The following is a 115,343-nucleotide window of genomic DNA, read 5'->3' on the forward strand; positions in this document are numbered from 1 at the left end:
TTTGGCTTGAGTCGAGTTTTGGTCCTCGATCGTAATTGGTAGATAACAATTACGCTTTTGTCGCACGATCTGTCGGTTTGCTTTTGCTTCTGTTAACGACACCAAACCTGTGGTCAAGCTCGGCGGAAAGTTTCCGGTCATTTGATAATAGTGGGTTTCTGGATCCCCCGAGGTCAAACTAGAGACAAAGGCATTCCCATTAAAAATCGTTTGGACAGGAATGATTGTATCCAGATTCTCATCGATCGGAGCTTCTGTGTAATTGACGGAAAAATGAACAATGTAGTCGTTTCCTTTGACCATGTCAGGTAGTGTCGTAATTAACTGCCCATTTTCAATGACAAAGGGTAAGGCGGTTCCGCCTTCCGGCAGACCATTGACCATAATTTCGCTGGCCTTACCGAAATAAACAGCTTCCGGTACGAGAGACAAGCCCTCCGGAAAAAGACTGGAAAGCGTGATGCCTGATTCTAAATCAGCTAAATCGCTGGTGTCCTTGTAGGAAAGATAGGTCGCATAAATAATGGTTTTGCTATTGTCGACAGTGGCTGGCTGGGCAAGTGTCGTACCAGTATCCAACAATAGTTTGACCGGGTCTTTTTCAAAAACACCGGTTCGCATATCAATTTCTACTAGTCCTTCAACATCGACAAAGGCCACAGCTTTTTCTTGAACATAGCCACCGTTTGCACCTGTAAAACCAAAATAGACCGGTGCACTATTGGTCAGGTTCAAATTCGATTTGAAGGTGTCATCAACAGGTACTGTTACATCAACACCGAAATCTGGTACGGTGTAACGCAACGTTTGCGTTGGCTGATCAAAAACTACTGTAAAACTATGCCACACCCCATCGGAAATATCACTCACTGATACCGTATCACGATGATTTAAGACTTTGTCGATAATCAGCCAACCATCGGTGGTATATGCGTCATTTGAGCCGGGAAAATTCCATGCGATATGATGGCCGGAAGGAACATCGCGATCCATCATACCGTCCCCAGTCAAACCGGCATTATTATAGAACGTATCGAATTCAATCGCAAAACTTTGTGGGATCGCTCCCGTACTTAAAGGAGTTGTTCCTCCTGTATTTGACCAGACTCCAATCGTCGGTCCTGCTTGTTCTGCCAGTGCATTTAAGCCACTGCTTTGCATCACAAAAGCTATCCCATCGCTGTCCGTTGCTGTATTATCGATACAAAATGCCATTTCTAACCGAAAGGAGCGAGTAAAAGAAACCGGCTTATTGAACCAGACACCACCACTGGAGTTGGTGGTAGCTCCATCATTGACCTGAACATAATTGAAGCCCGGTTCTCCTTGTGGCGAACCCGCTTGGCCCACAGGAGTGATCAGAGAATCGTCAATCGCTAACGTAGGAAAATCTGGCGCAGATACCGCAGCAAGGACGATTTCTTGTTTCCCGCACAGCAGCAAAATGCTAAAAAAGAACACATAGCCCCATCGGATAATGCCAAACTTTTTCATCACTGTCCTCCGCTTTCTTCATTCTGATTCTTCTTTCACTGCCAGCCCATCATCTACTTCTGCTTTATTACGTCTCTTATAAAAAATGAACAAGAGAAGTAGGACAAGCAGGAAGAGAAGTATCCCTCCTGCATAGAGCCAGTACTGTTTTTGAAGATATGCTGCACCTAATGTTGTCTGGCGGTTGATAAGCTTGGCTTGCTTGCGATCAACCACCACCGAATCCTCAAATACCCACGTTCCTTTAGGCGCATTCAACTCGATCCGTAACATATAGGTCCCCGGTTCGAGAATGTTCTGATCAAAGGCACTAAACAGCTCCAAAACCGAATTCGGAGCTATTTGAAAATCCTCTGCAGAAAACCCACCGACCTTGTTGCCGCTGTCTTGCTCACGTATGATCGTTTTCACAGATATTTTGCCAAATGCTGTGGGCTGACTATTGCGGATACTGCTTTTGAGAGCAGCAGAACCATTTCTTTCCACCGCCTCAGAATTGATCAAAGACAATTGGGGATCAGGCATGGTTGCCACATTCTGACGCAAGCGGATCCCTTGCTGAATTTTATAGTTGGCTTGCAGATTTGTTTGCTGGCTTTCAGTTGTCTCTGACGGTTCTTCTTCAAAGGCAAACACACCAAGTATTTCTCCTGCAAATTCTTCACCTTTCATTGAAAGGGTAAAATGAACCTGATGACTTTCTCCAGGATCAAGTTTAATCGTCTGCCTTGGGTTCTCAATCAATTGACTAAACGAGGTTCCTTGGTTCTCTTCGGCGGTCTGTTCTGCTTGATACGCAATAATCCCAGTAGAGGCCGTATAACTATTTAGTGCTGTTGCTTTTATGGTCAATGCGTCTGAGCTTGTATTATGAAGGGCAACAGTCAAATCCTGTTTGGTCTCATCCGTTACCAGTAAGTCAAAGTAACTGACATCGCTAAGTTGATTTTGGGGAAGTTCTGGGGTTACTGTGAACCGCGTCGTTTGTGCATAACCGGTAACTTTTATAAAGCAAAACAGACTAATAAAAAAGCTGATGAGTACCAACCACTTGATTTGTTTTTTCATTGTCGCCCTTCCTTTGTTATTCTGCTTGATAAGTATTTGATAATGTCCAAGTAATCGTGCCACTATAAGCACCACTGTTGATGTTTTGTTTTGGAATCGTCAAGGTTGCACTTGTAAAATCAAAATCATTTGTTGCCAGACCCGTCGTTCCATTAGCACTAGCAATCAGCGTAGGATCTGTTGCCCCTACCATCAATTCTGTTCCTGAGACGAGGGAGGCATCGCCGGAATCAATTGACCCATTGAGGGTGACTTTTGCATTTAAAAGTTCATTGTTTGCAGCATTTGTCATTTTTGATAATTGAGCAGTCAACTGCCAGCCTGCTTCATTGGGTCCACGATAATCGGTAATTGACGTTGCCTCATTCGTTGCAGTGGTAAGCACTTGATCGCCTGTCGCAATATCTTTGATGCTCGTAGTACCAAAATCAAAATTCGTCACTTGATCTAACGATAAGATTCCTTGTTCGATGGTTATTGTCGCCTGACTGGTCATTGAAGCAGTCGGATTCGCTTCCGCCGCAAATGCCCTAACAGGTGATAGTGCCAAACTGATACCGATTAAACCTAATACTCCCGCCTTTTTCTTCATTTTTATCTCTTCCTTCCTTTTTTGATGAGTAGTCGATGGATGAAAAAAGCACCGATAAAAAATAATAATTTAGTTTGTATTTTTTCATCTTATTCTCATCTATTATAAGTATAATCCATCATGGTTATCATACGGTTCACAGATTTAGCGTAAAAAAAACGCCAAAAAGGAGAATGCCTTATGTATCGAGAATTTATTTCTCCCGCAGAAGAAAAGAAATTAGCTATTTTCAAGTATGTGTGTAATTCGAATGGAGTAACACTCGTTAAACTCTCAGAAGCCCTAAAGATCCCATTAAAAAGCTTACAAAAGTACATCTATTTTTTAAACGAAGATTTGCAGCAACTTTCACCAACGTTACTTTTGAATAAAAACAATTACAATCAATATTTTGTGGATTGTGGTGAGGAAGAAGAGCAACCTTTTTATTCCAAGCTGATGTATCATTATTTGCTCAACTCCACACAATATCACTTTATCCATTCGTTGATTGGCCGTAACCAAACACCCCTCACACAGCTATGCCTTGATTTACACATTAGTCAGTCTCATGTATACCGCTTGATCAAGAAAGTCAATCAATTACTAGAAAAGTTTCAGATTGTTATCCGAACAGATCACCAAAATCGGATTGAATTAGCGGGCAAGGAACTTGATATCCGTATTTTTATTTATAGCTTTTTAACTCAAAGTGCGCCTGCTGAATTGTGGCTTTTGCCAAGTATCTCTCCAAAAGAGACCGCCAAGTTTACCGCCTATTTTGAAACTTCGGCTTTTGATCAACTAACAAAAAACAAATTAGCTGCATTTTGGCAAACCGTTGTCGGCCGCAGTATCAAAAGAAAATATCTGCCAATAATCCCTGATAAGTATTTGGAGATGATGGAATTCTACTGCTTTTTACCAGCAGATATTCTTGACTCACTCTTCTTAAGTACTGAGTATGTTTCAGACAAAACGCGACGATCAGAGTATCTGTACTTGAATTTCTTCCTCCATGTCTTTTTACCGGGGGTTGTTCCCCAAGAGAAAACACAAGCCATTATTCAAGCAATTAAGTACTCTAAAACGGATCTTGTCTGTTTTTTCACTACTATGATCGAAGATTGGCATACTACCTTTGCTCCTAATCAGGGAAAAGCCGAATTCGAAAAGCTTTTGAGCAGTTGCCTGCTAGTCTTCAACCTATCGATCATTATTGGGATCGATCTCTTGGAGGTTTGGCAGCTAGAACACGAAATGCTGACGGAAAACGCTCCAACAAATGACGAGACCTATGCGGCCATCAGCCAACTTTTACTGACCCACGTTGAAAACTACCCATTTGCCGACCTGGATAAAGACTATTTTAAACAGACACAATTGCCTTATCTGGCTCATCTCTTATATTTGGAAACACTGATGAACACGCCCCCTACCGTATCGATCTATATTCAAACGACGATCCAATACCGCACAAAGCAAATGATTGAGACGAGGATTCGTTCGATTTATGCTAAAGATTCTGTGACTTTCGTCAAGCAAATGGAAGCCGCCGATTTATTGATCACGGATAATTATGAAGAAGTGATGTTCTCCGAAAAATTAGTCTTGCTGTCAAACCTGCAAGATGAACAAGAGTGGGCAGCGATTTTTGCAAAAATCAATCAACAAATGATGACAAAGATGTTTGCGAAACAAGAGAAGTAAGCTGCCGATTCCATTTACATCCGCAAAAAAAAGCCCGAGCATCTTTGCTCGAGCTTTTTTACTACTATTTTTAGTCCTGACAATTTTAAGCGAAGAAGCTACCACCAGTTACACTGTACACTTGGCCAGTTACATAACTTGCTTCATCAGAAGCTAAGAAAACGTAAACGGGTGCTAGTTCCACCGGTTGACCGGCACGTTTCATCAATTCTTTTTGACCAAATTCTGGGATCGCAGATTGTGGTTGACCACCAGAAATTTGAAGTGGCGTCCAGATTGGACCAGGCGCAACGGTATTGACCCGAATACCTTTTTCACTTAATTGCGCAGCTAACCCCTTACTAAAGGAAGTAATGGCACCTTTCGTGGCTGCATAGTCTAACAGATGGGCACTTGGTTCCGCACTTTGGATCGAAGTGGTGGTGATGATGCTTCCACCGGCTGGTAAGTAATCCAACGCTTCTTGAACAGTCCAATACATGGAGATGATATTCGTTGTAAAAGTATCTTGAATTTGTTGCGTAGTCAACTCTTTGATGTCCTTCACCGCTTGTTGCATCCCAGCATTTAGAACTAACGTATCTAAACCGCCTAATTCTTTGGCTGCTTCATGAACCAATTGACGAGCGAAGGTCTCATCTTTTAAGTCTCCTGGGATCAAGACTGCTTTGCGTCCAGCTTTCTCGATGACTGCTTTGACTTCTTGCGCGTCTTCTTCTTCAAAAGGAAGATAGTTGATTGCCACATCGGCGCCTTCTTTGGCAAAAGCGATGGCTGCAGCTCGACCAATACCAGAATCACCACCGGTCACTAATGCTTTGCGTCCAGTTAATTTGCCTGAACCAGCGTAGCTTTCTTCCCCGCAATCAGGTACTGGCTGCATCTTCCCTTGAATCGCCGGTGCTTCTTGCACCTGTTTTTCAAATTTGCCATCATAATACTTCGTTAACGGATTGTTGATTTTTTCTGACATGCTCGTTTCCTCCTTGATTATTTCTACTTCAATTTGCCATATTTTCTTATGACCTTACTTAAAAGTGTAAAGGAAGATGGAGGGAATGAGAAACGAAACGCTCAGTAGAACAAATGAAGCCCAGAGGAAAAGGAGCTTTGTCCAAGTTGGAAATCGCCCTAGATCACAATCGAAAACGTCACCATCGATGATCCATTCTTTTAGGAAATGACTCATCAATGGTGACGTTTAAAAATGTCTATTTTACCAAAAGTGTGCGAAGTGCCTGACGAAACGCCTCCATCTCCTCGGCGGTCTGTAGAAAAACATCGGGATGACTGTGGTGGCTGTCGATCATCCAATTTTTAGTATCTGTAACGTTAAGAAAATCTGCTACTAAGGCATCCGTTTGCTGCGGTTGAGTAGCTTGGGCGGTTTTCAAGAGATAGAAATCTTCAATTCCCCGCTGTAGTTGTTTATACCGTAAGGACAACAACAAATGTCCATGATTGCCGGGATAAATGAAACATAGATCGCCGATGGGTAGTGAGCTCGTATTGTAACGGATATCGGTTCGGGCATTTTGCGGCCAGCAATTGTAAGCCCACCGCAAGAAGCCGTCTGTTTTAAACTGATAGGCCAAGATTCCTTGCATTCGCGTCTCTAATAAAGGACTGTGCAAAAAAGTGTTGGGTTTGTCTGGGTAATTGCAAACATAGTACTGAGTCCGACCCGGATGACTTTGCGTCAGTGTTTCGTAATGGTTGCAGGTACAGTAATAGGAAGTCACGGGATGATCGATCACTGGCAGCAACTCAAACAAAACGTCTTCTTTATCAAACGCTGCTTTGATCTGGATCGTCTCATCAATGTCTTTTAGGACAGCCAAAGAAGCTCGGAAACTGTCGATTTGATGTTTCTTCGGTTCGTCAGAAACGATCCGAACCTTCTCCCACAGATTGTTCCCTTTAAAATAAACAAATACTTGACGTAGATATTCCTGCAACTCGGCCTTTTGATGAATAAAGCCGAAGGTGCCTTTTCCCTCATCGTAAAAGCGAATCACCAATTTTTCTGGATGGTCCAAGTCGACCAGTGGGAAAAACGGCGGTTCCCAGACACCGAGTAAGCCAAATACATCGATTTCTTCAGAGATACCCGCTTCAAAAAAACATTCGAGGTAGCGAGTAAGGATAGAAAAATCACAATGCAGCTGTCCGCCTTGAGTCTTTTTAACTTTGACCATCGAGTATTCATATAAATTGGCCGGATAGTCTTTGACGATATAGTTGAACCACCCCTTCCAAGGAATTTCTCCAGCAATCACCGTGATTGCTTTTTGTCCGATCGCCGATAAGCTTTTCGCCATTTCTTTGATCAAGTCGAAGTGGGCATCACTCCATAAAGGAACGTCAAAGGTGCGAGCCAAATTGCTGGGCTGCTGCCACATATTCAAGTGGAATGTCTCTAAATATTCTTTTGGAAAAGTAAAAGCGTCCACTTCAATCGTTAGGCTCTTTTCTAACAAGCACTCCTCTTGGCTAGTCAAGTGTGTACGATAGACCTTGATTTTCACGGGATAAGCTTGCGGTTTGATCGTTTCATCGATCTGCCACTCCAAATAAAGCGGTGCATAGCGATCACCAGGATAGGTTTTGGCTGTTTGCTCAAGCAATTTATCGGCGTACGCCAGTTCATGCTGTCCGACATAATAATCGATGAATTGCGCTTTGACCGGCAATTCGCTGATGATTTCAATGCGGATCATTGGAATCTCAATTTCATCGGGAATCGAAAATTCTTCCCCTATGATGTAATGATTCCGTTTGCCATCGTGTAGCAACAGCTGACAAGCAGCGTGGCTGTTGCGAACAGCTGATAGCGTGGTAATGGGTTGCGGCTCCCGGGTTAGCAACGCCGTTGATGCCTTATAACTTTCATGTACAAGGATTGCCTTCATGCTTCTTCTTCCTTTCTAGGATCAGTCAGCCGTGCAACAAGGGCTTGATAGGAAACTTGCTCAAATGCTTCCGGCATGATCGCTAATAACTGCTGCAGGCTGATATTCTTTACGATTTTTAAACGACTTTTGTCTGCCCATGATGGAAAAGCCTGCAACAGCAAGCGTTTGTTTTCATCTGAGTCGAACAATACCCGAATCGGCCACTGGCCAAGATCAGGCAGCAAAGCTGGTTTAGTAACCTTTTCTGCCCAATTCAACTCTAGCCATTCGACGCATTCATCAAACCAGCGAGCAAAGCGCGGATCGACCATTTCTTTACGATTGCCAAAGCGTTCGGTCGCCAAAGAAAGACCGTGACGTCCTTTTTGGAAAATATGACTTTCAAAAGGGACCTCATGCTCTTCTAGGGCTTGTAAGTAGGCCAGCGAGTTTTCGATAGGAACAACATTGTCTTCATAGGTTGAAAACAAAAAGGTGGGCGGCGTATCTTTCGTGACACATTCATTTAATGAAGGCGCGTCGATCTGCATGACTGTGGCAAATGAGGACAAAATCGCTGGATAGCCTAACAAACATAAACTTGGTTTCATAGGGGAGATCGTCGATAGCGCCGCTGCTAGATGACCGCCGGCCGAAAAACCGATCACAGCGATTTTTTCGGCGTCGATTCGCCATTCACTGGTTAGTTCTTGGATTTTAGCAATCGCTTTTTCGGCATCTACTAAGGAAAGGCTGAAACTGCGATGCACCCCCACATGATAGCGTAAGACTCCGGCGTGAAAGCCTTGGGCAGCAAAATTTAAAGCGATCGGCTCGGCTTCTCGCTCACTGCAAAAGGAGTAGCCGCCGCCAGGGATCACCAAGACAAACGGTCGATTCCCCACCCGATCATACTCCGCTTTTTCCTCGTGCAGATAAACCGTCAACCCGGCTTGTGCTTCTTGATCAAATAGATATTCCTGAATAAACACCGCTTACTCTCCTAACCCGTTTTTATCGATGACGTTTTGATACCAATAAAAACTGTCTTTCTTGTATCGCGCCAAGTCTAGCAGCTGCTCATCCGTGCGATTGACATAGATAAACCCGTAACGTTTAGCGATACCTTCATGAGTACTGATAAGATCGATGGCACTCCACGGACAATAGCCGATCACATCGACACCATCTTCGATCGCGAGTGCCATTTGTTCAATGTGCTGTTGCAAGTAGTCGATGCGATAATCATCGTGGATTTTACCATCGGTTGTCAAAACATCTTTGGCACCGATGCCGTTTTCCGTGATCAAGAGAGGCAGACGATAGCGGGAATAAATTTCATTCAACGTAAAGCGAAACCCTTCAGGATCAATGGGCCAGCCAAATTCAGTCATGGGCAAATGAGTGTTTTCTACTGCTTGAAAAAACCCGGGAATTCCAAAACCAGACTGTTGATCGAGTTTTGTCTCTTTTTGAAAATAACTGCTGACGGTCATCGTGTTGTAGTAATTCAATGCAATATAGTCACAGGTACCCGCTGCCAAAATCTTTCGATCTGCTTCGGTCACTGTGGGTGCTGCGCCAATCGTCTCTAATAAATGCCATGCGTTATGATTGTACGTACCGAAAACAGCGACATCTAGGAACAACCAATTTCTCAGGGCACTCATATAAAGAGCTGCCAGCTGATCGGCTGGTTTTTCAGATGCAGGATAGACACTGGCGATATTCGGTGCCGGGCCAATCCTGCCGTTAAAATTGCCTGCATGAAATTGCTGAGTAACCAATGCTTGTGCCACCAGCATATGATGATTTTCTTGAAATTTTTCTTTCATGGATTTTTGACTCGTACCAATGACCGAACCAGCAAGCGCCATCACATTTTGTTCATTGATGGTTTGCCATAGTGGGACTTGTTGACCAAAGTTCTCGAACAGCACTTGGCAATAATCAGCAAATGCTTGGATCGTTGCTCGGTTTTCCCAACCACCTTCTTCGGCAATGGCAACGGGCAGATCAAAATGAAAGACTGTTACGATTGGTTGGATCTCATTTTCAAGTAAAAGGTCGATCAACTTCTGATAAAACGCCAATCCTGCTGGGTTGACTTTACCATCAGGCATGACTCGGCTCCATGAGATGGAAAAACGATAGGCTTTTAACCCTAATTCTTTAAACAATTTCACATCTTCTTCATATCGGTGATAGTGATCTGATGCTACTTTAAAATCAGTGGTCCCTTGCGGAATCTCTTTGATGTCTTGCACTGAGGGACCCTTGCCGTCTTCTGCCCATGCGCCCTCTACTTGATAAGCACTAGTGGATGCTCCCCACAAAAATGCTTCTGGAAAATTACTCATTCCAAGGTTCCTCCTTAACTGCACCGATCAAATTGGCATCCGCTTGAAAATAAGCGGCTTGGATCGCAACTGGTTGCAGTGTTTTTTCAATGATTGGTGCCGTTTTAAAAATTCCTTGATAGCTGGTGGTTATGGCATCGATCACACGCGGCTGACGACTGATACCGCCACCGATAACGATTTTCTCCAGTCCCAATAGACACTGAAGATCAAAACATAAGACGGCGACTTCTTGGGTATAGGTCGAAAGCAATGCCTCTGCTTCAGGGTCGCTGGTTTTTTCAAGCGTTTCGAAAACCCGCGGACCATCAGCTGTTACCTTCAAACAAGCAGCCAAACGCTCAATCAAGCCGACGGCGGAAAGACCGACTCCAACGAAGGAATTTCTGTCCATGATTCGCCGATCACGGATCATGAAACTGACCTCCCCTGCTTGACCGCGATTTCCACGATAGAGCTTTCCATCAAGGCAAATTCCGACACCAACACCCGTTCCTAAAATAATCGCCGTCCCATTTTGAATGCCTTGCAGATTTCCAGCTTTCATTTCTCCTAACACTGCGGCCTTTGCGTCATTTTCGACCGTAATGGTTGTCACCTTTTCTTCACTTAACTGGCAAAGCAAATCGGGTAAGTTCACCCCATCGAGGTACGGCAGGGCGCCGCCAAAGAAGACCGTCCCTGTTTCATCGACGGAACCAGGAACTGCGATAGCTACTTTGGTGAAAGAATCTTGACGAGCATAGGTCTGGAGGATCATTTTGATGGTTTCATTAAATGCCTTCAGTGTTGTCGGTGTGGGAAAACACTGTCTTTCATTGACCTCGTTGTTTTTGACCCATCCCGTTTTGATGTGCGTCCCGCCGATATCAATTCCTAAATAAACCAATTGTGCCACTCCTTTGTTTACGCTTGTACTTCTTCGATGATTTTTTCTGTCATTCCTGTTGCTTCACTTGCTTGCTTTTTTTCAGCAGCCAGTTCTAATTCATATTCTTTCTTGTCGGCAATTTTTAAGAATGGATACCACATAACAATCCCAATCAGCATACAGATGACCATCAAGATCGTGTAATTGAGCCCTCCTGAAAACGGCATTTTGATGAAGGTCGGTGTCGTCCACGGCAACAAGCTCATAGTAGGATTCAAGCTAATAGGTAAAATCGTTGTCGCCAATCCCCAGGTCACGAACCCAGCAATCAGTTGTGTGAATACCTGTGGGATAAAGAACAAGGGATTCAAAATAATCGGCATCCCAAACATGATCGGTTCCGTGATGTTAAAGATCGATGGGATAAATGACAACTTTCCTAGTTGTTTCATTTTTGCCGATTTGCTGCGGATCATAAAAAAGGTGACAAAGCCCATGAAGCCGGCAGCATACATCCCCATGTAGATCACAGAAGGAATCAGATAAGGCAACGCTTGGCCTTGTTGGTAGGCGGCAATATTTGAAACGACCATGGTCATGCTAATCGCCCCAAGCGGCCCTTGTAAGACTGCGTTATGGATCCCAAAGAACCATAAGACGGCTAATAATTCCATAATGATGATGATGGATAATGGGCTAGCAACCAATGAATTTAACGGTGCATTAATTACATCAATAAAGAATTGGAAAATCGAGCCTGATGAAGTAAACCCAAACAAGACGCGTATGACAAAAACGACGACAAAAATAATCGTGACCACAAACACTGGTGCTAAGGATTGGGTTACCATTGGGGGAACACTATCCGGTAGCTTGATCATGATATTTTTTCTTGATAAGAAAGCATAGAAACGTGTCACCAATAAAGCCGTCAGCATGCCGATAAACAATCCTTGTCCGCCTAGAAAATCAAGCTTCAAAGCTCCGATCGTTTGTTCCACTGCTTGGCCATCTTGCATGACAGTCGTTGCCACCGTTTGAGGCATCAACATGATGAAACTAGCTAATGAAATAATCGCCGAGTTGCGTTCGTTGCTTCCCAACTGTTTTGCGTAGGAATACGCCAAACTGTATACGACATACAATGCAAAGACGCCAGTTGCTCCGTTGGTGATCGCTTCAACATGTTGGAAGATGCCAATTTTCGTCAAATAGTCCGTCCAACCGGGAATCGGAAAGTTACCCACGATTGTGATAAAGGCGATCCCTAAAGTGATGGGACTTGTTCGAATAAACCCTTCCATCAAAGCCGCCAAGACTTTGTTTTGCTGCAATTTTTGTGACATTGGTAATAGTTTGCTACTTAAAAATGCTTCTAATTTTTCCATTTTCTCTCACTCCTTTAATTTATATGGTTACGGTAAGCAACGTTTCTTTTTGATCGATCCGCATCAGGAATCGATAGGTACCATTAGATAAGTGTTTTGCCCCTTGATTGTCATAAAATCCGAGTACTGATATCGGCAACGACAATCTTTTCTCTTTGTCTTCTTGGGGTGCCAATAAGACGAGGTCACTCGCAATCAATTGCCGACTTGGACGAACCATCGATGCAGGGCGCTGCAAGAGATAAATCTGAACGACGGTTTCTCCAACTACTTCCGCTTGATTTTTGATGCGATAGTCTAGTTGGATCGTTTCACTGAGGACCGCACTCCCTAGCCATTCACCAGTAAACGTACCATAACTGAGACCTGTCCCGAATGCGAATAAGGGTCCATTTGATTCATCTCGGTATTTTGACAAAAAGCGATCAGAATGCTCACTAGCTGTCAAAGGTCTCCCCGTTGGCAGCTGGGCACTGTATATTGGAATCTGCCCTTCACTGCGAGGAAAGGTCATGGACAGTTTTGCCGTCGGAGAAGCCTGACCACTCAGCAGATTGGCAATTCCGATCCCACCCATCGTTCCCGGATACCAAACTAGCAGTAGGCTGTCAAACAGCGGCTCCACTTGGGTCAAGACGAGAGGCCTGCCAGTGTAAAGCACGCCGATCAAAGGCTTACCAGTCTTTTTCAACGCTTGGATCAAGCGAATTTGTTTCAGCGGCAGCTGCAAATGAGCTTTTGATGCACCTTCGCCGCTCTCCATAAATTGTTCTCCAAAGGTCAAGACGATGACCTCTGCTGCCTCAGCCGCTTTGACGGCTTCCACAAGCAGCTGATCTTCTGGTTCGATTGGTCCATTCAGCTGCTCGATGCCGGCTTTTAAAGGACCGAATTGCTCATAGGAATCAAACAAATTGTATCCGCGGGCAAAGATCAGGTTCTCAGCTGCGAAATGTTGCAACAACCCGGCTTTTAAAGGAATCGTGTCTTGTGGCTTGCCGCTGACAGATGCCCAAAATCCTAAGGTCAACCGGCTTTCTCCATAAGGACCGATCACAGCGACGGTCTGGTCTTTTTTCAAAGGTAAGCTGCCATCGTTTTTTAACAACACACAGCTTTTTTCTACTAGCTTAACGGCTAGCTCTTTGGCTTCATCCGATAAAACCTCTCCAGTGTGTTGCGTTCTCAACCCTCGATAAGGATTTTCAAACAGTCCTAGTTGATTTTTTAATACCAGAATACGCCAAACTGCTTCATCTAATAAAGCCGCAAGTTCAGGTTGCTTGATCAGTTCTGGTAAGTGAGTTGCATAGACCGAAGTCATCATATCAAAATCGACGCCTGCTTCCAAACCTTTTTGGGCGGCTTCTCGTTCATCTTTGGCAAACCCGTGAGGGACCAATTCCTTGATGGCTGCATGATCGGAGACCAGTACCCCATCAAAACCGAAACGTTCGCGTAAAATCTCTCGGTTCAGCCAGCGACTGCCAGTTGCGGGCTCACCATTCAGTACATTGAAGGCCGTCATCACCAGCAATGCTTGAGCTTCGATTGCCGCCTGATACGGTTGCAAGTATTCATTGAATAAGCGCTGATTGGACATATCGACTGTATTGTATTCTCTGCCCGCTTCTGGTGCACCATAGCCAGCAAAATGTTTGATGCAGGCAGCTACGTGATTTTCTGCCAGTCCACGGGTGAGATCGCCTTGATAGCCCGTCACGACACTTTGGGCAAAACGCTTTGCCGTATACACATCCTCTCCTGGCGACTCCATTACTCTGCCCCAACGAGGATCCCGAACAAGATCCAGCATGGGTGAAAAAATAACATGAAGACCATTTTGGTAACATTCTTTGGCGGTCATCTCAGCGGCTTGCTCAATCAAATCAAAATCGTAGGAACCTGCTTGGGCAAGCGGAATTGGAAAGATTGTCCGAAACCCATAAATGACGTCGGACATAAACAACATAGGAATCTTAAGTCGGCTGTGTGCTAACGTTTCCCTCTGTAACTGAATCAATTTTTGGTAATCGTTCACATTATAAATCGAACCAATCTCGTGAATGTTCAAATTTTTGGGAAGCCCCAAATCTTGCATCGGGCCAGTAGTCATCACCTCATTTTCGGTGACCAGACTCCCATTTAGTTGAATCGTCTGGGCGATTTTTTCTTCAGGAGTTAGTTGCTGAAACAACTCTTTCAATTTTTCACTATCCATGTTTGATCCTTTCTGTAACCGTTTTATTTAACTGAATTATAGAAGGAAAGAAATCTTATATATACTAAAAAACTAGTATTTATACCAATATATTTATTGAATACGAAAAAAATTACGTTATACTAAAAGAAAAATACGACTAAACTTTGAGGTGTTTCCATGAATAAAAAAACGCTGACCACCGCAATGGATCTGCTTTATCGCAAATACTTGATTCCCATGATCCTCTTGGACCAAGACGGGAGTCCTTTATATCCCTCACTGACCTTAACATCCAACAATTCCCTCAAACACTATTTGGAAGAAACGAATGGCCCAGTTGCCAATCTCTATCATTTTGGAAAATATATGCTGGGGTGTTTTGCGTTTCAGCTAGCTGGAAGAACCTGTTATATGGTCATCGGTCCCTGTGGCGTGATCGGCACACCCGAGACGTCTTACACGTTTCTTGAACATGAATACCACTATAATGTGCATTACTCCAAAGAAGATACATACTCCTTTGAAGAATACATCCAGCTGCTTTATACGCTGTTTGTGGAGCGGCCACTGGAAAAAGACCAAATCCATTGGCATTACCAAAATGATCCCCACGACCGATCAATGCAAACGGATCTGAGTCTGGAAACCAATCTTTATGAACGTCGTGTGCATGAAGCCACCTTTGATTCTTATCATTTTGAATTGCGTTATCTTGATTACATCAAGCGGAACGAGCCTGAAAAAGTGGTTTGGGTATTTAACAAAATGAAAGAGACTTATAGTGTTTCTCTCTCCCCTTATGAACTTGAAGGCTTGAAGCTGAAGTTCTCAGCCTTTGTCGCTGTCGTGACCCGCATGAGCATTGATGAAGGCGTACCAGTCAACCAAGCATTCGGTTTATCCGACTCTTTGATTCAAGGACTAGTTTATATTCATTCTGCCGAAGAATGCCTCCGCTATATCAAAGAAGCAACTTATCGTTTTATGGAACTTTTGCATAGCTATCCATTGGCAAAAAAATCACTATTGGTCAAAACGATCGTTAATTATATTGATAGCCATCTCTATGAAAAAGTAACCATTGATGACCTCGCTGCCATTACTGAAAAACATAAGACGCATCTATGTAATCAGTTCAAAAAAGAAATGAACAAAACGATCCACAATTACATTCAGGAACGAAAAATCAGTGAAGCCAAACATCTATTGCTGTTCACCGATTATTCCTACGAGAAAATCAGCACCCAGTTGGCATTTGCAAATCAAAGCCATTTTATCCGTAATTTCAAGGCCGTTACTGGGCAAACACCAAAAGAATTTAAAGAAAAACATTACGCTCACGCTTTAAGTTAAAACACGTTTTTCTTCACTAAGCCTCATCAGCAAGGGTTATTATTTTTAATAACAAATGTTGTAAGCTATCCTTTTACTCAAATCAATTTGAATGAGGAGAGATAAAATGATCCAACTTGCTCGCTTGATCTTTTGGGTACCAGTCATCTTTTTTTCGTTAGGATTGATCATCGTAACGAAACGATTACCGCGTTTCACATGGGTTTCCTTATCCATCACGGTTTCTTTAGTGATCTTTGTTTGTAAGATTTTAGAGTATTCCTATGAGATGGCTGATGCACTGTTAATCTTTTATTTCCTAGGATTTTTGCTTTCCGCTAGTCTCCTCGGCTATATTTTTTACTTACGAACTAGAAAACGTTGACTGGTAGTTGCTGACTACACACTTACACAGGTCGTGCATTCAGCAACTAAGCACACGTAGCTCCATCAAATATGCGGTTTCTTCCAATAGTTCCAACCACCAGCATCCCCTGAAAAGTTTTTTTTATTGAGGACTCTGATTCTATCCTCAAGCATACTCAGTTACTCTGTTAGATTTTGAACTTAAGTTCAATGACATGCCAATCGTTTGTCTATCCCCTTCTTTCAAGCGATCACTACTCCCATAAGCACCTTGCCTCCTTGATAGATTAAATATATAATCAAATTGTAATTTAAAACACACAACAAAAACCGCCAACACTCTTGAAAGGAGCGTGCTCTATGAATTGGCTCACCTTTATTATCCAACCACTGACCCTGTTGTTTTTTCTTACAGTATTCTCTCTTGTCTATTTGATGCCCGAATCCGTTGTGCCTAAATTAAAAATGAAAAAATGGGCGTTGACTGTTTCATTGATCTTTCTAGCATGGCAGCTGCTAACCCCCTTTCTCTTCTTTTTTTACTGAGCACAACAAAAAAGCGGCTCTCTTTGGTGAGAGCCGCTTTGGTTTATTTTTTAATCCGGTAACAAACTACCGCCATTGGTAGCAATGACTTCTTTGTACCAGTAGAAACTATCTTTACGGGAACGGTCAAAGCTACCGTTTCCTTCATCATCCGCATCTACATAGACAAAGCCGTAACGTTTCGACATTTCTGACGTTGAAGCCGAAACTAAGTCGGTACAACCCCAAGGCGTATAGCCCATCAATTCCACACCATCTTCGATTGCTTCATACATTTGTTCGATATGTGCCTTCAAATAATCGATGCGATAGCTGTCATGGATCGATCCATCCTCTTCCACCGTATCCAAGGCACCTAAGCCGTTTTCAACAATAAACAATGGTACTTGGTAGCGGTCGTACAAATTATTCAAAGTCACACGCAAGCCGATTGGATCGATTTGCCACCCCCAGTCAGAGGCTTCCAAGTAAGGATTTGATTCGCCTAAAGAAAAGTTTCCGGCAGTTGCTTCGCCACCTTCTTCAGGATTGTGGCGGGCAATAGAACTCATGTAGTAAGAAAAGGACATGAAGTCAACAGGGTATTGCGCAAGAATATCTAAATCGCCGTCTTCGAAGGTCACTTCGATGCCATTTTCTTTAAAGAAGCGCTTCGTATATGCTGGATATTTCCCACGAACTTGGACATCAGAAAAGAAGAGATTCTCGTGATCACGCTTGATTTCTTCCATCACATCTGCTGGATTTGGTGTTGCTGGGTAGGCTTGCATTCGTGCCAACATCATTCCTACTTTGATGTCAGGATTGATCTCGTGGGCAAATTTTGTTGCTAAACTAGAAGCCACAAATTGATGATGCACAGCTTGATACATGTCAGAAAGGTTTTGCGTGCCATCTTCGGATAATAAGGCACCGCCAACATAGCCAGAGATCCCCATGATATTGATTTCATTGAAGGTCAACCAGTATTTGACTTTGTCTTTGTAACGGGTCAAGACGGTTTCTGCGTATTTAACAAACAAATCGATTACTTGACGATTTTTCCAGCCGCCATAGTTTAACGCGATCCCAATAGGTGTTTCGTAGTGAGAGAGGGTCACTAAGGGTTCGATCCCATATTTTGCACACTCATCAAACACATTGTCATAAAATTGCAAGCCTTCTTCATTTGGCTGAGCATCGTCACCATTTGGAAAAATTCTTGACCAAGCGATGGATAGACGGAAGGTTTTGAAGCCCATCTCTGCGTACAAGGCGATATCTTCTTTGTAACGATGGTAGAAATCTGATCCCCAACGTTTTGGATACAAGCCTTCTTTGTCATTTAAAGCAAACAAGACTTTTTCCCGGGTCATTGGTGCAGCAAATTCTGCCATGTTTTTGCGGTCTTCTGGTTTGACAGCAATCGCTGTATCGGATGTCGCTGGACCACGTCCGCCTTCGTTCCATGCTCCTTCAAATTGGTTGGCTGCAGTGGCGCCGCCCCATAAAAATCCTTTTGGAAATTGTTTTTCTGTCATGATTAGCCTACTTTCTTTTTTCTCATTGATCGGCACAGTGGATCAGCAAGAAAGCAATCTTACTGATCCAACGACGTGCCGTTAAACCTATTTATTTTATGACTTCAATCAAATCGTCCTTCGCTGTTACTTCTTTTGACTGTGTCGTTTGGATGTCACTATAGTCGCTAGAGTTCGTGACGATGACTGGTGTCAGCAAGGAATAGCCTTCCGCGCGAATCGCCTCTGTATCAAAAGAGATCAATTTTTGACCGGCTTTGACTTTGTCTCCTTGGTTGATGTAGGCAGTAAAGTGATTGCCTTCAAGTTCCACCGTATTCATGCCGATGTGGATCAATAGTTCTGTTCCATCTTCTGTCACTAAGCCGATGGCATGTTTTGTTGGAAACAAGATTTTGACTTCTGCATCTGCTGGCGCAGTGATTTCACCGATCGCTGGTTCAACGGCGATCCCTTTTCCCATAGCACCTGAAGAAAAGACTTTGTCTTCCACATCTGCTAATGCAACCACTTGACCGGTTACTGGGCTTTTGACTGTTTCATCTTTGACGCTGGCAGAAACGGTTTTTGCTGCTGGTGCTGGCGCTGCTGGTGTTGCTTGTCCGTCGACTGGTGAATCAACAGTTGTATACAATGTTGGTACTTTCAACAACATCATGATGATAAAGGATGCCACGATCGCAATCACTGTACCGATGGCTAAGTGAATGACGCTATGGAAGCTGCCTGTTGCTGGATCGATATATGCAGGATACAAGAAGATCCCCATACCACCCATTGCGTAGCCAGTGACATTAAAGATCGACAAGTAGATACCGACGAAACCTGAAACTAAACAAGAAACGATAAATGGTGTTTTCATTGGCAACGTGTACCCGTAGATCGCAGGTTCAGTCACACCGAAGATCGATGAGATCAACGCTGGCATTGCGCCTTGTTTGACTTTTGGTTCTTTCGTTTTCAACCAAATCGCTGCTAACACACCCGTTTGCGTGAAACATGGTAGCACTGCGGCGGTCAAAATAATCGAAGAGCCGTTTTGCGCCATATCCATGATTGCCAATGGCACAAGCCCCCAGTGAAGACCAAACATTACCAATACTTGCCATAATGCCCCTAAAGCAAAGCCGTAAATGATTGGGCTGAAATCATAAACCGCTTGGAAAGCAATACCGATCCAGCTAGATGCTGTATTTGCGACTGGGCCTACCACAAAGAAGGTCAACGGCACAGTGATCAAAATCGTTACAAAAGGAACCACAAACATTTTGACTACATCAGGTGTAACTTTGCGCATAAACTGTTCAATTTTCGAAGCGACAAAAATCGCTAAAATAATCGGCAGTACGCTGTTAAAGTAGCCCCCTGCTGGTAAGGTCAAGGTTAGACCGAAGACTTTGCTCGCTTCAGCAACGCTTTCTGCTAAGCCCGGATAAACCATCGCCCCTGCGATCGCCAAAGCCGTATAGGTATTCATCTTGAATTTCTTCGCTGCGGTCACGGCTAAGATCATTGGTAAGTATTGGAACAAACCATCGCCTAGGGTATTCATTACCACATAGATACCATTGGTCGCTTCCATCCCTGTCGCTGCAAGTAATGCCGTAATTCCTTTTAAGATACCGGCTGCCGCTAATGGACCTAAGAACGGTTGAAACAAACTTGAGATGACATCGATAAAGCGATCAAACAAACTGCCTTTCTTTTCGTCACCTTCATCGATATCAAGGCTGCCACCATCGGCTAATCCGCCAACTTTCAACACCTCATCATAGACATCTGGTACATGATTGCCGATAACCACTTGGTATTGTCCACCTGCTTTGACGACTGTTACAACACCGTCACGTTTTTGTAAGTAATCGGTATCGGCTTTGCTTTCGTCTTTTAAGTGGAACCGCAAGCGTGTCACACAGTGTTTTACAGAAGAGACATTTTCTTTGCCGCCAACGTGGGCCAAAATGTCTTGTGCTAATTCAGTATATTTTGCCATTTTGATTTCTCCTTTTTAATAGATCATTTAATAAAAATAAAAAGACCGGCCATTTCTACAATAAACAAGCAAGAGTATCACCCATAAAAAACGAGACGGGTCTCCTCAACGAGTATTGTAAGAAAGTGCAGGTCTTGCCAGCCGAACTGTAACGAATCCATTTCCATTCTTAAGTCAATTTTGAGTGAGCGGCTAAGTTGCCGATATGCAGAATCAAATACATCAATTCCATATCGTTGACATGCCAGCCCTTTTGTTCAAATAAGTATTCTTTGATCGAATCTGCGGTTTCTTTTTCTTTCGGATAGCTGCTGAAAGCCAAGGCAATCATCGGATTAGCCAATACTGGCTCTTCTTTTTCTTGACTTTGTCGAATTAAATAATAGCGAATGTGGGTCACAAACCGTTGGAAGTAGGAAGAATTCTCATCGTACTCGATGTTCATGCTATACTTAACGATCCGTAAAATATTGTTGGTCAACTCGGTGTGCTCATAGGCACTTTGATTGGCGCTTTTTTCAATTTGCGCATTGACGAAATGCAAGGTAATAAAAGCAGCTTCTTCTTGTGAAAAATCTGGGTACAGCTCTTTGCGGATCAACTCCACCGCTTGAAGACTGACCGCATATTCTTTGGCGTAAATCTTCTTGATTTCCCAGTGCATGGGATTGGTCAAAACAATGTCTTGCTTTTGACGACTGATGGCAAACAAGATATGATCCATCAGTGTGAAATAAACATTCGGATTGAAATCGGTTCCAACACTTTCCCGAAAAAGACGCACGATTTCATAAATCACGGCCATTTGTTTTTCGTCAGCCTTCGTCATGACTTTCGACATATGTTCCACTGTCAAGTCATCTTCTGGGTAGTATTTTTTTTCGATTCGCTCAGCCGGAATCAGGTCACCCGGTTTCGTTTGAAAGCCGATCCCTTTTCCCATTAGGATCACTTCAACTTCATCTTCTTTTGAAAGTACAACATTGTTGTTGATCCTCTTGATAATCTTCACGAACGATCCTCCTTGATCAGCATAGCCCGCTCAATACCATACATGGCTTGTCTTCTATGCAGAAGGTCTTTTATTTTTTTCTCTGAATTGCCCCTAAGTGATAAGAATACTAACTGTACCATACAATGATGCAAAAATTATTCAAACCTAGCTGGCAGTTCATTGGCGCTCCTCTTCTCCCCTCCTTCGATGATCAATGACTGGATCTTACCTTGGAACCGGTTCTTTTTTAGCGAATAGAAATTATTGAGCAAAAAAAGAAGACCAAAGCAAAAAAGTGTACAACCCAAGAAAATTTTGGGTAATCAACGCACTTTTTTCCTCTGGTCTTGCCTGCCGAACAGTAACGAATCCAGTAATGAGAACACTCTCGTGTTCCGTTGAGATAATAGTACTCATTCTGAGAAAAAATGTCAACACTTTTTTTGCAAACGTTTTTCTTTTTTTGTTTTTGACTTTTTTTCACTATCTTTCTCACTGAATTTATTGTCTAGCTTTGGTCTTTTAGTTCACTTGAAATAAACGGTTTACTGTATAGCACAATTAGATCACAAAAAAACCGTAATCTTCGTGCATTACGGTCATAGCTGGAAGTATGATGCTTGAAAGACGATCAATCACAAAGAATCAGAAAATTGGGGAAGGTCTGGTGCATGACAGACATTCAATGGGACTGACCACCTTGCGCGATTCATGCGTTTCATGACTTCCACAAACGAAAAGGTCTCTTTGAGCGGGGGAATCAATCAAATAACCTTTCGATTCTTCAAGATCTTCTCTTTCCTGCTTAGAATGTTCGCAGTTCGCCGCGTAAAAAGCAGGAGCTAAACGAAATTTCATTCATCAATCTGTCACTGATTATTCAATGACAAGTATCTAAATGAAAGCCTGTACTAGTTTTTAAATGGGTTGATTTCCCAAGGACCAAATGGTTCAAATTCCATGAAAAACGACCTCCTTTATTATTTGCTATACCCTATTATATTTGATAACATGTTATTAAAATCACATTGTTCAGAAATGCGTCACAGTTAAGGAGGTCCCCCATGAAACAGCAAGGCTCTTTAATCAAAAAACTGCGCACAGATCGCAAAATCTCGCAAGCCAGGCTTGCCGAAGGTATTTCCTCTCGTACCACCCTTTCTTCTTTCGAAAATCGTAAAACAAACCTCTCTTCACAAACCCTGTTTGATTATTTAGATAAGATGAATATCACAGTTCATGAGTTTAGTCTGCTTCTTGACAGCGAAGCCACGGATCAAAAACGACAACTCGTACAAGACTTCTATACCCGTTATTATGACAGAACACTCACCCTTGATTACTTGACGAGCCTAGAAGAACGTTACTTTGAGACACAAAATTTTTTTTATTATTCTTTGTATATCCAAGGCCTGTTACTGCTCAATCGAGAATCATTTCTTAAGAATCAGCAAGCGTATTCGAAAGAAGTTGAATTAGTGAAGCAATATTTGTTCGATATCGAAACATGGGGACGCTTTGAACTGAATCTGTTCTCCAATTTGTTATTTATTTTTGACCAAGAAACCATCAGCTATTATTTAGACCATGGAATCAAAAAAATTCTTCGCTATGCCAATGATCCCTTTTATGCAAATCTGTTAAGTGTCGTGATCTTAAACGGCTGTGCATTCGCCAGCGAGAATAAGGATTCCTACTTGCTTAACAAGTTTCTGCTCTTGTCTCATCCCTTGCCTAATACACCTCTTTATTTTTATTTAAAAATCCATCAAGTGTTGTATCAAGAGATCTATTCGTACTTACAATCTTCTCAATTAAACAAAGAAGTGTTAAGAAACAGCTTAATCGTTATCGAACAAGCCGGGTATCAGAATCATAACATCGATTTAAAAAATCTGATTTATGCTGTGACGAGCATCTCCATTTAGTTTTCAGCGCTTCGTGCTTTCCTATACTCCCTGTCTGCCATCTAAGGGACGTTTTTTCAGACAAGCATACTCTATACTTCTACACAAAAAACCAGTTAGGCCCATAGGCCTAACTGGTACTGGTAAGGGTCCGTCTGTCAGAAAACAGAGTCTGCGACTATTCTTATGGTTTAGTTTCCCGATTAACGAGATTCTGAAGTAACCCCAATAGTCGCCCATGGGTTATGATCTGGATCATATGCCCAAGTGAAGTTTGCGACCCGATCAGAGATCGGCAATACTTGGTTACGGTACAAGGTTGGAATAGCAAATGCTTCTTCAAATGCATATTCTTGCCACGCGTCAAATGCTTCTTTACGTTTTTCTTCATCGAATGAATCATTTGAATCGATAGCAGCTAACAACTCTGTATTACGTTCAGACTCGTAACGAGTATAGTTAAAGGCTGAGTTTGGTCCCCATAAGCTAGTTGGTGATGGATCAGAACCAGTAGACCAAGCAGCTTGGAAAACATCGATATCTGGATCATCATTTTTCAGTTTGTCGTAGAATGCTTGGAAGTCAATCAAACGTCCTGTTGAGTATTGAACATCCAAACCGATTTCTTGCCATTGCTGAACATAGTAGTCTGCCAATGGTTGCGCCACTTCTCCACCCGACATTGAAGCAAAATTAATGGTCAATTTATTGCCATCTGGATCTTCACGGAAGCCATCGCCATCCACATCAATAAAGCCAGCATCATCTAAGAGTTGATTTGCTTTATCCATATCTAAGTGGTAGCCTTCCAGTTCTGAGTCGTGCAAACTACCATAAACTGGCGGGATCAATGTTGTACCATTTGAACGCAAGCCATGGTAGAAACGCTCACCAATCGCATCATTATCGATGGCATAGCCCATTGCTTGACGCAATGCTTTGTTGGCCATTTTTGCGTTTGGATCAAAATCAACACTATTTGTTTCGTCATTCCATGTTCCTAAATTAAAACCAAGATACGTATAGGATTGTTCTGGACGACCTAACATTTGGTAGCCATCCATATCTTGATACGTATCGAAGGTATCTGTTGGCATTTTCAATACTAAATCATATTGTTTTGCATTTAGGGCTTCATTGATTGATGCAGATGGTACATTGCGCATCACAATTTTTTCTAATGTTGGTGTTCCGCCATAATAATGTTCATTTGGAACATACTCTACGGTTTCACCAGGTACAATATTACTCATTTTGTAAGGACCAAAACCAACTGGATTCGTTCGTACAGGATCACTAGAAGGCATATCTGCTACTTCAATACCTTCAAATGTATGTTTTGCTAGTGCAGAATTCCAGACTGCTCCACCAGATTGTTGCATACCAGGATGCATTTCTTTAAATTCAATTTCAACAACTTTATCACTGACTGCTGTAATTCCCGAGATGGTATCCGCTTCTCCGCTATGGTATTCTTCCATTCCGACAATATTCGTAAAGGTATTATCGTAACGAACGCCATCATAATCTTGATGACCAATGACTTCATAAGAGAAAATAACGTCTTCGGCTGTGACATCTACCCCGTCTGACCATTTTAGTTCATCACGTAATGTGATCGTCGCTTTATTGTTTTCGACATCCAAGTCTAAGTCTGCAGGTCCTCCATCAATAATCTTGAAGTCCTCATCTTGTAAGAATAGATATTCATGACTTGGCAACATAAAGTCACGGTCATAGGCATCCTGATAGAACTCCCATTGGAATAATCCTTGGAACTGGGTGTCCATTACAACAGCAACGTCTAGAACGCCACCTTCAATCACTTCATCATCATTGACTACCGCTAACGGTAAGGTGCCGATATCTGATGCTGCCGCGTCTGATGAAGACTCTCCTGTATCTGTGGCTCCTGTTCCACCTTCATTACTTTGTCCGCACGCACCTAAAACAAGCGCTGCCAATAAAGTGATCATGCCAAACTTCGTTTTCTTCATACTCTTCCTCCTTATTTAAATCCCCTCATTTATGATTCACTGATAAAAAAACCAAGCAAACAGTTTTTTTTATCTTAAAATGGCTTTTTTATTAGAAAATCTGAACGAGATTAACTAAATTATAACAATTTTCGCAAAATTCTTTCTGTCAATAATTTCACTAGGTAATGAAAATATTGAAAAAACCGCTAGAATTCTTACTAAATCGCTATTATTTTTCTCTAAAAATTCTTAATTTTTTCTTTTATTCAAACTATTCTTCTCATCTTCCTTAAAAATGAGGCTGCCGTAAACTGTCAGGAAACCCTTCTTTGATGAGAAAAGATGTGATACTATGAAAAAAAGGAGCGTTCATTGAAATTATGTCAGACAAACGAATTTTCTTACAAACAAAATCGAAACCTTTCGCACCCATTTCGCAGCTCTTAACCCAGCGCTTGCTTTTGGCGTATAGCATCGTCTTGATTCTTATTGGCTTCTTCGCCTCGCCTCCCCAAGCATTGTGGCAAGGATCGTTGGCCATTTTGAATGCCCCTAGCAATTTGATTTCAGATTATTTTGCAATCGGCAATCTTGGAAGCGCCTTTTTAAATAGCGGCTTATTGACCTTGATCAGTATCCTATTGGCTAAAAAGCAAGGAACCATTATTAGTGGTCCGATGATCGCTGCTTTCTTCACCATATCCGGCTTTTCTTTTTTTGGAAAAAACCTCTTTAACTCGATCCCCATTCCCTTGGGTGTCTACTTATATTCTTACATACAGCAGCGTCCTTCTACCCAATATTCACTGGTTGCTTTATTTGGCAGTGCAGCCTCGCCAGTCATTAGTTACTTAGCATTTGGCTTAGGATTACCTTTACCACTAGGAATCGCGTTAGGTTATGGGGTTGGCGTTTTGATTGGCTTAACATTGCCACCTCTGGCAGCACAATTTTTGCAATTCCATCAAGGATTTTCTTTGTACAATATTGGGTTTGCCACTGGAATTATTACCATGTTTTTCACTAGTTTTTTACGCTTGTTCGACATGGAGGTCTATTCAAACAAACAATTGACGACTGAATACCACTATTACTTGACGGCTTTCTTGCTCATCCTTTGTTTCTCCTTGTTTCTTATCGGTTATTTTTTAAACCACCGATCTCTCAAAGGCTTAAGAGACCTCTTCAAAACATCAGGGAAACTAATGACTGATTATGTCACGATTTTTTCTCTTGGCGTCACCATGATGAACATGGCAATGATGGGGCTCTTGATGCTAGTCTTTGTTTTTCTGCTCCAAGGCGAACTTTCTGGTCCCCTATTAGGGGCAGTGCTGACCGTGATCGGCTTCAGTGCCTTTGGGAATCACTGGAAAAATAGTTTACCTGTCATGATCGGTGTAGTTTTAGCAACCAAAGTCGGTTTGACATCTGATATATCGACCTTCAGCTTATTGTTAACAGCGATCTTCGGCACAAGTCTGGCTCCTATCAGTGGTTACTATGGTCCGATAGCTGGTGTCTTAGCTGGAATCGTCCATGCAGCGCTAGTCACCAACATCACCTATTTACACGGTGGATTGAACTTATACAATAATGGTTTTTCCAGTGGATTTGTAGCAGCAGCAATGGTACCATTGTTAGATGAATACCAACAAATCAGAAGGCGGAGAAAAAATGATTGAAAAAGAACGGGCACGACGAATCGTCGATGAAGTGGTCACCTACTTTTTGTCCCATGACTGTCAAAAGATAACAAGTGAGATGGCCTTTGAAGCAGAGGGATTCAAAGCAGTCGTCGAAGGTCCTTTCCCAGAGCAGCCCTCTGATTTAGAACATTTTATTGAAATGCTAAATACCCCAAGAGACAGTACTTTAGAAAACTATTATGTTGAATTATTAGGCGGTCACCAAACGATCCATGAAGAAAAAGACTACTATTTACTGGGTTTGATGATCGATGAAGCCGCCATAATGTATGATGAGGGACACTTAGTCGTTGAACTGTTTCGCAAAAAATACAATTGAAGAGCAATTAGCATAAAACGTTTCTGCTTTGTGAACCCCACAATTCAGAAACGTTTTTTGTTCGTTCGTCGTGACAAAATTGAAAGTTTATTGATAGATTTTTCACACTACTTTTCAGAAAACTAGCGTTATACTTTCATCATAATAAAAAACGAGGTGACCTATTGATGAAAAAATTTTTGATTGGACTGGCAGTTGTCGTACTTGTTGGATTCGGTGCATTGCAAATTGCTGAATCAGTCATCATGGGAGGCGATAGCTATTATGTTCAAATCACGACAGATGGTGAAAAAACGACTTCTAAAGATGACAACGGTAATGTCTTTACCCAATACCACTATGAATTGCCTGGATATGACGAAAATGGGAAAAGCAAAACCCTTGATTTCAATGGCTTCCAAGAGCGTCCTTTGCGTAAAGAAGCCTATCTAAAACTTACTTGGAATGAGAAAAAAGGCGTGACTAGCTATGAAGAGGTCAAAGAAAAAGATATTCCAGCGAAAGCATTAACTCAATTAAAAGGAGCGTAACTCAATCATGGAAAAAATTATTCAAGCAAATGAACTGACCAAAGTTTACGGAAAAGCCAACGAAAAACAAACCGAAGCCTTAAAAGGCATCAGCTTTGATATTGAAAAAGGCGAATTTATCGGAATCATGGGGGCTTCTGGTTCAGGAAAATCTACCCTACTAAATATTCTCTCAACCTTGGATCATCCAACAAACGGTACGATCCGCATCAACAACAACGATATCACGAAACTTAAAGGCGATGCCTTAGCAGATTTTCGCAGCCGCGAGATAGGGTTCATCTTCCAAGATTTTAATCTTTTAGAAAACTTAACAGCGTCAGAAAACATTGCCGTTCCCCTATCATTGCAAGGAGTCAAACCAAAAATGATCCAACAACGGATCAAACTTGTTGCAGAACGTTTGTCTATCACCCATATTCTCGACAAATATCCAGCAGCAATCTCCGGTGGGCAAAAACAACGGGTGGCAGCTGCTCGAGCCTTGATCACAGAACCAACGATTCTTTTTGCCGACGAACCCACGGGTGCCTTAGATTCAAAAAGCGCCAAAGATTTGTTGAATATGATGGATGATTTGAATACCAATGACCAAGTATCGATTTTATTGGTGACCCACGATCCTCTTTCCGCCAGCTATTGCCAACGTATTTTATTTATCAAAGACGGAAAGATCCATCAAGAAGTTAAACGAGAGGATCAAAGCCGCGAAGAATTTTATCGCAAGATCCTTGTCATTCTAGGAAACTTGGAACAATAAGGAGGAAGAACACATGCTTTGGAAATTATCACTTACCGGAATCAAAGGCCGGTTGAAGGATTATATCGTCCTCTTTTCTGGTTTAGTCATGGCCTCAGCCATCTTCTATATGTTCGAATCGATGGCCAGCAATGAAGCCTTTTTAAAAAGCAACTCAATCATTAGTATGGTGGTTTTCGTCTTTCGCTTTGGGTCTGTGTTACTAGGAATCATCACTTTTGCCTATATTTTGTATGCCAACTCATTTTTGATGGCAATGCGGCAAAAAGACTATGCAATGTTTATGATGCTTGGTGCTAAGGGACGTAAAATCGCCCAGATGATTTTTATCGAAACCTTCTTAGTCGGAATCGTAGCTACTGCTGTTGGTTCTTTGTTAGGGATTGGCTTGGCAAGTGGCGTGAATACCTTACTAGTGAATCAATTGAACTTGCAAATCAGTCATTATGCGGCATTTAGTCCTCAAGCATTAGTAGTGACCGTCATTTTCTTCTCCGTGCTCTTTTTGATTGCTGCTATTTTCAATGCACGGGCCATTGCCAAAAAATCCATATTGGCACTGCTTCGTGAAACAAGCACGCCTGCTCAGGCAAAACAACGGCCTATTTTATTGCTCTTGCAGACAGTGTTAGGGATCTGCTCTTTAGCGATTGGCTATTATATGATGAGCGATTTGTTGAAATTCCAATTGATTGGCATCGGCATCGCCCTCGTAACGATTGTTTTGGGTACCTATCTTGTTTTCCGATCAGTGATAATCACGATTTTAGGTCTTTTGAAGAAATCGGATGGGATCGCATTAAAACGACTAAACAATTTCACGCTCTCCCAATTAAGCTTCCGAATTCGTGATTATACTCAGATGCTTTCAATGGTGGCAATGCTCTTTGCTTTAGCCTTAGGTGCTTTGACTGTAGGTCTTGGCTTTAAAAACCAAATTCCGATCATGGCAAAAACAGCAGCCCCTTACGACTTATATTTAAACAATGCACAAGCCGTTTCAGATGAAAAGATCACTGCGTTAAAGCCAACCACAGATGTCAATTATACGTTGAAGGAAAGTAGTGATAGCATCTACTTTGTAAAAGAAGAATTTGATGATGCGAACTTATTGACCTCTGTTTACGACAACCTCAGTGTTGACGTTCATTACACCAAGGTTTCTGGTGAACAATTAGCAACCGATCCTACTCAACAAGATCAGTTACGTCAATATTTGCTCCCAGATCAACGTAGTAAAGAAATTAAAATTGTTGATCAAGCAGACTTTGATCGCTTGAGTGATCCTGAATCGAGTTTACGCATGATACAAGTCAAAGATTTTCAGTCCAACTACGAGGCATTGCATGAATTGGCTCAAGAAAATCAAACAGCAAATTCTTCTGAAACGCCGGACATGAATTTCACTCAACGAGTATTTGTCTATGATACTTACAACGGTATTTTTTCCGGCTTTGAGTTCATGGGCTTCTTCTTAGGAATCGCCTTCTTAACGATGTTAGCTAGCTGCTTGATGTTTAAAATTCTTTCTGGCGCAAACAGTGACATTCAACGTTACGCTATGTTGAAAAAAATCGGTACACGAACTAGCTTGCTGAAAGGATCGATTCGTAAAGAAATCGGCGTCTTGTTCCTAGTTCCCGGTATTTTAGGCATGATCCATGTCTTGTTCGGTCTCCAAATGTTCACGACGTTGATGATCGATCCGTATCATAACCTCTGGCTACCTTTTGGCATCTTTATCGCGCTCTATGCCGTTTATTACATGGTGACCATCTGGCTGTATACCAACATCGTGTTAGAACCAAAGAAAAAATAACTAGTAGAAACTTTCTGAATTGCTCAACGCAAAGAGACCATCGATCCGTTCGATGGTCTCTTTCATTTACTCGTGTTTTTTTAATCAAGGAGCGTTCTCAGTTTTGAGTTTTGATCCCCATGTGCATCGCTGCTGCTCCCCCTGCATAACTTTTGACTTGTAATATGCCAAAACCCGCTGCTTGAAATTCATTTGCTAACGTTTCTTTATCAGGAAAATCCCGTGCTGACTCTTGTAGCCAAGAGTATTCTTGGTAACTTTTTGCGAAAAGTTTGCCAAAAAAGGGCATGACATAGTGAAAATAAAAGGTGAACAACTGCCGCCAACCAATCAACGTCGGCTGCGACGTTTCTAAACAAACGATTTTCCCGCTTGGGCGCAGGACCCGGTGAATCTCCGCTAAGACTTGTTGACGATCAGCGACATTTCGCAAGCCGAAACCAATGGTCACATAATCAAAACTCTCGTTTGGAAAGCTTAATGCCATCGCATTGCCGGTCTGCCACAGGATTTGCGTTTGCTGTTTTTTCTGTGCTTTTTCTTGGGCAACCGTTAACATTTCTTCACTAAAATCAACACCGGTCACTTGTCCTGTCGGACCGACTGCTTCATTTAAGGCAAATGCCCAGTCTCCAGTTCCGCAGCAGAGGTCTAATATTTCAGCACCTAGCGGCACTGCCATTCGTTTCATTGTATCCTTGCGCCACCGTTTGTGTAGCTGAAAAGAGATAATACCGTTCATTCGATCATAACGGGAAGCAATCGATTCAAATACATCATGTACTTTGGTTTCTTTAGCTGTTGCTGCCATTACGGCACATCCCTTCTTTTCCTCGTTTTAGACGCTAAATTCTCAACCCTTAGGTGTCAGTTGCTATAAGTTGCTGATGATTTTAGTCTAGCACGAAAAAATGGGGGGGAACAAAGACCATGCTTGCTATCGTTTTTAGTCGATTTACATTGTTAATAACTTAAAGTATTATCTTTTTGTGCATATACAGGGTTGCCATCCGATAATCATAATGAATCATCGAAAATGCCAATAGTTCGCCATTTCTTAAATAACTATCATCCCTTACAATCAATGCTGGCATGCCTTCTTCTAAATGAAAGAAGGCAGCTTGTTCCTTCGTTAACGGTTTGCTCTGGATAAACTTGTCGATGAAGGCAACCGTCAGCTGTTTTTCTTCTGCCAAAGCTTGGAACATCGACCCATCCATCATTGTTTCTGAGATCTCCCCTACGATTTCAGGAATATAATAGGAACGTTCAATTAAATACGGTTTGTCATCTAGCGTACGAAACCGCTGAACTTCGATAAAGTGTTGATCTTTCGCAAATTGTTTATGACTAGGGAGAAACAACGCATCGGCTGCCTTGACCAGTCGTTTTGAGGCTTTGACTGTTCGAATATTTTTCTCACCTCGCGTCAAATCTTCATTGAAGCCAAGATCTCCTTGTTCAATGGTGGGTTTTTGGTTGCTCTGAAAGCGAATATAAGAACCTCGCCCTTGCATTTGATAGATCCAACCCATCTTGCTCAATTTATTGAGGGCTTGGCGTAACGTATAACGAGAAACGGGATAAATCGCCAAAAGCTCTCGTTCACTGGGCATCTTCCCCTGCTCATTTCCAATGTCACCGGCTTCAATCTTTCTGATCAATTCTGCTGCTAAGTCTTCAATACTGAGTTTGGTCATCTAGCTACTCCTTTCTATTCGATTCTTTACTACTATTATCATCCTCGGCGTAAAAAAAGCCAGCTATTTTTCATAGCTGGCTTATCAAAAAACGGATAGATTATGCCTTCGTTGCGTTTGCTTGTTCGTCCTTGTATAATTTGCCATCATACATTTTGATGAATGGGAACCAAATCAAGAAAGCAACGACTGCACAGATGATTGCTAAAACAAAGGCACGCCAGTCACCACCTGAACCAATAAAGCCAGATAAGCCAATTGGCGTCGGCCACGCTACTTGAGCAATCGGTGGGTTAACAAAGCCTAGGTTGATGCCAAAATAAGCAACGGACATTGAAGCCATCGGTGCTAAGAAGAATGGAATCGCTGTGTACGGGTTGTATACCACTGGCATCCCGAACAAAATCGGTTCATTGATATTGAAGAAGGACGGCACGATCGCTGCTTTTCCTAAAGCACTTAACTGCGCTGATTTTGCAAAGAAGGCGATGAAAATCACCATTCCTAATGTCGCTCCTGAACCACCGATCGTAACAAAACTATTGTTAAACTCGCCCGCAAAGGCAATGTTGGCACCATTTTGGTTTTCCACCATATTCGACAATACGATTGGCGTCAAGAATGAGGTCACGATCGTTGCCCCATGAATACCGACGATCCAGAGTGCATGCATGAAGAAGTAGATAACAAGTAGTCCGACCCAGGTACTGGTCAATTGCGTCACGAAACTAAAAGGAATCGCAATGACTTTGAAAATATCTGTGCCCATTGCGACTAATGCACCATTGATGACGATTACAGCTAATGAAGTCAGTGCCGTTGGGATCAATGCTGTAAAAGATGAAGATACTCCTGTTGGCACTGTATCAGGCATTTTGATAACAATATTGCGTTTCACACAGAATGCGTAGATTTTTACGGCAATGATCGCCATGATGATCGCTGTAAAGATCCCAGTTGTTCCTAAACGAGTCACCCCGCCAGCCATTTCCCAACCATCGATGATTTTTTGGTCATCAGAAATCACATTGACTAGTGTTGCCATACCACCTTCAAAAACTAGTTGTGGCAAGCACATAAAGAACGCCATCATTGAAAGCAACGCACCATTGACTGGGCTAAGAACGATTTTCTCTTCTTGCGCTTGGATTTTCGTGTACTCGTAACCAAACACGACACAGAAGTAAAGTGCTAAAATCCCCATTGTTGCGGTATTACCTAACATGTAAAGATTTTGGATTTTATCGAATGACGCACTCCAAATACCTTCTAATGCAGGGAAGCTTTGTGGCAAAACACTGACGATCAAGAACATTGATCCTACGATAGTGAAAGGAATCGACGCCATCCCGGCTGCCATGACCCCACGAACGATCCGTAACTGTGAGATTTTTCCCATTGGACCCATTAAGTAGCGGTCCAAGAAGGCAAACATTTTGTTATTTTCTGAATCCATTGACTGTTCCTCCTTGTGTTTCAAATGTAGTCAAATACGTGAAATACTTGTCGCGATCATGCTCGATCAACCAGGCTTTACGCTGGATGAACAGGCACGCCATCATGCCGACAGTAAACAAGGCAAGTAAGATGCCTCTACCCGATTGATTCATAAAAGGAATCAATGTTGCTTGCTGTCCGATCAAAATACCAAAAATTGCAATGAGATTAACGCCGAATTGGAGCCAATACCCGATTTTTGTCACCAGTAAACGATTCGATTGCTGCCAATATTTTTGAGTTTGTTCAATAAGTATAAGTCCATCAACGATCAATAAGGCAATGGGAATCAAACCCGCCCATGTCCATTGAGACAGGCTCAATAGGGTCCAATAAAGATTGACAAAGAAAAAGATCGCAGTCATATAACGAAAAAGTAAAAAACGATTAAACCGCATACTTTTGTTTGCATATTCTTTCTTGGCTGCTGGGGTTACCGGTTTCCTTTTGGTCACAAGTCCTCCTCCTTTCGTTTTGCTTCCGCTCGACAACTTGTTCGAACAAGTTATATTCTAGCAGAATTCCTGTTGAATGCAACCGATTTCTTTTTGAAAGTGTTCTCTGAAAATAACCTGCTTTTTCATATGTTATTTCTGAAAAGTTAAGCCGATCTCAAGGAACCGTGCAGGATAATACTGGAATGTTCCTGATGTTTGGCTTTTATTCGAGCAGAAAAAAAGTTATTTTTAGCATTACTTTTGCAAAAAATATTTGTTTCTGAAGGCTTTATCCCCCACGCAAGGCAACAGGTTTGTCAACTTGCTAACTTTACAGTACACTCTAAGTAACAAAATAGTTGATTTCGAACATGCGTTATTTTTATTAATCGACATTCCCTATACTCGTTCCTTAAAACGAAAGGAGATCCTCCCAATGGATGTATTAGAAACTTACTTAGCCAGCATTGAAGATCCAGTAAAGCAAGAAAAACTGCGTGCCTTATTTGCCGCTATTACCAAGAAATTTCCTGACCTTGTCCCAGTCATTAAGTGGAATCAGCCGATGTTCACCGCCCATGAGACCTTTATTATCGGTTTCAGTGTTTCAAAACCGCATTTTTCTGTCTCCCCTGAAACCAAGTGTCTTGAACAGTTTGTCGATGCCATCGAAAAAGCCGGCTACAGCCATACAGATAACATTTTTCGCATCAAGTGGACTGAGCCAATCGATCAAGTATTGATTGAGGACATGATCGCTTTCAACCTGAAAGACAAAGCGGAGATGACCCGCTTTTGGCGCTGAGCCATTCAAGCCCTCGTAAAAGAAGAGCAACCAAAAAAATCCGCAGAAGCCTGTTCGCTTCTGCGGATTTTCTGACTATTATAAGCCTAATTCTGGTGCCGGATCAAAGAATCCTGACCATAAGCTTGTTGACATCCCTAAATGTAGATGGACGCCGGTTGAATTTCCTGTCGTTCCCATACCGCCAACATATTGTCTGGCAGAGACACTTTGCCCGACCGAAACAGCCGGCAATGTACTAAAGTGCATATAGTAGCTGTAAACGCCATTGGCATGTTTGATGATCACATAGTTACCAGTTGACGGACCATAGCCCGCTTCGACGACTTCGCCGGCTTGGATCGCATAAATCGGCGTTCCGGTACCACCAGTAAAGTCGATGCCATTATGTTGATTTCCTGATGCACCTGTTGGATCTGTGCGATACCCAAAGCGACTCGAAATATGAACCGAATCGACTGGCATTTGCCATCCACCTGTGCTTGCCTGTTCTTTTGGCTCAGATGCTTGCTCCACAGGTGCAGGAGTAGCTGCCGGTTTATCTGTCGACACTGGTGATTCTGGCGCCACTGCGACTTCCGTCTTCGGTTGTGCCGCTGCCACGGCTGCTTGTTGAACGGCAGAATTTTCAGCAGCTTCTGCTGATTGGGCTTCTGCTGATTGTTGGCGTTTTGCTGCTTCTTCTGCTTCTTTGCGCGCTTGTGCTTCTTGTGCTTCTTGCTCAGCCAGTTGCTTCAACGCTGCTTCTTTTTGCCGTTGTGCTTCTGCTTTGTCCGCTTCCAATTGGTCTTTTTTCTCTTCTTCGGTGTTCAACGCCAGGGCAAGGTCGGCTAGTGCAACTTCTTGATTCAATTTGACATCAGCTAATTCCGCTTGTTTTCCTTGCAATGCGTTTGACTGTTCTTCGATCGCAACCAATTGTTCCTGCAACTCTTTTTCCAATTTCTGACTCGTTGCGATATCTTCTTGCTGTTGTTCGACGATGCTGTTGCTGGCATTCATGATCGTTACTGAAGCGATCGCCCGTTGAATGGCTTCTCCGATGGATTCAGAATCAACGATTTTTTGGAACAAACGATTGGAAGGTTCCGACGTTTGAATGTCGCGCGCTTGATTCGCCAGTACTTCTGTGCGCTTGATGATTTTCTCTTCAAGGTCTTGGATTTCTTGTGCCAAGGCATTGACTTCTTCTTCCGTCGTCGTTTTCTTTTGTAGGATTGCTTGGATTTCTCCTTCAATCGATTGAATCTCTGCCTCTGTGGAGCGTTTCAGTGATTCTAATGAGGTGGATTCATTTTTTATGTCATTGATTTTTTCATTTTGCTGCTGGATCTTCTGATCAAAGCTGTCTGCGGATACCGTCACGACAGGCAGCGTCAGCAAAACAAGTGAACTTGCAACCAAAAGTGTCTTTTTCATTTTTTCTCCTTAACTAGATGTGTCTTCTCGCTTTCTCTAGCATACCGAAAGATTTCATTCTTGGGGCTGTTTTCACAGAAATAACATCTGGCTGAAAGAAATTGACATCTAGCTGAAACAAAATTGTTAGAATATTTCAACGAAAAAGATTGCTTTTCTTCGTCATTTAACCTTCGTTACTTATCAATAGCTCGTTTCCTGACCGACTGCCTACGAAAGGGCCGCGATTTACAGCAAACAACAGGTGACCTATGCTATACTGAATAAAAAACGGAGGTTCTCATGATACAACAAGTGACCCAATTTACTGATTCTGAATTAGAAACTATCGCCCAAATTTGGCTGCAAAGTAATTTGGATGCCCATGACTTTATTTCGGCTGCCCATTGGCAAGATAACTATGACTTTGTGAAAAAAGCCTTTGCCGATGCCCTTATCTACACCTATTCGGTGGATGATCAGCCCGTCGGCTTCATCGGGATGATGGATGATTATATCGCGGGTATTTTCGTTTTGAAAGACTATCGTGCCCACGGCATTGGCAAGCAGCTTTTACAAAAAGTACAAGCAGAATATGAGAAGCTGACTCTGAATGTCTACAAAAAAAATACAGCTGCTATTGCGTTTTATCTCAAAAACGGCTTTGCCATCGTTTCTGAACAACTGGATTCTGATACCAATGAAATCGAAAACACCATGGAGTGGCATCGTTGATGCTGCTCTTTTTCCTATTCCGTTTTTTCTACCAGTCAGTTAACTAACCCTTTGGCATCTTAAAAAAAATTCTACCGATCAAATAATAAATTTAGAACACATATACAAATTTTGAATGAGTGACATGATTGCTTGCTTTCCTCTTCATGCAGCCCCTTGTCCACTTAGATTTCCACCGACTGCAATCCTTTTTATTCTAATAACATAAAGCAGTAGACTCTGTGCTGATTGAAGTGATTCATGTAAATAGCCTCCTCCTAAAGTTTAGGAAGAGGTTATTTACAGTTGAAACGAATTTATTCAGAAGGTTCTGCTGGATACTCCCGCAAGCGATACCCGACGCCGATTTCAGTGATCAAATATTCTGGCTGCAGCGTATTGGTTTCGATTTTCTTGCGAATATTTGAAATATTGACTCGCAAGGTTTGTGCATCCGCTGCAAAAGGTCCCCAGACTTCGCTGGTTAGGGTATAGTAAGTGACGACTTTGCCTAAATTCTTGAACATTACTGCCATAATACGGTATTCATTTTTGGTCAAATGGATCTCATTTTGATTCTTGTACAGGATTTTTTTCTCAAAATCGATCGTTAACTCCTTGTTTACGAGAATCGGGCTACTGCTAAAGGCAGCTGTCTCCTTGTGCCGTAGTGCCGTGCGAATGCGGGCAAATAATTCATTGGTACTGAAGGGCTTCGTTACATAATCATCGGCACCAAGGTCTAATGCTTGCACTTTGTCTTGTTCATCTTTGCGGGCAGAAATCACGATGATCGGTGTGTTCATGCGCTTACGAATGATTTTCAACAGCTCCATGCCGTCAATGTCCGGTAAGCCCAGATCCAGCAAGATGAAGTCGATGGTTTCTTCCTGCAAGAGCATCAATGCCTCCATGCCAGTGCCGACTGACGTAAAGTTGTAATGCTCTCTTTGCAAGACGACCTCCATAAAATCAACGATATTCGAATCATCTTCAATCAATAAAAAATGTCGCTGCATGTTCTCCCTCCTTACTGCTTTAAATAAATACGAAAGATCGTACTGCCGGTTTTCGTTTCGATTGCTAATTTGCCTTCATGGGCATGGATGATGGTTTTCACGATACTCAGTCCGATACCTAATCCATTTTTTGAATCCACCGGCACTTCGGTGTCATTGGTTAAATTCGCTTGGATTTTTTGGTATTGTCCTAAGGGGATCTCCCCTTGGTTTTCGATTTCAATGACCACATCCTGCTCTTGAGAAACTCGCAAGAATATCGGTGTATCGGCGGTTCCATGGCGAACCCCATTTTCAATCAAATTAAACAAGGCTTGTTCGATCAAGATTGGATCGACTTTGACAAAAATCAGCTGATCGGGCATCTTCACGATGATTTTTTGTTGCGGATAGACTTTTTTCAGGTGCGTCAAAACCGCTTCGATAATTTCTTCGATCGGTTCTTCACTACGCTTGACCGCCATATTAGTCAAATTGATGCGGGTCACCGACAGTAAGTTTTCGACCATACGGATCAACCACTGGGATTCACTTTGGATATCCCCTAGCAGTTTTTGTTTCGTTTCCATTTTGATCACGCCTTCGGTTTCGCTCAATGTTTCGGCTATGCCAGAAATCGTCGTCAGTGGCGTCCGCAAGTCATGAGAAACCGCACGCAGTAGGTTGCTGCGGACTTTTTCCCGTTCGTTTTCCAATTGGATCTGTTCTTTCTCACTCGCCAGTGAGACTTGCTCCAACACGGTCGCGATTTGGGTGATCACAAGGCGCAGATAATTCAACTGACTATTGGCCAACTGATGCTCCTCGTTGCGTTCTACCCCAAGGGCGCCTAGTGGTTTGCCGTTTAAAACGATCGGCAAGTAAAATCCATTGGCACCAATCAGCGTATCTGTACCGCGACCGGCTTCTTTTTGATTTTTCACGACCCAAAAAGCGACGGCTTTCTCATCCTTGCCAGTCAGTTGAGACAGTGTTTCTCTTGATGAATGCAGACTTCTTAAATGACCTTCTCTGTCATATAACGCCACTTCTCGCTGGAGTAAGCGTGCCAAATAGGTGGTCGTACTTTCATAGATTTCTTGCTCATTCCGTGTTTCCATGTATTGTTTGTTCAGTTCATACAATATCTCCATTTGATGCTCTTTTTCCTTGGCATTTTCTGCTTGGGTCTTCAATCGAACCATCAAGTTACTGATCATCAAGGCAACGATCAGCATGATCACTAATGTGATTGGATAGCCTGCTTTATAGACCGTCAAGGAATACAAAGGTTCGACAAAGAACCAGTTGTAAGAAAGGACACTAATGATCGATGCCATGGCACTCCATAGATAGCCACTCGTGTAACGTGCCACTAAGAGAACAAAAAAGATATAAACCAGCATCAAATTCTGATCGCCGAAATGTAAGTACTGCATGCCTTCTGTCACTATGGTGGCGAGCATGATCAGCCCAAAGGTCAAGGTGAAATCTCGACCACCGCCTTCAAATAATTGCGAAAACGTCAGCCGTGGTCGCTGCATTTTTTCTTTAAAAGGAATCAAATGGATCTCAATATCATCAAGGCGCCGAATCAAGCGGTCTTCTAAATCCTCGACAAACAATTTTTGGAACCACTTCTGAGAAACCTGTTTCCCCATGATAATGTCACTGGCACCCGTCATTTTGGCATACTCTACGATGGTCTCAAAACTGTCATCCGCTTCGATGTTGATGACTTCTGCTCCCAAACGCTCTGCCAATGGCACCTCGGTAGGTGTATCATCTAACGATCGAACTTGGATAACCGTCCATTCGGCACCCACTCCTTGGGCTAAGCGGGCGGTCCAACGAATGCATTTCTCTGCCATTTTCGGCAAGCGATCATCAATGATCGTCAAAAGCTTGCTTTGGACTCGTTTTCGACCGCCGTTCATTTGATTGATATGATTGGAAGCTTTTTGGATCGCTAATCCCCGCAGATGATCAAGTTTTTCTGGCGTAAAAAAGTTTTTTAGCGCTCGTTTGGCATTTTCGTCGGCATAGATTTTTCCTTGTTCTAATCGATCGATCAGTTCGTCTGGTTCAACATCCACCACCCGCAAGCTGGCGTGCTGGAAAAAGGTGTCAGGGACCGTTTCTCTGACTTCCACTTCCGTGACCTTTTCCACGATATCATTCAGACTTTCGATATGCTGGACATTGATGGTCGTGTAGACGGTGATTCCTGCATTCAGTAATTCATCGACATCTTGGTAACGTTTTTTGTTTCGCGCACCAATGGGATTGGTATGTGCCAACTCATCGATCAAGACGATATCTGGTTTTAGTTGGATCAGTCGATCGATATCTGGCTCATAAAGGGTCAATTGCTTGTGTTGGTATTGCTTTAATGGTACTTGTGGTAACCCTTCAAGCAATCGATTGGTATCGGGACGTTTGTGGGGTTCGATATAGCCGATCACCACATTTTTGCCCATGAGTAAACACTCATGGGCTTCAGTTAACATCGTATAGGTTTTTCCAACACCGGCAGCAAAACCGAAAAATACCCGTAGCTTGCCACGTTTAGGTCCAAAGCCCGCTTGCAGCAGCATCTCTTCTGGGATCGTCTGCTGGTTGTTTTCACTCATAGATGCTTCCCCCTATTCTTCGGGTAATTGATCGAGCTGCTGATTCAAGGCCATAATATTGACATATTCTCTCGTGGAGAACAAATCAGCTACTTTATTCCTGTTTATTATATCATGAATTGTTTGTTCATCGATGCCTCTTGTGTCAGCGATCCGCGGCAGTTGAAAAAGTGCCGCTTCGACACTGATATCAGGATCAACGCCACTACCCGAAGCGGTCACGAGATCAATCGGCACACTGGTTTGGGTTGGGTTTTCTGCAAGTAACGCCGCTGTCCGCTCAGCTACAGTCTTTTTTTGGGTCGTATCATAGGGCGACAATTGTGAAACATTTTGATCACGCCCTTGGAAGTAACCTGCTTGGTCAAAAGGTTGCGCAATTAGCTCAGATCCTTTGATCGCTCCGTCTTCCACGATTTGACTGCCGTTGGCTTGATGGGCAAAAAAGACTTGTCCGACTCCAGTGACCAACAATGTATAGAGACCGCCAAATAGCACGGTACTAAATAGTAAAAATTTGATACTGGCAAAGAGGGTGTTCTTCATCATGTTTTCCTCCTAAATGACTCCTTGACTCTGATGGATTTTTCTTATAGCAGAACAGCTGACAAAAGCAAATCTACTAGCTTGATGCAAATGAATGGTGCGATGATGCCGCCTAGGCCGTAGACGACCAGATTGTGCCGCAGCATTTGGCTGGCTGGTTTTTCTTGGTACTTGACCCCTTTCAACGCCAGAGGGATCAAGGCGATGATCACGACTGCATTGTAGATGACTGCGGACAAAATCGCCGTTAAGGGACTGCCAAGATTCATGATATTCAGCGCTGCGAGTTCTGGATAAATCGCATAAAACAGAACAGGGATCACTGCGAAATATTTGGCGATATCATTTGCGATACTAAAGGTCGTCAAAGCCCCACGGGTCATCAGCAGCTGTTTACCAATTTGGACTACTTGCAGTAATTTGGTCGGGCTGGAATCAAGATCGATCATATTGCCCGCTTCTTTGGCTGCTTGCGTACCAGTGTTCATCGCCATTGCCACATCGGCTTGGGCGAGTGCGGGTGCATCGTTGGTTCCATCCCCCGTCATCGCCACCAAATGCCCTTTTTCCTGATATTCGCGAATCAGGTTCATTTTGTTTTCTGGTGTTGCTTCGGCTAAGAAATCATCGACGCCCGCTTCGGCGGCAATAGCAGCTGCCGTCAAAGGGTTGTCCCCAGTGATCATGATCGTTTTGATACCCATCTTGCGCATGTCGGCAAATTTTTCTTTAACCCCGTTTTTCACGATGTCTTTTAAATAAACGACCCCGAGTACTTGGCCATTTTTCACTACGACCAATGGAGTTCCACCAGCCTTTGCGACTTTTTCTACGATCTCGTCACATGCCGTGGGATAGGTCTGCCCTTTTGCCGTCACATATTGCTTGATCGTATCCGCAGCTCCTTTACGGATCTCATCACCACGATAGTCGATCCCAGACATCCGTGTTTTGGCACTAAAATCGATCCAATGAACATCGGCTTGCTGAAATTCCCGTTCACGAATATTGAAGGCTTCTTTGGCTAAAATCACGATACTGCGTCCTTCTGCCGTTTCATCGGCAAAAGATGCCAACTGCGCTGCATCTGCCAACTCTTTAGCGGTGACCCCCGGTACTGGCAAGAACTCACTGGCACGGCGGTTTCCCAGAGTAATGGTTCCTGTTTTATCCAGCAGCAAAACATCCACATCTCCTGCTGCTTCAATTGCGCGTCCACTCATGGCGATGACGTTTTCTTTGGTCAAACGACTCATTCCAGCGATCCCAATCGAGGAAATCAAGGCGCCGATCGTGGTTGGTGCAAGACAAATCAATAAAGCGATCACGATCACACTGGAAATCGCCGTTCCCCGACCAGATAACTGACTGCTAAAATCAGTAAAGGGAATCAATGTGATGGAAACAGCCAAGAAGATGATGGTCAGTGTCACTAAGAACAGCTGCAGGCCAATCTCATTGGGTGTTTTTTTCCGCTGTGTCCCTTCCACCATCGCAATCATCTTATCCAAAAAAGAATGACCATTTTCAGCGGTCACTTTGATGACCAAGTAATCGGAAACGACTAACGTTCCTCCCGTGACTGCACTGCGGTCGCCACCAGACTCACGAATGACAGGTGCTGATTCTCCTGTGATGGCACTTTCGTCCACCGAAGCAGCACCTTCAACGACGTCCCCATCGGCAGGAATTTGTTCGCCAGAAGGAACATAAACCAAGTCGCCTTTTTTCAAATCTGAAGAACGGACTTCGATAAAAGCCTCTTTGGCGACATCTTCCAAGGACATGACTTTGTAGGTCATGATTTCTTTTTTTGCTTGCTTCAAACTATCCGCTTGTGCTTTGCCGCGCCCTTCTGCCACTGCTTCGGCAAAATTGGCAAACAATATAGTCAACCATAAGAAGACAGTCACACTGATGCTAAACCACAACGGGACCGTTTGTTCTTGAAAACATAAAATCGTTGTCAAGATCGCCCCTAAATAAACTACAAACATCACGGGGTTTTTGATTTGTTGGCGAGGGTCCAATTTCTTAAAGGATTCGCCGATCGCCCATTGATAGATTTTTTTCATTTTTTTTCTCTCCTATTTCGTTGTAAAAAAGTCTGCGATTGGTCCTAAAGCCATCGCTGGTAAAAAGCTCAGTGCACCGATCACGATGATCACAATGATCAGCATCGTGACAAAGACTGGACTCGTGGTTGACAAGGTTCCTTCATTACGAACGGTTTTCTTTTTGGCACCCATGTTTTCTGCGAGATACAAAATGGCTGCGATGGGAACGAAACGTGAAACGAACATCAAGATACTACCCAAACTATTTAGGAAAACAGTATCTGCGGTCAAGCCGCCAAAGGCACTCCCGTTGTTGTTGCTGAAAGAAGTTGCTGCATACAACAGTTCGCTAAAGCCATGGGCGCCTTGGTTGGTTAGCCAGCTCATGATGTCAGGATGTAAGGTCATCAACATAGCCCCGAAAAGCGTCAGTAGCAATGGCGTCAAAATAACGATACTCGTCATTTTAATGTCAAAAGCTTCGATTTTTTTGCCGATATATTCGGGTGTTCGTCCGACTAATAAACCAGCGATAAAGACCGTCAATAATAGAAAAGCGATCATGCCATAAAGCCCGCTACCAACACCGCCAAAGATGATTTCTCCCAGCTGCATCAAGAACATCGGAATCGCACCCCCGAGTGGTGTGAAACTATCCAGCATGGCATTGACTGATCCACTGGAAGCAGCGGTGGTACTCACTGCCCAGAGACTCGACCAACCGACACCGAAACGTACTTCTTTGCCTTCTAAATTGGCATTCCCAAGCACTTGACTGAATTGCGGTCCATAACCTTCACTGATCACTACGCCAATAAAAGCTAGAATCAAAAAGACGGTTGCGGTGATCAAGAGCGTACGTCCTTGTTTCCACTCTTTGATCCAAAAGCCAAAGGCAAAAATCAAAGCAGCTGGCAGCAACAAGATCGCTAAGTTTTCTAAAAAATTACTGAGCATCGTTGGGTTTTCAAATGGATGGGCAGAGTTGGCGCCAAAGAAGCCGCCGCCGTTGGTCCCTAATTGCTTGATGGCGATTTGACTCGCTACCGGTCCGAGCGCCATCCAAAAGGATTCCCCTTCAAATCCATTGACTTCCACGCCGCTGCTCAACGTTTGGACGACGCCTTGAGACAGGAGCAAGATCGCTAACATCAATGAAAGTGGTAAAAGAATATAGAGCAAAGAACGGGTGATGTCTTGCCAAAAATTTCCTACAGTTCGTTTTTGTTTTTGTTGCAGCCCACGAATCAAGGCACACAGTACGGCTAGTCCGACTGCCGCAGATAAGAAATTTTGCACCGTTAATCCTAATGCTTGGGAAAGATTGGTCAGTGCTTCTTCCCCAGCGTAAGCTTGCCAGTTCGTGTTCGTCACAAAACTGACGGCTGTGTTCAATGCTAAGTCAAAGGACATATTCTCAACGGCTGCCCCTTGCGGTAACCAGTGCTGGACCATCAATAATCCGGTCAAGCCGATGATGGAAAAGACACTGACGACCAAGACTGAAAATAAATAGGTTTTAGCAGTCATTTCTTTTTTGCTGACTGAACCAATCACTCGATAGGTCAACCGTTCAATGGGTTGAATAAAGCGGACAAATCGCGGTGTTTTTCCTTGCATGATTTCTTTGATATACCAGCCCAAAGGAACCGCTGCTGCTAGTAAGATCAGTAAAAATAAAAAGCCTTGCACAAAATAGCTACTCATCGTTCTCCCCCCTCAAACAAATACCAAAAGAGATAGATCATTACGATCACTCCGATTATTCCTAAAACAAGATTCATATTCTTCACTCCTTCATGACGTAAGCATACGCAAAAAGAAATAAAAATAGTGTAAATCTTCTGCTAGAGTCTTTATATCTTCTTTATACGTCTGCTTATCAGACAAGAAAAACGCAACAGTGCAGGTTTTTTTTAGAAAATAAATCAAAAACAGCGGCTATCATTAAGGATAGCCGCTGCTAGAGTCATTGAGACTTATTTCGTTTTTCTGCTTTTGTTCTTGTGTTTCTTACGAAAGAAGACGATCCCCGCTAGTGCCACAAGGCTTGCTCCTGCAATCGAATAGCCTTGAGTGATGGCTGTACCGGTCTTTGGTAACACCCGTTTGTCCTTTGCGGTCGCTTTGCTTTGTTTGCCAGGCTGACCTGCATCCGTTGGTTTTTCTTGCCCTTTGTCAGAATCATCTTTCTCTGGTTGCTGATCTTCCTCCTCTGGTTCTTCTGCTTTTTCAATGACTTTGATCGTCGCTGTGGCGGTGACTGCTTCTTGTGAGTCAGTACCAAATAAGCGTGCGAAAAAGTTAGGAGTTGCTGCTTCATCGGTTACGATTGAATAGTTGACTTGATAGGTGCCCGTTTTCTTCGTATCAACCGAACCGTCCACCAGCAGTTGCTCCAATGCGAGTGACTTACCGTCACGATCTGTAGCGGAGACAAAATTGTCGGCAGCTGTCCAGTTATCACCGACATAAATCACGCTATCTTTCACAGTCACAGAGGTCTGGTCTGCCAACACGGTGATCGTGGCAGTTGCTTCGGCTTTGCCATTGCGATAGGTTACTTGGTATCTGCCTGGTGTGGTGCTGTCAACTGTACCTACTGTTGTGATATCAGTCAGTTGCACTTCGTTGCCGTCTTTATCTGTTGCCGACACAAAGTTGTCGGCGGCTTGCCAGTCTTCGCCCTCATAAATCGTACTATCTTTAGCGACTACCGTTTCTTGGTCAGCCACCACGGTAATCATCGCAGTTGCTTTTACATTGCCATTTTGATAAACCACTGGATACTCGCCTGCTTTGGAGGTATCGACTGAGCCACTAACTGTCACTCCTGAAAACGGTAGATTTGCTCCCGTTTTGTCTGTAGCTAAGACAAAGTTGTCGGCAGCTTCCCAATCGTCACCGACGTACAGAGTACTGTCTTTGGCTTTGACACTCGTTTGATCAGCCAATACGGTGATCGTCGCTTTCGCCTCAGCCTTGCCATTGCGATAAATTACTTCATATTTCCCTGGTGTGGCGCTATCGACTGTACCTACTGTTGTGATATCAGCCAGTTTTACTGCGTTACCGTCTTTATCTGTTGCCGACACAAAGTTGTCGACGGCTTGCCAGTCTTCGCCCTCATAAATCGTACTGTCTTTAGCAACTACCGTTTCTTGGTTGGCAACCACGGTAATCGTAGCAATAGCTTCCATTTTACCATTGCTATAAGTAACTTTGTACTGACCTTCTTTGCTCGTATCAACTGAGCCACTAACCGTCACTCCTGAAAATGGAACATTCGCTCCTGTTTTGTCCGTTGCCGAAACAAAGTTATCAACCGCATGCCAGTCATCCCCAACATATAAGGTACTGTCTTTGGCTTTGACACTCGTTTGATCTGCCAATACAGTGATCGTCGCTGTTGCTTCAGCTTTGCCATTGCGATAAATTACTTCATATTTCCCTGATGTGGTGTTGTCAACTGTACCTACTGTTGTGATATCAGCCAGTTTTACTTCGTTGCCGTCTTTGTCTGTTGCCGACACGAAGTTGTCGGCGACTTGCCAGTCATCGCCTTCATAAATCGTACTATCTTTGGCGACTACCGTTTCTTGGTTGGCAACGACCGTAATCGTCGCCGTTGCTTTTACTTTGCCGTTTTGATAAACCACTGGATATTGACCTTCTTTGGAAGTATCAACGGCTCCACTAATGGTCACATTTGAAAATGGGACATTCGCTCCGGTTTTGTCTGTGGCTGAGACAAAGTTATCAACCGCATGCCAGTCATCACCGACATATAAGGTACTGTCTTTGGCTTTGACACTCGTTTGATCTGCCAATACAGTGATCGTCGCTGTTGCTTCGGCTTTGCCATTGCGATAGGTTACTTGGTATTCTCCTGGTACTTTCGTATCCACTTCACCACTGGTGGTAAGATCTGCCAGGGTTAGCGCTTGACCAGACTTATCTGTTGCGGACACAAAGTTATCTGCTAGTTCCCATGAATCACCAACATAGAGGGTGCTGTCTTTGGCAACAACGGTCGCTTGGTTGGCAACAACCGTAATTGTCGCGACTGCTTTTTGATTGCCGTTTTGATAAACCACTGGATATTGGCCTTCTTTGGAGGTATCCACGGCTCCACTAACGGTCACATTTGAAAATGGGACATTCGCTCCTGTTTTGTCCGTTGCCGAAACAAAGTTATCAGCAGCTTGCCAGTCATCACCGACATATAAGGTACTGTCTTTGGCTTTGACCGAAGTTTGGTCCGCCAAGACCGTGATCGTGGCAGTTGCTTCGACTTTGCCGTTACGATAAATAACTTGGTATTCTCCTGGTGTATCCGTGTCAACTTCACCGATAATGGTCACTTCTGTTAGTGACAAGACGTTTCCATCTTTATCCGTTGCCGATAGAAAATTATCTTCTGCTGTCCATGCATCGCCCACATATAACGTGCTGTCTTTGGCTGCCACCGTTTCTTGGTTGGCAACAACGGTGATTGTCGCTGTATCGCTCACGTTGCCATTCATGTATTTGACTTCATAAGTGCCGACTTTAGATGTGTCGACCTCACCGTTGACGGTAATTTCCGAGAAGGACATCCCATTGCCATGCTTGTCTGTTGCCGAGACAAAATTATCTGCAGCATGCCACTCGTCTCCCACGTAGATCGTACTATCTTTCGTGACGATCGTTGATAAATCTTCTTCTGGTGTGATGCCTACTGAGAACTGGTTGCCTGTCCGATTCACTTGGATTTCTTTACCAAGCTGAAGCTCCTGCGGCACAACGTAGCCTTCTGGGACGGAGGAAACATAAAGCGTATAGGTCCCCGTATAAATATCAGCTAATTGATACTCTCCCTTCTCATCTGTTACGACAGAAATGACATCTCCAGTCAACTGATTCCAAAGCATCAATGTAACGCCTGCAATTTTCTGAGTTGGTTCTTCGGTATTATAAACATCAAGTGACGCACTAGTTTTGTAAATGATCCCGTTTGAGTCACCTGCCGAAAATTGCAGGTTAGTCACCGTCGAAGTAGCCGTCCGTTTGGCTTCCGACAAGGTATCAATCGTATCAGAAACGATCGTTGCTGAAGCTGAGATTTGGCCGGCGTTTTGTGAAAGTACGTTGTAACTGATTTCGATATTTTTCGTTAGAACATAGTTTGAAAAGACAAGCTGTACGTCTCCGTCAACTTCTTTGACTTCGTAGCTGTCATCTGGCACATTCGAAACATTGATTGAGCCTAGATCGATTTCACCATTGGTATTTCCCAATGATTTAAGAAGAATCGTTGGATTGGCTACCTTTTTCGAGCCATCATCGATATTTTTTGTTGTGACCTTGACCTGCGTCATGTTTTTTGTATTATTCACGGTATTTTGCGTAATCCCAATAATATCCGTCGCTGTATTGGAAACGGAAACGGTAGCTGATCCTTGCTGATTATTTGATAACGGCTCTTTTGCAAAACCAGGCACATATATCGTACTCATTTCCTGCCAACCATTGGCGTACTGATAGGAAATGATGTAGCGTCGATTCGTCGTCCCAAAGTCAAAGGTGTAATAGTTGGTTGCCTCATCATGGGTGATCGTCGGATAATTTGGATCGCTTTCTTTCATGGCTTGATTATTATAAGCGCCGCGATCCCAATATTGCGGATAAATGCCGTTTACTTGATCATTGGAAACATCAATGATCGAAAAAACAACCTCCGTGTTTTTCGGGACATGGGTCTCCACAGTCAAATCACTGATGGTATCTTGACGAGCGTTGACCAAAAATTGGTTTTTACTACTTTGAAGCGTACGTTCAGAGTATAGTTTCCTACCGGTATAGACGGAGGTGTGAACCGTGTCAAGTCCCGTCGCGGAAATCGTGATTGGAATTGTATCATTAGGAATTGATTTTGTCGGTGCTAAACTATCTGGCACGTAATTGAAACCAATATCAAATTGAACGGAATAGGTTATGGGCGACGTAAAGGTGACCATCGTTCCGCCTGCTACTTCTTCAATCGTATAATCTTTTCCTAATGTGTAGTAAAAACTGACTTTTGGTACCTTTCTCAAAGAAAGATACTCTGGATGTTCAATAAACATTTGTAAATTTTCGATTGGTTGTGAGGTGCTGCCTTCGATGTTAACGGAGGTATCACTCATGTAAGCACCATTTTGATCATAATTTCCCCAAGCCGTTTCAGCGTTATTGGGATTAAGAACACTGATTGGTTCGACGTAGTTGTCTTCAACGATTTTGAATTCTTTATTAGCAATTAACGGTGTCGAGACATTGAGGATGATATCTTTCTGATCAAAGGGTACGGTTATGTTGGTAGAACCAAGAGTGAGATTGCTGTCTTTTGTGGCGGTCACAATCAGTTTGTCCCCATTATTTTCGACAGAAAAATAATCCGTAAAAGTCACATTTTGATAGAAGGCGTCTCTTGCTGTTAACTGTTTCGCCGTGATCGGCTGTCCGTTTTGACTCGAAAGAATGATTTGTTGGCCTGCTTTCATCTCCGTCGGCATTTGATGAATTGATACATAGTAGTTTCCTTTAGAAAGGCCATTCATAAAACTGGCAGAAGCAACCCCCATATAATACCTAGAATCGACTTCCTTTTCATCTTTGCTGGTTTTTGCGGTAAAGGAAAACCCTCTATTTTGGGCAGCTGTTGATTTTAGCTGAACCGAACCAAATCCGGTCGTCGGATACCCTTTTGAAAAAGAAGCAGAATATTCCGTCAACGCGGTCAAGCTCATGGTGAATTGATAAGAAACCCCATAAGCCTTTTGTTTGTCCATCTGTTTGATCTCAACAGCAGTACTGTAAAGACTATCTGAGGTAATCGTGTAGTCTGTCCCTTCGACTAAGGCTGTTTGTGTTTCTGGCTTGATCTTTCCTTTGATATCCACCTCATAGCTGAAAACTTTTAACGGTTGGGTCTCAATCTTTTTGAACACTGCTCCCGGTGTATCAACCAATCGCAATGAGAGGGTCTCTGTCCCAGACAACATCCGATCAACGTTGTAGTAGACCATTCCTTGCATCCCAAAGACATTTTTTTCTGACACATATTGAATCGGGTCAACTTCTTCATACAAATCAATGGCGTAGCTTGTCTGGTTTTGATCGCCCATATCAATGGTTAGCTGAGGCTTGTCTTCTGAATAAAGATAACTAGTCAACTCGATCGAAAACGATGCATCATGAATGGATTGGTTAAAGGTGATCGTTAATTGATGGGCGGCACTATCTACTGCCCACGAAGCATTGATTGCTTCATTTGATCCTTGCATATCACTAAAACCCAGGCCTTCCGGCAGGTCAAAAACAGCAGTGGTGCCGGCTAAATAGTCTTCGTCATTGATTTCAAAGTCTAATTTCAGTTTCACCGGACTATTGTTTAAAATCCGCGTTTCTTCCGTTTGACTGAACTCCTCACCAGCAATCGTCAGTAATGTGCCTTTTTCTAAAAGCTCTTGTCCATTGATGCGGGTGCTGACACGGGAACTCTTTTCGGCTCCTTTTGCCTCTTTCGATTCGGTTTCTGAAGAACTTGCTTGCGTCGAATCTGTGGTATCTACTGTATGTGTTGAAGAAGTTGTAGCAGGCGTTTCACTTTGACTCGTTGCTGCTGCATCCGTCTCTGAGGTTGCTTCGCCGCTTTCTTCTGAAGGACGATCCGTTTGAGTAGTTTCAGTTGTTTGCGCATCGCTTGTGTTTGTTTCATTGGCAACGCCGCTAGTTGATTCCAGCAGATGATTTGCGTTATCTAAAGTACGAATGGTTTGTTCCTGTTCCGTGGTTTCCGCAAGCGCCATGACCGGAGTGATCACTTGGGACAGACCTAAAGCGGTAACAACAATGCCATGACGAATTCGTTTATTTCTCTTTTTCATTTTTTTCCTCCACTAAATATATGTAGTTTTAACTAATTGCCTTACGAATTTTTTTCCCGACTTCTAATTCTTCCCCATTAAAAAAGCAAAGAACATTGTTTGTTCGATCAATCATTTTGATTTGTCGCGCATTAATAATGTACGATTTGAATACTTTATAATAATCGGGCAAATCTAGCTGTTTGACGACCTTTAACGAAGTTTCAAGGCACTCAACTGATTTTTTTTGATGGAATACGATTCGGTTTCGCTCTCCTTTGATCGTTGTAATATAGTTGATTGCTTCTGCATCAACCACCATCAACTCTCGTTTACTGACGATTTTTAATAAGTGCTTTTTTCCGAGTAGTGATCGTTTGACTTCGATCGCTTCCGTTAATAAATTTCTTAGCTGCATTGCCACCTCCTTTTCTTCTGTATCGATGATTCCTAAAGGACAGATAAGATTCAGTTTCTTGATTTCGATTTTGGACGCATAGGCACCATAAAAAGCAATTTGACACTTTTTGCACTGCTCCCTCAATCGCCCTGCTAATTGAAAGCTTCGATCAAATCCCATCATTTCAATGGAAAATAAGAAGAGATCGTTCACATCTGTTAGGTATCCGTCAAGAAAAGAAGCTAGTTCGTCCGGTGAAATGATCTCCACCATAGAATAAGGAACATGACTTTCAGTGATCATTTTTTTCATCACATTTCCATTAAAAAAGTTGTCATCTACTATATAAACAGCGAAATTGCTCAAATTTGCAGACATCTTAATTCTCCTTTTCACATCATTTCTAATTGTATTCTTAATTAAAAATGCCTGCTTGCACTTTCAAACGGATTAACGAAACGTTTATGCAAAAAAGGTAGTTTAAATTAAAAACAAAGTAAGAAAAGACTTTATAATTGGTCTAAACCTATTATAGTAAAGGAGACCCCGACGTACTGCTTTCTTAACACATTTATAAGTCAGAAAGCGCAAACAACAATAATAACTTATGTTTTTTTAAGTAGTTTAACTCGTTAGCTATTCCAAAGCTTACTGACTACTGCCCAAGATTTCTAGTGATTTTCATAAAAATAACTTTCGTTCAAATAAAAAATTAATTGTTATTTATTCTTCATTTTTTCGCAAAAAAAAAGCTACCCTTCTCTAGGGGCAGTCCGGTCATGGGTAATCAACTGTTTCCTCTGAAGATTTTCCATCAAAATAAAAGTGATAGTTAGCTGCTGCAAGATGCAATCAAAAAAATTTTCTACTTAATTTACCATATCGAATCTTCATGGACACGACAAAAAACCATTTATTTCGAACAATAAATGGCCTGTTTGCTGCTTTTTTTATACTTCTGATTTACATGCATCCCATGAATTTTAATTGTTTTCTTTTTTCCTTCTATATTATTAAGGAATTTCTTACAAGTGCTCATGGGGTTTCATCATCTGTTTTTTTTAATGCTCGTTTTAGTTTTCGATTATGCCAAATCAAATAGGCGATGATCAGACATAAAACACTACCAATCGATAAATAGAGAAGGAGCGGCGAAGAGGTTTCTTCAATACTGACATCTTGCTCGTTTCTTTCTTGCGCTTCTTGACTTGCAACTTGGAAGGTAGGCTCTCCTTGCCATTCTTGATCGGCGGCTTGGAGGGTCGTTTTTATTTTATACTCTCCTGAAAGCAGTTCGTTTCCCTCTAATGGCAGTGCGTAATTCATTAATGCATTGGGCGCTAATTGGATCTCTTTTTCCCCTTTGATGGCGGTTGCTTGCCCATCATGAAATACTTCGTACGTAAGCGTAGCTTTACTAAGATAATCGGCCGCTGTATTTTCCACCGCTACGATGATGACATTACGGCGATTGATCTCATCCAAATGGGCTTCTTCAATTTGGACCGCTGGCGAGATGTCTGATTCTTTGTTTCGAAGCAATACTGCTACTTCTCTGGCTAATAGGTTTTGAACATTCCCTTGAAATTCTTGACTGCCGGTTTGCTGGACGTATAGTCCCCCTGCCAAAATCCCATCAAAGGATTCAGATGGCATCCGGACTGTCAAGGTGATTTCTTTTTGTTCATTAGGGGCTAATGAAAGGGTTTCATCACTTAAAGTAACGAGTTCTTCGATCGCGTACGGAGCAGAAGACGTTGCTTCCTCATTTACCCCAGAGTACTCAACGACACCCGTCATGTTCGTGACCGCCCGATTAAAGGATAGCTGTAGATTGATCGGTTGCTCGCTTTTATTGGAAACCATGACTGCTAGTTTTTCTTCTGCCTTGGGCTCCAGCAACAAATCATAGTACATCAACTCTTTGTCCCGCTGTGACTCTGGCAATTTGATTTGAACATCGAAGGTATCAAGCGAATCTGCTGCCCCCGTACTGCTAGTACCAATGAAAAATAAGACCGTTAGAATACTTACTACCCAATACTGAAATCCTTTGCCTCGAACTTTCTTCTGATGCATCCTGTCAGATCCTTTCTACACAAAATAGGAAAGAAAAATCAGCTAGCATAAAAAGCAGCCGCTCAGGCAAGCTGCTTTTTTCTGCTAACTGTTACGCAATGACTACTGCCCTATGGGGTCGTCGGCGCACTGCTGATCGTCCAAACGAGGGTCGTTTGATAGGTTGCTGATTGTTTTTCCGTATTGGCTGGGATCGAAAGGGTAAATTGTTCTAGAGGCATCGACGTTTCACCGATCCCTTCGCCAGCGTTGGCGGTCAAGAAGGTATACTCATTGTTGATCGCCGCAAAATCAAGCTCGCCATTGGCAATATCACTGGCTCCGGTTGGCGGCAAACTTAAGTTGTTGGTCAAGGTACCCGTATCTACTGTTAATACCGCACCGTCCAACGTGCTGTCTCCTGCCGTAAATTGGGTTGCTTGCCGTACTTTGATTGCCCAAGAAGAGTTCGCCTGTCCTCGGTTATCGCTGACCGCAAATGCCCCTCTTTGCAGCGTTGACCCATCCCCAGGTAGTCCAGTCCCATCCGTAGTAGCCACCCACGTTTCGGCATTTTCTGTTTGGATCTCATGGGCACCAAAATCTAAATTCGTTGGTAGCTGCGTATTGGGATCACTCCCGCCTTTATCCGGGTCAAACACGATGCCACCAGAGGTATATTCTACGACACCGGTCGTGTCGTCCGCTTGCACTGTCGCACCGATGCTAAGTGATGTCAATATTCCTAATGCCCCCACTACGTATTTCTTTGAAATCATTTTACCGTCCTCCTTTTTTTGATGCTAAAGATCAATGTCAGACTAATGAAGAATCCGCCTATTATGGGCAGCCAAAAGTAATTGGCCTCTGAAAGCTGCGGCAGCGGTTCTTCCGCGTTAGTGACCGTTTCTTGACTGGTCGTTGGTTCAATTTCTTCATCAATGGAATCACTGCTAGATGTTTCCGTTGGTCCTTCATAAAATTCAATGTTGCCGGTCGTCGTATTGGCTACTGCTGATAGAACGATACTGTAGAAACTGCCGATCAGCAAAATCAAAAGCAGCACAAGGGAATTTTTTTTCATTCTGCTCTTCCTTTTCAAGGTGTATCGGAAACGGTCCACACGACTGTGGCGCGATACTGACCTTGAAATTTAGGTGTTTTCTCAGGTACAAATAAATTGAACTGGGAAAAATGAACAGTCAGTCCACCAGTCGATGCCGCATTTTCCAACGTCACCACATTTTTTTCGACATTTTGCTGCAGGGCAATCGTTGCATTATCAGGTAAAACCACTCGACCGTCCGTAAAGGTTGAATTGACAGTTCCTAGCTGAACCCTTAATTCGGCGGCTGGCAATGTGCGTGTATCATTGACCCAATTGGTGGATTGTCTGACCTTCACTTGCCATTTTTTCTGCCGATTGCGGGTATCATTGATCCGTAAAAGCCCAGTTGTAGCAGCTGCGCTTTGATCGCCGTTGGCGGTTGCCCGCCATGTCTCGCTCTTTTTCGTTTGAATGGCATGTCGGCCAAAATTCAGCTGAGTCGGCAAGTTCGTCCGATCCATCGTCAATGCTTCGACCATAAAATAAACCATAGTTTGGCGACTACTGATATTTAGCGCACTAAAGTTCAAGAGATTGATATCCGTCGGCTTTGCCTTCAACACAGAAGCGGAAAAATTGGCGGTCCAATTTGCGGTCAACTGTCCTGGACCTGAAAGTAACGTCGGAATTTGAACATCCGTTGCTCCTAAAACAGCTGCATCCGCCAGCTGTTCTTGGACAGTTGCCAAATCATTCAACGCTGAATTCACGGTGCTAAGCAGAGTATTGAGCAACCCTTGCAGCAATGCGCGAACGACGCCGCCAATATCGATGCCGATTACTCGGATCTGAGTATTTTGAATCGCGGTACTTAAATTCCGTAGAATTTGCGGGACATTGGTTCCTAAGACGACACCAAGGTTCGAACTCATATTGGTATACAATGCTTCTCTTTGGGTGGTGAACTGCAACGGACTCGTTATTTCTACATTCCCGATATTTCCGACAGTTTTTAGTAAAGAAATCTGCTGATTGATCGCTGTCAAATCGATTTGAACAATCCCAAGGTTGAGATTTAGTGAACTGGTCAAGGAATCAAGTGCCGTTAAGATCGCATTCAGCAGTGGGACATTGGCAATATTGACTGTGGTCGACGTCTTGATGGCTGCTGATCCATTGGCACTGATGCTAGTTCTCAATTCTGCTGGGATCGCTAATAAAGCAAATTTATCTTCCCCACTGACATTGACAGAAGCGTTCAACCCGCCGTTGCCTTTGATCGAAAAGGTCACTGGTCGATTTGTCACGCTGCCTGGCCATGGAACGCTTACTGAGGTGCCACTTGTATTGGCACTTGTTAAATTGCTTAAAATCTCCACATCTAAAACATTCACTGCTGCTTCGGCTTTTATTGTCGTTGTTAAAAGATACAAATTGACGAAACTGATGCTGGTCAACAAGAAAATCAACTGAGCGATCGTCCATTTGAAAAAACGTTTTTCCCTCCTTCTGCTTTTCATACCATTTCTAACCCTTTCTTTACGAAACGATGATCATTGCTTCAAAACTATTATTCACTAGAGATACCAGCGGAGGATGTCCACTCCGCTGGTAAAGTCATGCTATTTTTGTTGGTCTTTTTTCTTTCTTGCTTTGAAGAACAAGCCAATTCCTCCGACAACAAAGACTGCTGCTCCGATTACTGAAGCATACCAAGTTCCTTCGGATCCCGTTTTCGGTAGGTACTTACTTCCCCACCAGCTTTGGTTGTTATTGCTGCCGTTGCCGTTGTTGTTCCCCCAACTGCCCCAGTTACCCCAAGCGCCGTTGCTTCCGTCCGTGCCATTGGTACCATTAGAACCATTAGTGCCATCCGTTCCATCGGTACCGTCCGTGCCGTCAGTACCATCTGAACCATCCGTACCATTGTCACCCGTTGGTACCACGATTGGTGTTGCTGCACTGCGGTATTCTCTGCCACCTGCTGTAACGATAGCCACAACGTTAAGGGTTTCTTCTGGTGAAACATCCTCTGGGTCTAATGTGATGCTGAAGGCGCCATTTCCATTGGTCGTTCCAGTTCCGACAACGTCACCCGCTTCATTCAAGATTTCGATCGTCCCATTGGCTGGCCCATTCCCGAAGACTGGATAGCCATCGGTAGGATTGCCAGTGATCGTGGCAATCGGTGCGTCAACCGTCAAGGCACCGACTACGGTCGTCGTCGGATCACTTAAGGTTTCGCCTTCGGCTAAAGCAAGAACCGTAACAGTTTCGCCTTCCGTCGCTTCCGCGGATAACTCAACATCCCAGTCACCATTTTGATCGGCGATCGTTGTGATCGGTCCTTCAGCTGCGAAGATAGTCAGTAAGCTACTTGTTAACGGATCACTGATGGTAACGGTGATCGTCGCACCTGGCTCACTCGTTCCGCTGATCGTTGTATCACCAGCCGTGACTGGGTCAATGGTTGGTGTATCAGTTTTGATGCTTTCATCATCGACAGGCACGACGATTGGGGTCGCATTACTGCGGTAGTCATCCCCACCGGCAGTGACGATCGCCACAACCGATAAGTTTTCTTCTGGTGCGACATCTTCGCTAGTCAACGTGATCGTATAGTCACCATTTTCATCGGTAGTGCCTGTTCCAACGACATCTCCTGCTTCATTAAGAATTTCAATCGCTGCATTGGCAGGTCCGTTCCCACTTACTGGATAGCCATCTTGTGAATTCCCAGTAATGGACGCTGAAGGTGCGTTGACCGTGATACCACTGACAACGGTCGTTGCTGGTTCACTGGCGGTTTCTCCTTCACTTTGCGCCACTGCTGTTACGATTTCATCTCGAGAAACTTCCGCAACGTCTACTGACCAATTTCCTGCTTCATCTGCTTGGCTTTCAACCGCTTCTTCGCCCGTTACCGTCACGGTGACCATCGCTCCCGCTACAGCAGAACCAGTGATGGTCGTGTCACCAGCTGTGACTGGTTCGATGATTGGTGTGGCCGTTTGATCGATCGTATTCTCAACGGGCACTACGATTGGTGTGGCATTACTTCGGTAGTCTTTGCCGCCAGCGGTGATGATCGCAACGACGTTCAACGATTCTTCAGGAGAAACGTCTTCACCAGAGAGCGTGATCGTGTAGTTGCCATTTTCATCGGCATTGCCTGATCCAACGACATCCCCCGCTTCATTCAAGATTTCAATCGCCGCATTTGGCGCTGCCATCCCCGTCACTGGGTAACCATCCTCTGGATTGCCGGTGATCGAAGCAGTCGGTGCTGAAACCGTGATGCCATCCACACTCACTGTGATTGGTGCACTAGGATCTTTTTCAGGGGATTGTGCCACAACAGTGACGGTATCACCCTCCGCAACTTCAGGTACCTCGACTGTCCAATTGCCCTCTTCGTCCGTTTCGGTCGTGATTGGTTCATTTTCACCAATCGTTACCGTCACCGTTGAACCTGGTTCGGCAGTCCCGCTGATCGAAGTATCGCCAGCTTTGACTGGATCGATCGTTGGTGTTGCAGTTTGTTGCTCTTCTTGATCCAAAGGTACCACGATCGGTGTCGCATTACTGCGGTATTCTTTGCCGCCAGCTGTCTGAACTGCAACGACTGTTAGGCTTTCCGCTGGTGCAACAGCTGTTGGTTCAAGAGTGATACTGTAGTTCCCTTGCGCGTCTGCGGTTCCTGAACCAACGATTTGTCCATCGCTATTCAAGATTTGTACGGTGGCATTGGCTGGTGCCGTTCCAGTTACTGGATAGCCATCCGTGCTATTGCCTGTGATAGTTGCACTAGGTGCAGTGACCGTCAACGCCCCCACACCAACTGTGACTGGAGCGCTTGGCTCTTTGTCAGGTGATTGAGCCACAACAGTGACTGCATCGCCTTCAGAAACTTCTGGTACTTCTGCTGTCCAATTGCCTTCGTCATCCGTTTCAGCCGTGATTGGTTCCGCATCTGGTACGGTGATCGTCACGGTTGAACCTGGTTCAGCAGTTCCGCTGATGCTGGTATCCCCCGCCGTGATTGGATCGATCGTTGGTGCTGCTGTCTGATCCACTACCGTATCTGCTGGTACGATGACCGCTGTTGGATTACTGCGGTACTCTTTCCCACCAGCTGTAACGATGGCAACGACGTTTAAGGTTTCTTCTGGATCGACAGTTTCAGCAGTTAAGTCCACTGTATAGTTGCCGTCTCCATCAGCAGTGCCTGTTCCTACGACTTCATTGGCTGCGTTCAAGATCTCGATCGCTGCATTGGCTGGTGCTGTACCAGTCACTGGGTAGCCATCCGTGCTGTTGCCGCTGATGGAAGCTGTTGGTGCTGCAACAGTCACTCCTTCAACGATGACAGTGATTGGATCACTTGGGTCTTTGCCGTCACTGTCTGCGACGACCGTGATGGTATCTCCTTCAGACAATTCAGGCACATCGACACTCCAGTTGCCTTCGTCATCTGTTTCGGCGGTTTCTTCTGTGCCATCAGGTAGTGTTACAGTCACAGTTGAGCCAGGTTCGGCCGTTCCGCTAACTGTTTTATCGCCTGCTTTGATTGGATCAACAGTGGGTGCCGTTGTTTGATTTTCACCCGGTTCAGCTGGCACCATGATCGGTGTCGCTGGACTGCGATAATCCTTGCCACCTGCTGTGACCACCGCAACCACCGTCAAGTTTTCTTCAGGAGAGACATCTTCACTAGTCAAAGCGATCGTGTAACCCCCTGCAGCATTGGTCGTACCCGTTCCTACTGTCTCGCCAGCTTCATTCAAGATTTCGATGGTCGCATTCGCTGGTCCTGTTCCAGTCACTGGATAGCCATCGGCTGCATTGCCGCTGATAGACGCACTAGGCGCCGCCACCGTTAATGCCCCGACCGTGATCGTTGCTGGTGTACTTGGTGTTTCATTTTCTACTTCTGCCACTGCCGTAACAGTCGTCCCTTCGGAAAGCTCTGGCACATCAACTTGCCAATTGCCCTCTTCGTCAACTTCACCGGTGATTGGGTCTTGCTCACCGACCGTCACATTGACTGTTGCTCCCGGCTCGGCTGTCCCGCTGATTTGTGTTGCGCCAGCCACAGATGGGTTGATCGTTGGTGTCGCCGTTTGATCCGCTGGCACCACGACAGCTGTTGGTTGACTACGGAAGTCATCCCCACCTGCTGAAACGATGGCAACGACACGGACCGTTTCTCCTGCTGATGCCTCTTCACTGGTCAAGGTAACGGTGTAAACGCCATTCTCATTGGCTGTTCCTGTGTCAATCACTTGATCATCAGCATTTAAGATTTCGATTGCCGCATTGGCTGGTGCTGTACCAGTTACGGGATAACCATCTTCACTATTGCCAGAAATCGTTGCCGTTGGTGCTGCCACGATCAGCCCTTGCACCGTCACTGTAACTGGTAAACTTTCTGTTTTGCCGTCTGCCAAGGCAGTAACTGTCAAGACATCATCCAGAGAAACCGTCGGCACAGTTGCCGTCCACTCACCTTGGTCATTCGCTGCCACTGTAACAGTATCGCCGTTTGGTAGTTCAACCGTTACATCTGCCCCAGGTTCAGCCGTTCCGCTAACGGTTGTAGCCCCAGCAATCACGGGTGCGACAGTCGGTGCTGCTGTTTGGTCTTCTGCGTTATCTTCTGGCACCACGATAGTAGTTGCTGGACTGCGATAGTCTTGACCGCCGGCTGATACGATAGCCACCACGCGCAAGGTTTCTGCTGGTGAAACACCTTCTGTCAAGGTGATCGTATACTCACCGTCTCCATTGGCAGTACCACTGCCTACCACTTCATTGGCAGCATTTAAGATCTCAATCGCTGCGTTGGCTGGTGCTGTCCCTGTGACTGGATAGCCGTCAGTACTGTTGCCCGTGATCGTTGCGGTTGGTGCAGCCACGTTCAAGGCACCGACACCAACACTGATTGGTGCACTTGGGTCTTTGCCTTCAGCTTCAGCAACCACTGTGACCGTGTCGCCTTCTGAAAGTTCTGGTACGGTGACTGTCCAATTGCCTTCCTCATCCGTTTCGGCAGTCACTGGATCTTCTCCAGGAATCGTGACCGTCACCGTTGAACCAGGTTCGGCAGTTCCTCCGACGGATGTATCACCGGCTTGCACTGGATCGATCGTTGGGGTGGTCGTTTGGTCTGCTGGTACCACGATGGAGAGCGGCGCACTACGGTACTCATCGCCGCCAGCGGTTACCACTGCCACCACCTGAAGCGCTTCTGAAGGATCAACATCGTCGCTGCTCAATGTGATGCTGTAAGCACCTTCCTCATTTGCTTCACCGCTACCAACAACCTCACCGGCTTCATTTAAGATCTCAATCGCTGCATTTGGCGTGGCCGTTCCGGTTACTGGATACCCCTCCGAACTATTGCCGCTGATCGCTGCTGTCGGTGTCGCCACACTGAGTGGATTTACGACGACCGTAGCTGCATCACTTGGTGTTTCCCCATCAAGGGTCGCTACCACGGAAACAATTTCTCCTTGAGAAACCTCGGGCACCGTTGCCGTCCAATTGCCTTCGTCATCTGCGTCGGCAGTGACTGGCTCTGCGTCACCAATCGTTATCGAAACTGTCGCGCCGGGTTCAGCCGTTCCGCTGATGGTGGTGTCGCCGGCTGTCACCGTTTCAATCGTTGGGACTGCAGTTTGATCCAATGGTACTGTGATTGGGGCAGCCGCACTGCGGTAATCTTGACCACCGGCTGTGACTACAGCTATCACCCGTAAGGTTTCAGCGGGAGACGCATCCTCACTCGTTAACGTAATCGTATATTGGCCTTCGTCATTGGCGGTGCCAGTAGCTACGACCTCGTCATCGGCATTCAAGATTTCGATGGCTGCATTGGCTGGTGCCGTTCCCGTTACTGGGTAACCATCGGTACTATTACCACTGATCGTCGCAGTTGGCGTAGCGATCGTCAATCCATTGACCCCAACACTGATTGGTGCACTTGGGTCTTTGTCTGGTGCTTGTGCGACCACTGTGACGGTTTCTCCTTCAGAAACTTCAGGAACGTCAACCGTCCAGTTCCCCTCGTCATCGGCTTCGCCAGTGACCGGATCTTCTCCTGGGATCGTTACCGTCACCGTTGCGCCTGGTTCTGCCGTTCCGCTGATCGTCGTATCCCCGGCGTTGATTGGGTCGATCGTTGGTGATGCTGTTTGTTCAAGCTCATCTGCTGGGACCGTCACTGGTGTGGCAGGACTACGATACTGATCCCCGCCAGCTGTTACGATCGCAACGACAGACAAGGTTTCTTCTGGTGCTGCATCGGCTGGTGCGATAGTTACCGTATAGTTTCCATCACCATCAGCTGTGCCAGTACCAATCACATCGCCTGACTCATTCAACACTTCGATCGCTGCGTTCGCTGCAGCTGAACCTGTGATTGGATAACCATCAGTACTATTTCCGCTGATGATCGCTGTCGGTGCTGCTACAGTCACTCCTGTGACTCCTACGCTGATTGGCGCGCTTGGCTCTTTGCCTTCGGCTTCCGCAACGACTGTGACTGTATCACCACCAGAGACTGCTGGCACTTCTGCAAGCCAGTTTCCTTCGTCATCCGTTTCAGCCGTTACTGGTTCTTGATCGGTGATGGTGACAGTAACCGTCGATCCTGGTTCTGCCGTTCCGCTAATCGTGGTATCACCTGCTGTGACCGGATCGATCGTTGGTGTTCCTGTTTGTTCAATGTCTGCTGGTACCGTGATTGGTGTGGCATTACTGCGGTAGTCTTGACCGCCCGCTGTCACAACTGCCACCACCTGCAAGGCTTCTTCTGGCGCCACATCGGCTGGATCTAAGGTCACGGTATAAACACCCGTGTCATCCGCCGTCGTGCTACCAACGACATCGCCTGCTTCATTCAAAATCTCAATGGCCGCATTCGGTGTCGTTGTTCCGCTGACCGGATAGCCATCCGTACTATTGCCTGTGATGGAAGCGCTCGGTGCACTGACAGTAACGCCATCCACGGTCACGGTAATCGGGGCACTTGGCTCTTTGCCTTCGGCTTCGGCAACGACAGTTACCGTATCGCCTTCTGTTAATTCTGGTACCGTCGCTTCCCAATTGCCTTCATCATCGGCTTCTGCCGTGATCGGATCGCTTTCAGGCAGCGTGATTGTCACAGTTGCTCCTGGTTCAGCCGTTCCGCTGACGGTCGTATCTCCAGCTGTTACTGGGTCGATCGTTGGTGTTTCAGTCAAGTTTTCTACATCATCTGCAGGAACTACAAGCGGTGTGCCTGTACTGCGATAGTCTTCACCACCAGCCGTCACGATCGCTTCAACCCGTAAGTTGTCGCCAGCTGCCACCTCTTGAGGATCAAGGGTGATCGTGAAGTTGCCATCGTCATCGGCTGTTCCGCTACCAACAACATCGCCGGCTTCATTCAAAATTTCAATCGCTGCATTGGCAGTCGCCGTTCCCGTTACTGGATACCCGTCTGTGCTATTTCCGGTGATCGTAGCCGTTGGCGCCCCCACGGTTAAACCGTTTGCACTCACGGTGATTGGGGCACTCGGATCTTTGCCTTCAGACTCAGCTACAACCGTCACGGAATCGCCTTCTGATAATTCAGGAACCGTTGCTTCCCAGTTGCCTTCATCATCGGCTTCAGCCGTGATTGGGTCGCCTTCAGGAAGCGTGATCGTTACCGTTGCCCCCGGTTCGGCTGTCCCACTAACGGTCGTATCTCCAGCACTGACTGGATCGATCGTTGGTGTTTCCGTCTGCAAAATATCCGCAGGCACCACAACAGGTGTTGGGCTGCTACGGTAGGTTTCGCCACCAGCGGTGACAATCGCCGTCACATTGAGGGTTTCTTCCGCTTCAACATCTGCTGGATCTAACGTGACTGCATAAACGCCATTCTCATTGGCGGTACCTGTTCCGACAATTTCGCCATCCGCATTGGTGATCTCAATGGCCGCATTTGGTGCTGCTGTTCCAGTCACTGGATAGCCCTCTTGACTATTTCCTGTAATCGAAGCCGTCGGTGCATTGACCGTTAAGGCGGACACGGTGGTGCTTGCCGGTTGGCTTGGCGTTTGTCCTGTTAATTCGGCAACAGCTGAAACCGTATCGCCTTCTGACACTTCGGCCACATCAACACGCCAATTGCCCTCTTCATCCGCTTCTGTCACGATCGGATCTGCCCCGTTGACGGTCACAGTAATCGAGGCACCCGGCTCAGCCGTTCCGCTGACGCTTGTATCCCCGGCAGTCACCGGTTGAATCGTTGGTGTTCCCGTTTGTTGCTCGGCATCGTCTGCTGGAACGACGATTGGCGTATTGCCACTGCGATAAGTTTGGCCACCGGCAGTGACGATTGCGGCAACATTCAAGTTTTCATTTTCTGCTACATCTGCTGGGTTCAACGTGATACTGTAGTTGCCGTTCTCATTTGCCGTCCCAGAGCCAACGACTTCACCTTCGGCATTGGTGATTTCAATGGCTGCATTTGCTGCGGCTGTCCCCGTCACAGGGTACCCATCGGTACTATTTCCTGTAATCGAAGCCGTTGGTGCATTGACCACTGGTGCTGCTACCGTTGCCGTTGCAGGCTCACTCGCCGATTCGCCATCAGCTTCCGCTACGGCTGTGACTGTATCGCCTTCCACCAATTCAGCGACATCCGCCGTCCAATTACCGTCACCATCTGCGGTTGTCGCAATAGGTGCTCCGCCGTTGATCGCCAATGTAATGGCTGCTCCTGGCCCAGCTGTTCCGCTGATCGTCGTCTCCCCTGCTGTCAATGGATTGATCGTTGGTGTATCAGTTTGATCTTCTGGTGTATCTGGTGCAAACCAGATCGAGTTATTGCCGTCAGCATCCGTAAACAAATCAATGGTGATCAAATCAAGTTGCGACATCGTTCCTTCGAAGCGGGCTTCGTAAGGATTAGATGGATTCGCCACGCCGTTTTCAACCAATTGTGCATAGGTCGGACTGGTGACATTCGTTGGAATGACCACATTGGTTTGACCTAAAACAGATGCAGAAGCGATTTGATCTGCTAAATCTGTCGTTGCATTGAAGACTGTTTGTGCCGTTTCAACTGTTGCGTTCAAAGTAGCTTTCGCTGTATTAACGGTACTTTGTACCAACGTATTGATTTGACCGATCAAGGTACCGATGCCTGGAATCCCACTTGCACCATCCAAAATACTGACTTGAATCTGGGTTGCTTGTAAATTATCGAGAATTTGATTGATGCGTTGATTGATAACGATAAATAAACCATCATCCACATTGGCGATCAGGGCACGTTCGTTTTCGGTTAGTCCAGCTGGAACTTCAAAATTCGCTTGGCCAAATTGTCCAAGTTGATTTAATAAGTCTAACTGGGTCGTGATTTCATCTAAGTTGACGGAAATCACCTGGCTGACATCCACGATTGAAGCTGCCGTATACAACGGATTTGGCAAGCCCCCAACGATTGTTGGCGGAATATCCAGTGCATCAGCTAAATTTTGATTGACGATTCCATCCACCGTGCTAATCAAGGTATTGACTGCTGGCGTGACTGTACCGATCAGCGTTTGCAAGGCTGGGAAATTCCCCAGTTGGAGTATCACATTGGTGGAAATCGATGCATTCCCTGCCGGTTGAACCAAACCAGTAAGGCCTTGAGGAACCCCAACAACCGCGACTTTATCCCCATTCAAGACATCAACCGTTACTGCATTTGATCCAGAAATCGAGAAATTGACTTGGTTCGTTGCACCAGGAGTTGCATAAGGTGCAGACGCACTCGTGCCTGAGTTATTAGATGCTGTGATATCTGAGAAAAGTTCAGCTGAAACCAAAGCAGCTTCAACCGTCGTTGGTGCCCATAACAAACTTGCTGGCACGACCACTGTACTCGTCAACAACATCCCACTGACAGTTAAATTCGCAATAATGTTTTTCTTTGTTCGAACGCGTGTGTTTTTCTTTGAATCCATGAGCTTTTTATAATTAACGCCTTTCATTCATTCTCCTCCTGTTCGAAAAAAATTTAACCGACAAAAGATAAAACTGATGATCTCTGGAATCCTTCTTTCCCCCTTTAATACCAGATGAAAATCTATTTCAACCCAACACCCAAAGGCATAGAGAGAAAACAAAAGTAACCGATCGCATCGCGACGTTTTTTCGCATGCTTTCTGAAAAACCCAGTGATTTTTGTTCAAATAGTTTAGCAGCATAGTAGAAATCGCTTGTGAATCATAAAAATAAAATAACTAAACGAACACACTGTGTACCAAAATTCTAGCAAATTTATTTCTTTCCAACAAATTATAAACACGATAAATAATTAAAAAAACACTTAATTTAGCCTCAGAAAACATAAAAGGTTTATTTAATAAACAAGCACAAATTATTTATATTTATCTTATAAATCAGGCTGTTACGATAAAAAAATCTATTTTTTTGTCATTCAACCATTCCTTTTTTTATATTTAATCAATAAAATGAATACGATTACATTTGTATACTTATGCATTTATTTAGAGAAAAACGACGATTGTGTTTTTTCTTGATTTCACCTTCGTTTTTTACCTCTACAAATAAAAAAACAAAAAAATATCACCCGATTTTTCACGATATCCTTCAAAATAACTCTTAGTAGCGAAAAAAAGAATCGAAACGTTCACAGAAAGTTCTATGAAAAAAGAATGAAAACTCCCCATTAAAATCGAGTCTAAACCATTATGAAATAGAATTTCTTCAGTCGCCATATCCCACTTTTTTCTTCCCTGAGAATTCCTCAGTATCTTTTTGGTCTTACATTTTGGACTTAACCATTTATTGGATTCTTTTTACTTATACTTGTTAGTCAGAAGGAAACGCAGCTGCCCAATCGTCTTCTTCTAATACCATTTAAGGAGCAAAAAAACGATGCATTGGCTAGTAATGATTCTTGTATTGATCTGACTTAGTTTCGTCTAAAAAAAAGCGTGAGAATCGAATGTTCTCACGCTTTTCTATTATCCTCTCTGAGGATCCTCTATCACTAAGTTTACCAATCAATTTCTTTCATTAAATCAAGAAAGTCTGAAATATAAGACCTTTTTGATTCCTACACTGGGCTTGTTTTACTATAATGAGGAGACACAATTTCATTAAAGCAATGAGAGCGGAGGGGTTCTTATGTATGGCGAAACGATCAGACAAATCCGATTGAAAAAAGGCTTCACCCAAAAAGAAGTCTATGGCACAATTATTTCAAAATCCTATGCAATTGAATTTGAAAAAGGCAAGCATCAGATTGCTACCAACTTACTCTTGCAAATCTTAGAAAATCTCTCAATGGATATCGATGAATTTCTCTATATCGCGAATGGCTATCGTCTGGATGAGCAAAATAGCTATAATCATCGGTACAATCAGTATTCAAACAAACACGATCTGCCAAATTTACAAAAGCTATTACAGGAACTGCAGCAAACCACTAGCAGACTAAACAATGTCCGTATTGCAGAGGTTCGCTCGCGAATTCGCATGCTGCAATGCTTGGCAGAGCATGGCGTCTATCGGAAAAGAGCTGTTTTGGAATGTGATCGTCAAACGATTATTTCCTACCTCATTGATGTTGAAAGCTGGACGTTGCAAGAAATCCAGTTATTCGCCAACACCATCGACCTTTTGGACAACGAGTATAATTTCCTCTTTTTCAAAAAAGTATCCAAGATGCTCGAGTACTATATCGATATGGAAAAAGGTCGTGAAATTTACTGCGCCTTGCTGATCAATTTGATTGAATACACACTAAAGCACCAGCAATACGATGCAACGGAAGTTCTCGTTGTCCAATTGAAACTTTTGGCGACAGACTACAAAGAGTTTTTTCACCAAACCGTCTGCAAATTTTTCCAAGGCGTGTTGCTCTTAAGAACCGGCAATCAAAAAGCGGGGCAAACGATAACCACAAAAATGCTAGCTCTCATGCGAGAACTGGATCAAGAAGCCCTTGCTGATGACTTTGCTTTACTGCTGGATGAAGACTACCTCCAGGTATTTGCCTCAGACGAGTGATAAAGCGGCAACTGCAGTGTTCGTTTAATAAAAAAAGGAAGTGATAGCGATCATCACTTCCTTTTTCAGCTATTAGCTAACGCTACGTTCATCTGTTTCACCAAAATATTGATACATTGGTTTTTGTTTACTATTTAACAACTGATCCACCGTCACAAATTCATAGCCTTGCGCTTTCAGCGTTTGGATAATACCTGGTACAGCTTGAACGGATTTCGGATGAATATCATGAAGCAAAATAATCGATCCATCGTAGACATTGTTTTGTACGACCTTTAGAATCTTATTCGGATCTTTTAGCTTCCAATCCTCGGTATCGACACTCCATTGAATGATCGCTTTTCCTGCTGCTTGGGCGCTTTGTTGGTCGATCGCCCCATACGGTGGACGCAAATTCTTAGGCAAGACCCCAGTTGCCTGATAGATCGCTTTGTCGGTCTTAGTTATTTCCGCTTTGACATCCTCCGGCGACAACGTATTTAATTGCGGGTGTGAATACGAGTGACTGGCAATTTCATGCCCTTCTTCATGGATTTTTTTCGATACTTCAGGATACTGATCCACCATTTGGCCTAATTCAAAAAACGTTGCCTTCACATTATTGTCTTTCAAGATTTTTAAGAGATCCAATGTCGAGGTATCATTTGGTCCATCATCGAAAGTCAATGCAACATATTTTTTGTTTTCGTCCAATGTCGGTTGTTGCTCTTTCAATTGGTCCGCATTAACAAGTTCCGGATCAATAAAGGGTGCAATCTCTTTGTACGCCAACGTGATCTCAGATACGCCAGTTTGATTTTGCGGCAACTGGATCGTTACTTTTTCAGGATCATACGTAAATTTCGACTCATAGGTGATTCGATCCATCGCCAAGACCGCATCAATGACTTTATCTGGTTCCTTGGCTTGGTCTAAAATCTTTTGCTGAATGACTTGCTGGATCCCTAGCAAGCTTCCCTCGTCTGGAACCAAGTCCTTCAAGGATAATTCATTGCCAGTTTTCTCAGAAATAAAAATTGGATCGGCAACCACGCTATCCGCATCTTCAAAGCGACCGGTTTCCCGATTCCAAACATAGCTGTCCGCTTTTAAAGAATAGGTTGACACTTTCGATGCGACTGCTTGTGCTTCAATCCGAGCAACGGTAACTGTCTCTTTGTCGGTGTGTTTTTTGCATAATTTGTTCGCCATGGTCGACAATTTCTTGCTTGCATCTTTGACAGGGATCGCATTCTCCTCTTTTGGCCGGAAAATCAATTCTTTTTTGTCCCCATCGGATAGCGTTTCGAGTTTTGCTGGGATTCCCTCTTTGGCTTGTTCTTCTTGAATCGATGCCAATAACTTTTCAGCAGCAGCCTCATATTTTTCCCGTGCCAATGCTTCTTGCTGCTTCAACGTAAAAGCAATATAGCCGCCAGTGGCGATAATGACAATTGTCAGCAACGTCATCAAAGAAAAGAGATACTTGCGATGGGTTGGCTTCTTTTTAGAAACTTGACGATTGGTGGTTTGCGTGCGTCTTGCCGTTCCCGTTGTTTGCTTTTGATGTGATTCGACCCTTGAAAAAGGTGCTTGTTTTTCAGACGTCGCTTCTTTATGTTGTGAATTATTTGAATAATTGCTTGATTTCTTCATAAACATTCTCCCTAAACATAATAACGTAAACAAAATGTAACATAAGCGTAATATTATTTCAACAGTGTTACAGAGATTCTTATAAACTTCTCTTTTTGTTCACCATTTTTGAGAATTGTTCTTAGAAATCTTTTATTCTGATGCTAATAAAAGCAAGCCTGTCAGCCATGATATCGTATTCACTCCTTTTTATTTTCGTTTAAAAATAATGAGAGATATCTTTTTGTACTTTGATGTTTTTTCTGTTTATAATTCAGCGTGTGGCAATTACTTTAAAGGATGTGTTCAAAATGAAACACAAGTCAGCAATGTATTTATTTATTCTTACATTAGTCATCGGTTTAACCTATCAAATGCTTCCCTATACACCCCTAAGCGATTCCGTTTTATCCATCATTGGTACTGTATGGAATGTGATTTTGGCATTTGGTGCAGGATACTTTCTCTTACGAAGGACCTTTTTGGAACAATTCAAGCATTTTCGTTTCATTGTTTTATTATGGGGTGTGCCTTTCGTCATTTTGACTGGTGTGTTCTTTTCCTTTATTTATGCCGCTATTTTTGGACAACCCACAACAAACTCGATCAGCGAGACTATCACCGTCCAAATGGTCTTTTTACAAGTACCCTTCATGCTCATGGGGGAAGAATTGCTTAGCACCAATCTCTTGTTGGCTTTACAGAAAAAAGGACTCTCTTTCTTCTGGTCTTCCGTCATTTGCAGTGTGCTATTCGCTTTGTGGCACATCCCAGCGTACGGTTTTCATCCAGCACAATTATTGATCACCTTGATGCCTGCCAGATTGGCACTCAACTACGTTTGGAAAAAATCCAATAGCGTATGGGTCAGCTGGATCTGCCATTTTCTTTATGATTCCCTTGGGTTCATTTCATTTTTAGGTAAATAAGCAACAAAAAGGACAGCTGAATCGCAGCTGTCCTTTTTTTAGTCAGTAACGCCTTTCCCCGATGATTTAATCAATTGTTACTTTCGCTTTTTAAAATAAAGCCAGCTTGCCGTGGCGATAAAGCACAAACCAACTACAAATGGGAACAACGTCCCCTGCTCATCGGTTTGCGGCAATCTTTGTGCAGAAGCGCTTTTTTTCGAAACAATAGTTTGGGCAGGAGCTTTTTCTTTATTATCAGAATTATCAACTGTTGCAGCTTGTTCTTTTGTATAAACGTACGTCACAGTTGCCCCCAGCTTGCCGAATGTTCCTTTCGCATTTTGTGGCAAACGACTTCGATCTAAGACGTAGTCGTTGATTGATATTTGGTATTTCTCTGTGCTAGCATCGTAAGGTTCGCCTACATTTCCTGATAGGATTTGGGAAGCATGAATTTCGTTACCTTCTGTGTCTACATACTCCACCGTTACATCCGCTGCTGGTACCGGACTTTTTGTGTAGATGTAGGTGACTGTTTGCGCTGTTTCGCCAAATACTCCTTTTAGATTTTCTGGTAATTGGCTTTCATCTAGTGTATAGCCATCGATCGATAATTGATATTGTTCTGTGTTGGCATCATATGAATCACCTATGTTTCCACTGATCGTTTGTGAAGAGTGGATTTCTTTGCCTTCTGTATCTACATACTCCACTGTTACATCCGCTGCTGGTACGGGATTTTTGGTGTAGATGTAGGTGACTGTTTGCGCTATTTCGCTAAAAATACCTTTACTATTTTCTGGCAATTGGGTTTCATCTAGAGTATAGCCTTCAATCGTTACTTTATATTGAAGTGTGCTGGCATCGTATGAATCACCTATACTTCCGCTAATGGTTTGGGAGTCATGAATTTCATTGCCCTCTGTATCAACGTATTTTACTGTTATATCCGCTGCTGGTATCGGATTTTTCGTGTAGATGTAGGTGACTGTTTGCGCTGTTTCGCTAAACACACCTTTAAGGTTTTCTGGTAATTGGCTTTCGTCTAAAGTGTAGCCTTTGATCGTTAATTGATATTGTTCCGTACTGGCATCGTATGGATCACCCACATTCCCACTAATTTTATTAGCAGCGTGAATTTCGTTGCCTTCTAAGTCCACGTATTCCACTACTATATCAGCTGCTGGTAAAGGATTTTTTGTGTAGATATAGGTGACGGTTTGTGCGGTTTCGTTAAATACACCCATACTGTTTTCTGGTAATTGGCTTTCATCCATTGTGTAGCCTTCGATTTTTAATTGATATTGTTCTGTGCTAGCATCGTATGGGTCGCCTACGTTTCCACTAATTGTTTGTGAAGCGTGAATTTCTTTACCTTCTGTATCTACGTACTCGACTTTGACATCCGCTGCTGGTATCGGATTCTTTGTATACACATAGGTGACTGTTTGCGCGGTTTCACAAAAGACACCTTTAAGATCTTCTGGCAACTGGCTTTCGTCTAAAGTGTAGCCTTCGATTTTTAGTTGATATTTTTCTGTACTAGCATCATAAGAGTCGCCTACGTTTCCACTGATCGTTTGGCTAGCGTGAATTTCGTTGCCTTCTGTATCCACATACTCGACCGTTACATCCGCTGCAGGGATCGGATTCTTTGTATACACATAGGTGACTGTTTGCGCGGTTTCACTAAAGACACCTTTACTATTTTCTGGCAATTGGCTTTCATCCAATGTGTAGTCTTCGATTGCTAGTTGATATTTTTCTGTGCTAGCATCGTATGGGTCGCCTACGTTTCCACTAATCGTTTGTGAAGGATGAATTTCGTTGCCTTCTGTATCCTCATACTCGACCGTTACATCCGCTGCTGGTATCGGATTCTTTGTATACACATAGGTGACTGTTTGCGCGGTTTCACTAAACACACCTTTAAGATTTTCTGGCAACTGGCTTTCATCCAATGTATAGCCATCGATCGATAGTTTATATTGATCTGTACTAGCATCGAAAGTGTCGCCTACGTTTCCACTGATCGTTTGGCTAGGGTGTATTTCGTTACCTTCTGTATCTACGTACTCAACCGTTATATCCGCTGCTGGTATCGGATTTTTTGTGTAGATGTAAGTGATGGTTTGTGCTGTTTCACTAAATACGCCTTTACTATTTTCTGGTAATTGGCTTTCGTCTAGGGTGTAACCGTCAATTGATAGCTTATACTCATCCGTACTAGCATCATATGAAGCACCAATGGTACCAGATAAAGTCTTCGTTTCATGGATTTCTTGCCCTTGAGTATCAAGATATCTGACAGTTACCTCTCCCACCTGCTCCGGATCAACAATGACATTCACTACATGGGTTGTATATACACTATATGAGGCTTGTCTAGCCATAAAAATTGCTACATAGGAACCTGGCTTGCTTGGGTCAACATTGGTGTAGTAAGGATAGATTTGCGAGTCAGAAATGCTTTTTTCTATATTGCCGCTAAAATTTAGTTTAAACGCCTCAATCCCTAATGCTTTGGTTGAGAAATCAAATGTGCTGTTTACAGGAATATGAATCGTATCAGGACTATCTCCAAAAGCATACTCACCCGCAATTAAACGCTCGTAAAGTTCAAGTGTTTTCGTTTCCCCTGGTTGCAAGGTGATGGAATTTCCAACCGATGTGAATGCATAGTTTAGTCTTTGATTCGTGGTACCAACTTGCTTAATAAAATAGCCACCTGAAGGAAGTTGAATTGTAACCTTTCCTGAACTGTCCGTGACTAACAATGTCACCTCACCTGATGTTGAAGAGGTCAATGTGAAATAAGCTCCTTGGATCGGTTGGTTTGAATTACCATCTAACACTTGAACCGTCAGTTGCCCATTGACAGCTCTTGCAGCTGAAGCATTAACAGATGAAGGGACCTTATCTACAGTACTTGCAGCAGATTCTTCTTTATTTTCTGATCCATTAATGGCTTCTTCACTGTCACTACTTGCTTGTGTTTGCTCGTTCTTAGCATCCACACTCGATGAGGTCGTTGTTGTCTGCGTAGCATTTTCTACTTGAGAGGTAGCTTGTCCAGCATCCGCAGAAGCATTCATATCATCAGATTGCACAGCATTCACTTCTTCCTGATCCCCCTGCTGAGACTCTGAAAACATTTGGTTTTCCGCCATTACCTGAAATGCTGGCGTTACCACCGCAGCACTTAGTAAGATTATTAAAGATAGAATATATTTAAACTTATTTTTCACAAACTTTCACCTTAACCTTCTTTTTCAAAATAAAAAATTTTTTTCCCAACCTATTTTTACGCCTAAAAATCATTATAATTTATTAATTTTTAATTTACAATTTTTTTTTATTTGACGTATCATCCACTCCTGACAAAAGTTTTTTATGCGGGCACATGAAATTCCGTTGAGCATATGTATATCTTATTCACTTATCATTGCACTACATCACCTCTTCGGAATTTTATAATCCAACCACCCTTTTCTTCAAGCAAATCCCGTGCAAATCAGCGCAAAGCTTCTTGGCATCCTTGTTTTATCAATGATTCCTTTTTCAAAAAAGGAAACTATTTTTTACTTAATTGTGGCTTTCTTTTTTTGAATGATTCGAGTAAGACTATCTTCTACTCTGAATATGTGCTATCTTTGAACATTTATCACTTCATATATGACAATTGTTACTTATTACAGGTGAAGGATTCAGTGAAAAAAATCGAGCAATTTCAGGAAATTCTTTAGGAATATCTAAATGAAGCTCATCTTAATTTAATCTTATAAGAACAAAGAAAATGACTTGTGCATTTTTTCGTTAAATCGAGCTTTACAATTGTTTCTTTGAACCGCTTTGTGATAGGATATGTCAGAAGGAGCATTGAAATGACTATAGCTGAAAAAATAAAAGAGAGTCGCTTGAAATTAGGACTCACCCAACAAGAAGTTTCCGAAAAATTATTTGTTACCAGACAGACGATCTCCAATTGGGAAAACAATCGAAGTACCCCAGACATCGATACATTGATCAAATTAAGTGATCTCTATCAAATCGATTTAGAGTCACTACTAAAACCAGAACAATTAGCAGACGAACCAGAAAGAATGAGTGAGGAGAAGAAACCAACCTTCCGCCTTCCTCTATACTTGCTCAATTTGACTGCAGTCGTCGCTTGCGTTTTCACCGACTTCTTAACACCTACAGGGACAATGACCATATGGACAGCTGCTGCACATTTTTTGTTATTAGTTAACTTTGTCCTTTTATGCGGCTTTTTCCTCACAAAAAAAAGACCCCTCCCTGCAAAAACAATTGTCTTTGCATTAGGAAAAGGTCTGCTGATCTTAGCCATTATATTAGGTTTTACCCTTTGGTCGAATAAAGGAGCTTCCGCTGATGCATTACATCTGATTGGCCACAATTATGGTCATTTTATCTATTTGACGTTTAAAGCAATTGGGGTGATTTATTTGTTTGATTGGCGGAAGTTTGAGATGTAATGACTCCAATTTCAAATTTAAAATCAAGAATGCAGTTGAGAACAATAATTGATTTGATTGTTCTCAACTGCATTAGATTTAAAAAGGCTCTACAGTATTTAGTGTTGGTGGAAAATCTATGGATTTTCTACCAACACTTCTTTGTAAAAAAAGATAGAAAAAGAGATAGTATAACTATCTGTTGCTAATGACATTGAAGGGGCTTCATTAACACGAGAATTGATTTTTGAGTTCAATGAAAACTATCACTTCGATCAAATCGTTAATGGGATGGAATCAACGACCATGTACAGCTTTCATCCTTCGATGTTTTTCCATGAAGATGCAGAGCTAAAAAAAGCAATACACTTGCTCGAGAAATGCGCGACGAATCGACAAGTCTCTTTAGTGCCACTCTCATTACTCTTATGACAGAAGACTTCACACTAGATGAATCGGCTGTGCTTCCTTTGGAAGCCTTCTGTGACTTATTACAAGGAAAAGGAAAAGATCGCTTTAAAGATCTAGAAAAAAATGCCAAAGCGATTCAACGTGCAATTACCATGAGTTTTCGTTTAGATAGTCTTGCACAAGAATCCATCAATGTCGTTCTAAGTGTTCTTGTACGTGAAATTCGTGCACTTGAAAAGAACATCAAAGACTTGGATAAAGCAATCGAGCAATTAGTTGTCGTTATTCCAGAATATCAATGTTTGACCAGTGTTCTAGGTATCGGAAAGATGTACGCCACTGGATTAATCGCTGAAATCGGTCAAATCGAACGATTTTAAGATCAAACAAAATTGGCAAAATATGCAGGCTTATGTTGGAATGTCAAACAATCTGGTAACTATCAGTCACAAAATACACCTCTGACAAAACAAGGGAATCGCTATTTTAGATACTACTTAGTTGAAGCTGACAACTCTGCAAAAAATTATCTTCCTGAATATAAAGCTTTTTATCAAAGCAAATGTAAAGAGGTCCCAAAACATAAACACAAACGAGCACTCGTCTTAACCGCAAGAAAATTTACGCATTTGGTGGATACGCTACTACGTAACCATCAACTCTACACGCCACCAAGGGGCGTGATAAATAAATAACATTCTGTTATTGACGCAAACCCTTGAAATACCCCGAAAAAATTTGATTTTGGCCGGGGCTAGTTAAGTGCGCTTCAAAACAGGTTACACAATAAAAATATTCTCAATCTTCAACTTGAATTATTACCATTAGACTTACTGACAAAGAGCCACAATATGTTTAGCTGGATCGTACTTAATTGTTTTAGGTAACTTTATCTCCACCAAATCCATAGTCGAAGAAACCATACATTCAATCAAGTAAATTTGATGGATAAATCAAATTTACTTGATAAATTTAATTACTAAAATCTACAGGTCGAGTTGAATTCTTCTCAGAAAACTCATACACTATTGCATCAAGTATGCGTTGACTGGCTTTACCATCGCCATAAGGATTATTAGCCTGTGCCATTTTACTATAGACAATGTCGTCTTTTAATAATTCAGTTGCAACATCAAATACAGTATTTTCATCAGTTCCAACAAGCTTTAATGTACCTGCATCGATACCTTCAGGACGTTCTGTAGAATCCCTCAAGACAAGAACTGGAACACCTAGAGATGGAGCTTCTTCTTGGACACCACCAGAATCTGAAAGAATTAAATAGCTATGATTTAATATATTTTGAAAGTCAACAACGTCTAAAGGTTCAATTACTTTAATCTGGGGTGAATCAATTAATGTATCTTTTGCTAATTGACGTACTTTAGGATTTTTATGGATTGGAAAAATAACTGCTATTTCAGAATTTCCTAACACTAGTTTATTTATTGCTCGGAAAACATCAACCATAGGCTTTCCCATATTCTCTCTACGATGCATAGTGACAAGAAGAATTTTTTTATCCTTAAATTCTTTCAACAAATCATTTTCATAATCATCTTTAACTGTGTAATTCATAGCATCAATTGCCGTATTCCCGGTAATATATATATTCTTTGAAGAATGATTCTCCAAGAGAAGGTTTTCTTTACTTTGAACAGTTGGAGCAAAATAAAGATCAGCCAATATATCAGTCATTTGACGATTCATTTCTTCAGGAAATGGGGAATACTTATTCCACGTTCTTAACCCCGCTTCGACATGACCAATTTTAATTTTATGATAAAAACCAGTCACCGACGCTGCAAAAGTCGTAGTTGTATCTCCGTGAACCAGCATAATATCAGGGTGCGCATCTTTGATAACTGTATCTAACTCTCGGATTACATGACTAGTAATATCAATTAAAGTCTGACCATCTTTCATAATATTTAAATCATAATCTGGAATAATATCAAACACTTCTAAAACCTGATCCAACATTTGTCGATGTTGTGCAGTTACCACTACAATTGATTCAAATCTAGTGTCTTCCTCAGCAGCCTTAACTAAAGGTGCCATTTTGATTGCTTCAGGTCGAGTTCCAAATACAGTCATTACTTTTATCTTTTTCATGTTATTCTCCTACAATTTATATGCGTCATCAATAAGATTATGAGTATCCAAAATACACTTACCTTCTAACTTAAATAGATTATCTTTAAGATGACTGTGCTCTACCATAAGAACAATCAATTCGGACTCACCCAAAAATTCATCGAAGTCCATAATTTGATTTTCCATAATTTTATTATGAATCATAGGATCAAAAAATTTAAAAGGTTCAGCAAAGTGATTTTTCATATGATCAAAGAGCTGTAGTGTTGGACTTTCACGGATATCATCTACATCTTGTTTATAAGTTACCCCATAAATGCCGACTTTATTACGTTCAGTAATTCCATTTTCATTCATAATTTCTCTAATTCTATCAAGTACAAGATCTGGCATAGATTCATTAATTTCTAAAGCTGCGGAAATTAACTTAGTCAGTCGGGGATAATCTCCAACTAAGAACCAAGGATCTACTGGAATACAATGTCCCCCTACACCAGGTCCAGGACTTAAAATATTGACTCGAGGATGCATATTGGAAATCCTAATAATTTCATGTACATCTAAATCATCATGGCGAGAGATTTTTGTAAGCTCATTTGCAAAAGCAATGTTAATTGCTCTAAACGTATTTTCTACGACCTTTGTCATTTCTGCAGTACGAATATCCGTACAGACAATTTCTCCTTCACAGAATGAAGAATACACATCTTTAACTCTTTGAGCAATTTCTGGACTATCTGCACCGATAGTTCTTGAGTTAAACTGTAATTCCTTAATCATTTGCCCAGGAAGAATCCTTTCAGGAGCATGAACCAAATGAAGATCTTCACCTAAAACAAGCCCAGCTTCTCTTATCAATGGCCTTACGAATCGGTCAATAGTTCCTGGTGAAATTGTCGATTCAATTACTAGAATCGTTCCTTTTTGGCATACCTCTAAAACTTGTTTAGTGGCAGCAATAACGTATGATGCGTCAATTTTCTTATCTACTTTATCATATGGGGTAGGTACAGTAATGATATAAAAATTAGAAGAAGAATATTCAGACCCAAACTTTATTCCTTTGTCTAAAGCATTTTTAAATAATTCTTCTAGCCCTGACTCTTCGAAGGTCAGTTCACCACGTTTCAAAGAACTTAATAACTCCATGTTATAATCTGTACCTATAACCTCATTTCCATTCGCAGCTAACATTAGAGCTGTTGGTAATCCGATGTATCCAAGGCCAATAACATTAATCATCTTTTCCACTCCATTTCTTTAATACAATCCAATACGTAATTGCTGAAATAACATATACAAAAATAGAGGCATATGCTATACCGTAAATACCAAAACTTAAAATAAAATAATAATCTAGTACAAAATGTACTACACATGTTACAACAGAAAAATATGCACTAAATTTTTCTTTTCCTATCGCTGGCAACATGTTCATAGGAACCATTCTAATTCCAGTATTAACAATTCTTACAATCCAAAGCATGTACGACAATGGAATAGCGTCACTGTAATTCACACCATACATAAAATTCACTATTAAAGGAGTCAAAATAATCCCAATCAATCCTAGTAGCATTACAATTATAAAATTTAAAAATGAATATTTTAAGATAAGATTAAACCGAAATTTATTACTAGCCTTTTTTGACAATAATGGAAATACAAACAGAATTACAGAATTTGTAATAATGAGCAATTGACTTGGCAAAAGTGATGCTGCTTTAAAATTGGCAGTAATCACTGCATCTTTTAGTAATATATTTACAAGGAAAATTTCATTTAATGGCATTATAGATGAAAATATAGTAGCAATCGTTATAGATATACCTAAATAGATTGTTTTTTTTCTGTAAATTTTATCTATTGAAAGATTCGGTAACTCATCAATATCAGAATGTTTCCATCCCCATAAAATAGATATTATATAAGCGATTATTCTAGCTAGTGGTAACCCTAAAATTCCGATAAAATAAACTAAAAAAATAGTTAGTACAGATAGTATTACGGCGTTTAAGACTGCGGTTTTTGCAAAAATATCATTTCTTAAAGAAAATCTATTGTAGGATTGAATCATTTGTAACAAAAAATCTAAACAAGGAGTTACAAATAAAGCAATTATTAATAATTTAGAACCTTCAAATGTTAAATTTCCAAAAAACGCATATAAAACTAAAAATACAGTTAGTATAATTTGAATTAAAGAACCTAGTCTTGAACAAAAATAAAATAGTGATTTTGCTATCTGCCTATCTCCATACTCTGAGCTAATTTTTAAAAAAGCAGGAGACAAACTAATTCCGGAAAAAAGAATAATATACGCGTATAAATTATCTGCATAAGCAAAATAGGCATATTCGTCTTTAGTGAGAATTCTTACAACTAAAAAACTAGATATAAAACTGACTGCCTTAATTAGAATATTTCCTGTAAATATATGAAAAAAACCTGTTTTCATTAATGTAATAATACTATTTTTTATTTTTTTCATATTTACTCTCCAAAAAATCCACATAAACCTTGCTAATTATCGCAGGAAAACCTCTTCCATTCTTAAAAAGATAATATAAAATCTCTCTAGATTTAAACAAACCAAACCATTCAAATTGATGGTTGATTATCTCTAATTTAAAATACACATATTGATAAGGACGTAATAATTTTTTCTTGAGTAAACTTTTAAATTTAGATTTCTCAGACTCCTTTGTTGAAATAAAAATTTCAAATTCATTAGCTAACTGTGAAATAAGTTCCTTATATCTTTTTTTATTTAACTTATCAGAAGTTTCTAAATTATACAGACTTCTTACTAAAAATTTATCTTGTAAAGGAAGATACCATTTCATTTCAAAAAATTCATATATTCTAAGTGAGTTAATAATCACTTTAGACTGTCTCTCTTTAATATCCCAGATTTGAAGAAAATCAGTTATATTATCTAAACTTATTGTTTTGTCCTTAAATTCATCTTTTACGATATCTCTTACATACTCTTTGCAAATTTCATTGTTTTGTAAATTAAAGTCTTTTTTTATGATAAAGTCTGTAAGTTCATTTGATGTTATAATATTTTCAATCTTTTTTGAATCTAAATTTCCTCCACCAATAGTCCCAGTATGTCCAGGCAAAAAAATAGAATTCATTCTTTCTTTTAAACTTAGTTTTTCAGATATTTTCATAACTGCTAAAAAATCTTGAAAGTGGACAAAATTAGTTCCCTGTCCTGCATAATTCAAGTAATCAGAAAAAATATCTGAATTTCGGAGTTTTTTCCAATCTTCTCTCTCATAATTATAAAATTCCCATTCAAATCCCAACTTATCGGCTATGTTTTTAGATTTTTTAGCTACTTCGCTAGAGGATTTACCGTAAGAAAAACACTTAACATTTTCAAAAGAATTCATTTTCAATAAGCATGCTATGAATAAGGAATCATAACCATCACTTAAAGGTAAATATATAGTGTAATCATTCAAATCCCTATACATTTTATCTGAAATAGATTGAGATATATTTTTAAATAACAAAAAATCTAAGTCATTCGCTCTAATATCTACGTTATAATTAATATTATCAGCCAGATGACTTACAGTAGCATTTCTAATATCAAAAGTTACAGTTTCACTTGCCCTTGTTTGAAAAACATTTTCAAATAGAGTACTGTATCGCGGGGAAAATCCAGCATTAATATATATATTTCTCATATTAGAGTCTATTTCAGACTCATCTTTTTCAAGGAGATTATCTATAACATCCGAAATAATAACTTTATTATTATCGATTTTATAAAAAATAGGAATTGTTCTAAATACATCAGATTTTATGCATACTTTATTAGGAGTAACCTTTATTACAACAAAAGCTTCAGAAGTTTCATTTTCTAATTCAGTCCAAGTATAATTGGCAATACTCTTATAAAAAAATTTTTGTCCATCATTAGTTAATGTTTTCCATTCAAATCCTTTTTTGTTAGCTAAATTAAGCTCTATTTCCATATCTTTTACTTCACCCTATTCATTCTTTTAACTACAATTAAAAATAATATAAAATATACCAAACACGGTATCCAAGACGTATAAATGAATTGACTTCCACCTCTAATTTGTCGAAAAATATCCAATACAAATGCAATTAGCATAAACTCAAGTTCTTTAAAATCTGAAATAATCTTTCCAATAGTTAGATAAAAGAAACTAACTACAAAAGAATAAATCCATGAAAAAGATACCCCAAATAGCATTATTCCTTCGCCAAAAACCGTGGGTAATAGCAGGTAATATCCTAGATCACCATAATTTAGTCCGATGATGATATGAGTAAATATTTCTGATAAAGCAATAGGCTTAATTAATCCAAATAGTAAAAAATTAGGAATTGGAGAAGTTAAAATATAACTAAAAAAATTAATTTTCTCTTTTAAATCCAAAGAATTTTCTGCAAAATGAAGTAAATTCACATAAGAAGTTTCCTCACTTAGCAACAGAAAAATTTTGTCTAGCTTATCTTCAGAAATAACATTGTCTCCCGTTCTTAAAAAGGTAAAATCATAAAAGAAGGGAAGAATAAAAAAAATTCCAATTATGCTAAACAGAGCTAAAATTTTCCTATCAAAAATTTTTTGAAACCATAAGTAAAGAAATATAAATAACAAAAAGAACAGAATTTCATTTCTAGATATATAGGCATTATTCACAAATTTTAAGTATATTGGTAGAGAATAAATCATGATAAATCTAAAAGGTTTATAGCGTAATTGAAATAAAAGTAAGTAAAAAAAAGGTGTGACTAAAATTCTTAAAGGTCCTATAATAAAATTAAGTAAACTATTATTTTTAATCAGAACTCGTTCAGAAAATGAAATAGTAGAGAAGTCATTAGCAAAATTTTGAAAGTTAAAGATATTTGACAAAGCATTTTCAGGGTATATAAGTGGAAAAATAAAAGTAAAAATATATATTATAGATAACATTAATACAAGCCAACTTTGTTTATTTACTATATCCGAAAGTGCTGCTTTATTTTCAGCAGATATATTTAAGTACTTTGAATTGCAAATAACAACACCAAAAATAGTGAAAAAAACAATAAACAATACATAAGAAAGTAAATAAGTTTCTTTATCTTGTAAAGGATAGATACTGATTCCTATTCCGGAGTAAATAAACATGCCTACAATAAATAGATAAAAAATTAATCGTAGTTGCTTATGTGATACTGTTCTCTTCACTAAGTATCCTAATAAAATACTAAATATAATAATAATAAAAATTATAATATTAACTATTTTATCTCACCTCCAAAAAATACTTTTTTCATTTGAACATCCCAAGAAAAATTTAAGATCGCAAACTCATGCATTTTATTACTCATTTGTTCGCGGTTCGGAAGTGAATTATAGAAATCAATTATTTTTCGCATATCAATTGGGGATTCATCTGCAGGTACCTTCAAGTAATAATTAAAATCTTCGGGAATGCCTTTTTCTTTATATCCAATAATAAAAGGGATACCTAATGAACAGTACTCTTTGGCTTTTAAAGTTGAACCTTCGCTAAGGTTTATTCTATGCATTCCTGTTGATCCAATTGCCAGATTAGTAGTTTCATATACTTTTTTCAAATCGTCATCATATAATGGGCCTAAAAAGTGTACATAATCATTTAACTCATGCATGTCTACAATTTTTTTTAAACGATTCAGTTCAGCCCCGTTTCCAACAATATTAAAAATAATATCATATTGTTTATTATTTCTTTCTGTTAAATTATATTCTTTTATTCCTTCAATAATTCTATCAAATCCATGCCATATAGAGATATTAGCAACACCAGTTAAAACTAAACTTGTTTCTGATATTTTTGTATTAGCATCGAAAAATTTTACAGGTGGATATTCATCTGTATTTACACCATTCTCTATAACTATAGTATCTATTCCCCATATTTTATCATAAGACATAAAGGTAACAATATTTTTAACATATTTTTTCAGACGAGGTAAAAATATTCTTTCTGTAAAATATACTTGTCTTCTCAAAATATAGGAAACATACTTTTTTTTCTCCTTTTCCGATTTCAGAAATAATTTTCGCTCTTCCTCATATGGATAGGTTGGTAATTCTAAAATAACGAAATTTTTACGCTTTGTTATATACTTTAAAATATTAAAAAAATACCAGTCAACTGATCCAGGAAATCTAAAATAAAACTGCTTGTAAGTTTTCTGATTTACAATTTTTTTCAATACTTGAGTAATCCCTTTTCTATAATTATTGAATCCTTTTCTTATTGAGAAAATTTCTTTAGTTTGTCCAGCTTTTTCCAAAATAAAGCTAGAATTTTGTAAATAGGCTATATCAACATCTAATCCTAATTTTCTAATAGAAAATAATTGATTGTCGATTTTCTTTTTAACCCCAATATTTTCTGTAGAATACGGATCAAAAAATAATACATATAATGTTTTCATTTGTTTCTCCTTCTCAATCAGAGACCTGAATACTCTTCCGATTTTGATAAAAATACATTAACTTTGCAGGGATTAACCCAACCACTATCGGTTTAAACATCCAAAAAAACTTAACTTTAGGTATATTCATTTTTTTATATCCTTTGTATCTTACAGTAACTTCTTCCAATCTATGTCGAAACTTTCTTTTGCGTTTAATATCTAATTCAGTAAGATTATACCTAAGTAAAGGTTCTAAAATATTAGCCCCTTTATATCCAAGCCCATATGCTCTCATAAAAAGATCATAGTCTTCAGCTCTTGTCGTTTCTTTCGATACTCTATAGCCCTCTAAATCTAATAATATTTCTTTTCTGAAAACTGTAGCAGGATGTACAAAGCATGACTGTTTAATTAGATCTTCTTTTTCTGGGAAAGGAATACTTGCTCTATTTTTTAAAGTAATCTTTTCACCATTAAAAACATTGATGTTTGAGGAACAAAAAGAAAATTTTCTATTCTCTTTTAAAAATAAAACTTGTTTTTGGAATCTTTCTGGATAACTATAATCATCCGCATCCATTCTAGCTATAATAGTTCCCTTTGAAATTTGAATACATCTATTCAATGATTTAGCAAGTCCCATATTAATGTGATTTTTTATTATGACAATCCTATCATCTTTTTTCTCCCACTCTTTTAATCTCTCGTAAGTATCATCATCTGATCCATCATCACAAATAATAAATTCAAAGTTATAATAAGTTTGATTCAAAATTGATTCAATTGCAATATCTAATTCTTTATTAGAATTTTTCACACTCATTATAACTGATATTAACTCCATATTTTCAAGCATAAAATCTCCTTTATCAAAATAATCTGTAGTTTATTTATCTTTATAACATTCCACAAATTTATACAAACCTTCAGAAATAGTATTTTTTGGACAAAATCCAATGTTCTTCAAATTTGAAATATCGGCTACTGATCGATGGATATCTCCTGCTCGCTTATCTTGATACTTAACTGGTAGTTCGAAACCATATATATTATTAAATTCTTCAATTATCTGCTGTAAGTCTGCTTCCTTTCCTGTACCAACATTAAAAACTTGGCCTAAAGAGTCCACAGTTTCCACAACTATCATTAAAGCTTGAAGTACATCTTCAATGTAAATAAAGTCGCGAAGTTGACTACCATCACCATATAATGTGAAATATATTTTTTCTCCAGATAAAATTCTATTGTAACAATCTTGTAAAATTGAGATTACACCAGAATATGGTGATTCTGGATTTTGATTTGGTCCGTAAACATTAAAAAAGCGTACTGAAGAAGTTGGTACATGATATAAATCATTAAAAACAATTGTCGTTCTTTCTGCTGCAAATTTATCAATAGCGTATTGAGTCATCGGTTTAATCGGTGAAGTTTCTTTCTTTGGCAATTCAGGATCATCTCCATAAACTGCTGCTGATGAAGCAAAGACAAAACGTTTTAGGCCCGGTTGATGTTCACGAATTAAATTAAGAATATTTAAAACTGCATTATAATTCACCTCATGAGTCTCAACTGGTCGTTCAACAGAATCAGCCACACTTGCAACCGCTGCTAAATGAAAAACATAATCAAACTGATATTTTGTTAAAATATCTTCCATTAAATAATTATCCGTGATTGATCCCTTAAAAAACTTAATTTTTGTTAAATCATCGATGTTTTCAAGTTTTCCCATTGATAAATCATCAATAACAATTATCTCGTGATTATGTCTAATTAACATGTTGGTCAGATTAGATCCGATAAAGCCTGCCCCACCTGTGACCAAATACTTCATAAAAAACTTCCTTTCTATGAAAACCTATTTGTCAATTCTTAAAGTATATAGAAATTCTCTAAATAGACTGAAATAAAAATTAAATCAAAAATATAGTTCTAAATTTATACAATTTTTTGATAAATAATTTTTAATTCTTTTAAAACATTTTCTATTAAATAGGGTTCAATTAAACCTTTGTTATTCTCTCCCATTTTTCTAATAAAATTTGCATCATTAAAAATTTTTGAAATATAATACGAAAAATTTTGTTTTATATTTCCTAAATCTACAAGGTACCCATTGTTTTCGTGTTGAATCAAATCACTGTTGCCTCTAATATTTGAACAAAAAACCGGTAAATTTTGATACATTGCTTCCATTATAGATACAGGTAGACCTTCTCTTTTAGACGGATGAATATAAATATCGCTTGCCGCTAATATGCTTGGAATATCTTCTCGGTATCCTAACAAGAATACTTTGTCCTTTAAGTTTTTTTCGACAATTATACGTTCTAAATATTTCTCCTTTTCTCCCACTCCACAAATTATATATATAAAATTCATATGGCGAATTTTTTCTAATTCATTAATAACCTGCTCATGATTCTTGTTATCATTTAACTCACCGATTGATAAAAAAATAAAACTGTCATCATTTTTTTTATACTTACTTAAATCGCTAGGTTTTTCTTTATTAAATTTCTCGGTTGAAAGACCTACTCCATGAACGTAGTTCACATTTGTTTTCAAAAATTTATTTTTAGCTGTGTTGTAATCCTCTTGATTAATCGTGATTAACTCATCTGTATACTTAGATAAATATTTTTCAACTGGGTAATAAACTAACCAATTCTTTATCGGTGCGCCCTTATAGAAGTGAAAACCATGAGCTGTATAAAAGACTTTACTCTTACTATTTTTGCAAGCCAGTCTTACAATCATTGAAGCAATAGGAGTATGAGTATGCACAATATCAAAATATTTGACATCTACTAAACTTTTAAATACTTTATATGCAGTTCGATTATTTTTCGAAAATGGAGTTCGATCAAAAGGAATATTATAGAAAGGTATATTATTATTTTCAAAAAACTCATCTAATGGCTGCTGAATTGAGCAAGCTATACTCACATGATGTCCTTCATCAAGTAACATTTTTATATGCGGCATAAGAAAAGCATTCATTGTGTTTGAAATTGTTGTTACATATAAAATATTCACAGTCTAATTACTCATTCCCTTCAAATTTCTCATTTGTGACACTAGTTTTTGAAGATATTCCCTCTTGAACAAAAACTTTATAAATTGTTAAAAAGATAATTAATAAATCTTGCTTAAACGAAACATTATCCACATATTGACAATCAAGTTTAAACTTTTCATTCCAACTAATTGCATTACGTCCATTAACTTGGGCCAAACCGGTCAATCCCGGACGAACCAGATGCCGTTTACGTTGTTCTTCATTATACATTGGAAGATATCCCACTAAAAGCGGCCGAGGACCAACAATACTCATATCTCCTTTCAAGATGTTCCATAATTCAGGTAGTTCATCTATGCTAGTTGCTCGAATAATTTTTCCAAATTTAGTTAGTCGAATTTCATCTGATAATAAATTTCCTTTTTCATCCATCTCAGATGTCATCGTACGGAATTTATACATTGTAAAAATTTTCTCTTCTAAACCTGGTCTTTCTTGCTTAAATATTACAGGTGAACCCAGTTTGATCCGAACTAGGATGGTAACAATGACAAATAACGGACTTAAGAAAACCAAAGCTAAACCAGATAATAAAATATCAATTAATCGCTTTATATAGCGTGCATAAATTGTGTCATTCTTCATTGATTAACGCCTTCTTGATTGCATTAGTAACTCGATATAAATCTTCATCCGTCATTTTTGTATCTGAGGGTAAACATATACCTGTCTCAAACAAGATTTGTGCGATATTATCACCAATATAATCATATTCTTTAAAGATTGGTTGAAGATGCATAGGTTTCCAAATAGGTCTTGCTTCAATATTTACTTTATACAGTTTTTCTATTAAAACTTTTGGTTTTGTTTTATCTAATGTAATTGCACTCAACCAAAAATTGGGCTTGTTCCAATTATTTTCAGGCATAAATCTAATTTCATGTATGTCTGATAAATGGCTTTTATAAAAATTGAATATATAATTCTTCTTAGCGATTCTATCATCTAATACTTTTAGTTGTCCCCTACCAATCCCAGCTACAATATTGCTCATTCTATAATTGAAACCAACTTCACTGTGTTGGTAATGTATTGCTTTGTCTCGCGATTGCGTTGCCCAAAAGCGAACTTTTTCAACTTTTTCTTTATCATTAGAAACTAGCATGCCTCCACCTGAAGTCGTGATAATTTTGTTTCCATTAAAAGAGTAAATACCATATTTACCGAAAGTCCCAGTAAATTTTTCCTTATATGTAGTTCCAAGTGACTCAGCCGCATCTTCAATCAAGGCAATCTCGTATTCATTGCATATGTTCACGATCTCGTCTAAATTAGCAGATAGACCATATAAATGTACAACTAAAACAGCTTTAGCCTGTGGATACTTTTCTAAAGCAGCTCGTAAATGAGTTGGGCTCATATTCCAAGTTTCTAGATCACTATCCACAAAAACAGGAATTGCTCCTTGGTAAAGTATTGGATTTGCAGTAGCTGAAAACGTCAACGATTGACAAATCACTATATCATCCTTTTCTACCCCAGCAGCTTTTAATGCCAGATGAATTGCAGCTGTTCCAGAAGATAAAGCTGCAGCATGATCTATCCCAACATAATGTGCTAGCTCCTCTTCAAAACCATCTACGTTAGCACCCAAAGGAGCAATCCAATTTGTATCAAAAGCTTCTTTAATAAATTCTTGTTCGAAACCCTGTTCGCTCATATGTGGTGAAGAGAGTAAAATACGTTTTTGGTCCATCTTAATCCCATCTTTCTATTGTTTTAGCAGGTACCCCAACTAACTTCATTTTATCCTTTATATTTCTTATAACTACGCTACCAGCTCCTGTGATATTGTCATTTCCTATTTTTATGTTCTGAATAACTTTGGTTCCAACACCAAATTCATTATGCGATCCAATACTAACATTGCCTGATAAATTAACGTCTGGATAAATAGAATTATAATTCTTGATTTCGCTATCGTGTCCAATCGTAGAATGAATGTTCACCATATTAAAATTTCCAATGCTGATGTGTGCTGTAAAAGTAGAATAGGGCATTATTATATTTCCTATTCCTAAAGATACCTCACTTCCAATTAGTGCAGTACTATCAACAATATTTGGAAAAAATAAATACCCATTCGTTTTTATTTTATAATAAATTATTTCTTTGATTTTAGGTTTTGCGACTCCAATTGCTATCGCCGTATTCTTCCTTATCTGGTTCAGATAATCTATTCCACCAAGGACAGGATAGCCAAGAATTTCTTCTGGAAGCTCTTGATATTTATCATCAACAAAACCCTTAATTGCGAAAAAATTATTTCTTTCTACTAAGAATATAATTTCTTTTGCAAAGCCTCCTGCACCAATGATAATTAAATCCATATAACTCACCTCATTTATTAGACGCATTCGCAAAAGAAACTACCGATTTTGCTAGCTGTCTATCATCTTTGGGAAGACCTTCAACAAAATTGATTACTTCCTGCATAGAATACCCAGTTATATTCCCTACGAAAATTTTCTCAAAGACTGCTTCATCATTCCGTTCTTTATCCAATAATAATTCTTCGTATAATTTTTCACCAGGTCGAATCCCAGTTTCAACAATTTCAATCTCTTCTTCGCTATAGCCACTTAGACGAATCATATTCTTCGCAAGATCAACGATTTTCACCGGTTCGCCCATATCTAAAATGAATATTTCGCCACCTTTAGCAAGTGCCCCTGACTGAATAACCAAGCGGCTAGCTTCTGGTATCGTCATGAAATAGCGGGTCATGCGAAAATCAGTCACTGTAATTGGTCCGCCCTTTGCTATTTGCTCACGGAATACAGGAATCACACTGCCTCTTGAACCTAAGACATTGCCAAAGCGTACAGCAGAAAATTTCGTGCAACCTTTTTCATTTAAGCCAGTAACAATCATCTCAGAGATGCGTTTTGTCGCTCCCATGACGTTTGGTGGATTATTAGCTTTATCCGTAGAGACCATTACGAAGTTCTTTACTTTCGCGGCTTTAGCAGCTTCCGCGGTATTCTTGGTTCCGTAAATATTATTTTTGACTGCCTCTTTAGGATTGTATTCCATCAAAGGTACGTGCTTATGGGCTGCTGCATGATAAACGATATCCGGTTTGACTTCGTTCATGATTTCAAACATCTTTTCACGATCTTGTATATCGGCTATAACGGGAACGATTTCGGTAATATTGTCTTTAAAATTGATTTTCAACTCACGGTCAATTAAGTAAATCGAGTTTTCTCCGTGTCCTAATAAAACTAGTTTTTTAGGATTGAATTGAATCACTTGGCGACAGATTTCGGAACCAATCGATCCACCAGCGCCAGTCACTAATATCGTCTTTCCGGTAATTTGATCTTTGATTGAGTCGATATCCAATTTGACTTCGTCTCTACCTAACAAATCAACAACATCGATTTTCTTCAAACGTGATGTGCTAATTTTCCCAGAAGCGATTTCTTCCATTGAGGGCATCGTATTGACTTTGACATGCAGAGGTTCAATTAAGCTAAAAATACTTCGCAACTTTTTTCGTGACAAGGATGGAATGGCGATCGTGACCATATTGATTTCATATTTTTGAATCAAATCAGGTAAATCACTAATACAACCCAAGACTTTTTTCCCAGAAAGATAAGTGTTTCGTTTATTCGGATCATCATCGACAAAGCCTATGATATGAATGTCACTTGCCGTTTTTGAACCTACAAAGCTATTGTAAAGAATACGGCCGCCTTCTCCCGCGCCAACGATAAGGGTATTCTTGACAATCTCATTGGACGTCCCTCTCATGTTTTTTCTTTCAATATAGATTCGCCAAAGCAAACGGCTTGCAATAATCATAAAGAGCGAAAGAAAGTACATGAAAATCACTAAGCGCACGCTATAGGTCTCATCACCAAAAAACAAAATGACATTACATGTAAAAGCACTACATGATACCGCTAAGAAAATAGCGATCATCTCTTTTAGGTTGGTGTAACGATTAATACGAGAAAAAACACGGAACACCGAGCCATAAAAGAGATAGAAACCAACAGAAAGGCTTACCGACATCAATGTAAATTCTTTTGGAATCGCCACAAAGGGTCTCATAAAATAAACTGCTGCAATATTCGCTGTTATGATCAACAAACTATCCACAACAATCAAAACCAAAATTTTTCTTTTTCTCGTTAATTCAAACAACTTTGCTTCCCCCTAAAATAACCCAAATCTCTTTTTTTTCAGTTCTGTATAAGCTGGAAAATTGATTCGATCCCCATTTATCAAATCTTTCGCTACTTGCTTCAACATTGCTACTTTTTGCATCCCAAAATCTTTCTCAATTTGCCCGTAGGCATCTTTTAAAGTAAAAGTACGTTTTTTTACCCCATGAGCATCCGAAGCGATCATCTGAACAAGGTTATGTTCAACCATAGTTTTTGCTGTTTTTTGGATTTCTTTTCCAAAGACCCCTACATAACTTGGCGCCGTCAGCTGAGCTAAGCAACCCATATCGAGAAAAGGAATCAGATTATTGGGGTCTTTTCGAAAATGTGCATTCCGTTCCGGGTGCACAATCACCGGTATCTTACCTAACTGCATCAAATCGAAGAAGATTTTCTCCGTGTACGTAGGGACTTCGATCGTAGGAAATTCTATCAAGATATACGTATCATCAAGATCTGTAAAAAGGATGTCATTTTTCTGTATATCCTCAATTAAATCTCCTGTTATTCTGACTTCTTGCCCTTCAAGTACTGTTAAAGGCAAATTTCGTGCATCCAATTCTTCTTGCAAAGATGCAACAAGAGATATGACCTTAGACTTTGGATTGCGGTATTTTCCATTGTTATGATGGGGTGTACATAGGATATGCGTAATTCCTTGACTGATTGCTTCCTCAGCCATCGCAATGCTTGCGCCCAAGTCTTCTGCTCCATCATCAATTCCAGGTAAAATGTGGCAATGCAAATCGATCATTTCTCTTGTCTCCTTCGATTTAATTAATTTCCATAATAATAGTAATAACCTGAATCTTTCGAGTGTTCGGCACCGTTATAGACCACACCAATGATTCTTGCTTGAACCATATTCAAAAGATCTCTCGCTTTTGTTAAGGATTCTTTACGCGCAACATTCTCTCGAACCACTAAGATCGTCCCATCTGCTTTCGATGCCATAATTTGCGCATCGGTCACTGCTACAACTGGTGGCATATCAAAGATCACCACATCATAAAGGTTTTTCGCTTCTTCTATCACTTGATTCATTCGTGCAGATCCAAGTAACTCGGATGGATTCGGTGGTTTAGGTCCGCTTGTCAAAACAGATAAATTATCGATCACTGTTTTTTGTGCCACTTCAAGTACGCTCGTAGAGGTACTTAATACGGTACTCAATCCACTCGCATTGTTTAAATTAAATGTCTTATAAACAGTCGGCTTTCGCATATCCGCATCCACTAGTAATACTCTTTGTCCCGATTTTGCAAAAACAACTGCTAAGTTTGCTGAAGTCGTTGATTTCCCTTCAGCTGGTCCCGAAGATGTAACGACAAGGGTCTTAATTTGTTTATCTGCTGAAGATGCAAATTGAATGTTTGTACGGATCGTACGATATTGCTCTGAGATCGGTGAAGAAGGATCAATTAGCGTGATCAAACTTACTGCATGTGTCTGCGTCCCAGTACGTTCTTGTTTTTTTGCCATAATTATTTCCTCCTAGACTCGACTTCGACTGCGGCGAGACTCTGTTGATTTATCGCCATTTGGTTTCTTCAATAATGAAGCACTCGGCTTTTTCTGAATCGTCGCAGCTAATTCTTTTGGCGACATTTGCGGAACGGTACCTAGCACCGTAAAACCTAACGTCTCTGTCACAAATTTATCATCTTTGACGGTTCGATCTAGCAGTTCCATTAAGAAGGCTAGACCAACACCGACCATGATTCCTAATACTAAGCCAATGGCTAAGTTCAGTTTATTGTTTGGTGAAACAGGTGAGGTACTAGCTACTGCACTTGAAATGATTGAGATTTTATCAACATTCATGACATCTTGGGCATTTTCTTGAAAGACTAATGCCGTCGTGTTGGCAATATTTTGCGCTGACACTGCATTCGTACTGGTTGCCTGAATAGAAAACATTTGTGAGTTCTGAGACTGGTTGATTGAAATGGATTCTTTCAATTCTCCGACAGTCATCTCCAAATTGTTTTCGGTTTCCAAACGATCCTTTACTTGATTCATAACTAAGTCACTGACGATCATATCCTTATACGTATTGATCATTTGCAAGTTTGTATTTACATCGTTCACATTTGCTGTTTCTGATTGAGGCAGTGTCACAATCAACTGAGCCTGTGAACTGTATTTGGGTGTAATGACAAAGAAGGTGAATATCCCTGCTAAAGCTAAACCAGCAAACATTGAAATAAAAATAGCAGCCAAGTGTTTCCGTAGAATTGCGAATATTTCTTTTAAGCTAATTGTTTCTTCCATCTTTTCTCCACTTTCCTATTCATTCTCTAGATTTAATTGAGTTTTCAACTCTTTTTGAACTCTTGCTAGTTCTTCGTCACTCACCCGCTGATAAGAGATGCCGTCTTGCATGAATCCTTCCCCTTGTAACTGGTCTTGTTTGATTGTTTGAAAAGCACTGCGATAATTCAAGGCTAATGTTCGCATATCGTCGAAACTCATATCTGTTTTCATATTACTTTCAACTGCATTTAGTATGCTCTGGTATTGACTGATACCATCAAAACTCAAAACTTTCTTAACGATCCCTTCCACGATTTTCCGTTGGCGTTCTTGACGTCCATAATCTCCGTTTGGATCTTCATAACGCATTCTTGAATAGGCAAGGGCTTGTTCGCCATTTAGTGATGTACGTCCGATAGCAAAGTCAAAGCCATTTTGAGAAAAGGTAATTTCATTATTTACTTCAATTCCGCCAACGGCGTCAACTAATTCTTTTAAACCAGCCATATTGATTGATACATAATGATCGATCGGAATATCCAAAAATTTTTCTACAGTGTCCATTGCCATCGCTGGTCCGCCAAAAGCATAAGCATGGTTGATCTTATCTGTTGTTCCATGTCCCACGATATCAACATAGGAGTCTCGCCCGATACTAACCACTGTCGTCTGGTTGTCTTGAGGGCTGATCGTTGCCACCATCATGGTATCGGAACGGCCTTGCTCCACTCTTCCTAAATCACCGGTATCGATGCCCATCAATAAAACAGAGAAAGAATCTCGTTGGGATAGATCAACATCATTTTCACGTAAGCGATCTTCGCGATCACGTTCGACAGATTCATAGGTTTGTTGCATTGAATTTGACACATCAAAGTATAACTTTGCAGCAACACCGACGATTCCGATGACTAATACTGCAACAATTCCAAATATAATTAAAAAAATCTTTTTTCCTTTTGACATTTGCTTTCCTCCAGTTATCTCTAATTTTCTTCGATCCTTCACTTATGCTAGTAAACGACGTCTGAATTTGGATCGGTCCAAGTGCCGTCTCCTGCGGAAGTATCGTTTGAATAACTTTCTGTCGGGGCAGTGGATGAGTAACTGCTATAACCGGTATAACCCATTTGTGTTGCGACTTTATCTGCAAGTTCAGTAAATTTTTCTTTTAACTCTTCATTACGGACTTTGCTAATACTATCAACAGCAGTTAGGTATTTTTCCAAGGTCACTTCACTGGTCACTTTATCGTCTTTAAGCATTTCATCAAACGTTTCTTGTAATTTTGCAATGCGGTCCAATTGGGTATCCGCATATTCTAAATAGGAAACAACTAACTCTTTCCATTTACTATCTTCAAAAAAGCTCAGATTTTCACGGACATTCCCAACATCTGTTTCTTTTAGATCGGCTTTAATGATGACATTATTTTCAGCACTTTGCCAATTTGAAACGCCTTCAGTAAATAAGGCATCCGTATTCGCTTGTACTTTTATTTTTCCCTCAATCTCTTTTAATTGATCGTCAAGAGCTGTTTTCTCTTCTTGGATCTCCACTGACTCACTTGGCAGTGCATCATCATCGATCCCATAATCGTCTGCAGATACTTTCACTGCAGAAAGTTTTGCGACTGTTTTAAGAACGTCTTCTTCTTTAAGATCTTTTCTCAAAAACGTTTGATCTTCGTTGCTGTAAAATTCAGCAATTTCATTTGACAACTCATTGATGCGATCTTTTTCGCTGGCAATCGCTGTCTGTGCATATTCGACTCGCTGCTGATATTGCCTTTGGTTATTTTGTCGGTAACCAATAAAACAAATCGCAACTGCGCCAATACCAACGGCTAAAACAGTCAAAGTCTTTATTAACGGCTTTCCCATGAACACACTCCCTACTTCAATTGTGCTTGTTTAAGCATTCTGCCTTCCTCTCACATAATAAAGGCAATTCTAGTTTATTATAAGAGAAATGTAGCATTAAATAAAGGAAATTCCCGTTTTTTATTTATTACGGTATATTTTTCGTCAATAAAAGTCTCGTATAATGCCAAACATCCGTTATTTTAAAAAATCATAAATAACGTCTACTCTACTTGACAGTTTTTTTAAACCCTCATTTTAAATAATGAATAATTCAGTTATAATCGTTATTCTCATCACCTTTGAAGGTTGTCACATTACAGAAAAATAACCTTGAGAGATTAAATTCCTTCACTGTCTCAACATCTTTTCATTATAAATAGAAAAGAAAAGAAATTCAGAAAGTATTTTCATACACTTTTCTTGTTATTATAAATTAACTTGTCAAAGCTGAATTCTTTTCTTGGCGCACTTAGGGTTTCCTTTGCGACTGCTCTTTATTTACGTCAATCATTCCTGTTAAAATTATAAGTTGTCTTTCGAAAAGTGACTTTTCTCTTCATTTCCGTTTTCTTTCATCTTCTATCAGTTTCCTCGAAACATAATTAATCGTTCAATTTTTATTCCTACGCTAAAAAGTTATTACCTTGACGTCTCTTTTGCTAATTAATTTCCATTTATCTTCTTTGAGAGGCTGAAAAAAACGTGTTTCTACCTATATATATGCTGATCGTCAGATGATTTATAGAAAACGCAAAAAATCTTACACAGGCTCAGGTATATATTTCACCAATCGATGAAATATGTGATTTGTTTTTCCATCCTAAGTTTCTTTAAGATGTATAAGAAAGAGTTTTGCTTTTTCTTCATGAAAGGAGCTGCATCTTGAGAAATTTTCAAAATAACTTCATTACTAATACGGCTACGATTCGATGGCTGAAAATTTTAATGGCCTTCGAAAAAAATCACCATTGCTCAACTGTCGGCTTAGCAAAGACATCAGGAAGTACGACTCGTACGATCATGACAGATATTACGAATTTAAAAGAACACTTTGGTGACTGCCTTATGATCGACTCTTCACACAAAGGGTATTTTTTTTCTATAAAAAATTCTTCTGATTACCTTACAAAAAAACGTGCTTTGATTGCCGATGAGATTTTATTCCATATCATTGAAAGTATTTTTCATCACGATTTGCTTACTTCTTCTGAATGGGCAGAAAAATATCATATATCTGAGAGTACTGTTTTGCGGTATTTGCGAAAGGTCCAACCCATTTTTTCCTCCTATCGTTTGGAAATTCAAACCAACCCAGTCAGCTTTGTTGGGGAAGAAATCAACATTCGCAAATTTTTTCATGATTTCTACTATGAATCCGAAATTACTGGCCATACGATTTTCCCGCCCATCGCGATTCAAAACATCACTGCCAGTGCATTTTCAAAGTGCTATCAGCTGAATCAACATACTTGCTCTTTCGGTGAGTTTAATTACTATTTGTATATCACCTTCGAACGGCATTGCATTGGTCAGCCTATCTCCTTACCAAAGCCAGTCAAAGCTATGTTCGAAAACTACAATGATTTCAAGTTATTTTCCGAAATCAACGAATCCATCGAGGAGCAATACCAAAGAGAACTTCCTTATGAGGAAATGCTCTATTTATTTTTATTAGTGAAAACGCGACGATCGATCAGCAACCTGACCATTGAACATACATTTTGCAAAGAATACAACCATTGGCCTGAACTCAAAAAACTTGCGGCATTATTTGTAAACGACTGCTTACCCGATTCACCAGATCCTGCTCGCGATCAACTTTTGATCGAATCATTCTTTACCGTAGCAAAAATCAAACAATTATTATCGCCTTTGCTAAACCACATGATTTCTGATGCCATCCAATTTGTAGAAGATAGTTACCCGGATGATTTTCAATTGTTTAAAACTTATTTGTTCACGCAACCTATAGCACTTGATACTTGGGATAGTGAGACATTGAATCACTTGAGTACAAGTTTAACAATGTACATCTCCTCCATCAGATCGTTGTATTGGCAAGAAAAAAAGAATATTGCCTTTTTATTTGAAGGTCCTTATTATCTATGCCAATTACTAAAGTGCAAGTCTGTCCGTTATTTGCGCAGTTTTCGTACTTTTTATTTCCCGGATTCCAACGAATTGTCGCAAGCCTACTTAGAAAAGAATCAGATCGATTTGATCGTAACGAACTATACGGAATACATCACTGAGTACGCCCAGAACATTGATTATCTGCTCCTTAAAACCTTTCCGGATGACTATGACTGGGAAGCTTTAGAAGCGAAACTAAACACGAATTTCAATAGTTAATTTTGCTACTGGTGTCTTTCTTCTTTTTTCTTTGTTATTATTTGGCAGTCTGAGGTGAATCTATAATGATCGTTCTTGCCGGAAACGATCATCTATGGGAATTGAAGGGATTGTGATTTATTTAACATAGATATTTTGACTGACTAAAGATAATCAAACAGAGTGCTAGAAATACCCCACAAATCAGGTATTTACGGCACTCTGTTTTATTGAAGAAAAGCCATAAAAAAAAGAAGCAGGCCTCTGCTTCTTTTTTTGATTAATCTAAGATCGTGACTTTTACTTGACGACGTCCCCATTGGATACACTGTGCTACATTATCAAAGTGAACATCGATAATGTGCCCTTTGATCGCGCCACCAGTATCAAGTGCTAGTGCTACGCCATAGCCTTCAACATTGACTAAAGTGCCTAGCGGAATCACGCTTGGATCAACGGCAACTGCCATTGGATTTTTACGTAAATCTGTACCACTTGCGGTAAAGAAGCTCGCACCAGCTTCTTTATACGAGTAGGCAGTTGATTCCATCATCAATGTCCGACCACTACTTGTATCGCTATTGCTAGTATTGTTGTTGCTTGTATTGCTTGAACTGCTATTCGAGCTACTATTACTGTTACTGCTTGAAGAGCTATTCGATGATGACGTGCTGCTTTCAGTCGTGTTGCTGCTAGATGATGCAGACGATTGTGATTCAGAAGAACTTGAACGTTCAGCCGCTTGTGCTGCTTCTTTTTCCTCTTTTTCTTTCGCTGCTTGTTCTGCCGCTTCTTTGGCTGCACGTTCTTCTGCTGCTTTTTCAGCGGCTAAACGAGCAGTTTCAGCTTCTTTGCTTGAAGCGATTTGAGCCAAGGTTGATTCATTTTCTTTCAACTGCGCTTGAAGATTGGCGATTTTTGAATCTAGCGCTTTGGCTTCTGATTCTAGTGCTGTTTGATTTTCTTTCAACGATTGCTGGGTAGATTGCGCTTTTTCTTCTAATGTTTCAAGCTTTTCTTTCTCAGCCGTCAATGAATCGATCTTTTCTTTTTCCAAGTTTTGCAGCATCGTCATGGCATAGGCACGATTGATGAAATCTTGGATGTTCGATGATTCTAATAGGACGGTCCAATCTCTGGTTGCCCCACCATTGACTTGGATGTCTTTCATACGTTCCGCAACGACTGCTTCACGCTTTTCAATGGTTTCTTGTGCAGTTTTGATTTCTGCTTTGGTTGTTGCTAATGATTCTTCATTTTCAGCGATTTGAGCTTTTAACTCTTCTACTTCGCTGTATTTCGCATTCACATCAGTCAATGCAATCTGCACTTCCGTACTGATTTCCTGACTTTGCTGCATGACGGCACTTTCTTGCTCTTGCAATGATTCAAGTGACTCAGCCTGCGCAAAGATGGGAGAAACGATTCCTGCCGCAAAGACAGCGACAACGATTGTTCGTAGTTTCTTTGCCTTCAAAAAATTCCCTCACTTCTCACTATGGTTTCCAACATATCCTATTATACAAATTCTTAAGAAGAATTTTATTGCAAGACCTTTACAATTTGTTACAAATTATCGTAAAAGTGGGAGTTTTAACAGTGTTTTCCATTGGATTTCAGACAGAAGTGGGAAGAATCAGCTTTGATAAGGGTTTATTTTCTGTAACACTATCGTAACAATGCTATTTTTTTCTACGAATAGCCTCGATGAAGCGCGACAATTCTTGACTGCTTTTTATCTGATTGATTTCTAACTTTTGAAAGTTTTTTAAGAGTCTTCTTTGATGGAAATTCAACTTCGGTAGATTCTGTTTTAAGATGCGCCATTCTTCTGGAAATGCTGCAAATCGCCCTTGCCAATCATTTTTATATTGCTCAATGTTTTCAGCCAACTCTTTTTTGTGTTGTTCAAAGGCTTGATTGACTTGTTGCACAGCTTTCTGAAAGGCAACCAAATTTGCCAAAGTATACCCCATATCAAATGAAAGGATCATCAACAAGAAAACCGGCAATAAAAATCCTGTACGTTCTACTAATGTTTGAACAAAAACTAGCATCTGGGGATGAATAAATCGAACGATGATCACGCAGCACGCTCCCCAAAATACGGAGATTGGCAGTGCTACTCTCCCATTGATATTCAAAGGGACATTATTATAGTCCCACCATGAAGCGTGAAACAGTTTTTCCAATAGAAAACTCGTGGCATACTCCAAAATAGTCACTAGGATTGCGGCTGCGAAAAAAAGCAAGACAATATGTTGATGAATTGGTCGTAATAGGTAGACAACCCCTAAAATACCAAAGCCATAAATGGGTGTGATGGGACCGACCAGAAAACCTCGATAAACAAAATGACCTGCTTTTATCGAGCAATAAATCGTTTCCCACAACCAGCCAATAAATGAATAGCAAAAAAACAATAAAATAATTCGTTCAAATTCGAACATACATATTTACTCCTTTCAAAAAATGATGACGTATTATTGCGGTACTTTTCCTATTCATCATACCACAAAGTAAGCTATCTCATTTTCAGTTCAAAGTGACGTTCTCTCAGTGAACAGCTCATTTTATTGTTTCCTATGCTTTTATTGATTCCCAAAAATAATGGATGGATGGACTTGTTCCTTTAAACTATACCCACATAATTCTTTGTTGAAAGTAAAGTGATCTTGTTCTACATTGGCAATGATTTCCTCCTCTGAAAATCCATGGAAATCGTAATCATTGATATAACTACGCAACAAGACCAATTTTGCATCAATCAAAAGTACTCTTTGGATATCTGTCCAAAAAGTTGTTTCTCGATTCTTTAAAATTTTTTTCAGTTCTGCTTCTTGTTCTAACCAATAAGAATAAACAACTGGCATATCCTCTCGAATATCAGCTGGCGATAGACCTTCACGCATTTTTTTTAAGTATTCATTAACTGATGGATATAGCAATTTCATTCCCCCTAAGTATATTATTGAACCAATTTTCCCAAATAGAGATGACTGTCGTTCTGCGCTGTTCGTTGATTTCTCGGGGAAATCTTATTTTGCTTTCGCTTGAAATTCCCCATATAAAGTAGTTTTTATGATAAGAACCATAAAGCATATATTTTGCATCAATAAAGAAAAAGAATACGATCAATTTTTAGATGCATTCCATGCAATTTTCAACTTCACCATTTTTTTTATGCTTCCTTTCTTATACTAAGCATATCAAAACTACTCTCATATTTATAATCAACTTTTGCATCCATCTAGGAAAAAAGTGAAAACAAGCCTTTATAATCTTTTATTTTTGACTTTGTTTTATTATTTTCATCATCAAGAAAAATAAATTTCACCTTATTCATGCAATAACTGAGAATATTTTATTGCGTTATTTTCTTTCCTATTATACGATTAACTAAATAATGTTGGTTATTTGAAAGCACATACGAAGGGAAAAGTGAGAATAATGAAAAAAAGTGTTGTTTTAAGTTTGTTGGGGTTTACACTTCTTTTTGCAGGATGTACACAAAAAAAAGAAAACTCGGCGGGAGAAAGTTCGCAAAGTGCAAGCACTTCAAGTATCGCCATGACATCTTCCACAGAAATGAATCAAGAATCAACGGCCTCATCTAGCGAATCTGCTTTACCGAGTTCTGAACAAACCATCACAGGGGTCAGTGGCACAAACTACAAGATTGCGTTACCTAGCAATTGGCAAGAAGTACCAGATTTCACTTCATTGAATCCTGACAATGATTTTATGTTGTCAGATGCATTAGAAACGAAGTACTTAGCTGCTGTTGTCGAATCAAAGCAAGATTTCGCCGATTTAGAAACTTATCTCGGGTTGGTTCAAGAAAATTTGGCAACGAGCTTTGATACGACTGCCACCTTTTTACCAATTCCTGACACCAAAGCCTATTTCGTTGATTTCCCAGCAACCGTTGAAGGACTAAATATCCACTATATTTATTATGTCCTTGAAACAGAAAATAATTATGTGCAGTTATATGGTTGGACATTGGAAAGTTTGTATGACTCCTCAAAAGAGGAACTGACAGCGATCATGAATAGTTTCAAAGAAGAATAAGTAAAAAACATCTGTAAACCACTTTTGCGTCCAATCGCAAAAATGATTACAGATGTTTTTCTTTTTTATCTACTTACTACTAGTCGCTGCCCTACCACAATCAATGAACCAGAAAGATTGTTCCACTGCATCAACTGATTCACTGTTACACCGTACCGTTGCGAGATTCCCCACAAGGTATCTCCCGAACGCACCGTATGAGTGGTGCTACTCGAAGAGGTGCTATTCTCTCGAACATAGGCGGCACTTACCCACCCACGACCTTCAATTCGATACCAGATATTGTTGCCGTTGACACTCGTCCCGGTCTTTTGGGCAACGGCTCGAAAAGAAGCGTTGCTTGATAACGAACCGACAATGTTGGCACTAGTAGAAGCGTCTGAACGGATGTTTAAGGTCGCCGTTGTTCGAAACTCTTTATTGATGCTTTGCTCGGTATTGTTACTTCCTGAGCTTACTTCGCTGACATAGGCGGCACTTACCCACCCACGGCCTTGGATCCGATACCAGACATTGTTGCCATTCACACTGGTTCCGGTCTTTTGAGCGACAGCTCGAAAGGTCGTATTATTCGCCAACGAGCCGACAACTGAGGCGCTAGTTGATGCATCTGAACGGATATTTAAAGCCGCCGTTGTTCGAAATTCTTTATTGATACTTTGTTCGGTATTGTTGTTATTCCCATTATTGTTATTACCATTCCCACCCGTATTTGATGAGATCTCTGTCACATGAGCGGCACTTACCCATCCACGACCTTGAATCCGATACCAGGTCGTATTACCGTTGACACTGGTTCCGCTTTTTTGGGCAACTGCTTGGAACGTCGCATTGGCAGCCAGTGAACCAACGATCGAGGCACTGGTGGAAGCGTCTGAACGGATATTTAGCGCTGCATTTGTCCTGAATTGCTTATTGATGGCTTGTTCAGAATTGTTATTATTGTTGTTATTATTCGAACCGCCACCGCTTGAGGTATCGTATTGGGTCAAATTGTAGGTTTCGATCAAGTTATTCAGCTTACTTGCATAAGACGTGTCGGTTGCATAACGTCCTTGCAGCCACTGTGTCGCATCACGATAAGAACTGGTATTAGACTTCCATGCCCCATGATAGAAGAAAACACCTGGCGAAAATGAGGTGGTTTTCAAAACGTGGGCATTGTCTTGAAAGGATTCTTTTAGCGAGGGATATTTACGAAACTTAGCAATAATCGGATAAAGATTGCCATTCCCGTCATCTTCCATCGTTTGCATCTCTACAAATTGTCCATTGTAAGATCCCTTGATGCCAAACATATTATTCGCAAGAGTGGTCAGTGTGGACTGGCCCCAACCGGACTCTAAGATTGCTTGGGCAATCATGACCGAAGCATACAGATCATTTGCTCCCGCCACTTCTTGTGCCATCGGCCCTACTTGCTGAATAAAGGCTTGTTGATTGGTAGAACGTGCCATTGGATTGTTGTAGTTCGGCATCACTTTCGTTTCAATGGCAATCCGCTCTTCTTCTGAAAGAACCGGGATGTCGCTCCCTATTTCTGTCTCTTCTTGTTCGGAAGCCGTGTCATCTGCCGGTACCCTTTCAGGTATATCTTCGCTTTCTGGCACTCCCACAACGTCAACATTTGAGGAATCGGAATTGTCTTGTGTTCCCGATTCATCATTCGTTGCGTTGTCTTCTACAACGATCACTGAATCTTGTGTTGAGGTATCTTGTGTTGAGTGATCTTGCGATGAGTCAGCTGTTTCAACGACCCGAACGCCATTTTGCGCTTCTGTTGACTCAAGCGTATCAGCTAAGACACTCACTGGCAAAATATTCACCGTGCTAACAAGTGCAGCCGTTGTGGCTGCACTTTTGCGGTAAAACACTCCTCTTTTTTGTTTCATCGCTCGTCTGCGAATCAATTTTCTTTCTTCCATTTGTCTCTCCTTAAAACCACATCCAGTTAAACCTTACATTCTCACTGCAAAACTAGGTGTAAAGTAAGCAGTGCTACCAACAGAAACGTTTTGTCCTGGTCGTGGTGCGTGAATATATTGACCACCGCCTAATGCAATGGCTACGTGATACGTACTTCCTGATGAACCCCAGAATAAAAGATCTCCTGGTTGCGCTTGGCTGACTGGAATCACTGTACCGGCTGTTTCTTGTGGTACCGTCCAACCGCCAATATCTCTACCTGTTACTTGTAAAAAGACATAGCGAGTAAATCCAGAACAGTCAAAGCTGTCAGGTCCTTTGGCACCCCAAACATATGGTTTTCCGATATGTTTATAGGCTTCGGCAACGATCGCGGCACCATTTGTTGAAGCTGGTGCGGAAGGCGCTGGTGTCGGCGCAGGCGCTGGTGTCACTGGCGTCGGTGCAGGAGTTACAGGTGCACTATCCGCTGGCGTCTCCGGTGCTGCAGGTGTTGTTGGTGTTTCTGGTTCTTGAATTTCTGGTGTATCTACTGGTGTTTCCTCTGGAGCCTCTGGTGTTTCAACCGACTCAGATCCTTGCGTTTCCTCTGGTTGTGTTTCTACTGGTGCTTCTGGATCTTCCACTGGTTCCTGGCTTTCTGCTCCTATTTCAAGTTCCGTTGAATCCGCCTGAGCAGCTGCTTCATTCAAGGCTGCTTCTTCCGCAGCCGCTTGTTCTGCTTGCTGTTGCGCCGCTTGTTCCGCTTGGGCTTGTAAAGCAGCAACGCGATCTGCTTCTTCACGAATTCTTGCTTGCTCCGCTTCATAAGCTTCTTTTTCCGCACGCAGCTGTTCTTTTTCTTCTTCTTTTGTTGCTTCTTCGTAGGCTAGGTTACTGACTAGCACATTCAATTCTGCTTGAGTGGCTTCCAAGACACCTTTTTGCGCTTCTAGATGACTCTGTGCTGCTTGCAATTCTGCGACTTTTTCTTGTGATTCTGCGCACTTTTCTTCAACGGCTTTTTGGTCAGCTTTTTGCTGTTCGATCACTTCATTATTCGCTCGGATGATCGTCGTCATGGCATGCACCCGACCGACTAGGTCACTGACAGACTCCGCTTCTAATACCGCTGTTAAAAAATGATCACCTTTGCCATTGATTTGTGTTTCTCTGGCTTGCTTTTCAATGTTTTCTGAGCGTTTGGCAATGCGCTCTTCTAACTGACTGATTTCCTGATCCAATCCTTCGATCGCTTGCAACAAATCACTTTGCTGCGCTAAAATGGTCGCTGCTTCTTGATTCAGTGAATCAATTTCCTCAGACAATCCGTCAATTTCCCCTTGTACGCTCTGGCGCTGCTGTCTCAACTGATCAATCTCGTTATTTTTTTGTTCAATCAATTGGTCATGATTCGTTGCAAAAACGGTCATAGGGCCGCCGAACGATGACAAGACAATGCCACACATACATACTGTTGCAAAGATTTTCTTCTTCATCTGATCCTCCAAATTCAATTTAAAAACTTTTTTTTCATTTATTTGACCATTTTCATTTTAACATAGTTCATCTATAAACCCAATCCGTAAGCGATTTACATTTTAGTTACACAAATATCAGATGTTTTTTTATTGATTGTTCCCCAGTAAAAAAAGTCGTTAAAGTTGAGTCAATCCCTATCTATCAACTCTTCAAGAAAACTTCATAGAAAATCTTCTTTTTCTTAAGAAAAATAAATCATGTTTTAGATTTCACTTTTATTACATTAATTTTTTGCAAAATATGCTTGATTTACAAAATCTTATTCATAAGAAAAAGCTCTTTCCTAGTGTTTTCTAGAAAAGAGCGCGTTTTTTTGTCTGTGCTAGTTGCGATATGGCAGTAATTGCCGCATCACGGCGATTTGGTCGTCAATGGTCTGTTCTGTGATGTGACCGGTCAGAGCCAAAATCCCCAATCCTTCGATCACGAACATATAGTTTTCGGCAATCACTGCCAAGTTTTCATCTTTTAACACACCTTGCTGAACGCCGACTTGAAAGATCTCATGGATCGTCCGTTTCGTATCAGAAAGTTGTGCTTGCTGCAGTGAACTGGAGGCTTCAGTTTTATGCGTATAGTAATACTCGTAGACGGCTCGCAGCATACCGTCAGAAATGCTGTGGAGTAGACGCTTGCGATGGTCGGAAAAATATTTGTTTAAAATTGTTTCAAAGGGCACTTGCTCCATAATCATCTCTCGTACATCATCAAATTTTCGTTTGGAACGCTGCTCTAACACTGCCAAAAAAATCTCATCCACCGAACGAAAGTACAAATAAATGCCACCGCGACTAATGCCGCACTCTTCGATAATGTCCTTCATGGTCGCATCGATCAAGCCTTTCTTACTAAAGACGACTTTGGCACTTTCAAGAATCAAATCACGCTTTTGTTGTTTTTTCTTTTCAGCTGTAGTCAATTCGCTCTGCTGCTTCTTCGCCATTTTTTTGGCTCCTTTCATCACATTATGAATGACACGAGTGTCATTTTGTTGTATAATCAACCTAACTTAAAAATGACACGAGTGTCATTATAAAAAAAGGAGTTTTTACAATGAATACAAAAAGCAAAACCTATCGCCTTGTCATTCGTGCCATTTTGACAGCTATTATTATTTTACAGACGATGGTACCTTTCCTTGGATTTATTCCGATCGGTATCACTAGTTTAACGATCATCCATATCACGGTGATCGTCGCTGCCATCGTTTTAGGGACAAAAGACGGGATGTTCATTGGCTTAGTCTGGGGTATTTTTACCATGATCCGCGCCTTTACCTCTCCAACAACGCCCTTAGACATTGCGGTTTTCACCAATCCAATCATCTCGGTGATTCCCCGTGTGTTGGTTGGCTTAGTGGCTGGTCTCTTATTTACGATCATTTACAAGAAGACCAAAAAAGTCGTCGCTGCGTCGATTGTTGCAGCAATCTTTGGGACCATCACCAATACGGTTCTGGTCTTAACCTTAATGGGAACCTTGTATACTAGCTTAGTTGCTAATACCTATGGTGTCGATGCTTCGGCTTTGTTCGTGACCCTCGGCGGAATCGCTGTAACAAATGGAATCTCTGAGGTGATCACAGCTGCGGTCTTAACCCCAATTCTAGTAAAAGCCTTATTTGCGGCAACCAGTTTACGTCCAGAAAATCGTTAGTCCCTTCTCTTATCCTATCATTTTTTTCACGTTCTGAGTACTCTTTGCCCCAACATTAAAAGAACCCCGAACATAGAAAGCTTCTATTCTATAGAATAGCTTTCTATATTCGGGGTTTCTTGTATTATTGGTTAAAAAAAGGTGGACAGCAAGGCAAGGATCGCTAGACCGCCTTGGGTCAAAATAATTTTCTTGTCGCTAGTCAGACTGCCATATGCAGCCACTAAGATAATGTAGATCAACAGCAAACGACTGATTTCCAAAGGCGCTGAAGCAAAGGTGATGCTATACAGTAACCCCAAACCGATTAGTCCGTTGTAAACCCCTTGATTTTTGAATAAGGTCCCCACGATCGGTCGCTCAAGTTCTGTCTTCGTCACGTTGAAGACCCGCGCTGTTGCTTTGGACGTAGTGGCAAATGTTTCTAAATAGAGAATATAGAAAAACTCTAAGGCAACCAGTACAATCAAAACCGTCGATAAAATCGTCATCTTTATTCTCCTTGATGAGCGACAACGATCTCGCTCGGTTTGGCTGCAAAGTCAGGCATTTGTTGGAATAATTGCTGCAGCAGCGGGTTTTGATTGTGGGCGGTGATCGCTTCTTGATTCGCCCATTTTTCGACCATGACAAACCGATTGTTCTCTTCCAATGATTCATAGAGATGATAGCCGTGGCAGCCATCCTCAGTTCTCGCCGATGCTAATAATGGGGTAACAGCGGCTAAAAAATCTGCTCGCTTTTCTTCTTTGATGTAAAACGTTGCATTGATGATTTCCATCGTTTTTCCTCCTCTTATAGGAATGTCGTAATTTGTTCTGCGTCCAACCGAACGGATTCATAGCCTAATTCTTTGGCTTTTCCGACTGAAAGGATCATGACAGGAACATAACGCTCTTTGTCTAAGCCAAAAGCTTCTGCTAATTGATCCGCTTCAAAGCCACCGATTGGGTTGGTTTCATAGCCATGCGCCCGCGCAACTAACATAAATTGCATCGCTGCTAAACTAGCGTCGATCTTCACCACATCATTCATTTGTTCTTTTGTAAGATTTTCGTAATGAGGAATGATCGCTGCTAATTGTTGGTCACGAACCTCCGCTGGCATTTTGCCTTCTGCTACTGCTTTGTTATAAATTTCTTCTCCAAGTTCATGACAAAGCATATCGCCAAAAATCAAGACCATTGCAGAAGAGGTATCATTTTGTCGGACGTTGAAACGAATCAATGGTTTCAATTTTGCTTTTTGCTCATCGCTTTCCACAACGACAAAACGCCAAGGCTGCATATTGACTGAGGAAGGTGCTGTCGTTGACTCTTGAATCATAGTCAACATTTCTTCATGGGGGATTTTGTAGGTTTCATCATAGACACGGACCGATTTTCGGCCAAAAGTAATCTCTGAAAAATTGTTGTTGCTGTATTCTGTCATGGGTTTGCCTTCTTTCATGGAACTAATTTCATAAGTAATGTTAGAAGCTGGGCTTCTTCTTCTTCGGTCAAATTGATGCCTAACGACTCCTCAGAGCTGGCATGCTTTGAAGCACAACTAGCCAAATCGGCTTGTGCTTTCGGTGTCAAAGAAACAAAAATCTCGCGGTTATTGTCTTTGTTTCGTTCGCGTGTCACCAATTGTTTTTCTTCGAGAATCTTCAAATGCCGCGTGACCGCTGCACTATCGATCTTCAATTCATTCTGTACTTGATTTTGGGTACAGCGTCCTTGCTCATTCAAAAACTGCAGCAACTGATAACGGGTCAGACTAAAGCCGGTCTCTTTTTCAAAGATCGCCGTTAATTCTTGGTTCACGATTTTCATCCGATACAGCAGTCCGCTTAGCTCACGTAAATTCATTGCATCAACCGCTCCTTTCATCGTTGACTAGTCAACTGTTGACTAGTCAAGTATAAATCATTTTCTTTTGCTTGTAAAGAGTAAGCAAAAAAAGACCCGCAGTTAGGCGAACTTCATCAAGGATCGAATCAGAAATCCTTTGATGAAGGTGCACCATGAGGCTGCGGGTCTTCGTTACTCCAGTATTGAGTCAATACTGGAGAATTTATTTTATTTTAATTGGAAGAGTTTCTTCAAGCCCATGACGATCAATGTGGAGATCGCTGCAGCAGCGAAGATGATCCCCCACGTGCCGGCTTGAATTGGCATCGTGTCTAATAGCTCATTCATAAACGGTACATAGACCGCTGAAAGCTGCAAGCCGACGGAAAGGAGCAATGCTCCCATCAGTGGTTTGTTTTTCAAGAGGGTTTTGTCTAAACCAAAGCCGCTGCTCTTACGAACGTTGAAAATATGCATCAATTGCGCCACTGCCATAAAGGTAAAGGTCGCTGTTTGTGCATAAAGCAACTCGTGATCCGTCAGCATCAGGAAGTTGAAGAAGCAAAACGCCACCAAACCAATTACAACACCACTTAAAATGATGCGTCCTAGGAAGCGCTTGTTGACGAGGCCATCAGCTTTCGACCGTGGCTGACGCTTCATAATGTCGTCTTCAGCTGGTTCAAAGGCTAATGCCATGGCTGGAGCAATATCGATAACTAGATTCAAGAAAAGGATATGCAGCGGTTGAATTGGCATTGGCATCAAGAAGATGACACTTAAAAAGATCGTCACGATCTCAACCATATTACATGAGAACAGGAAGGAGACGTATTTTTTGATGTTGTCAAAAATGATGCGTCCTTCTTTGATGGCATCGACGATCGTTCCAAAACGGTCATCCGTCAAAATCATATCGGAAGATTCTTTGGCTACTTCTGTGCCGCGGATCCCCATGGCGATCCCGATGTCAGCGCCGTTGAGTGCCGGCGCATCGTTAACGCCATCGCCAGTCATAGAAACGATATCGCCTTCTTCACGCAAGGCTTCCACAAGCTGTAATTTATTTTTTGGTGAGACTCGCGCAAAGACAGCGACTTCTTCGATTTTTTCGTTAAAGCCTTCCTGTCCTGCCAATTCATCGATCTCACGACCCGTCATAGTTTTTTCATGGTCTTTTAAGCCAATTTCTTTGGCGATCATGGAGGCTGTCTTCGGATGGTCTCCAGTGATCATTTTCACTCGGATCCCCGCTTCTTGGGCGACCTTCACTGCTTCTTTGACATCTGTTCGTGGCGGATCGACGATGCCCGCAAAGCCTTGGATCTTAATTTGCCGCAATGCTGCTTTCAGCTCTGCTTCGTCCGTTCCACCTTGATAATCCTTGATGCAACCGACAGCGATCACCCGCTGCCCATGACTGGCTAACGTGTCATTGTATTCATGGAGCTGTTCCTTTTCTTTGGCATCAGCATCGGCTAAATCAATCAAGACATCTGGTGCCCCTTTGATGATCAATGTCCGTTGCTTTCCTTCATACACGGTCACCATGTATTTGTTGTCGGAATCAAAGGGCATTTCTGCGATTTTCTTCAGCCCGCTGTCCTGCTCTTTTTGGCGATCGATGCCGATTTTTTGACCTAAAACGACGAACGCCCCATCTGTTGGATCACCGAGGATCTCGTATTGCCCGTCGTTTTCACGTAAAGTGGCGGTGGTACATAAAGCACCGTTTTCGATCATCCCTTGCAGCGCATCATGATTGGTTGCATCGATCTCGGTTTCATCCTCCGAGTCTGCCTTGTAGAATTTTCCGTTGGGTTCATACCCATTTCCTGTCACTTTGAACATTTCCCCAGAACCTAAAATGATCTCGGCGACCGTCATTTGGTTTTCTGTCAGCGTCCCCGTTTTGTCACTGGCAATGATACTGGTGGCGCCAAGAGTCTCGACGGCTGATAACGATTTGACAAGGGCTTTGTGCTCGGCCATCGTTCGCATCCCACGAGACAATGTGATCGTCGAAACGGCTGGCATGGCTTCAGGAATGGCTGCGACCGCTAAAATAATCGAAATATGGATCATTTCGACAAATGGCTGATTCGTCAGTACCCCAGCGATCAGAACTGCCACTGCCGCAAAGAGCGCTGCAATAATGATTGCTTTTCCAAGCTTATCCAATTCGATATCTAATGGTGTTTGACGTTTTTTGTCACCGGTCAGCATGTCACTGATTTTTCCGACCTCGGTCTTCATGCCGGTTTCTGTCACTACGGCATAGGCATTTCCCCGAGTTGCCGCAGTTCCTGCGAAAACGACATTGCGACGATCGCCTAATGGAACATCTTCTTCGTAGGTTTCTCGAGCATCTTTTTCCACAGCTTCTGACTCACCGGTCAACGCTGATTCGATGCAGGCAAAGTTGCTCGTTTCAAGTAAGCGGGCATCTGCGGCAATAGCATCCCCTTCTTCCAAAACGAGAATATCGCCTGGTACGATTTTTGCCGACTCAATCTCCATTACTTCTCCATCACGAATCACTTTTGCGGTAGTGTAAATCATGCTTTGAAGTGAATCAATTGATTTTTGTGCTCGTAATTCTGTAATGAAGCCTGTCATTACAGCAATCACCACGGCAATCAATACTGCAATTCCTTCAACCGTTTCCCCCATCGCAAAAGAGAGTAACGCAGCTGCTAGCAAGAGATAAACAATCAAGTTGTTCAAGTTATGCCACAGCAATTCCCATACAGAAAGGGATTCTTGTTGCTGGATCGTGTTTTCTCCGTATTTTTCTAAGCGTTTGTCGGCTTCTTTCCCGCTTAGGCCTTGCTTGCGGTCACTTTCAAAATGTTTCAAGGTCTCTTCAGTCTTTTGCTGGTAAAATTTTTCCATCAAATTCCTCCTTTTAATTGTAAACTTCTTGCCGAGGGTTTTCACGTTTCTGAAGGGATAAATCGGTACAGATACCTTGCACAGTCATTTTTTTGATTTGAATCGGTCCAGGCAATTGCTGAATGAAGGGAAGATAACCAATAAGAAAAGCAAGCGCAGGTTGACTGGCTGAGGGAAAAGGTATGTGTGATGAGCATCGATCGTTTTGCGAGCAATGAAATCGCATCTTTTAATCGTCGCAAGTGATCTTTCTATGTACGTACTTTGTGAAAAAACCATCCGGCCTACTTCTAACCTATCATGGATGAAGATGTTCGCAAAGGATTTTGCTTCACAAGTGGTGAAAAAAAACAGACGTGACCAAATGGGTAATACAACTATTGCTGTAGATTTTTGGTCATTTCAGCATTGCAAAAAGGCACTTGTTACGGCATTTTCTTGAGAAACTGAGCGTTAGCTATGTTGTGATTTACATTGTTACAACTATGCCATAAAAATAACTCAAAAAATGAGCGCTCACTATTCTTACTTAATTTTAACAAAAAACAACAAATTTTTAAACAAAATTCTTTCTTTTTGCTATAAAAAACGAAAAAACAAGACTCCCTTTTGTTTGACGATCTAGATTCTGGTTATCCTCAAAGCTTGAAGCAAAAATAGATCATCGAACTGCGGCAGCCATCCACGAGGTCGGCAATACTAAAAAAAATTCCTCGAAATGGTGAGAAATCAGCAACCGGCGAAATGCTTTTCAGTCTGCTAGTTTAAGAAGCAACTTCTTCGCTTTCGATATAACAATAGACCCTTAGTTCAGGCAAAGCCTGTTTGATCTGCTGTTCAATAGTATCGATAAACGAACTTGGTTCTTCATCCGGCGCTAGTTTCAAGCTAAGGTCGGCGACGATCAAAAGTTCTTCTGGACTTAGATGAAGGGTTCGCAAATCTTTGATTTGAATGATTGCAGGATCGGCTAAAATTTGTTTGATCGCCATTAAATCCGAAGTGGATGCCCCTTCGCCAATCAAGAGGCTATAAAATTCTTTGGCTAAGAAGACAGCGGCAGCAATCAACAACAGTCCACCTAAAATGCCTCCGAGGGAATCAAATATCGGATTGTTCGTCAAAGCGGTCAATAAGATTCCTGCGATGGCGATCGTTACACTCCCTAAGGCAAACAGATTTTCCGTAAAGCCTAAAAGTAAATCAGAATCCCGACTTTCTTTCAAAAAACGGACGAGGGGTTGTTTTTGTTTGTTTTGTTCTTTGACTTCTTGCCAGCCTTCTTGAACCGCAGTCACTTCAATAAACAAACTGACGAATAAGATTGCTGCTACTAGCTGAATCTGCTCCACCTCATGGGTTGGATCCAGCAAATCACGGCTAGCTTCGACAACGGCTAAGATGCCTCCGCCTAAAAAAACCGTCATGGCAACCACGGTACTAAAAAAATAGGTCGCTCGTCCTTCACCAAACTGATGCAGCTCACTGCGCCCTCGCTGTGCTCGGTTTTCACCGATGGCAAGAAGCCCTTGATTGATGCAATCGATCATACTGTGGATACTTTCGTTCATCAAGACTGCACTGCCGCTAAGGAAATACCCAATGGCTTTCATGATCAAGCCTAAGACATGGGTCAACAAGACGATTCTTCGGGCTTTTTGTTCTTGTTGTTTTTCCATCATGGTTCCTCCTCCGATGTCGGACTCGCTGCAACAAGCTGTCTCTTTTCTCAAGCATAGCACTGCGCTTCTTAGATGAAAACGAAAGTGACTTGAGAGGCTGCCCCTGTTTCCAATCGATTGTTAGACGGACTGAGGGTATTAAAAAAAGTCAGGATTGCTCCTGACTTTTTGTTCTTGTTTAGTAGCCGGTTCCGTCATCAACGACTTCCGAGCCGTATCCGTCACCAGTTCCTGCACCTGTTTCGGTTCCAGTTTCGTTTCCAACACCGGTTTGTGTTTCTGTATTGGCATCTACTTGTGAATCTGCTGGTGCTTGACCTAAGGCTTTCAGCATATCGTTACGAATTTCGTTGTAAGAATAATCTTGAATATATACGATCGATTGTCCATCATAAGATTCCCCATCATACCATTCAAAGGTATGTTTTTGAATATCGAACCCAGACAACATATTACCAGCTAAAGATACTAAGTCTTCAAACTTGAAGTTTGTATTGACGTCTTCACTGACTGAGTCTAAAATTTCTTGGTACTTGGTAACATTATTGATTTTCAAAGCTTGATGGATCGCTGCTTCAATGACTTCTTGCTGACGGTTCCCTCGGTCCACATCAGTGTCCATTTTCCGGATGCGGGCAAAAATCAAGGCTTGCTCACCGTTCAACAATTGACGACCTTCTGGAATCAATGTTTCCCCGGTGTTATCTGAAGTATATTTCTTGTTGATGTCGTAAGGCACATCAACAGTGATTCCGCCAATCGCATCAATGATTTTCTCAAAACTCGTAAAGTTGATGTTTACGTAATAATCAATTGGCAATTGCAGGTAGTTTTGGACTGTTTCAATCGTTGCGTCTTCTTCGCCAATTGTGAATGCACTATTGATCTTGGCTGTAGTAGCAATTGTCCCAGTTCCTGTTCCATCATAAATGTTGGTCCAAATGTCTCTTGGGAGACTGACCATATCGATTTTCTTATTTTCGCCATCGTACACCATGTAAATCAAACTGTCGGTACGAGCACTGTCCAAATGTTCTGTCTTTTCACGTTCCGCGTCATTATCAACACCCATTAACAAGATCCCAAACTTTGAATTCACGTCAGAAGCTTTCAATGAGTTGTCCTCTTTGCTCTTATTGGAACTGATCACAGCGGATTCTTTAAACATTTTATCCACTGAATTCTTTGCTGCATAATACGTATAGCCGGCAAATAATACGATGCCTGCAATGGCGAAAAGAAAGATTCCTCCAATAATCACGCGCTTATTGCGTGCTTTGTGGGCTCTTTGCTGTTTATATCTCGTCTTTCTATCCATAGTGCCTCCTTCATTTCTCCTGAATTGCTCTCCCCGATTGTACCAGAATTTTTACGATCCGCCTATTTTTTTAAGAAGTTTTATTCTTTTTCTGTGAAGTCCTTTAAACATTCCTAAAAAATAATTCTGACAATGAAAGAAAGTTGGATAAATAGTCAACTTCTATGGATATTTTATTAAAAAACGAGTTTTTCTCATTCGCCTTTTTTGGACGGATCAACTTCTTTCTCGACAGTAAGCTGAATAATTACACCAAAAGGATCCCGAACACTAGCATAAAAAAACGCAAATGGATTGTCACTAGGTGCTTGGATCATCTGACTGCCATTTTCCATTAGTCGTTGATAAAGCTTCTGGGCTATTTTGGTGTCGTCTATCGTCAAACTCAAGGATAAGTGATTCCCTAGCTGAATCGCCTCTCCTTCAACTAATGGATTGTCTGCCAGCTGCAACTGGAAATCTCCGATCTGTAGGATGGAGTGAGAAAGATACTGTTCTTGTCCCGCAAGAATCTCCAGTGTTGGATCAAGTCTCTCACGATACTCTTGGTTGGTGATGGCAAATAAGAGGGTTGCGTCTAGTGTTTCTTGATAAAACTGAATGGCTTCTTGGGCTTTGCCGTCTAACGTTAAAAACAAAGCGATTTTTGGTTCGATCATTTGTTGGTTCCTCCTTTTCTTGTTACCATAAGTGTAACTGTGAATCTTGCCAAAACTTGGCACCATTGGAGAAAGAAATGAAAAAATCAGAACGTTTAACCCAAGAACTATTGTATTTACAAGGAAAAGCCACTTTTCATCTAGCCGATTTAATGGAAACCTTCGCGATCTCAAAACGTACAGCCGTCCGTGATGTCCAGTCGTTGGAAGAGCTGGGTTTGCCTCTCGTAGTAGAAGTCGGTCGATATGGCGGCTATCAGATTCTGAAAAATCAACTGACCCCGTTGTACTTTGACAAAAATGAACGGTATACCCTTTTCTTTGCTTTACAGCTCTTGCAAAAATTATCCGATTCTCCTTTTGATCGAAGTTATCAAGGATTACGGCGAAAACTGTTGCAGTCTTTTTACCAAGGAGACACCGAGTGGCTAGAAAAAATGGAGACGGCGGTTTCGTTTCAAGGGGTGCCTCAATTGACGAGTGCACCGATCCTCTCAGCGCTTTTTTCAGCGATCGTACAAGA

The 115,343-nt window shown here is 41.3% G+C and carries 84 protein-coding genes and 1 pseudogene (2 of these 85 running past the window's edge); 20 read left to right on the top strand and 65 right to left on the bottom strand.

Going from position 1 to position 115,343, the window contains the following annotated elements; translation table 11 throughout:
- The 3 genes in view from IGI78_RS10260 to IGI78_RS10270 are tightly spaced (at most 18 nt apart) and all read right to left on the bottom strand, a layout consistent with a single transcriptional unit that may run on beyond the window.
- On the bottom strand, window positions 1–1,494 hold the 5' portion of the coding sequence (locus IGI78_RS10260; protein ID WP_430617994.1) for a lectin-like domain-containing protein. 672 nt of this gene lie to the left of the window's left edge; only the first 1,494 of its 2,166 coding nucleotides appear in the window; it begins with the start codon at window positions 1,492–1,494; its stop codon lies off the left edge, out of view.
- Between the two features lie 18 nt (window positions 1,495–1,512).
- Window positions 1,513–2,562 (bottom strand): DUF916 and DUF3324 domain-containing protein, encoded by a 1,050-nt coding sequence (locus IGI78_RS10265; RefSeq protein WP_142424380.1) that lies wholly within the window; start codon window positions 2,560–2,562, stop codon window positions 1,513–1,515.
- Window positions 2,563–2,578: 16 nt separating this feature from the next.
- Window positions 2,579–3,154: a WxL domain-containing protein gene (locus IGI78_RS10270; RefSeq protein ID WP_195264956.1), complete on the bottom strand. Its 576-nt coding sequence runs from the start codon at window positions 3,152–3,154 to the stop codon at window positions 2,579–2,581.
- A 180-nt stretch (window positions 3,155–3,334) separates the two neighbouring features.
- On the opposite strand from IGI78_RS10270, the gene IGI78_RS10275 reads away from it, so the two are divergent.
- Window positions 3,335–4,843: a helix-turn-helix domain-containing protein gene (locus tag IGI78_RS10275; protein WP_430617995.1), complete on the top strand. Its 1,509-nt coding sequence runs from the start codon at window positions 3,335–3,337 to the stop codon at window positions 4,841–4,843.
- Window positions 4,844–4,928: 85 nt separating this feature from the next.
- On the opposite strand, the gene IGI78_RS10280 is transcribed toward IGI78_RS10275, so the two are convergent.
- From IGI78_RS10280 to IGI78_RS10310, 7 genes are all read right to left on the bottom strand, one after another.
- Complete coding sequence (locus tag IGI78_RS10280; RefSeq protein ID WP_077454560.1) at window positions 4,929–5,816, bottom strand: SDR family oxidoreductase; 888 nt, start codon at window positions 5,814–5,816, stop codon at window positions 4,929–4,931.
- A gap of 238 nt (window positions 5,817–6,054) precedes the next feature.
- Window positions 6,055–7,755: a DUF4091 domain-containing protein gene (locus tag IGI78_RS10285; protein ID WP_140964977.1), complete on the bottom strand. Its 1,701-nt coding sequence runs from the start codon at window positions 7,753–7,755 to the stop codon at window positions 6,055–6,057.
- Window positions 7,752–8,729, bottom strand: a complete 978-nt coding sequence (locus IGI78_RS10290; RefSeq protein WP_195264952.1) for an alpha/beta hydrolase — start codon at window positions 8,727–8,729, stop codon at window positions 7,752–7,754. The genes IGI78_RS10285 and IGI78_RS10290 overlap by 4 nt, the downstream gene beginning before the upstream one ends.
- A gap of 3 nt (window positions 8,730–8,732) precedes the next feature.
- Window positions 8,733–10,097, bottom strand: coding sequence for a glycoside hydrolase family 1 protein (locus IGI78_RS10295; RefSeq protein ID WP_140964978.1), 1,365 nt, complete (start codon window positions 10,095–10,097; stop codon window positions 8,733–8,735).
- The gene (locus tag IGI78_RS10300) at window positions 10,090–10,995 is read right to left on the bottom strand and encodes an ROK family protein (RefSeq protein WP_195264950.1); all 906 of its coding nucleotides are present in this window, start codon (window positions 10,993–10,995) and stop codon (window positions 10,090–10,092) included. Before IGI78_RS10300 ends, IGI78_RS10295 begins: the two co-directional genes overlap by 8 nt.
- Before the next feature lie 8 nt (window positions 10,996–11,003).
- A complete protein-coding gene (locus IGI78_RS10305; RefSeq protein WP_195264948.1) occupies window positions 11,004–12,356 on the bottom strand; it encodes a PTS sugar transporter subunit IIC in 1,353 nt (450 codons plus the stop codon).
- A 19-nt stretch (window positions 12,357–12,375) separates the two neighbouring features.
- Complete coding sequence (locus tag IGI78_RS10310; protein ID WP_195264946.1) at window positions 12,376–14,577, bottom strand: glycoside hydrolase family 3 N-terminal domain-containing protein; 2,202 nt, start codon at window positions 14,575–14,577, stop codon at window positions 12,376–12,378.
- Between the two features lie 159 nt (window positions 14,578–14,736).
- Here IGI78_RS10310 and IGI78_RS10315 point away from each other — a divergent pair, with 159 nt between their 5' ends.
- The 3 genes from IGI78_RS10315 to IGI78_RS10325 all read left to right on the top strand — a co-directional run bounded on the left by IGI78_RS10315 (window position 14,737) and on the right by IGI78_RS10325 (window position 16,803).
- Window positions 14,737–15,912: a helix-turn-helix domain-containing protein gene (locus IGI78_RS10315; RefSeq protein ID WP_140964982.1), complete on the top strand. Its 1,176-nt coding sequence runs from the start codon at window positions 14,737–14,739 to the stop codon at window positions 15,910–15,912.
- A gap of 106 nt (window positions 15,913–16,018) precedes the next feature.
- Window positions 16,019–16,276 carry a hypothetical protein gene (locus IGI78_RS10320; protein ID WP_086292114.1) on the top strand — a complete coding sequence of 86 codons (258 nt, stop codon included), beginning with the start codon at window positions 16,019–16,021 and terminating at the stop codon, window positions 16,274–16,276.
- 341 nt (window positions 16,277–16,617) lie between these two features.
- Window positions 16,618–16,803, top strand: a complete 186-nt coding sequence (locus IGI78_RS10325; RefSeq protein WP_081117991.1) for a hypothetical protein — start codon at window positions 16,618–16,620, stop codon at window positions 16,801–16,803.
- A 50-nt stretch (window positions 16,804–16,853) separates the two neighbouring features.
- Here the strand turns inward: IGI78_RS10325 and IGI78_RS10330 are convergent, their stop codons facing one another.
- From IGI78_RS10330 to IGI78_RS10340, 3 genes are all read right to left on the bottom strand, one after another.
- Window positions 16,854–18,323 (bottom strand): glycoside hydrolase family 1 protein, encoded by a 1,470-nt coding sequence (locus IGI78_RS10330; RefSeq protein WP_140964983.1) that lies wholly within the window; start codon window positions 18,321–18,323, stop codon window positions 16,854–16,856.
- A 91-nt stretch (window positions 18,324–18,414) separates the two neighbouring features.
- Window positions 18,415–20,316 carry a beta-glucoside-specific PTS transporter subunit IIABC gene (locus IGI78_RS10335; RefSeq protein ID WP_195264942.1) on the bottom strand — a complete coding sequence of 634 codons (1,902 nt, stop codon included), beginning with the start codon at window positions 20,314–20,316 and terminating at the stop codon, window positions 18,415–18,417.
- A gap of 169 nt (window positions 20,317–20,485) precedes the next feature.
- Window positions 20,486–21,328, bottom strand: coding sequence for a PRD domain-containing protein (locus tag IGI78_RS10340; protein WP_077454571.1), 843 nt, complete (start codon window positions 21,326–21,328; stop codon window positions 20,486–20,488).
- A 1,046-nt stretch (window positions 21,329–22,374) separates the two neighbouring features.
- Here IGI78_RS10340 and IGI78_RS10345 point away from each other — a divergent pair.
- The gene (locus tag IGI78_RS10345) at window positions 22,375–23,238 is read left to right on the top strand and encodes a helix-turn-helix domain-containing protein (protein WP_142424393.1); all 864 of its coding nucleotides are present in this window, start codon (window positions 22,375–22,377) and stop codon (window positions 23,236–23,238) included.
- Between the two features lie 182 nt (window positions 23,239–23,420).
- Here the strand turns inward: IGI78_RS10345 and IGI78_RS10350 are convergent, their stop codons facing one another.
- The gene (locus IGI78_RS10350; protein WP_081117987.1) at window positions 23,421–25,214 is read right to left on the bottom strand and encodes an oligopeptide ABC transporter substrate-binding protein; all 1,794 of its coding nucleotides are present in this window, start codon (window positions 25,212–25,214) and stop codon (window positions 23,421–23,423) included.
- 362 nt (window positions 25,215–25,576) lie between these two features.
- Between IGI78_RS10350 and IGI78_RS10355 the strand changes: the two genes are divergently transcribed.
- The 5 genes from IGI78_RS10355 to IGI78_RS10375 all read left to right on the top strand — a co-directional run bounded on the left by IGI78_RS10355 (window position 25,577) and on the right by IGI78_RS10375 (window position 30,333).
- A complete protein-coding gene (locus tag IGI78_RS10355; protein ID WP_081119313.1) occupies window positions 25,577–26,881 on the top strand; it encodes a DUF1576 domain-containing protein in 1,305 nt (434 codons plus the stop codon).
- Complete coding sequence (locus tag IGI78_RS10360; protein ID WP_077454575.1) at window positions 26,874–27,224, top strand: hypothetical protein; 351 nt, start codon at window positions 26,874–26,876, stop codon at window positions 27,222–27,224. Before IGI78_RS10355 ends, IGI78_RS10360 begins: the two co-directional genes overlap by 8 nt.
- Window positions 27,225–27,391: 167 nt before the next feature.
- A complete protein-coding gene (locus tag IGI78_RS10365) occupies window positions 27,392–27,754 on the top strand; it encodes a YxeA family protein (RefSeq protein WP_077454576.1) in 363 nt (120 codons plus the stop codon).
- Window positions 27,755–27,761: 7 nt separating this feature from the next.
- Window positions 27,762–28,514 carry an ABC transporter ATP-binding protein gene (locus IGI78_RS10370; RefSeq protein ID WP_081119314.1) on the top strand — a complete coding sequence of 251 codons (753 nt, stop codon included), beginning with the start codon at window positions 27,762–27,764 and terminating at the stop codon, window positions 28,512–28,514.
- A gap of 13 nt (window positions 28,515–28,527) precedes the next feature.
- Window positions 28,528–30,333, top strand: coding sequence for an FtsX-like permease family protein (locus IGI78_RS10375; RefSeq protein ID WP_077454578.1), 1,806 nt, complete (start codon window positions 28,528–28,530; stop codon window positions 30,331–30,333).
- Between the two features lie 97 nt (window positions 30,334–30,430).
- On the opposite strand, the gene IGI78_RS10380 is transcribed toward IGI78_RS10375, so the two are convergent.
- From IGI78_RS10380 to IGI78_RS10395, 4 genes are all read right to left on the bottom strand, one after another.
- Window positions 30,431–31,144, bottom strand: coding sequence for a demethylmenaquinone methyltransferase (locus IGI78_RS10380; protein ID WP_140964989.1), 714 nt, complete (start codon window positions 31,142–31,144; stop codon window positions 30,431–30,433).
- A 160-nt stretch (window positions 31,145–31,304) separates the two neighbouring features.
- Window positions 31,305–32,033: a GntR family transcriptional regulator gene (locus IGI78_RS10385; protein WP_140964990.1), complete on the bottom strand. Its 729-nt coding sequence runs from the start codon at window positions 32,031–32,033 to the stop codon at window positions 31,305–31,307.
- 100 nt (window positions 32,034–32,133) lie between these two features.
- Entirely contained in the window at window positions 32,134–33,489 is a 1,356-nt protein-coding gene (celB, locus tag IGI78_RS10390; protein WP_081119318.1) for a PTS cellobiose transporter subunit IIC, read from the bottom strand.
- Window positions 33,473–33,985 (bottom strand): hypothetical protein, encoded by a 513-nt coding sequence (locus IGI78_RS10395; RefSeq protein WP_140964991.1) that lies wholly within the window; start codon window positions 33,983–33,985, stop codon window positions 33,473–33,475. The genes celB and IGI78_RS10395 overlap by 17 nt, the downstream gene beginning before the upstream one ends.
- Before the next feature lie 418 nt (window positions 33,986–34,403).
- Between IGI78_RS10395 and IGI78_RS10400 the strand changes: the two genes are divergently transcribed.
- The gene (locus IGI78_RS10400; RefSeq protein WP_195264938.1) at window positions 34,404–34,772 is read left to right on the top strand and encodes an iron chaperone; all 369 of its coding nucleotides are present in this window, start codon (window positions 34,404–34,406) and stop codon (window positions 34,770–34,772) included.
- Window positions 34,773–34,850: 78 nt separating this feature from the next.
- Here IGI78_RS10400 and IGI78_RS10405 read toward each other — a convergent pair whose 3' ends face one another.
- Window positions 34,851–36,191: a peptidoglycan DD-metalloendopeptidase family protein gene (locus IGI78_RS10405; protein WP_195264936.1), complete on the bottom strand. Its 1,341-nt coding sequence runs from the start codon at window positions 36,189–36,191 to the stop codon at window positions 34,851–34,853.
- A gap of 282 nt (window positions 36,192–36,473) precedes the next feature.
- Between IGI78_RS10405 and IGI78_RS10410 the strand changes: the two genes are divergently transcribed.
- Window positions 36,474–36,905, top strand: a complete 432-nt coding sequence (locus tag IGI78_RS10410) for a GNAT family N-acetyltransferase (RefSeq protein WP_195264934.1) — start codon at window positions 36,474–36,476, stop codon at window positions 36,903–36,905.
- A 296-nt stretch (window positions 36,906–37,201) separates the two neighbouring features.
- On the opposite strand, the gene IGI78_RS10415 is transcribed toward IGI78_RS10410, so the two are convergent.
- From IGI78_RS10415 to IGI78_RS10470, 12 genes are all read right to left on the bottom strand, one after another.
- Window positions 37,202–37,903: a response regulator transcription factor gene (locus tag IGI78_RS10415; protein WP_195264932.1), complete on the bottom strand. Its 702-nt coding sequence runs from the start codon at window positions 37,901–37,903 to the stop codon at window positions 37,202–37,204.
- 11 nt (window positions 37,904–37,914) lie between these two features.
- Window positions 37,915–40,515: a sensor histidine kinase gene (locus IGI78_RS10420; RefSeq protein WP_081119331.1), complete on the bottom strand. Its 2,601-nt coding sequence runs from the start codon at window positions 40,513–40,515 to the stop codon at window positions 37,915–37,917.
- A gap of 12 nt (window positions 40,516–40,527) precedes the next feature.
- On the bottom strand, window positions 40,528–41,064 hold the full coding sequence (locus IGI78_RS10425) for a potassium-transporting ATPase subunit C (protein WP_081119332.1): 537 nt from the start codon (window positions 41,062–41,064) through the stop codon (window positions 40,528–40,530).
- 41 nt (window positions 41,065–41,105) lie between these two features.
- Window positions 41,106–43,136 carry a potassium-transporting ATPase subunit KdpB gene (gene kdpB, locus IGI78_RS10430; RefSeq protein WP_195264930.1) on the bottom strand — a complete coding sequence of 677 codons (2,031 nt, stop codon included), beginning with the start codon at window positions 43,134–43,136 and terminating at the stop codon, window positions 41,106–41,108.
- 12 nt (window positions 43,137–43,148) lie between these two features.
- The gene (kdpA, locus tag IGI78_RS10435) at window positions 43,149–44,825 is read right to left on the bottom strand and encodes a potassium-transporting ATPase subunit KdpA (protein WP_195264929.1); all 1,677 of its coding nucleotides are present in this window, start codon (window positions 44,823–44,825) and stop codon (window positions 43,149–43,151) included.
- A 272-nt stretch (window positions 44,826–45,097) separates the two neighbouring features.
- Window positions 45,098–51,028, bottom strand: coding sequence for a bacterial Ig-like domain-containing protein (locus tag IGI78_RS10440; RefSeq protein WP_195264927.1), 5,931 nt, complete (start codon window positions 51,026–51,028; stop codon window positions 45,098–45,100).
- A 28-nt stretch (window positions 51,029–51,056) separates the two neighbouring features.
- The gene (locus IGI78_RS10445) at window positions 51,057–51,785 is read right to left on the bottom strand and encodes a LytTR family transcriptional regulator DNA-binding domain-containing protein (protein ID WP_195264925.1); all 729 of its coding nucleotides are present in this window, start codon (window positions 51,783–51,785) and stop codon (window positions 51,057–51,059) included.
- A 657-nt stretch (window positions 51,786–52,442) separates the two neighbouring features.
- Window positions 52,443–53,486: a DUF916 and DUF3324 domain-containing protein gene (locus IGI78_RS10450; RefSeq protein ID WP_142424404.1), complete on the bottom strand. Its 1,044-nt coding sequence runs from the start codon at window positions 53,484–53,486 to the stop codon at window positions 52,443–52,445.
- A 110-nt stretch (window positions 53,487–53,596) separates the two neighbouring features.
- Window positions 53,597–54,244, bottom strand: a complete 648-nt coding sequence (locus IGI78_RS10455; protein WP_430617996.1) for a WxL domain-containing protein — start codon at window positions 54,242–54,244, stop codon at window positions 53,597–53,599.
- Window positions 54,241–54,549, bottom strand: coding sequence for a hypothetical protein (locus IGI78_RS10460; protein ID WP_195264921.1), 309 nt, complete (start codon window positions 54,547–54,549; stop codon window positions 54,241–54,243). Before IGI78_RS10460 ends, IGI78_RS10455 begins: the two co-directional genes overlap by 4 nt.
- A gap of 14 nt (window positions 54,550–54,563) precedes the next feature.
- Window positions 54,564–56,033, bottom strand: a complete 1,470-nt coding sequence (locus IGI78_RS10465) for an adhesive domain-containing protein (RefSeq protein WP_195264919.1) — start codon at window positions 56,031–56,033, stop codon at window positions 54,564–54,566.
- 102 nt (window positions 56,034–56,135) lie between these two features.
- Window positions 56,136–65,528 (bottom strand): Ig-like domain-containing protein, encoded by a 9,393-nt coding sequence (locus IGI78_RS10470; RefSeq protein WP_195264917.1) that lies wholly within the window; start codon window positions 65,526–65,528, stop codon window positions 56,136–56,138.
- A gap of 1,162 nt (window positions 65,529–66,690) precedes the next feature.
- Between IGI78_RS10470 and IGI78_RS10475 the strand changes: the two genes are divergently transcribed.
- Window positions 66,691–67,575 (top strand): Rgg/GadR/MutR family transcriptional regulator, encoded by an 885-nt coding sequence (locus tag IGI78_RS10475; protein WP_195264915.1) that lies wholly within the window; start codon window positions 66,691–66,693, stop codon window positions 67,573–67,575.
- Window positions 67,576–67,647: 72 nt separating this feature from the next.
- Here IGI78_RS10475 and IGI78_RS10480 read toward each other — a convergent pair whose 3' ends face one another.
- A complete protein-coding gene (locus IGI78_RS10480) occupies window positions 67,648–69,210 on the bottom strand; it encodes a polysaccharide deacetylase family protein (RefSeq protein WP_195264913.1) in 1,563 nt (520 codons plus the stop codon).
- Between the two features lie 233 nt (window positions 69,211–69,443).
- Between IGI78_RS10480 and IGI78_RS10485 the strand changes: the two genes are divergently transcribed.
- Window positions 69,444–70,118, top strand: coding sequence for a CPBP family intramembrane glutamic endopeptidase (locus tag IGI78_RS10485; RefSeq protein WP_195264911.1), 675 nt, complete (start codon window positions 69,444–69,446; stop codon window positions 70,116–70,118).
- Window positions 70,119–70,195: 77 nt separating this feature from the next.
- Here the strand turns inward: IGI78_RS10485 and IGI78_RS10490 are convergent, their stop codons facing one another.
- A complete protein-coding gene (locus IGI78_RS10490) occupies window positions 70,196–73,348 on the bottom strand; it encodes a MucBP domain-containing protein (RefSeq protein ID WP_195264909.1) in 3,153 nt (1,050 codons plus the stop codon).
- Window positions 73,349–73,984: 636 nt separating this feature from the next.
- Here IGI78_RS10490 and IGI78_RS10495 point away from each other — a divergent pair.
- Window positions 73,985–74,599: a helix-turn-helix domain-containing protein gene (locus tag IGI78_RS10495; RefSeq protein ID WP_195264907.1), complete on the top strand. Its 615-nt coding sequence runs from the start codon at window positions 73,985–73,987 to the stop codon at window positions 74,597–74,599.
- A gap of 177 nt (window positions 74,600–74,776) precedes the next feature.
- Window positions 74,777–75,684, top strand: a pseudogene (locus tag IGI78_RS10500) (transposase); the annotation flags it as partial.
- A gap of 277 nt (window positions 75,685–75,961) precedes the next feature.
- Here IGI78_RS10500 and wecB read toward each other — a convergent pair.
- The 18 genes from wecB to IGI78_RS10590 all read right to left on the bottom strand — a co-directional run bounded on the left by wecB (window position 75,962) and on the right by IGI78_RS10590 (window position 94,941).
- Complete coding sequence (gene wecB, locus IGI78_RS10505) at window positions 75,962–77,104, bottom strand: non-hydrolyzing UDP-N-acetylglucosamine 2-epimerase (protein WP_195264905.1); 1,143 nt, start codon at window positions 77,102–77,104, stop codon at window positions 75,962–75,964.
- A 9-nt stretch (window positions 77,105–77,113) separates the two neighbouring features.
- A complete protein-coding gene (locus IGI78_RS10510; RefSeq protein WP_195264903.1) occupies window positions 77,114–78,328 on the bottom strand; it encodes a nucleotide sugar dehydrogenase in 1,215 nt (404 codons plus the stop codon).
- The gene (locus IGI78_RS10515) at window positions 78,321–79,577 is read right to left on the bottom strand and encodes a polysaccharide biosynthesis C-terminal domain-containing protein (RefSeq protein ID WP_195264900.1); all 1,257 of its coding nucleotides are present in this window, start codon (window positions 79,575–79,577) and stop codon (window positions 78,321–78,323) included. Before IGI78_RS10515 ends, IGI78_RS10510 begins: the two co-directional genes overlap by 8 nt.
- Window positions 79,558–81,081 (bottom strand): hypothetical protein, encoded by a 1,524-nt coding sequence (locus IGI78_RS10520; RefSeq protein ID WP_195264898.1) that lies wholly within the window; start codon window positions 81,079–81,081, stop codon window positions 79,558–79,560. The genes IGI78_RS10515 and IGI78_RS10520 overlap by 20 nt, the downstream gene beginning before the upstream one ends.
- Before the next feature lie 5 nt (window positions 81,082–81,086).
- Window positions 81,087–82,253: a hypothetical protein gene (locus IGI78_RS10525; protein ID WP_430617997.1), complete on the bottom strand. Its 1,167-nt coding sequence runs from the start codon at window positions 82,251–82,253 to the stop codon at window positions 81,087–81,089.
- A gap of 113 nt (window positions 82,254–82,366) precedes the next feature.
- Window positions 82,367–83,554 (bottom strand): glycosyltransferase, encoded by a 1,188-nt coding sequence (locus IGI78_RS10530; RefSeq protein WP_195264894.1) that lies wholly within the window; start codon window positions 83,552–83,554, stop codon window positions 82,367–82,369.
- Window positions 83,555–83,567: 13 nt separating this feature from the next.
- A complete protein-coding gene (locus IGI78_RS10535; RefSeq protein ID WP_195264892.1) occupies window positions 83,568–84,392 on the bottom strand; it encodes a glycosyltransferase family 2 protein in 825 nt (274 codons plus the stop codon).
- Between the two features lie 30 nt (window positions 84,393–84,422).
- Complete coding sequence (locus tag IGI78_RS10540) at window positions 84,423–85,373, bottom strand: NAD-dependent epimerase/dehydratase family protein (protein ID WP_195264890.1); 951 nt, start codon at window positions 85,371–85,373, stop codon at window positions 84,423–84,425.
- A 104-nt stretch (window positions 85,374–85,477) separates the two neighbouring features.
- Window positions 85,478–86,578, bottom strand: a complete 1,101-nt coding sequence (locus IGI78_RS10545; RefSeq protein ID WP_195264888.1) for a glycosyltransferase family 4 protein — start codon at window positions 86,576–86,578, stop codon at window positions 85,478–85,480.
- 7 nt (window positions 86,579–86,585) lie between these two features.
- Window positions 86,586–87,206, bottom strand: a complete 621-nt coding sequence (locus IGI78_RS10550) for a sugar transferase (RefSeq protein ID WP_229045493.1) — start codon at window positions 87,204–87,206, stop codon at window positions 86,586–86,588.
- Window positions 87,196–88,317, bottom strand: a complete 1,122-nt coding sequence (locus tag IGI78_RS10555) for a DegT/DnrJ/EryC1/StrS family aminotransferase (RefSeq protein ID WP_195264886.1) — start codon at window positions 88,315–88,317, stop codon at window positions 87,196–87,198. The genes IGI78_RS10550 and IGI78_RS10555 overlap by 11 nt, the downstream gene beginning before the upstream one ends.
- Window position 88,318: 1 nt before the next feature.
- Complete coding sequence (locus IGI78_RS10560) at window positions 88,319–88,951, bottom strand: acetyltransferase (RefSeq protein ID WP_195264884.1); 633 nt, start codon at window positions 88,949–88,951, stop codon at window positions 88,319–88,321.
- A 10-nt stretch (window positions 88,952–88,961) separates the two neighbouring features.
- On the bottom strand, window positions 88,962–90,779 hold the full coding sequence (locus IGI78_RS10565; protein ID WP_195264882.1) for a nucleoside-diphosphate sugar epimerase/dehydratase: 1,818 nt from the start codon (window positions 90,777–90,779) through the stop codon (window positions 88,962–88,964).
- A 12-nt stretch (window positions 90,780–90,791) separates the two neighbouring features.
- The gene (locus tag IGI78_RS10570; protein WP_195264880.1) at window positions 90,792–91,556 is read right to left on the bottom strand and encodes a CpsB/CapC family capsule biosynthesis tyrosine phosphatase; all 765 of its coding nucleotides are present in this window, start codon (window positions 91,554–91,556) and stop codon (window positions 90,792–90,794) included.
- Window positions 91,557–91,579: 23 nt separating this feature from the next.
- A complete protein-coding gene (locus IGI78_RS10575) occupies window positions 91,580–92,284 on the bottom strand; it encodes a CpsD/CapB family tyrosine-protein kinase (RefSeq protein ID WP_195264879.1) in 705 nt (234 codons plus the stop codon).
- 12 nt (window positions 92,285–92,296) lie between these two features.
- On the bottom strand, window positions 92,297–93,076 hold the full coding sequence (locus tag IGI78_RS10580; RefSeq protein WP_195264877.1) for a Wzz/FepE/Etk N-terminal domain-containing protein: 780 nt from the start codon (window positions 93,074–93,076) through the stop codon (window positions 92,297–92,299).
- 15 nt (window positions 93,077–93,091) lie between these two features.
- Window positions 93,092–94,024 carry an LCP family protein gene (locus IGI78_RS10585; protein ID WP_229045492.1) on the bottom strand — a complete coding sequence of 311 codons (933 nt, stop codon included), beginning with the start codon at window positions 94,022–94,024 and terminating at the stop codon, window positions 93,092–93,094.
- Between the two features lie 47 nt (window positions 94,025–94,071).
- Window positions 94,072–94,941, bottom strand: a complete 870-nt coding sequence (locus IGI78_RS10590; protein ID WP_195264875.1) for a hypothetical protein — start codon at window positions 94,939–94,941, stop codon at window positions 94,072–94,074.
- Between the two features lie 864 nt (window positions 94,942–95,805).
- Between IGI78_RS10590 and IGI78_RS10595 the strand changes: the two genes are divergently transcribed.
- Window positions 95,806–97,275: a helix-turn-helix domain-containing protein gene (locus tag IGI78_RS10595; RefSeq protein ID WP_195264873.1), complete on the top strand. Its 1,470-nt coding sequence runs from the start codon at window positions 95,806–95,808 to the stop codon at window positions 97,273–97,275.
- A 259-nt stretch (window positions 97,276–97,534) separates the two neighbouring features.
- Here the strand turns inward: IGI78_RS10595 and IGI78_RS10600 are convergent, their stop codons facing one another.
- From IGI78_RS10600 to IGI78_RS10610, 3 genes are all read right to left on the bottom strand, one after another.
- Complete coding sequence (locus IGI78_RS10600; protein ID WP_081119560.1) at window positions 97,535–98,731, bottom strand: 3D domain-containing protein; 1,197 nt, start codon at window positions 98,729–98,731, stop codon at window positions 97,535–97,537.
- A 205-nt stretch (window positions 98,732–98,936) separates the two neighbouring features.
- Window positions 98,937–99,704 (bottom strand): putative ABC transporter permease, encoded by a 768-nt coding sequence (locus IGI78_RS10605; protein WP_195264871.1) that lies wholly within the window; start codon window positions 99,702–99,704, stop codon window positions 98,937–98,939.
- 141 nt (window positions 99,705–99,845) lie between these two features.
- Window positions 99,846–100,208, bottom strand: a complete 363-nt coding sequence (locus tag IGI78_RS10610; protein WP_223272947.1) for a DUF7006 family protein — start codon at window positions 100,206–100,208, stop codon at window positions 99,846–99,848.
- A gap of 634 nt (window positions 100,209–100,842) precedes the next feature.
- Here IGI78_RS10610 and IGI78_RS10615 point away from each other — a divergent pair.
- Window positions 100,843–101,328 (top strand): hypothetical protein, encoded by a 486-nt coding sequence (locus tag IGI78_RS10615; protein WP_430617998.1) that lies wholly within the window; start codon window positions 100,843–100,845, stop codon window positions 101,326–101,328.
- 65 nt (window positions 101,329–101,393) lie between these two features.
- On the opposite strand, the gene IGI78_RS10620 is transcribed toward IGI78_RS10615, so the two are convergent.
- The 3 genes from IGI78_RS10620 to IGI78_RS10630 all read right to left on the bottom strand — a co-directional run bounded on the left by IGI78_RS10620 (window position 101,394) and on the right by IGI78_RS10630 (window position 105,718).
- A complete protein-coding gene (locus tag IGI78_RS10620) occupies window positions 101,394–103,253 on the bottom strand; it encodes a glucosaminidase domain-containing protein (RefSeq protein ID WP_195264869.1) in 1,860 nt (619 codons plus the stop codon).
- Between the two features lie 33 nt (window positions 103,254–103,286).
- Window positions 103,287–104,732: an NlpC/P60 family protein gene (locus IGI78_RS10625; protein WP_430617999.1), complete on the bottom strand. Its 1,446-nt coding sequence runs from the start codon at window positions 104,730–104,732 to the stop codon at window positions 103,287–103,289.
- Between the two features lie 365 nt (window positions 104,733–105,097).
- Window positions 105,098–105,718 carry a TetR/AcrR family transcriptional regulator gene (locus IGI78_RS10630; RefSeq protein ID WP_077454607.1) on the bottom strand — a complete coding sequence of 207 codons (621 nt, stop codon included), beginning with the start codon at window positions 105,716–105,718 and terminating at the stop codon, window positions 105,098–105,100.
- Window positions 105,719–105,828: 110 nt separating this feature from the next.
- Here IGI78_RS10630 and IGI78_RS10635 point away from each other — a divergent pair, with 110 nt between their 5' ends.
- Window positions 105,829–106,431, top strand: coding sequence for an ECF transporter S component (locus tag IGI78_RS10635; protein WP_081117009.1), 603 nt, complete (start codon window positions 105,829–105,831; stop codon window positions 106,429–106,431).
- 131 nt (window positions 106,432–106,562) lie between these two features.
- Here IGI78_RS10635 and IGI78_RS10640 read toward each other — a convergent pair whose 3' ends face one another.
- From IGI78_RS10640 to IGI78_RS10675, 8 genes are all read right to left on the bottom strand, one after another.
- Window positions 106,563–106,922 (bottom strand): DUF1304 domain-containing protein, encoded by a 360-nt coding sequence (locus IGI78_RS10640; RefSeq protein WP_195264865.1) that lies wholly within the window; start codon window positions 106,920–106,922, stop codon window positions 106,563–106,565.
- A gap of 2 nt (window positions 106,923–106,924) precedes the next feature.
- Window positions 106,925–107,212, bottom strand: coding sequence for a putative quinol monooxygenase (locus IGI78_RS10645; protein ID WP_081117011.1), 288 nt, complete (start codon window positions 107,210–107,212; stop codon window positions 106,925–106,927).
- 14 nt (window positions 107,213–107,226) lie between these two features.
- Window positions 107,227–107,862, bottom strand: coding sequence for a nitroreductase family protein (locus tag IGI78_RS10650; RefSeq protein ID WP_008378805.1), 636 nt, complete (start codon window positions 107,860–107,862; stop codon window positions 107,227–107,229).
- Window positions 107,863–107,876: 14 nt separating this feature from the next.
- Window positions 107,877–108,284, bottom strand: coding sequence for a MarR family winged helix-turn-helix transcriptional regulator (locus IGI78_RS10655; RefSeq protein ID WP_140965033.1), 408 nt, complete (start codon window positions 108,282–108,284; stop codon window positions 107,877–107,879).
- Window positions 108,285–108,494: 210 nt separating this feature from the next.
- Window positions 108,495–111,161: a cation-translocating P-type ATPase gene (locus tag IGI78_RS10660; RefSeq protein WP_430618000.1), complete on the bottom strand. Its 2,667-nt coding sequence runs from the start codon at window positions 111,159–111,161 to the stop codon at window positions 108,495–108,497.
- Window positions 111,162–111,925: 764 nt separating this feature from the next.
- On the bottom strand, window positions 111,926–112,843 hold the full coding sequence (locus tag IGI78_RS10665) for a cation diffusion facilitator family transporter (protein ID WP_096741399.1): 918 nt from the start codon (window positions 112,841–112,843) through the stop codon (window positions 111,926–111,928).
- Window positions 112,844–113,021: 178 nt separating this feature from the next.
- Window positions 113,022–114,161: an LCP family protein gene (locus IGI78_RS10670; protein WP_081117015.1), complete on the bottom strand. Its 1,140-nt coding sequence runs from the start codon at window positions 114,159–114,161 to the stop codon at window positions 113,022–113,024.
- A gap of 194 nt (window positions 114,162–114,355) precedes the next feature.
- Complete coding sequence (locus tag IGI78_RS10675; RefSeq protein WP_077452691.1) at window positions 114,356–114,820, bottom strand: VOC family protein; 465 nt, start codon at window positions 114,818–114,820, stop codon at window positions 114,356–114,358.
- A 77-nt stretch (window positions 114,821–114,897) separates the two neighbouring features.
- On the opposite strand from IGI78_RS10675, the gene IGI78_RS10680 reads away from it, so the two are divergent.
- A protein-coding gene (locus IGI78_RS10680; RefSeq protein WP_195264860.1) for a helix-turn-helix transcriptional regulator crosses the window boundary here: on the top strand, window positions 114,898–115,343 show its start. Its footprint extends 487 nt past the window's final position; only the first 446 of its 933 coding nucleotides appear in the window; its start codon is at window positions 114,898–114,900; its stop codon lies beyond the right edge, outside the window.

It is taken from the genome of Enterococcus sp. DIV1767, assembly GCF_050542585.1.
GTDB lineage: Bacteria > Bacillota > Bacilli > Lactobacillales > Enterococcaceae > Enterococcus_D > Enterococcus_D innesii.

What these genes read in the sequence shown, in the direction of transcription:
- IGI78_RS10265 (WP_142424380.1), bottom strand. Translation starts at nt 2,562, where the DNA reads ATGAAAAAACAAATCAAGTGGTTGGTACTCATCAGCTTTTTTATTAGT.
- IGI78_RS10270 (WP_195264956.1), bottom strand. Translation starts at nt 3,154, where the DNA reads ATGAAGAAAAAGGCGGGAGTATTAGGTTTAATCGGTATCAGTTTGGCA.
- IGI78_RS10275 (WP_430617995.1), top strand. Translation starts at nt 3,335, where the DNA reads ATGTATCGAGAATTTATTTCTCCCGCAGAAGAAAAGAAATTAGCTATT.
- IGI78_RS10280 (WP_077454560.1), bottom strand. Translation starts at nt 5,816, where the DNA reads ATGTCAGAAAAAATCAACAATCCGTTAACGAAGTATTATGATGGCAAA.
- IGI78_RS10285 (WP_140964977.1), bottom strand. Translation starts at nt 7,755, where the DNA reads ATGAAGGCAATCCTTGTACATGAAAGTTATAAGGCATCAACGGCGTTG.
- IGI78_RS10295 (WP_140964978.1), bottom strand. Translation starts at nt 10,097, where the DNA reads ATGAGTAATTTTCCAGAAGCATTTTTGTGGGGAGCATCCACTAGTGCT.
- IGI78_RS10305 (WP_195264948.1), bottom strand. Translation starts at nt 12,356, where the DNA reads ATGGAAAAATTAGAAGCATTTTTAAGTAGCAAACTATTACCAATGTCA.
- IGI78_RS10310 (WP_195264946.1), bottom strand. Translation starts at nt 14,577, where the DNA reads ATGGATAGTGAAAAATTGAAAGAGTTGTTTCAGCAACTAACTCCTGAA.
- IGI78_RS10315 (WP_140964982.1), top strand. Translation starts at nt 14,737, where the DNA reads ATGAATAAAAAAACGCTGACCACCGCAATGGATCTGCTTTATCGCAAA.
- IGI78_RS10320 (WP_086292114.1), top strand. Translation starts at nt 16,019, where the DNA reads ATGATCCAACTTGCTCGCTTGATCTTTTGGGTACCAGTCATCTTTTTT.
- IGI78_RS10325 (WP_081117991.1), top strand. Translation starts at nt 16,618, where the DNA reads ATGAATTGGCTCACCTTTATTATCCAACCACTGACCCTGTTGTTTTTT.
- IGI78_RS10330 (WP_140964983.1), bottom strand. Translation starts at nt 18,323, where the DNA reads ATGACAGAAAAACAATTTCCAAAAGGATTTTTATGGGGCGGCGCCACT.
- IGI78_RS10335 (WP_195264942.1), bottom strand. Translation starts at nt 20,316, where the DNA reads ATGGCAAAATATACTGAATTAGCACAAGACATTTTGGCCCACGTTGGC.
- IGI78_RS10345 (WP_142424393.1), top strand. Translation starts at nt 22,375, where the DNA reads ATGAAACAGCAAGGCTCTTTAATCAAAAAACTGCGCACAGATCGCAAA.
- IGI78_RS10350 (WP_081117987.1), bottom strand. Translation starts at nt 25,214, where the DNA reads ATGAAGAAAACGAAGTTTGGCATGATCACTTTATTGGCAGCGCTTGTT.
- IGI78_RS10355 (WP_081119313.1), top strand. Translation starts at nt 25,577, where the DNA reads ATGTCAGACAAACGAATTTTCTTACAAACAAAATCGAAACCTTTCGCA.
- IGI78_RS10360 (WP_077454575.1), top strand. Translation starts at nt 26,874, where the DNA reads ATGATTGAAAAAGAACGGGCACGACGAATCGTCGATGAAGTGGTCACC.
- IGI78_RS10365 (WP_077454576.1), top strand. Translation starts at nt 27,392, where the DNA reads ATGAAAAAATTTTTGATTGGACTGGCAGTTGTCGTACTTGTTGGATTC.
- IGI78_RS10370 (WP_081119314.1), top strand. Translation starts at nt 27,762, where the DNA reads ATGGAAAAAATTATTCAAGCAAATGAACTGACCAAAGTTTACGGAAAA.
- IGI78_RS10375 (WP_077454578.1), top strand. Translation starts at nt 28,528, where the DNA reads ATGCTTTGGAAATTATCACTTACCGGAATCAAAGGCCGGTTGAAGGAT.
- IGI78_RS10380 (WP_140964989.1), bottom strand. Translation starts at nt 31,144, where the DNA reads ATGGCAGCAACAGCTAAAGAAACCAAAGTACATGATGTATTTGAATCG.
- IGI78_RS10385 (WP_140964990.1), bottom strand. Translation starts at nt 32,033, where the DNA reads ATGACCAAACTCAGTATTGAAGACTTAGCAGCAGAATTGATCAGAAAG.
- celB (WP_081119318.1), bottom strand. Translation starts at nt 33,489, where the DNA reads ATGGATTCAGAAAATAACAAAATGTTTGCCTTCTTGGACCGCTACTTA.
- IGI78_RS10400 (WP_195264938.1), top strand. Translation starts at nt 34,404, where the DNA reads ATGGATGTATTAGAAACTTACTTAGCCAGCATTGAAGATCCAGTAAAG.
- IGI78_RS10405 (WP_195264936.1), bottom strand. Translation starts at nt 36,191, where the DNA reads ATGAAAAAGACACTTTTGGTTGCAAGTTCACTTGTTTTGCTGACGCTG.
- IGI78_RS10410 (WP_195264934.1), top strand. Translation starts at nt 36,474, where the DNA reads ATGATACAACAAGTGACCCAATTTACTGATTCTGAATTAGAAACTATC.
- IGI78_RS10415 (WP_195264932.1), bottom strand. Translation starts at nt 37,903, where the DNA reads ATGCAGCGACATTTTTTATTGATTGAAGATGATTCGAATATCGTTGAT.
- IGI78_RS10420 (WP_081119331.1), bottom strand. Translation starts at nt 40,515, where the DNA reads ATGAGTGAAAACAACCAGCAGACGATCCCAGAAGAGATGCTGCTGCAA.
- IGI78_RS10425 (WP_081119332.1), bottom strand. Translation starts at nt 41,064, where the DNA reads ATGATGAAGAACACCCTCTTTGCCAGTATCAAATTTTTACTATTTAGT.
- kdpB (WP_195264930.1), bottom strand. Translation starts at nt 43,136, where the DNA reads ATGAAAAAAATCTATCAATGGGCGATCGGCGAATCCTTTAAGAAATTG.
- kdpA (WP_195264929.1), bottom strand. Translation starts at nt 44,825, where the DNA reads ATGAGTAGCTATTTTGTGCAAGGCTTTTTATTTTTACTGATCTTACTA.
- IGI78_RS10440 (WP_195264927.1), bottom strand. Translation starts at nt 51,028, where the DNA reads ATGAAAAAGAGAAATAAACGAATTCGTCATGGCATTGTTGTTACCGCT.
- IGI78_RS10445 (WP_195264925.1), bottom strand. Translation starts at nt 51,785, where the DNA reads ATGTCTGCAAATTTGAGCAATTTCGCTGTTTATATAGTAGATGACAAC.
- IGI78_RS10450 (WP_142424404.1), bottom strand. Translation starts at nt 53,486, where the DNA reads ATGCATCAGAAGAAAGTTCGAGGCAAAGGATTTCAGTATTGGGTAGTA.
- IGI78_RS10455 (WP_430617996.1), bottom strand. Translation starts at nt 54,244, where the DNA reads ATGATTTCAAAGAAATACGTAGTGGGGGCATTAGGAATATTGACATCA.
- IGI78_RS10460 (WP_195264921.1), bottom strand. Translation starts at nt 54,549, where the DNA reads ATGAAAAAAAATTCCCTTGTGCTGCTTTTGATTTTGCTGATCGGCAGT.
- IGI78_RS10465 (WP_195264919.1), bottom strand. Translation starts at nt 56,033, where the DNA reads ATGAAAAGCAGAAGGAGGGAAAAACGTTTTTTCAAATGGACGATCGCT.
- IGI78_RS10470 (WP_195264917.1), bottom strand. Translation starts at nt 65,528, where the DNA reads ATGAAAGGCGTTAATTATAAAAAGCTCATGGATTCAAAGAAAAACACA.
- IGI78_RS10475 (WP_195264915.1), top strand. Translation starts at nt 66,691, where the DNA reads ATGTATGGCGAAACGATCAGACAAATCCGATTGAAAAAAGGCTTCACC.
- IGI78_RS10480 (WP_195264913.1), bottom strand. Translation starts at nt 69,210, where the DNA reads ATGAAGAAATCAAGCAATTATTCAAATAATTCACAACATAAAGAAGCG.
- IGI78_RS10485 (WP_195264911.1), top strand. Translation starts at nt 69,444, where the DNA reads ATGTTTTTTCTGTTTATAATTCAGCGTGTGGCAATTACTTTAAAGGAT.
- IGI78_RS10495 (WP_195264907.1), top strand. Translation starts at nt 73,985, where the DNA reads ATGACTATAGCTGAAAAAATAAAAGAGAGTCGCTTGAAATTAGGACTC.
- wecB (WP_195264905.1), bottom strand. Translation starts at nt 77,104, where the DNA reads ATGAAAAAGATAAAAGTAATGACTGTATTTGGAACTCGACCTGAAGCA.
- IGI78_RS10510 (WP_195264903.1), bottom strand. Translation starts at nt 78,328, where the DNA reads ATGATTAATGTTATTGGCCTTGGATACATCGGATTACCAACAGCTCTA.
- IGI78_RS10515 (WP_195264900.1), bottom strand. Translation starts at nt 79,577, where the DNA reads ATGAAAAAAATAAAAAATAGTATTATTACATTAATGAAAACAGGTTTT.
- IGI78_RS10520 (WP_195264898.1), bottom strand. Translation starts at nt 81,081, where the DNA reads ATGGAAATAGAGCTTAATTTAGCTAACAAAAAAGGATTTGAATGGAAA.
- IGI78_RS10525 (WP_430617997.1), bottom strand. Translation starts at nt 82,253, where the DNA reads ATGTTTATTTACTCCGGAATAGGAATCAGTATCTATCCTTTACAAGAT.
- IGI78_RS10530 (WP_195264894.1), bottom strand. Translation starts at nt 83,554, where the DNA reads ATGAAAACATTATATGTATTATTTTTTGATCCGTATTCTACAGAAAAT.
- IGI78_RS10535 (WP_195264892.1), bottom strand. Translation starts at nt 84,392, where the DNA reads ATGCTTGAAAATATGGAGTTAATATCAGTTATAATGAGTGTGAAAAAT.
- IGI78_RS10540 (WP_195264890.1), bottom strand. Translation starts at nt 85,373, where the DNA reads ATGAAGTATTTGGTCACAGGTGGGGCAGGCTTTATCGGATCTAATCTG.
- IGI78_RS10550 (WP_229045493.1), bottom strand. Translation starts at nt 87,206, where the DNA reads ATGAAGAATGACACAATTTATGCACGCTATATAAAGCGATTAATTGAT.
- IGI78_RS10555 (WP_195264886.1), bottom strand. Translation starts at nt 88,317, where the DNA reads ATGGACCAAAAACGTATTTTACTCTCTTCACCACATATGAGCGAACAG.
- IGI78_RS10560 (WP_195264884.1), bottom strand. Translation starts at nt 88,951, where the DNA reads ATGGATTTAATTATCATTGGTGCAGGAGGCTTTGCAAAAGAAATTATA.
- IGI78_RS10570 (WP_195264880.1), bottom strand. Translation starts at nt 91,556, where the DNA reads ATGATCGATTTGCATTGCCACATTTTACCTGGAATTGATGATGGAGCA.
- IGI78_RS10575 (WP_195264879.1), bottom strand. Translation starts at nt 92,284, where the DNA reads ATGGCAAAAAAACAAGAACGTACTGGGACGCAGACACATGCAGTAAGT.
- IGI78_RS10580 (WP_195264877.1), bottom strand. Translation starts at nt 93,076, where the DNA reads ATGGAAGAAACAATTAGCTTAAAAGAAATATTCGCAATTCTACGGAAA.
- IGI78_RS10585 (WP_229045492.1), bottom strand. Translation starts at nt 94,024, where the DNA reads ATGTCAAAAGGAAAAAAGATTTTTTTAATTATATTTGGAATTGTTGCA.
- IGI78_RS10590 (WP_195264875.1), bottom strand. Translation starts at nt 94,941, where the DNA reads ATGGGAAAGCCGTTAATAAAGACTTTGACTGTTTTAGCCGTTGGTATT.
- IGI78_RS10605 (WP_195264871.1), bottom strand. Translation starts at nt 99,704, where the DNA reads ATGTTCGAATTTGAACGAATTATTTTATTGTTTTTTTGCTATTCATTT.
- IGI78_RS10610 (WP_223272947.1), bottom strand. Translation starts at nt 100,208, where the DNA reads ATGAAATTGCTATATCCATCAGTTAATGAATACTTAAAAAAAATGCGT.
- IGI78_RS10615 (WP_430617998.1), top strand. Translation starts at nt 100,843, where the DNA reads ATGAATCAAGAATCAACGGCCTCATCTAGCGAATCTGCTTTACCGAGT.
- IGI78_RS10620 (WP_195264869.1), bottom strand. Translation starts at nt 103,253, where the DNA reads ATGGAAGAAAGAAAATTGATTCGCAGACGAGCGATGAAACAAAAAAGA.
- IGI78_RS10625 (WP_430617999.1), bottom strand. Translation starts at nt 104,732, where the DNA reads ATGAAGAAGAAAATCTTTGCAACAGTATGTATGTGTGGCATTGTCTTG.
- IGI78_RS10630 (WP_077454607.1), bottom strand. Translation starts at nt 105,718, where the DNA reads ATGGCGAAGAAGCAGCAGAGCGAATTGACTACAGCTGAAAAGAAAAAA.
- IGI78_RS10635 (WP_081117009.1), top strand. Translation starts at nt 105,829, where the DNA reads ATGAATACAAAAAGCAAAACCTATCGCCTTGTCATTCGTGCCATTTTG.
- IGI78_RS10640 (WP_195264865.1), bottom strand. Translation starts at nt 106,922, where the DNA reads ATGACGATTTTATCGACGGTTTTGATTGTACTGGTTGCCTTAGAGTTT.
- IGI78_RS10645 (WP_081117011.1), bottom strand. Translation starts at nt 107,212, where the DNA reads ATGGAAATCATCAATGCAACGTTTTACATCAAAGAAGAAAAGCGAGCA.
- IGI78_RS10650 (WP_008378805.1), bottom strand. Translation starts at nt 107,862, where the DNA reads ATGACAGAATACAGCAACAACAATTTTTCAGAGATTACTTTTGGCCGA.
- IGI78_RS10655 (WP_140965033.1), bottom strand. Translation starts at nt 108,284, where the DNA reads ATGAATTTACGTGAGCTAAGCGGACTGCTGTATCGGATGAAAATCGTG.
- IGI78_RS10660 (WP_430618000.1), bottom strand. Translation starts at nt 111,161, where the DNA reads ATGGAAAAATTTTACCAGCAAAAGACTGAAGAGACCTTGAAACATTTT.
- IGI78_RS10665 (WP_096741399.1), bottom strand. Translation starts at nt 112,843, where the DNA reads ATGATGGAAAAACAACAAGAACAAAAAGCCCGAAGAATCGTCTTGTTG.
- IGI78_RS10670 (WP_081117015.1), bottom strand. Translation starts at nt 114,161, where the DNA reads ATGGATAGAAAGACGAGATATAAACAGCAAAGAGCCCACAAAGCACGC.
- IGI78_RS10675 (WP_077452691.1), bottom strand. Translation starts at nt 114,820, where the DNA reads ATGATCGAACCAAAAATCGCTTTGTTTTTAACGTTAGACGGCAAAGCC.